Origin of the sequence: Sporosarcina sp. ZBG7A, assembly GCF_000813425.1 — a bacterium.
In the GTDB taxonomy this organism is placed as follows: Bacteria; Bacillota; Bacilli; order Bacillales_A; family Planococcaceae; genus Sporosarcina.
This window is the reverse complement of sequence record NZ_JWIB01000032.1, coordinates 1-115343: the sequence shown is the minus strand read 5'-3', so window position 1 is coordinate 115343 and position 115343 is coordinate 1. Positions and strand designations below refer to the sequence as shown.

General features: G+C 41.7%; 115 protein-coding genes (1 of these 115 running past the window's edge). 94 read left to right on the top strand and 21 right to left on the bottom strand.

The window, feature by feature from the left end; genetic code table 11:
* From RL70_RS12230 to RL70_RS12175, 13 genes are all read left to right on the top strand, one after another.
* A protein-coding gene (locus tag RL70_RS12230; RefSeq protein WP_039043672.1) for an NAD(P)/FAD-dependent oxidoreductase crosses the window boundary here: on the top strand, positions 1 to 677 show its 3' portion. 226 nt of this gene lie to the left of the window's left edge; only the last 677 of its 903 coding nucleotides appear in the window; its start codon lies beyond the left edge, outside the window; the stop codon is at positions 675 to 677.
* Positions 678 to 1285: 608 nt separating this feature from the next.
* Positions 1286 to 1846: a class I SAM-dependent methyltransferase gene (locus RL70_RS12225; RefSeq protein WP_039043671.1), complete on the top strand. Its 561-nt coding sequence runs from the start codon at positions 1286 to 1288 to the stop codon at positions 1844 to 1846.
* Between the two features lie 287 nt (positions 1847 to 2133).
* Positions 2134 to 3108: a DNA/RNA non-specific endonuclease gene (locus RL70_RS12220; protein WP_039043670.1), complete on the top strand. Its 975-nt coding sequence runs from the start codon at positions 2134 to 2136 to the stop codon at positions 3106 to 3108.
* Between the two features lie 305 nt (positions 3109 to 3413).
* Positions 3414 to 3983 (top strand): hypothetical protein, encoded by a 570-nt coding sequence (locus RL70_RS12215; RefSeq protein ID WP_039043669.1) that lies wholly within the window; start codon positions 3414 to 3416, stop codon positions 3981 to 3983.
* 306 nt (positions 3984 to 4289) lie between these two features.
* Positions 4290 to 5006 carry a toast rack family protein gene (locus RL70_RS12210; RefSeq protein ID WP_052245945.1) on the top strand — a complete coding sequence of 239 codons (717 nt, stop codon included), beginning with the start codon at positions 4290 to 4292 and terminating at the stop codon, positions 5004 to 5006.
* Between the two features lie 524 nt (positions 5007 to 5530).
* Positions 5531 to 7072 (top strand): BCCT family transporter, encoded by a 1542-nt coding sequence (locus tag RL70_RS12205; protein ID WP_052245944.1) that lies wholly within the window; start codon positions 5531 to 5533, stop codon positions 7070 to 7072.
* 399 nt (positions 7073 to 7471) lie between these two features.
* Positions 7472 to 8455 (top strand): ring-cleaving dioxygenase, encoded by a 984-nt coding sequence (locus RL70_RS12200; protein ID WP_039043668.1) that lies wholly within the window; start codon positions 7472 to 7474, stop codon positions 8453 to 8455.
* 14 nt (positions 8456 to 8469) lie between these two features.
* Positions 8470 to 9081, top strand: coding sequence for an alpha/beta hydrolase (locus tag RL70_RS12195; protein WP_039043667.1), 612 nt, complete (start codon positions 8470 to 8472; stop codon positions 9079 to 9081).
* Between the two features lie 98 nt (positions 9082 to 9179).
* Complete coding sequence (locus RL70_RS12190; RefSeq protein ID WP_039043666.1) at positions 9180 to 9707, top strand: YceI family protein; 528 nt, start codon at positions 9180 to 9182, stop codon at positions 9705 to 9707.
* A 421-nt stretch (positions 9708 to 10128) separates the two neighbouring features.
* On the top strand, positions 10129 to 10959 hold the full coding sequence (locus tag RL70_RS12185; RefSeq protein ID WP_039043665.1) for an alpha/beta fold hydrolase: 831 nt from the start codon (positions 10129 to 10131) through the stop codon (positions 10957 to 10959).
* Positions 10952 to 11140: a PAS domain-containing protein gene (locus RL70_RS17365; protein ID WP_052245943.1), complete on the top strand. Its 189-nt coding sequence runs from the start codon at positions 10952 to 10954 to the stop codon at positions 11138 to 11140. Before RL70_RS12185 ends, RL70_RS17365 begins: the two co-directional genes overlap by 8 nt.
* Before the next feature lie 26 nt (positions 11141 to 11166).
* Positions 11167 to 11928 (top strand): GGDEF domain-containing protein, encoded by a 762-nt coding sequence (locus RL70_RS12180; protein ID WP_052245942.1) that lies wholly within the window; start codon positions 11167 to 11169, stop codon positions 11926 to 11928.
* 343 nt (positions 11929 to 12271) lie between these two features.
* On the top strand, positions 12272 to 13264 hold the full coding sequence (locus tag RL70_RS12175) for a tRNA-dihydrouridine synthase (protein ID WP_039043701.1): 993 nt from the start codon (positions 12272 to 12274) through the stop codon (positions 13262 to 13264).
* A 310-nt stretch (positions 13265 to 13574) separates the two neighbouring features.
* Here the strand turns inward: RL70_RS12175 and chbG are convergent, their stop codons facing one another.
* Both chbG and RL70_RS12165 read right to left on the bottom strand, forming a co-directional pair.
* Positions 13575 to 14276, bottom strand: a complete 702-nt coding sequence (gene chbG, locus RL70_RS12170; RefSeq protein ID WP_052245947.1) for a chitin disaccharide deacetylase — start codon at positions 14274 to 14276, stop codon at positions 13575 to 13577.
* Between the two features lie 25 nt (positions 14277 to 14301).
* Positions 14302 to 15030: a GntR family transcriptional regulator gene (locus RL70_RS12165; protein WP_039043663.1), complete on the bottom strand. Its 729-nt coding sequence runs from the start codon at positions 15028 to 15030 to the stop codon at positions 14302 to 14304.
* Between the two features lie 296 nt (positions 15031 to 15326).
* On the opposite strand from RL70_RS12165, the gene RL70_RS12160 reads away from it, so the two are divergent.
* Genes RL70_RS12160 through RL70_RS12145 form a run of 4 tightly spaced genes read left to right on the top strand, consistent with a single transcriptional unit; the run spans position 15327 to position 18569 of the window.
* The gene (locus RL70_RS12160) at positions 15327 to 16643 is read left to right on the top strand and encodes a 6-phospho-beta-glucosidase (protein ID WP_039043662.1); all 1317 of its coding nucleotides are present in this window, start codon (positions 15327 to 15329) and stop codon (positions 16641 to 16643) included.
* Positions 16640 to 17929, top strand: a complete 1290-nt coding sequence (locus tag RL70_RS12155) for a PTS sugar transporter subunit IIC (protein ID WP_082003406.1) — start codon at positions 16640 to 16642, stop codon at positions 17927 to 17929. Before RL70_RS12160 ends, RL70_RS12155 begins: the two co-directional genes overlap by 4 nt.
* A 2-nt stretch (positions 17930 to 17931) precedes the next feature.
* The gene (locus RL70_RS12150; RefSeq protein ID WP_039043661.1) at positions 17932 to 18270 is read left to right on the top strand and encodes a PTS lactose/cellobiose transporter subunit IIA; all 339 of its coding nucleotides are present in this window, start codon (positions 17932 to 17934) and stop codon (positions 18268 to 18270) included.
* A complete protein-coding gene (locus RL70_RS12145; RefSeq protein WP_025782815.1) occupies positions 18267 to 18569 on the top strand; it encodes a PTS sugar transporter subunit IIB in 303 nt (100 codons plus the stop codon). The genes RL70_RS12150 and RL70_RS12145 overlap by 4 nt, the downstream gene beginning before the upstream one ends.
* Positions 18570 to 18782: 213 nt before the next feature.
* Here the strand turns inward: RL70_RS12145 and RL70_RS12140 are convergent, their stop codons facing one another.
* The gene (locus RL70_RS12140) at positions 18783 to 19889 is read right to left on the bottom strand and encodes a nitric oxide synthase oxygenase (RefSeq protein WP_369795230.1); all 1107 of its coding nucleotides are present in this window, start codon (positions 19887 to 19889) and stop codon (positions 18783 to 18785) included.
* 134 nt (positions 19890 to 20023) lie between these two features.
* On the opposite strand from RL70_RS12140, the gene RL70_RS12135 reads away from it, so the two are divergent.
* Positions 20024 to 20923 carry a mechanosensitive ion channel family protein gene (locus RL70_RS12135; RefSeq protein WP_039043659.1) on the top strand — a complete coding sequence of 300 codons (900 nt, stop codon included), beginning with the start codon at positions 20024 to 20026 and terminating at the stop codon, positions 20921 to 20923.
* 29 nt (positions 20924 to 20952) lie between these two features.
* A complete protein-coding gene (locus RL70_RS12130; RefSeq protein ID WP_039043658.1) occupies positions 20953 to 21483 on the top strand; it encodes a GNAT family N-acetyltransferase in 531 nt (176 codons plus the stop codon).
* A gap of 52 nt (positions 21484 to 21535) precedes the next feature.
* Here the strand turns inward: RL70_RS12130 and RL70_RS12125 are convergent, their stop codons facing one another.
* Positions 21536 to 22957, bottom strand: coding sequence for an MDR family MFS transporter (locus RL70_RS12125; RefSeq protein WP_039043657.1), 1422 nt, complete (start codon positions 22955 to 22957; stop codon positions 21536 to 21538).
* A 280-nt stretch (positions 22958 to 23237) separates the two neighbouring features.
* Between RL70_RS12125 and RL70_RS12120 the strand changes: the two genes are divergently transcribed.
* The 6 genes from RL70_RS12120 to RL70_RS12095 all read left to right on the top strand — a co-directional run bounded on the left by RL70_RS12120 (position 23238) and on the right by RL70_RS12095 (position 29817).
* A complete protein-coding gene (locus RL70_RS12120; protein ID WP_039043656.1) occupies positions 23238 to 24293 on the top strand; it encodes a hypothetical protein in 1056 nt (351 codons plus the stop codon).
* 202 nt (positions 24294 to 24495) lie between these two features.
* The gene (locus RL70_RS12115; RefSeq protein WP_039043655.1) at positions 24496 to 25647 is read left to right on the top strand and encodes a Gfo/Idh/MocA family protein; all 1152 of its coding nucleotides are present in this window, start codon (positions 24496 to 24498) and stop codon (positions 25645 to 25647) included.
* Between the two features lie 160 nt (positions 25648 to 25807).
* Positions 25808 to 26746: a methyl-accepting chemotaxis protein gene (locus tag RL70_RS12110; RefSeq protein ID WP_039043654.1), complete on the top strand. Its 939-nt coding sequence runs from the start codon at positions 25808 to 25810 to the stop codon at positions 26744 to 26746.
* Positions 26747 to 26931: 185 nt separating this feature from the next.
* Positions 26932 to 27912, top strand: coding sequence for an NAD-dependent epimerase/dehydratase family protein (locus RL70_RS12105; protein WP_039043653.1), 981 nt, complete (start codon positions 26932 to 26934; stop codon positions 27910 to 27912).
* A gap of 151 nt (positions 27913 to 28063) precedes the next feature.
* Positions 28064 to 28477 carry a universal stress protein gene (locus tag RL70_RS12100; protein ID WP_039043652.1) on the top strand — a complete coding sequence of 138 codons (414 nt, stop codon included), beginning with the start codon at positions 28064 to 28066 and terminating at the stop codon, positions 28475 to 28477.
* Between the two features lie 230 nt (positions 28478 to 28707).
* A complete protein-coding gene (locus RL70_RS12095) occupies positions 28708 to 29817 on the top strand; it encodes an NAD(P)/FAD-dependent oxidoreductase (protein WP_052245941.1) in 1110 nt (369 codons plus the stop codon).
* Positions 29818 to 29909: 92 nt separating this feature from the next.
* Here the strand turns inward: RL70_RS12095 and RL70_RS12090 are convergent, their stop codons facing one another.
* Positions 29910 to 30794 (bottom strand): fructose bisphosphate aldolase, encoded by an 885-nt coding sequence (locus tag RL70_RS12090; RefSeq protein ID WP_039043651.1) that lies wholly within the window; start codon positions 30792 to 30794, stop codon positions 29910 to 29912.
* A gap of 147 nt (positions 30795 to 30941) precedes the next feature.
* Complete coding sequence (locus RL70_RS12085) at positions 30942 to 31610, bottom strand: YoaK family protein (protein WP_052245940.1); 669 nt, start codon at positions 31608 to 31610, stop codon at positions 30942 to 30944.
* 271 nt (positions 31611 to 31881) lie between these two features.
* Here RL70_RS12085 and RL70_RS12080 point away from each other — a divergent pair, with 271 nt between their 5' ends.
* The 5 genes from RL70_RS12080 to RL70_RS12060 all read left to right on the top strand — a co-directional run bounded on the left by RL70_RS12080 (position 31882) and on the right by RL70_RS12060 (position 36401).
* Positions 31882 to 32685 carry a gluconate 2-dehydrogenase subunit 3 family protein gene (locus tag RL70_RS12080; RefSeq protein ID WP_052245939.1) on the top strand — a complete coding sequence of 268 codons (804 nt, stop codon included), beginning with the start codon at positions 31882 to 31884 and terminating at the stop codon, positions 32683 to 32685.
* 27 nt (positions 32686 to 32712) lie between these two features.
* Entirely contained in the window at positions 32713 to 34467 is a 1755-nt protein-coding gene (locus tag RL70_RS12075; protein WP_039043650.1) for a GMC family oxidoreductase, read from the top strand.
* A 230-nt stretch (positions 34468 to 34697) separates the two neighbouring features.
* Positions 34698 to 35060: a hypothetical protein gene (locus RL70_RS12070; RefSeq protein WP_039043649.1), complete on the top strand. Its 363-nt coding sequence runs from the start codon at positions 34698 to 34700 to the stop codon at positions 35058 to 35060.
* 261 nt (positions 35061 to 35321) lie between these two features.
* A complete protein-coding gene (locus tag RL70_RS12065) occupies positions 35322 to 35690 on the top strand; it encodes a hypothetical protein (RefSeq protein WP_039043648.1) in 369 nt (122 codons plus the stop codon).
* Between the two features lie 93 nt (positions 35691 to 35783).
* The gene (locus RL70_RS12060; RefSeq protein ID WP_039043647.1) at positions 35784 to 36401 is read left to right on the top strand and encodes a nitroreductase family protein; all 618 of its coding nucleotides are present in this window, start codon (positions 35784 to 35786) and stop codon (positions 36399 to 36401) included.
* Between the two features lie 157 nt (positions 36402 to 36558).
* Here RL70_RS12060 and RL70_RS12055 read toward each other — a convergent pair whose 3' ends face one another.
* Complete coding sequence (locus RL70_RS12055) at positions 36559 to 36852, bottom strand: hypothetical protein (RefSeq protein ID WP_039043646.1); 294 nt, start codon at positions 36850 to 36852, stop codon at positions 36559 to 36561.
* A gap of 390 nt (positions 36853 to 37242) precedes the next feature.
* Positions 37243 to 37566 (bottom strand): GRAM domain-containing protein, encoded by a 324-nt coding sequence (locus RL70_RS17360; protein ID WP_052245938.1) that lies wholly within the window; start codon positions 37564 to 37566, stop codon positions 37243 to 37245.
* Positions 37567 to 37765: 199 nt separating this feature from the next.
* Between RL70_RS17360 and RL70_RS12045 the strand changes: the two genes are divergently transcribed.
* Positions 37766 to 38836 carry a hypothetical protein gene (locus tag RL70_RS12045; RefSeq protein WP_039043645.1) on the top strand — a complete coding sequence of 357 codons (1071 nt, stop codon included), beginning with the start codon at positions 37766 to 37768 and terminating at the stop codon, positions 38834 to 38836.
* A 288-nt stretch (positions 38837 to 39124) separates the two neighbouring features.
* Complete coding sequence (locus RL70_RS12040; protein ID WP_197054119.1) at positions 39125 to 39886, top strand: glucose 1-dehydrogenase; 762 nt, start codon at positions 39125 to 39127, stop codon at positions 39884 to 39886.
* Positions 39887 to 40051: 165 nt separating this feature from the next.
* Here RL70_RS12040 and RL70_RS12035 read toward each other — a convergent pair whose 3' ends face one another.
* Positions 40052 to 40708, bottom strand: a complete 657-nt coding sequence (locus RL70_RS12035; protein ID WP_039043694.1) for an SDR family oxidoreductase — start codon at positions 40706 to 40708, stop codon at positions 40052 to 40054.
* Between the two features lie 196 nt (positions 40709 to 40904).
* Between RL70_RS12035 and RL70_RS12030 the strand changes: the two genes are divergently transcribed.
* The 13 genes from RL70_RS12030 (at position 40905) to RL70_RS11970 (ending at position 49003) form a co-directional block, all read left to right on the top strand.
* Positions 40905 to 41630 (top strand): DsbA family oxidoreductase, encoded by a 726-nt coding sequence (locus tag RL70_RS12030; protein ID WP_039043644.1) that lies wholly within the window; start codon positions 40905 to 40907, stop codon positions 41628 to 41630.
* 86 nt (positions 41631 to 41716) lie between these two features.
* A complete protein-coding gene (locus RL70_RS12025; protein WP_039043643.1) occupies positions 41717 to 42352 on the top strand; it encodes a hypothetical protein in 636 nt (211 codons plus the stop codon).
* A gap of 102 nt (positions 42353 to 42454) precedes the next feature.
* Positions 42455 to 42850: an SET domain-containing protein gene (locus tag RL70_RS12020; RefSeq protein WP_039043642.1), complete on the top strand. Its 396-nt coding sequence runs from the start codon at positions 42455 to 42457 to the stop codon at positions 42848 to 42850.
* Between the two features lie 180 nt (positions 42851 to 43030).
* Positions 43031 to 43756: a hypothetical protein gene (locus RL70_RS12015; RefSeq protein ID WP_052245937.1), complete on the top strand. Its 726-nt coding sequence runs from the start codon at positions 43031 to 43033 to the stop codon at positions 43754 to 43756.
* On the top strand, positions 43753 to 44502 hold the full coding sequence (locus RL70_RS12010; protein ID WP_039043641.1) for a hypothetical protein: 750 nt from the start codon (positions 43753 to 43755) through the stop codon (positions 44500 to 44502). Before RL70_RS12015 ends, RL70_RS12010 begins: the two co-directional genes overlap by 4 nt.
* A 22-nt stretch (positions 44503 to 44524) precedes the next feature.
* The gene (locus tag RL70_RS12005) at positions 44525 to 45493 is read left to right on the top strand and encodes a phosphotransferase enzyme family protein (protein WP_039043640.1); all 969 of its coding nucleotides are present in this window, start codon (positions 44525 to 44527) and stop codon (positions 45491 to 45493) included.
* Positions 45493 to 45804 (top strand): hypothetical protein, encoded by a 312-nt coding sequence (locus RL70_RS12000; protein WP_039043639.1) that lies wholly within the window; start codon positions 45493 to 45495, stop codon positions 45802 to 45804. The genes RL70_RS12005 and RL70_RS12000 overlap by 1 nt, the downstream gene beginning before the upstream one ends.
* A gap of 4 nt (positions 45805 to 45808) precedes the next feature.
* A complete protein-coding gene (locus RL70_RS11995) occupies positions 45809 to 46300 on the top strand; it encodes a hypothetical protein (protein WP_039043638.1) in 492 nt (163 codons plus the stop codon).
* A 46-nt stretch (positions 46301 to 46346) separates the two neighbouring features.
* Positions 46347 to 46814, top strand: coding sequence for a hypothetical protein (locus tag RL70_RS11990; RefSeq protein WP_039043637.1), 468 nt, complete (start codon positions 46347 to 46349; stop codon positions 46812 to 46814).
* Positions 46815 to 46968: 154 nt separating this feature from the next.
* A complete protein-coding gene (locus RL70_RS11985; protein ID WP_039043636.1) occupies positions 46969 to 47457 on the top strand; it encodes a hypothetical protein in 489 nt (162 codons plus the stop codon).
* 361 nt (positions 47458 to 47818) lie between these two features.
* The gene (locus RL70_RS11980) at positions 47819 to 48169 is read left to right on the top strand and encodes a hypothetical protein (RefSeq protein WP_039043635.1); all 351 of its coding nucleotides are present in this window, start codon (positions 47819 to 47821) and stop codon (positions 48167 to 48169) included.
* 134 nt (positions 48170 to 48303) lie between these two features.
* A complete protein-coding gene (locus RL70_RS11975; RefSeq protein WP_025783974.1) occupies positions 48304 to 48519 on the top strand; it encodes a helix-turn-helix transcriptional regulator in 216 nt (71 codons plus the stop codon).
* Positions 48509 to 49003 (top strand): hypothetical protein, encoded by a 495-nt coding sequence (locus RL70_RS11970; protein ID WP_039043634.1) that lies wholly within the window; start codon positions 48509 to 48511, stop codon positions 49001 to 49003. The genes RL70_RS11975 and RL70_RS11970 overlap by 11 nt, the downstream gene beginning before the upstream one ends.
* 61 nt (positions 49004 to 49064) lie before the next feature.
* On the opposite strand, the gene RL70_RS11965 is transcribed toward RL70_RS11970, so the two are convergent.
* The gene (locus RL70_RS11965; RefSeq protein WP_039043633.1) at positions 49065 to 49706 is read right to left on the bottom strand and encodes a metal-dependent hydrolase; all 642 of its coding nucleotides are present in this window, start codon (positions 49704 to 49706) and stop codon (positions 49065 to 49067) included.
* A gap of 283 nt (positions 49707 to 49989) precedes the next feature.
* On the opposite strand from RL70_RS11965, the gene RL70_RS11960 reads away from it, so the two are divergent.
* The 8 genes from RL70_RS11960 (at position 49990) to RL70_RS11925 (ending at position 57976) form a co-directional block, all read left to right on the top strand.
* The gene (locus tag RL70_RS11960; RefSeq protein WP_039043632.1) at positions 49990 to 51183 is read left to right on the top strand and encodes an MFS transporter; all 1194 of its coding nucleotides are present in this window, start codon (positions 49990 to 49992) and stop codon (positions 51181 to 51183) included.
* Positions 51184 to 51390: 207 nt separating this feature from the next.
* Complete coding sequence (locus tag RL70_RS11955; RefSeq protein WP_039043631.1) at positions 51391 to 53034, top strand: glycerol-3-phosphate dehydrogenase/oxidase; 1644 nt, start codon at positions 51391 to 51393, stop codon at positions 53032 to 53034.
* A gap of 45 nt (positions 53035 to 53079) precedes the next feature.
* Complete coding sequence (locus RL70_RS11950) at positions 53080 to 53649, top strand: glycerol-3-phosphate responsive antiterminator (protein WP_039043630.1); 570 nt, start codon at positions 53080 to 53082, stop codon at positions 53647 to 53649.
* Between the two features lie 178 nt (positions 53650 to 53827).
* Entirely contained in the window at positions 53828 to 54673 is an 846-nt protein-coding gene (locus RL70_RS11945) for an MIP/aquaporin family protein (protein WP_039043629.1), read from the top strand.
* 27 nt (positions 54674 to 54700) lie between these two features.
* On the top strand, positions 54701 to 56194 hold the full coding sequence (glpK, locus tag RL70_RS11940) for a glycerol kinase GlpK (RefSeq protein WP_039043628.1): 1494 nt from the start codon (positions 54701 to 54703) through the stop codon (positions 56192 to 56194).
* A 229-nt stretch (positions 56195 to 56423) separates the two neighbouring features.
* A complete protein-coding gene (locus RL70_RS11935) occupies positions 56424 to 56903 on the top strand; it encodes a DUF2975 domain-containing protein (RefSeq protein WP_197054118.1) in 480 nt (159 codons plus the stop codon).
* Between the two features lie 10 nt (positions 56904 to 56913).
* A complete protein-coding gene (locus tag RL70_RS11930; RefSeq protein ID WP_039043626.1) occupies positions 56914 to 57138 on the top strand; it encodes a helix-turn-helix transcriptional regulator in 225 nt (74 codons plus the stop codon).
* The gene (locus RL70_RS11925; RefSeq protein ID WP_052245936.1) at positions 57131 to 57976 is read left to right on the top strand and encodes a DUF817 domain-containing protein; all 846 of its coding nucleotides are present in this window, start codon (positions 57131 to 57133) and stop codon (positions 57974 to 57976) included. Before RL70_RS11930 ends, RL70_RS11925 begins: the two co-directional genes overlap by 8 nt.
* 42 nt (positions 57977 to 58018) lie before the next feature.
* Here RL70_RS11925 and RL70_RS11920 read toward each other — a convergent pair whose 3' ends face one another.
* A complete protein-coding gene (locus RL70_RS11920; RefSeq protein WP_039043625.1) occupies positions 58019 to 59533 on the bottom strand; it encodes an MDR family MFS transporter in 1515 nt (504 codons plus the stop codon).
* 209 nt (positions 59534 to 59742) lie between these two features.
* Between RL70_RS11920 and RL70_RS11915 the strand changes: the two genes are divergently transcribed.
* The 10 genes from RL70_RS11915 to RL70_RS11865 all read left to right on the top strand — a co-directional run bounded on the left by RL70_RS11915 (position 59743) and on the right by RL70_RS11865 (position 69369).
* On the top strand, positions 59743 to 61410 hold the full coding sequence (locus RL70_RS11915; protein WP_039043624.1) for a ribonuclease J: 1668 nt from the start codon (positions 59743 to 59745) through the stop codon (positions 61408 to 61410).
* A 176-nt stretch (positions 61411 to 61586) separates the two neighbouring features.
* Complete coding sequence (locus RL70_RS11910; protein ID WP_156137972.1) at positions 61587 to 63107, top strand: DEAD/DEAH box helicase; 1521 nt, start codon at positions 61587 to 61589, stop codon at positions 63105 to 63107.
* Between the two features lie 25 nt (positions 63108 to 63132).
* Positions 63133 to 63927, top strand: coding sequence for a YqhG family protein (locus tag RL70_RS11905; RefSeq protein WP_039043623.1), 795 nt, complete (start codon positions 63133 to 63135; stop codon positions 63925 to 63927).
* 141 nt (positions 63928 to 64068) lie between these two features.
* Complete coding sequence (locus RL70_RS11900) at positions 64069 to 64809, top strand: class I SAM-dependent methyltransferase (protein WP_039043622.1); 741 nt, start codon at positions 64069 to 64071, stop codon at positions 64807 to 64809.
* A 127-nt stretch (positions 64810 to 64936) separates the two neighbouring features.
* Positions 64937 to 65116 (top strand): hypothetical protein, encoded by a 180-nt coding sequence (locus RL70_RS11895; RefSeq protein WP_197054117.1) that lies wholly within the window; start codon positions 64937 to 64939, stop codon positions 65114 to 65116.
* A gap of 46 nt (positions 65117 to 65162) precedes the next feature.
* Positions 65163 to 65804 carry a hypothetical protein gene (locus RL70_RS11890; protein WP_156137970.1) on the top strand — a complete coding sequence of 214 codons (642 nt, stop codon included), beginning with the start codon at positions 65163 to 65165 and terminating at the stop codon, positions 65802 to 65804.
* A 646-nt stretch (positions 65805 to 66450) separates the two neighbouring features.
* On the top strand, positions 66451 to 66792 hold the full coding sequence (locus RL70_RS11885; RefSeq protein WP_039043619.1) for a hypothetical protein: 342 nt from the start codon (positions 66451 to 66453) through the stop codon (positions 66790 to 66792).
* Between the two features lie 512 nt (positions 66793 to 67304).
* Entirely contained in the window at positions 67305 to 68075 is a 771-nt protein-coding gene (locus RL70_RS11880; RefSeq protein ID WP_039043618.1) for a hypothetical protein, read from the top strand.
* Positions 68076 to 68596: 521 nt separating this feature from the next.
* Positions 68597 to 68797, top strand: a complete 201-nt coding sequence (locus RL70_RS11870; RefSeq protein ID WP_231567270.1) for a DUF3977 family protein — start codon at positions 68597 to 68599, stop codon at positions 68795 to 68797.
* Between the two features lie 380 nt (positions 68798 to 69177).
* Positions 69178 to 69369 carry a DUF6366 family protein gene (locus RL70_RS11865; RefSeq protein WP_039043616.1) on the top strand — a complete coding sequence of 64 codons (192 nt, stop codon included), beginning with the start codon at positions 69178 to 69180 and terminating at the stop codon, positions 69367 to 69369.
* A gap of 470 nt (positions 69370 to 69839) precedes the next feature.
* Here RL70_RS11865 and RL70_RS11860 read toward each other — a convergent pair whose 3' ends face one another.
* Positions 69840 to 70178, bottom strand: a complete 339-nt coding sequence (locus RL70_RS11860) for a helix-turn-helix domain-containing protein (protein ID WP_039043615.1) — start codon at positions 70176 to 70178, stop codon at positions 69840 to 69842.
* Between the two features lie 194 nt (positions 70179 to 70372).
* Here RL70_RS11860 and RL70_RS11855 point away from each other — a divergent pair, with 194 nt between their 5' ends.
* The 11 genes from RL70_RS11855 to RL70_RS11805 all read left to right on the top strand — a co-directional run bounded on the left by RL70_RS11855 (position 70373) and on the right by RL70_RS11805 (position 81950).
* Positions 70373 to 71224, top strand: coding sequence for a VOC family protein (locus RL70_RS11855; RefSeq protein ID WP_039043614.1), 852 nt, complete (start codon positions 70373 to 70375; stop codon positions 71222 to 71224).
* A 94-nt stretch (positions 71225 to 71318) separates the two neighbouring features.
* Positions 71319 to 71861 carry an NADPH-dependent FMN reductase gene (locus tag RL70_RS11850; protein WP_369795227.1) on the top strand — a complete coding sequence of 181 codons (543 nt, stop codon included), beginning with the start codon at positions 71319 to 71321 and terminating at the stop codon, positions 71859 to 71861.
* A 162-nt stretch (positions 71862 to 72023) separates the two neighbouring features.
* Positions 72024 to 72584, top strand: a complete 561-nt coding sequence (locus tag RL70_RS11845) for a TetR/AcrR family transcriptional regulator (protein ID WP_039043612.1) — start codon at positions 72024 to 72026, stop codon at positions 72582 to 72584.
* A gap of 5 nt (positions 72585 to 72589) precedes the next feature.
* Complete coding sequence (locus RL70_RS11840; protein WP_039043611.1) at positions 72590 to 73978, top strand: DHA2 family efflux MFS transporter permease subunit; 1389 nt, start codon at positions 72590 to 72592, stop codon at positions 73976 to 73978.
* A 263-nt stretch (positions 73979 to 74241) separates the two neighbouring features.
* The gene (locus RL70_RS11835; protein ID WP_039043610.1) at positions 74242 to 75603 is read left to right on the top strand and encodes an NAD(P)/FAD-dependent oxidoreductase; all 1362 of its coding nucleotides are present in this window, start codon (positions 74242 to 74244) and stop codon (positions 75601 to 75603) included.
* 384 nt (positions 75604 to 75987) lie between these two features.
* A complete protein-coding gene (locus RL70_RS11830) occupies positions 75988 to 77004 on the top strand; it encodes an ABC transporter substrate-binding protein (protein WP_039043609.1) in 1017 nt (338 codons plus the stop codon).
* 16 nt (positions 77005 to 77020) lie between these two features.
* On the top strand, positions 77021 to 78028 hold the full coding sequence (locus RL70_RS11825) for an iron ABC transporter permease (protein ID WP_039043608.1): 1008 nt from the start codon (positions 77021 to 77023) through the stop codon (positions 78026 to 78028).
* Positions 78021 to 79052, top strand: coding sequence for an iron ABC transporter permease (locus RL70_RS11820; RefSeq protein WP_039043607.1), 1032 nt, complete (start codon positions 78021 to 78023; stop codon positions 79050 to 79052). The genes RL70_RS11825 and RL70_RS11820 overlap by 8 nt, the downstream gene beginning before the upstream one ends.
* Positions 79053 to 79084: 32 nt before the next feature.
* On the top strand, positions 79085 to 79927 hold the full coding sequence (locus RL70_RS11815) for an alpha/beta hydrolase (RefSeq protein WP_052245935.1): 843 nt from the start codon (positions 79085 to 79087) through the stop codon (positions 79925 to 79927).
* A 20-nt stretch (positions 79928 to 79947) separates the two neighbouring features.
* Complete coding sequence (locus tag RL70_RS11810) at positions 79948 to 80730, top strand: ABC transporter ATP-binding protein (protein WP_039043606.1); 783 nt, start codon at positions 79948 to 79950, stop codon at positions 80728 to 80730.
* A 161-nt stretch (positions 80731 to 80891) separates the two neighbouring features.
* Positions 80892 to 81950, top strand: a complete 1059-nt coding sequence (locus RL70_RS11805; RefSeq protein WP_039043605.1) for an NAD(P)/FAD-dependent oxidoreductase — start codon at positions 80892 to 80894, stop codon at positions 81948 to 81950.
* A gap of 132 nt (positions 81951 to 82082) precedes the next feature.
* Here RL70_RS11805 and gndA read toward each other — a convergent pair whose 3' ends face one another.
* The 3 genes from gndA to zwf are packed head-to-tail and all read right to left on the bottom strand — an operon-like array spanning position 82083 to position 86406.
* Positions 82083 to 83498 (bottom strand): NADP-dependent phosphogluconate dehydrogenase, encoded by a 1416-nt coding sequence (gene gndA, locus RL70_RS11800; protein WP_039043604.1) that lies wholly within the window; start codon positions 83496 to 83498, stop codon positions 82083 to 82085.
* A 20-nt stretch (positions 83499 to 83518) separates the two neighbouring features.
* Positions 83519 to 84868 carry a glucose-6-phosphate isomerase gene (locus RL70_RS11795; protein ID WP_039043603.1) on the bottom strand — a complete coding sequence of 450 codons (1350 nt, stop codon included), beginning with the start codon at positions 84866 to 84868 and terminating at the stop codon, positions 83519 to 83521.
* A 35-nt stretch (positions 84869 to 84903) separates the two neighbouring features.
* A complete protein-coding gene (gene zwf / locus RL70_RS11790) occupies positions 84904 to 86406 on the bottom strand; it encodes a glucose-6-phosphate dehydrogenase (protein ID WP_197054116.1) in 1503 nt (500 codons plus the stop codon).
* A gap of 413 nt (positions 86407 to 86819) precedes the next feature.
* Here zwf and hxlA point away from each other — a divergent pair, with 413 nt between their 5' ends.
* From hxlA to RL70_RS11765, 4 genes are all read left to right on the top strand, one after another.
* Positions 86820 to 87461, top strand: a complete 642-nt coding sequence (gene hxlA / locus RL70_RS11780) for a 3-hexulose-6-phosphate synthase (RefSeq protein WP_039043601.1) — start codon at positions 86820 to 86822, stop codon at positions 87459 to 87461.
* A 1-nt stretch (position 87462) separates the two neighbouring features.
* Complete coding sequence (gene hxlB / locus RL70_RS11775; protein WP_039043600.1) at positions 87463 to 88017, top strand: 6-phospho-3-hexuloisomerase; 555 nt, start codon at positions 87463 to 87465, stop codon at positions 88015 to 88017.
* A 149-nt stretch (positions 88018 to 88166) separates the two neighbouring features.
* Positions 88167 to 88784 carry a cyclase family protein gene (locus RL70_RS11770; RefSeq protein ID WP_039043599.1) on the top strand — a complete coding sequence of 206 codons (618 nt, stop codon included), beginning with the start codon at positions 88167 to 88169 and terminating at the stop codon, positions 88782 to 88784.
* Positions 88785 to 88831: 47 nt separating this feature from the next.
* Positions 88832 to 89644, top strand: a complete 813-nt coding sequence (locus RL70_RS11765) for a Cof-type HAD-IIB family hydrolase (protein WP_039043598.1) — start codon at positions 88832 to 88834, stop codon at positions 89642 to 89644.
* Positions 89645 to 89706: 62 nt separating this feature from the next.
* Here RL70_RS11765 and RL70_RS11760 read toward each other — a convergent pair whose 3' ends face one another.
* Positions 89707 to 90693, bottom strand: coding sequence for a Gfo/Idh/MocA family protein (locus tag RL70_RS11760; protein WP_039043597.1), 987 nt, complete (start codon positions 90691 to 90693; stop codon positions 89707 to 89709).
* Positions 90694 to 90880: 187 nt separating this feature from the next.
* Here RL70_RS11760 and RL70_RS11755 point away from each other — a divergent pair, with 187 nt between their 5' ends.
* The 11 genes from RL70_RS11755 (at position 90881) to RL70_RS11705 (ending at position 100889) form a co-directional block, all read left to right on the top strand.
* Positions 90881 to 91246 carry a helix-turn-helix domain-containing protein gene (locus RL70_RS11755; RefSeq protein ID WP_039043596.1) on the top strand — a complete coding sequence of 122 codons (366 nt, stop codon included), beginning with the start codon at positions 90881 to 90883 and terminating at the stop codon, positions 91244 to 91246.
* Between the two features lie 50 nt (positions 91247 to 91296).
* Positions 91297 to 91692, top strand: coding sequence for a hypothetical protein (locus tag RL70_RS11750; protein WP_039043595.1), 396 nt, complete (start codon positions 91297 to 91299; stop codon positions 91690 to 91692).
* A 178-nt stretch (positions 91693 to 91870) separates the two neighbouring features.
* Positions 91871 to 92233: a hypothetical protein gene (locus tag RL70_RS11745; protein ID WP_052245934.1), complete on the top strand. Its 363-nt coding sequence runs from the start codon at positions 91871 to 91873 to the stop codon at positions 92231 to 92233.
* Positions 92234 to 92452: 219 nt separating this feature from the next.
* Complete coding sequence (locus RL70_RS11740; RefSeq protein ID WP_039043594.1) at positions 92453 to 93139, top strand: N-acetylmannosamine-6-phosphate 2-epimerase; 687 nt, start codon at positions 92453 to 92455, stop codon at positions 93137 to 93139.
* 42 nt (positions 93140 to 93181) lie between these two features.
* Entirely contained in the window at positions 93182 to 94054 is an 873-nt protein-coding gene (locus RL70_RS11735; RefSeq protein ID WP_039043593.1) for an N-acetylneuraminate lyase, read from the top strand.
* 82 nt (positions 94055 to 94136) lie between these two features.
* Positions 94137 to 95630 carry a sodium:solute symporter gene (locus RL70_RS11730; RefSeq protein WP_039043592.1) on the top strand — a complete coding sequence of 498 codons (1494 nt, stop codon included), beginning with the start codon at positions 94137 to 94139 and terminating at the stop codon, positions 95628 to 95630.
* A gap of 100 nt (positions 95631 to 95730) precedes the next feature.
* The gene (locus RL70_RS11725; protein WP_039043591.1) at positions 95731 to 96642 is read left to right on the top strand and encodes an ROK family protein; all 912 of its coding nucleotides are present in this window, start codon (positions 95731 to 95733) and stop codon (positions 96640 to 96642) included.
* 20 nt (positions 96643 to 96662) lie between these two features.
* Positions 96663 to 97502, top strand: coding sequence for a MurR/RpiR family transcriptional regulator (locus RL70_RS11720; protein ID WP_039043590.1), 840 nt, complete (start codon positions 96663 to 96665; stop codon positions 97500 to 97502).
* A 193-nt stretch (positions 97503 to 97695) separates the two neighbouring features.
* Positions 97696 to 98241: a DUF4358 domain-containing protein gene (locus tag RL70_RS17355; RefSeq protein ID WP_052245933.1), complete on the top strand. Its 546-nt coding sequence runs from the start codon at positions 97696 to 97698 to the stop codon at positions 98239 to 98241.
* Positions 98242 to 98300: 59 nt separating this feature from the next.
* Positions 98301 to 99725, top strand: a complete 1425-nt coding sequence (locus tag RL70_RS11710) for an MBOAT family protein (protein WP_039043589.1) — start codon at positions 98301 to 98303, stop codon at positions 99723 to 99725.
* Positions 99726 to 99764: 39 nt separating this feature from the next.
* Positions 99765 to 100889, top strand: a complete 1125-nt coding sequence (locus tag RL70_RS11705) for a DHHW family protein (RefSeq protein WP_052245932.1) — start codon at positions 99765 to 99767, stop codon at positions 100887 to 100889.
* Between the two features lie 74 nt (positions 100890 to 100963).
* Here the strand turns inward: RL70_RS11705 and RL70_RS11700 are convergent, their stop codons facing one another.
* Complete coding sequence (locus tag RL70_RS11700) at positions 100964 to 101458, bottom strand: DinB family protein (RefSeq protein ID WP_039043588.1); 495 nt, start codon at positions 101456 to 101458, stop codon at positions 100964 to 100966.
* Positions 101459 to 101724: 266 nt separating this feature from the next.
* Between RL70_RS11700 and RL70_RS11695 the strand changes: the two genes are divergently transcribed.
* On the top strand, positions 101725 to 103677 hold the full coding sequence (locus RL70_RS11695) for a Na+/H+ antiporter (protein WP_039043587.1): 1953 nt from the start codon (positions 101725 to 101727) through the stop codon (positions 103675 to 103677).
* Between the two features lie 79 nt (positions 103678 to 103756).
* On the opposite strand, the gene RL70_RS11690 is transcribed toward RL70_RS11695, so the two are convergent.
* The 4 genes from RL70_RS11690 to yfkAB form a co-directional block, all read right to left on the bottom strand.
* Complete coding sequence (locus RL70_RS11690) at positions 103757 to 105502, bottom strand: GMC family oxidoreductase (protein ID WP_039043586.1); 1746 nt, start codon at positions 105500 to 105502, stop codon at positions 103757 to 103759.
* 11 nt (positions 105503 to 105513) lie between these two features.
* Positions 105514 to 106362 carry a gluconate 2-dehydrogenase subunit 3 family protein gene (locus tag RL70_RS11685; RefSeq protein ID WP_039043585.1) on the bottom strand — a complete coding sequence of 283 codons (849 nt, stop codon included), beginning with the start codon at positions 106360 to 106362 and terminating at the stop codon, positions 105514 to 105516.
* A gap of 443 nt (positions 106363 to 106805) precedes the next feature.
* Positions 106806 to 108167: a guanine deaminase gene (gene guaD, locus RL70_RS11680; RefSeq protein WP_039043584.1), complete on the bottom strand. Its 1362-nt coding sequence runs from the start codon at positions 108165 to 108167 to the stop codon at positions 106806 to 106808.
* Between the two features lie 36 nt (positions 108168 to 108203).
* On the bottom strand, positions 108204 to 109316 hold the full coding sequence (gene yfkAB, locus RL70_RS11675; RefSeq protein ID WP_039043583.1) for a radical SAM/CxCxxxxC motif protein YfkAB: 1113 nt from the start codon (positions 109314 to 109316) through the stop codon (positions 108204 to 108206).
* Positions 109317 to 109575: 259 nt separating this feature from the next.
* Between yfkAB and RL70_RS11670 the strand changes: the two genes are divergently transcribed.
* The 4 genes from RL70_RS11670 to RL70_RS11655 all read left to right on the top strand — a co-directional run bounded on the left by RL70_RS11670 (position 109576) and on the right by RL70_RS11655 (position 114948).
* Positions 109576 to 110547 carry a glycosyltransferase family 2 protein gene (locus RL70_RS11670; RefSeq protein WP_039043582.1) on the top strand — a complete coding sequence of 324 codons (972 nt, stop codon included), beginning with the start codon at positions 109576 to 109578 and terminating at the stop codon, positions 110545 to 110547.
* Complete coding sequence (locus tag RL70_RS11665; protein WP_039043581.1) at positions 110525 to 110905, top strand: GtrA family protein; 381 nt, start codon at positions 110525 to 110527, stop codon at positions 110903 to 110905. Before RL70_RS11670 ends, RL70_RS11665 begins: the two co-directional genes overlap by 23 nt.
* On the top strand, positions 110905 to 113520 hold the full coding sequence (locus tag RL70_RS11660; RefSeq protein WP_039043580.1) for a YfhO family protein: 2616 nt from the start codon (positions 110905 to 110907) through the stop codon (positions 113518 to 113520). The genes RL70_RS11665 and RL70_RS11660 overlap by 1 nt, the downstream gene beginning before the upstream one ends.
* Positions 113521 to 113634: 114 nt before the next feature.
* Complete coding sequence (locus RL70_RS11655; RefSeq protein WP_039043579.1) at positions 113635 to 114948, top strand: acetyl-CoA hydrolase/transferase family protein; 1314 nt, start codon at positions 113635 to 113637, stop codon at positions 114946 to 114948.
* The last annotated feature ends 395 nt before the right edge of the window (positions 114949 to 115343 follow it).

The following is a 115343-nucleotide window of genomic DNA, read 5'->3' as shown; positions in this document are numbered from 1 at the left end:
AGCAACGGGTGCTGAGCGTAGCCAAGAAAAATGGCGTGTTCCAGATCACAGCTGAGGATGGAGGAACCCATAACGCCAAAAAGGTCATACTAGCGACGGGATTCAAGGAAGTTCTGCCGGATATCCAATCAATAAAAGAGTTTTACGGAACCAGTTTGTTCAGCTGCCCATTTTGCGACGGCTGGGAATTGAGAGACCGTCCCCTTGCCGTGATCTCAGAAAATCAGCCAGCTTTTCATCTGGCGAAAGTGGTATCGAACTGGACGGATAATTTGATTGTGTGCACCAATGGCAAAAGAACGCTTTCGGCAGATGAAAAAGGAATACTGGAAAGCAGGGGGATAAAAGTTTACGAGGAAAAGATCCGTTCGTTAATCGGTGAAAAAGGGTTCCTGCAAAAAATCGAGTTTGATGGCGGAGAAGCGGTGTTGCGCGACGGCGGATTTGTCCTGCCGGAATGGGAACAAGCAACTGACATTGGTATACAGTTAGGCTGCAACATGAACGAGCGAGGAGGTATCGAAACAGATAGTTGGAAAAGGACAACTGTTGAGGGTCTTTATGCATGTGGCGATACCTTGATGGCGGGGCCGTCTCAATTGATTCTTGCAGCCGGAGAGGGCAGTATGGCTGCGATCAGCATCAATGGAGCACTGATCGAAGAAAAGTTTATGTAATAGAATGACCTGGATAATTGCTTAAGCAAAAAGGTTAGGCAATTCTGTAACCAGCCAACTTTCTTAGTTAGGGAATTAACAGTTCCATGTTTGTCTAAGTATCAAAAAAAATTATGTTAATTGTAGATAAAGAATACCTTTAATGGTTTTAATATGAGCAAGCAGAATTCTTCTGGATTTAAGCAGGAACACAAAATAAGAATCACGGAAGGACTCCTAAGAAGGAGGAGACCAGTTTGTAATTTTTCAAAATATCCTGCCGCATTACAGGCCCGTGTTTGCTTCCTCTAATTTTTTATGCATGAAGAAACTGGAGGGGTAATTGCAGATGAAACAGTGCCGTAGATTTTTGCAGATGTTAAAGGTTACCCCGCCTATATCATGAAGTGTCATGATTCTGATGCTGAATCGATCAAACGCTGGATTAGTGAAGAAGGATTTGTTTGTAGGTAAGGATATGAGCTCTTTTATTTTTTTTTTGGGGTAGTGGTGCTTGAATCGCACATGTTATAGCAAGGCGAGTTAGAGAAACACTATTGTCATAAGTATCCAAATCCAAATTCAAGTCTTAAAGGTTTTAAAAATCAGTAATCAAAGGAGAATTTATCATGAATCAAAAATTACAGAAAAAGATCCATAATTTAGAGAACATAAAACGACTTCCAGCAGAGGAGTTCTTTAAATTCCTACAGCTTAATAAAGAAGACGAACTACTAGATCTTGGAGCGGGTGCAGGATATATAAGCCTTTCTATTGCTAACTACGTGAAAAAAGTGGTGGCGCTTGATTTTGATAAGGATGTTTTAGATTATCTAGAAAACAAAGCCAAGGATAAAGGAATAACAAACATAGAAACAGCTGCCGGAGATTTTAAAGCAATGCCCTTAGCTAGCAATAAATTTGATAAAGCTGTCGCTTCGATATCATTGCATGAAGTTACCCCACTCTCATTGGTTTTAAGTGAAATCCACAGGGTGTTAAAGGATGAAGGAATATTTTTATGTATCGATCTAGAGAAAACAGATCATCCCACTGGGCCAAGAGTTCCTTCTCTGGAAATGGAGGCGGAAATTCGCAAAGCAGGTTTCAGCATTAAAGAAATGGTTCATTCACCAACGCCAATTGCTAATCAACCTGTTTATATTATTGTGGCTCAGAAAAATAAATAAAAGAAAAACTAGTCATTAAGGCCAACTTAATGGCTAGTTTTATTATAGCGCTAAAAAAGTATAGGAATTACCTAAAATTAAGTAGATTAAAATGCGGCGTCGGATTGCTCTGTGCTTGAGCAGTACCGAGTCATTCTTCTTTTTTGTCTGGATGAGTCTACTATTACGAACGCTAATATTTCTCGTGCATTTCACTTGAATTTCATGGAAAATGTTGGGGCGCTCGTTTACTTATGCTATAATCTTTTCGTGAAACTTTGACGAAGATGAAAGGTATGGTTTAAAGAATGAAAAAGAAATTGAACTATTTGATTTTACTGTTAACAATCGTCTTTATGGCTGGTTGTACTAACTCAGAAGATGCATCCATTACTGATGTAGAAACAGGTTCGCAAAAAGTCACGACTGTTGAACCAAATACAAACAGTGAAAAAGAAGAAACTGCAACTACGATTGTTGAAGAACAGGAAGTAGAGGAGCCCGTAGCAGAGGAAAAACCAACTCAACCAAAGAAAGAACGTTTCTCCGGATACAAACTAATTGAAGTTGATGGCGGTGATTTATCTGGATATCATGAACCTGGCGTCGTTGTTGACATTGGTTACGGGGACCGTGAATATTGGGGATTTACTAATGAATACGGGCAGTTAGTGCGTGTCATAGCTGACGAGATCATTCTGCAAGATGAAAGTACTGAACCTGTTTTATCGTCAGGCAGATACTATTCTGATGAGGCAAAAGTTCCTGGAGTTGAAAGTGAATTTTTAGATGAAGGCCATGTAATTGCTGACTCTCTCGGTGGGGTATCGAATGCTTATAATATTACCCCGCAGAATAGCACGCTCAATCGACATGGGGATCAAGCGTATATGGAAAACGAGATCCGAAGAGCTGGCGGAGCTACTAATTTTGAAGCAATTATCACCTATCCGAATGCGGAAACGCAAATTCCTTCAAGTTATCAATATACTTATACAATAAACGGAAATGTCATTACGGATTCATTTGAAAATGTGAATCCAGATGAAGTAAACGAATCTCTTGGACTAACCGAAAATAATGAGTCCGAGTCCGAGTCCGAGTCCGAATCAGAAAGTTCTTCAACAAACGAAGGTGAACTTTCTAGTGTGGATACAAATGGAAATGGTATCGTGACAATTGCAGAAGCAAAAGCAGCTGGTTTCAGTATGCCGATAACGAGTGAACACTGGTTGTACCAATATATGCAAGATCGTGATAATGACGGCATGGTAGGAGAATAAGATGGTTGGTTTGTAAGACACAACTCCAAAACGATTCTAACATAAAGGATTATAATCGAGGCCTCTCATTAGTTGTGCAAACTTATGAGAAGCTTCTTTTTTCATTTCTTGGGTAACATGGAGATGGACAAGTTATTGTTTCATCAGTCTGGATGTTTTATTCGCTCACTATTATCGATACATCAGAAATTCATGTCACACTTAAACCTTGTATTTAGTATGACCGATGTGACGGTTATTGTATTATGGATAATAGAACGACTGCCTCAATAACTAGTTACAATATAAAAATTAAGGAGAATTACATGACCTGGAGCAAATTGAAGAAAAATCTGGAGAGTTTTCTCTGTCCCGCATTAGATGGAAGGGTTGAATACCGTGCAAGCAGCTATCGTTATTTACCTGATAAAGCAGGAACTTGTTATATTGCGGTAGATAAAAAGAATGTACTCAATATGAGTGATATAAATACCTCAATCAGATGGTATCAAGCGGAGTTAGAAATTAAGAATGATTCAGATATCCAAATTCCTATCAACAATGAGGAAATTGAAGCGGTAAGAAACGAGACCAAGGGGATGGTTCCAGAGGATCGTCTACAAGTAATTGCAAGAAGTAGAAAATTATCAGAACATGCAAAGGAGCTTTTGTCAGCACAGTCATCATTAAGTAAATCAAATTTTATCGTTGTAGCTAATAAGTTTTTATCCACTCCTATAGAGGAGAGCATAGAGAGCAATGATATCCTATTGAATATTCTAGCTTTGGTGGACCGGAGGGTTGGAAAAAAACGAATTTTAAACATGACCGAGAAGATGAAGTTAAAGCATCCAATCGTTCAGTACTTTTATGAACTACGGCTTAGTACGTTGTGATAACAAAGAATTAATATGGGGTACATGTGAGACTGACAATCTCAATAGTTTCGTGCGCAGGTACTCGCAGCTATAATTTTCGGACCTTGTCCCCCAATGGTTTAAGTGTTTCGGAGCTTTGCCTTACCCATGTTAAGTTAGAAGCACTTCAGCTACGAACGACAGAGTCTACGCAAGAACTACTTTCCATCTGACACACAATCTATGTAGCTCAGACTTAAGACTGATTCGAATTTCATGCAAACGACTGGCAAATTTGTGCAGGGAATCGGATATGATAAAGTCAAAGGGAAAGGGGTGTTCTATATGCGCAAGCTTATAGTGGCTGTGATGGCAGTGGGAATACTAGGTGCTGTAGGGGTTTGGGGATATAATTGGTTCTTTTCGGGAAATAGGGTTAATGACATTTTAATCGAAAAGGATGACGTAAAATCACTTAACGCTAATATACAGATTGGCTTCGGGGACGTATCTATTACGGATGGTGAGGATGCCTGGATCAAAGGCACAGTTGACACGAACAAAAAGAAATTGAAACCAACTGTTTCTTATAAGAAGAAAGGAACTGTCGGAAACGCTGACATTAAGCAAAAAGGAAAATTACTTGCGGGATTAGGGACCGTACGTAACGATTGGGACCTCGAGCTAACAAATGAGATACCTATCAACTTGAATATTGAGATGGGCGTCTCTGACTCGACACTAAACCTGTCAGGTATCCAACTCAGCAAGCTATCGATCGATGCAGGTGTAAGCGATGCAACCATCGATTTAAGCGGAGGCTGGAAAGATAGCTTCAACGCCGACATCGATCTTGGAGTCGGCGATGCGACGATTCTTCTCCCCGCGGACACCGGTGTCAAACTGAACGTTTCGAAAGGAATCTCTGGCCTTGAGGCGAAAGGCTTTACTTCTCAGGGAAATGGCATCTACGTGAATGACGCTTATGAGAGTAGTGATGTTGTGATCGATATAAAGATTGATGTTGGGGTAGGCGATTTGAAGTTTAAACTTGTAGATTGAATAGGAAAATAACGAAAGCTTTTCACCTCTCTTCCTTATTATTTAAGAAGAGGGTTTTTTGTTTTTGTTTTAATACATATACAGGCACAAAGCAGAAACAAGTCTACACGACATACTTTGTGTGAGCCTGCGTTTATATGGAGACAGTTGAAATATAAATGATGTTCCAAAATGAAAATGATGTGCACCATAATACTTAAAACGAAGTGTGGAGTACCTATGCTTCAAATACAATAATTTTGTACACGAGTACTCCCAGTTCAACCCAGTCCCCTCAGAAAACCCTTCAATAACTGACCTTTCTCCATATTTGAAAAATATGGATACGTGTTGACAGTGTGGAAGGTACCATATATCCTGTACTATGAGTTTTTGTATGAGACATGCAACACGAATTCAAATCGTGTTGCATTTTTTTTTGCAGAAGCTGTTGGAAAGTAGATGAAAAGAAGGGAAAGCTATAACTACGATTGTCTTGGAAAACAGTATAGATATGTAAGTGAAACGAACATTGGAGGAGAGCTATGACGAGAGGTTATTGGAAGAGTATACGTGAAAAAATTGATTGGCCAGTATTTCTATGGAGTGGCGGCATATTAATGGCATTCGTGCTGTTTTCAATTTTTAAAGTAGAACAGGTCAGCAATCTTGTGAATAAGGGATTTGATTTGTCTATTCGCTACTTCGGGGCATATTGGCAATTCCTATTGCTGGCCAGTTTTGTAGTAGGTGCGGTATTGGCGTTTTCAAAGTATGGCAAAGTTCGCCTGGGAGACGCAAAGAAGCCGGAGATGTCTTATTTTAAATGGTTAGCCGTAATTTTGACGACAGGTCTTGGAGCTGGGGGTGTCTTTTGGGCAGCGGCAGAGCCTATGTACTATTTTCTGGACGTGCCTCCCATGCATAAAGGGATAGAAGGCGGCACTGTTGACGCGATTGGGCCTGCATTGGCTCAAAGTTACATGTCATGGGGCTTCACCGCATGGTCTGTATACGGTGCAATCAGTTCGATTATATTGATTTACGCACATAAACATAAGGGCATGCCGTTGAAGCCTAGGACCCTTTTGTATCCTATTTTGAAAGAGAGAATTTTAACGAGCAAATGGGGAACGGCTGCCGATGTATTTTGTATTATAGGCGCTGCTGCTGGCACGATTGGTCCAATCGGTTTTCTCGGGCTGCAAGTTAGCTATGGAGTCAGTTCGATCTTTGGCATACCGGATACATTTGTGACGCAGCTCTCGGTCATCGTTATTTTGACAGGAGTCGTACTCGTATCCACCCTTACAGGTATTGAGAAGGGGATTCAATTTTTAAGTAAGGTGAACGTCAACTTAGTGGCGGTGATTGCCGTATTCCTAATCGTGTTCGGTCCAGGGCTGTTCATCGTCAACACGTTCATGTCTTCCTTTGGTACGTACATCAGTGATTTCGTAAGCATCAGTACATTCCGCGGGGATGATGCATGGCTAGGAAGCTGGATGCTCTTCTTCTTCGGATGGTTTATAGGGTTCGGTCCATTGGTGGCATTATTCGTCGCAAGAATATCCAATGGTAGAAAAATTCGTGAAATCTTTTTAGTGGTTGCTGTAATAGCACCTGTCGTCACAAACTTTTGGTTCACGGTACTTGGAGGTACGGGTATTTTCTACGAATTAAATAACGCAGGTTCCGTCAGCGGTCCATTGAATGAGGGTGGATTGCCGAGTGCAATCATCGCTATAGCGGAACAAATGCCGCTAGGATTCATCATGCCTTCTGTCTTCTTGATTTTGACTACACTATTTGTAGTGACGACAGTAGACTCCATGTCGTATTCCATCTCCATGGCCGTGACAGGCGACGGAAACCCTCCAAAAGCCATTCGTGTATTTTGGGCGGTCATCATGGCGACAATCGCCACCATCCTAATTGAAATCGGTGGCGGAGGAATTGGTGCGTTACAGTCATTTGTCGTCATAGCTGCAGTTCCAGTATCAATTCTTTTGCTCCCGGTCGTATGGTACGCGCCGAAAGTGGCGAAAGTGCTGGCTATTGAACAGGGGATTGTTGAGAAAGAGTAGTGCGCTGTGCTTTTTATGATGAGGTATGAGGCCTCTGTCTGTACTCCACTCAAATCGTATACAAGCTAAGTTTAAAAAACGTCAACTTCTTATTGAAGTTGACGCTTTTTGTGCTTTTGGGCATTTTCTGAATCTGATCTACTCAAAAGGAGGAACAAACTAATTGACCTGAAAAATATGACGTGTTATGATTACTTTGAATTCAAGGTAATTTATTTTCCAAACAAATTGGAGGAGAAATTACTATGGATGAACTGCCTTCCCACATGAATGGCGAGCCATTTATGAATAATTGAGTTAAAATAACACAAAACTAGCTTGTAAGTTCGAGCTGTTTATTTTTTGCTTATATATCTTGAATTCAAGATAATATCACAAGGTAAGAAGGGAGATAATAATATGAATGGATTGAAAGGTATTCACCACGTGACGGCAATTACTAGTAGTGCGGAGAAAAATTATGAGTTTTTCACATATACACTAGGGATGCGGTTAGTGAAGAAAACGGTGAATCAGGATGATATTCGGACGTATCATCTGTTCTTTGCAGACGATGCAGGGTCAGCCGGTACCGATATGACATTTTTCGATTTTCCAGGCATTCAAAAAGGGGTTCATGGCACGAATGAGATTTACAAAACCGCTTTTCGGGTACCGACAAATGCGGCGTTGGACTATTGGGTAAAACGCTTTGAAAAATACGACGTGACCCATACGGGAATCCAAGAAGTTTTCGGCAAAAAAACCATTTCATTCATCGATTTCGACGAACAAAACTATATGCTAGTTTCAGATGAGCACAACACAGGTATTGTATCAGGTACACCTTGGCAGCATGGTCCTGTGCCTCTCGAATTTGCGATTACGGGGTTAGGACCGATCCACATTCGGATTGCACAGTTTGACTACTTCAAAGAAGTGCTTGAAAAGGTCATGCTGTTTAAAGAAGTGGCAGCAGAAGGCTCCCTACACTTGTTCGAAGTGGGTGAAGGCGGGAACGGAGCACAAGTGATTGTGGAGCACAACACATCACTTCCAGATGGCCGTCAAGGGTACGGAACTGTTCACCACGCCGCTTTCCGGGTAGAAGATACGAATGTGTTAAACGAGTGGATTGAGCGCTTGCCATCATTCGGTTTAAATACATCCGGGTATGTAGATCGATTTTTCTTTGAATCCCTATATGCGCGTGTAGCTCCTGGAATTCTTTTTGAGTGGGCAACAGATGGACCTGGTTTCATGGGGGATGAACCTTATGAAACAGTTGGTGAAATTTTGTCGCTACCACCATTCCTGGAAGGAAAACGGGAACAAATCGAGGCGATTGTTCGGCCGATCGACACCGTACGCAGTACGATTCAAATAGAAAAAGAGTACTTGTAGAAAGGGGCAACCCCATTATGCAGCATATTTTTAGAAAAGGTACTAATGGCGAGAAACCGGTTTTACTGTTGTTGCACGGCACAGGCGGTACGGAGCAGGACTTGCTGTCGTTAGCAGAATTAGTTGACCCTGAAGCTTCCGTGCTCAGTGTACGTGGAAATGTCTTGGAGAATGGCATGCCTCGTTTCTTTAAACGGTTATCAGAAGGCATATTTGACGAAGAAGATTTAGTTTTCCGGACGAAAGAGCTGAAAGCCTTTTTGGATCAGGCGGCAATTGACCATCAATTCGACCCGTCAAATATCGTAGCTATCGGGTATTCAAATGGTGCTAATATTGCGGCCAGTCTGCTATTTCACTATGACGATGCAGTAAAGGGAGCCATTTTGCATCATCCGATGGTGCCAATACGTAATGTCCCTATGCCTGATCTTACAGGGATTCATGTATGGATCGGAGCGGGAGCAAACGACCCGATCTGTACGCAGGAAGAATCGACTGAGTTGCAGAACCTGCTGGAAGAAGCAGGGGCATCCGTGGGACTTCATTGGGAGAACGCGGGACATCAGTTGACAATGTCGGAAGTAAAAGCTGCAAAAGCTTGGTATGAACAAATTTTTCAGTAAGATACTACAGACTATTACAGATGAAGTGACCAGTTTAACCTGGCAAGAAACAAAAACTCAGATTCAAGAGAATCATATATAAATTGGAGGAAATTAAAATGACAAAATGGACAGTAGATCAATCGCACTCAACAGTAGGGTTTGAAGTAAAACACATGATGGTATCCAAAGTGAAAGGCCAATTTGACGGCTACACAGCAACGGTTGAAGCAGCAGACTTAACTGATCTCACAACTGCATCGATTGCTTTCGATTTCGACGTGACAAGCCTCAATACACATTCAGTAGATCGGGATAACCACTTGAAGTCAGCAGATTTCTTTGATGTAGAGAATTTCTCCAACATTACATTCCAATCCACTTCCATTGTAAAAAAAGGCGATGACTACAAAGTAACGGGCGACTTAACGATTAAAGACGTCACGAAACCGGTAACCTTTGACGTGGAGTTTGGCGGAAAAGGAACAAATCCATGGGGTGTTGAAGTATATGGGTTTGAAGCGGAAGCGAAGATCAACCGAGAAGAGTTCGGCCTGACTTGGAATACAACTCTTGAAACAGGCGGCGTACTCGTTGGTAAAGACATCAAAATCCTAGTAGAGATGCAAGTAAACCCAGCATCATAATCCGGCTGTAAATCTAAAATTGATTTAGAAAATAGTAGATATTGGTGTTTTCGCAACCACGACAATAAACTGCCTACCGATTCCAAAGATAGTGGAATCGGTAGGTGGTTTTTTTGTATAATCCGGAAAAGATAGTGATGTGGAACAGCATTTATTGAAAGTGGCGTGAATAAACAATCACGAAACTATAAACATGAACGAAAGCTTCCTACACAAGCACATAAGGCATCTATTCTTATACAGAGGATAGATGCTTTCTTTGTCAGTGTAAGAAATTGTCACAATTGAAATTCGACGGATATTGAAAGAAGATATATTTTATTCTATACTGGAATTAGTAACATTGCCCTATTTGCGATTGTGCAAAATATTATTCTAAAGACTAAACTGCTATTATAAAATAAGTAATGGAGGCTTTTTTATGAATCAAAATACCCTTATTCGCAATAACGTGAACGTTACAGGAAAAGGCACAAAGGCAATGATCTTTGCGCACGGCTTTGGGTGTGATCAGAATATGTGGAGGCTAGTCGCACCGGCGTTCGAAGAAAATTTCCGTGTCATTTTGTTCGACTATGTCGGCTCTGGAAAGTCTGATTACAGTGCTTACAGTTCGACTAAGTACCAAGACCTTCATGGGTATGCACAAGATGTACTTGATATATGCGATGCTTTAGATATAAATGATGCAATATTTGTGGGGCACTCGGTTGGCAGTATTATCGGCATGCTGGCCTCTATTCAAGAGCCAACACGATTTGAGCGCCTTGTGATGCTCGGTCCTTCACCATGTTTCTTGAATGACCCTCCTCTTTATAAAGGAGGATTTGAAAAGGAAGACCTTGAGGGATTGATTGGGATGATGGAGATGAATTATATTGGCTGGGCAAATTATCTCTCTCAGGTCATTATGAAAAATCCTGAGCGCCCGGAACTTTTCCAAGAGTTGGAGGAGAGCTTTTGCTCTACGGATCCAACCGTAGCCCGCCAATTTGCAACAGCAACCTTTTTCTCTGACCACCGGAATGATTTACAGAATGTTACGGTGCCGTCACTCATTCTCCAGTGCTCTGATGATGCAATTGCTCCGATAGAAGTCGGTAAATATATGCACAGCGTCCTCACAGATAGTGCATACGCCTTAATGGAGGCGACGGGACATTGTCCACATTTGAGCCATCCTGAAGAGACCATCCGTTTGATTAGCGATTATTTGAAATCAGTCGCTGATCAGGATAGTTCAAATGGATGAGCAACTGGACTTTGCGCCATGCGGTTACGTATCACTTAATGATGACAGCACGATTCTAGATATTAATCAGACGCTGCTCGGTTTACTCGATTACAACCTTCAAGAGCTACAGGGGCAGCACATCAACCTGATCTTGACGCATGCGAGCCAAACTTTTTATCAACTCTATTTTTTCCGATGATCCGCCTTCAGGAAAAAGTGGATGCGATGTATATTGCTTTAAAGTCAAAGTCCGGACAGGAAATCCCTATACTGCTCAATGCCTCGAGAAATGAACGTGGCGGTAAGTTTTTTAACGATTGTGCCTGTTTTCCTATGAAAGAAAGATATGAGTATGAGCAGGCCCTTCTGGTAGCTAAAAAGGAGACCGATCAGCGAAACCAGATGAAGAAAAAGCAAATAGAAGAGCTGGACATGTTAAGGAACGAATTGGAGTGCAAGCAAAATGAACTGCTGGAATTGAATGAAAAGCTTCGAAAATTAGCCGAAACAGACGGATTAACGGGTCTCAAGAACAGACGCTGCCTACAAGAAAGTCTGACATCCAATTTCAATTCACATGCTGGACAAATGCAGCCAATCTCCCTGCTGCTAATGGATATCGATTACTTTAAGGAGATTAACGATACTTATGGTCATATGACGGGCGACAGAGTATTGCAGGAGATGGGACGGTTACTCGAAGAGGAGTCCAGAAAAGAAGATATTGCCGCCCGATATGGAGGAGAAGAATTTGCATTGATTCTCCCGAATACCGATAAATCTGATGCTCTGAAAATCGCTGAAAGAATCCGATTGCATGTTGAAAAGGCAGACTGGGGTGAATCAGCCATCACGATAAGTATAGGAGCAGCAACGTTTCTACAAGGAGATACAGAAAGTTCTTTACAGTCCAAAGCAGATTACGCACTCTATGCCTCCAAAAATGGCGGTCGCAATCAAGTCACCCATGCTAGTGATTTGACGTAGTGAATGCTGCCTGTCTATCATCCAATTCAAGTTTCGGCTCCTTTGTAAAATCGATATTATTTACAAAGCAAACCTCAAAGGTAACTTCACAATAATTGCCCACCGCGAATTCCAAACATAGTGGAATGTGCCGGCGGGCTTTTTGTATAATGGAATGATTGACCTTATTAGAACCAGTCTCTTCCCACATACACGTTAGTCATGTAAAATAGTTAACGTTGAGAATAAAATTATAGGTAGGCAACGTAAAAAAGGTCTACTTCGATTTCCAGTATTACTACACTAAGATTTTTAGATGAAGGGCTGACCTGGCATCCCATAATGAGAGGATTGGAATTTGAACATGAAAGAGAATTTCTGGCGTGAATTACCACGACCGTTTTTTATATTAGCACCGATGGAAGATGTCACGAATGTTGTGTTTCGTCATGTCGTGGCAGAAGCTGCAAGACCTGATGTGTTTTTCACAGAGTTTACGAATACGGAAAGTTATTGTCATCCGGAGGGAATCTTTAGTGTACGCGGGCGTTTGACGTTCACAGCAGACGAACAGCCAATGGTGGCTCATATTTGGGGGAACAAGCCCGAACACTTCAGAGATATGAGTATCGGAATGGCAGAACAAGGATTTAAAGGGATCGATATTAACATGGGCTGTCCTGTTCCAAACGTAGCTTCGAAAGGAAGAGGTAGCGGGCTGATCAATTATCCTGATAACGCAGCGGATATTATCCAAGCTGCAAAAGCGGGAGGATTGCCAGTCAGTGTGAAGACGAGACTAGGTTATACAGATGTAGAAGAATGGCGTGGTTGGCTGACACATATATTGGAGCAAGACATCGCTAATTTATCGATACACTTGCGTACTCGTAAGGAAATGAGTAATTTTGAAGCGCATTGGGAACTCATCCCTGAGATTAAGAAACTTCGTGATGAAATTGCACCAGATACATTGTTAACCATCAACGGAGATATCTTGGATCGTCAAATGGGCTTAGAACTCGTCGAAAAATACGGTGTGGATGGCGTAATGATTGGACGAGGCATCTTTAAAAATCCATTCGCCTTTGAAAAAGAGCCAAGAGAGCACAGCAGTAAAGAGTTAATGGATCTCTTAAGACTTCAGCTGGATCTCCATGATAAATACTCGAAAGAAATTGAAGAGCTTCCATTCAAACCACTCCGTCGATTCTTTAAGATTTATGTCAAAGGAATTCGAGGAGCAGGTGAATTGAGAAATCAATTGATGTACACGGAGACGACAGATGAAGTGCGCGCGTTGCTCGATGAATTCGAAGCCGAGAATGTAGATGAGTTAAATCAACAGGAGAATTGATCATTGTTTTCCTACGCAACGAGCACTTAAATGCATGTTCTAGAAACTGCAAAACAGGATTCAAAATTAGATATGTTTGTAAAACAAATGGGTTTGCTTCAACAACACAAAAGCCCCGAGATGCACAAAAATTAAATACCCGGTCCGCAATTATAATTCACTGCGGACCGGGTATCTTTTATTTTTTTCAACTTTCATACGTTACAACAAGAAAATCTGACAATAGAATTGTTTTAGAAAAGATACGGTGCGCTACATGGGGGTATTGAAATAAGTGTGAAAGTAAAATTCACCAAAAAAGGTTCAAATCCTACTGCATCATTTCTACCCATTCAGGGATTTTTATATTACATAATATGTGGAGTTCATCTTCTCTTTTGTCTTGATAAGAGCTAACGGATCTTAAATCTAGGTCAACGATGGCAGGGTGGGTCATTATTTCAACAGACTTACTTTCAAGGCTTTTTAAGCGAGAAAAGAGATCTTCAGTGGCTCCATCCTCGTAAAAATCCAACCATAGAGAGTCGGTCAACAGGATATCAGGATAGTTTTTTATGGAATCCGTATAACGGACGGGGACTTGGTACTCGTTCGATAGCTTTACGATGAGTTCTTTAAAAACGTCCCAGCCATGAACGTGGTGGTGACTGTCGATATGGTGAAGTGGTAAACCTGTCGCAAGAAACGCATCCAGCTGAGCACGCCATTCTTTTTCTACCTCTTCAAGATTGGGCGGCTCCATTTTTAGAAAGGCATTCGTATAGCGAAAGACACCTTGTTCATTGACAAGTGTTGGCACGTCTTCACTTAAGGGTTTGCCATATGTGAGTACGAGATGAATGCCTACATGCAAGGAAGGGAACAATTTCGCTTTTTCAACGGCATATTCCGTTGCAAGTCCATTCATCATTAACGTGGTTGACTGAACCACACCGTTTGTATGAGAGTGAAGTATCCCATCCGTCACGCCTTTTGTTAACCCGAAATCATCTGCGTTAAAAAGTACTTTCACCATAATCCCTCCTAGTTTTTACAAATCACTCTTCCTCTAAGTAATTACGACTAATGACAAAATTCGTCTTGTCGCCTCTGAAATAGGAGCGCGAGTATTCAAATACATTTCCATCTACATCCTCGGCCACTGTTTCAATATAGAAGCATGGCAAGCCTTCCTTATACTTTAAGATGTGAGCCACTCGATCGTCGGGAAATGCAATCTCAACATGCTCTGTTGTCTTAGCAATCTGTAAATGATAGTTTGTTTTGAGTGCTTCATATAAAGATGACTCAGCCTGTTCTTTCGTAATGCCAGGTGCTAATTTCCATGGAATATAAGCAATTTCAAATTGTGTAGGTTCACCATTCGCTTTTCTAACCCGCTCAATACATTGAATAGGATCATTGATGGACACATGAAGTACATTTCTTAGCAGCTCTGTCGCAGGGATTACTTGAATACTGACGAGTGAGATTTCTGCTTTTTTTCCTTGGATTGCGATTTGATCACTATACCGTTTCACTGTGTGTGAAAGGGTTTGTTTTACTTTATGTTCCGCAACAAAAGTCCCATTTCCTTGTTTGCGGACAAGATATCCCTCAATTGTAAGTTGTTTAAGTGCTGTTCTTACTGTTGTTCTACTGACATCGAAATCTTTACATAATTCCAATTCTGTAGGAATTCTGTCGCCTACTTTATAAGTGCCAGACTTTATACGATTCAGTAAATCTTCTTTAATGTACGCATGAAGTGCTTGGTTTTTTTCCATTGCAATGCTCCTTCATTGATAATGACTAAAGTGTACAAGATTAAAGATACAATAACAAATTTGGAATATATGTTACTACATTTGAATAATATGAATTATTGTTATATACAAGTTTTTAAATGTATGATACATTTGCTTTAAAGAATTAGAAAGTAGTAACAATTTATAAGTGTTCTGTTGAAATATGTATCTGGATATCTCTACTGAAGTATATGTGGAGATTTATAAGTCTAGTGATTTTACCCGTAATCATATTTTGCAACCGCTTTCACATTTGCAGTAAAGGAGCTTTTAACATGAACTTAAAAATCGTTATCATCGGTGGAGGATCGAGCTATACTCCTGAAATCATCGAGGGAATCATTCGTCGTCATGATTCGTTTCCTGTAACAGACATTGTATTAGTAGACATTGAAGAGGGGAAGGAGAAATTACGGATTGTTGGTGAGCTTTCGAAGAGAATGATTTTGAAATCTGGTAAGCCTATAAACGTATCTTGGACATTGGATAGAAAAGAAGCTCTTCTAGGAGCAGATTTTGTGTCTACACAAATACGTGTTGGTGGTTTAGAAGCAAGAGCGAAAGATGAGCGGATCCCGTTAAGTCATGGATTCATTGGACAGGAAACGAATGGAGCAGGAGGAATCTTCAAAGCATTTCGTACGATTCCCGTCATGATGGAAATGGCGGAAGATATCCATCTCATCTGCCCAGACGCATGGATGATCAACTTTACGAATCCTGCAGGAATGATTACTGAAGCGCTGTTAAAGTATTCCGCACATAAGAAAGTGATTGGTGTATGTAATATTCCATTTAACATGCGACATTCTAGCGCCGAGATTTTGGATGTTTCACCAAGTGATGTGGAAATTGAATTCATCGGGATGAATCATTTTGTTTTTGGAAGAAAGGTCACGGTTAACGGGATTGATCGGACAGAAGATGTATTGAACAAACTAAAACAGGGCTTGGATTATTCTCCAGCTAATATTGTGGATCTAGGATGGTCTAGTACGTTCATTGACGCGACAAAGCTGTTGCCTAATCCGTATCATCAATATTACTTCCAGATGAAAGATGTTCTGAAAAAGGATATTCAAGCGTTTAACGAACATGGTACGCGTGCTGAAAAAGTCCAAGAGTTGGAGAAGTCGTTATTTGAACTCTATAAGAATCCTGAACTGGAAGACAAACCGAAGGAGCTAGAAGAGCGTGGGGGCGCTTTTTATAGTGATGTCGCCTGTAGTCTAATGGATTCCATTTATAATAATAGAAAAGACATACAAACGGTAAATACTTTTAATAATGGAGCGATTCCTGATTTGCCAAATGATGCAGTGATTGAAGTGAACAGTGTGATTACGGAAAACGGACCCGAACCGATTGCAGTGGGGCCGCTACCGCTCTCTATCAAAGGGATTGTTTGCGAGATGAAAGCATTTGAGGAACTTGTTATTCAAGCAGGGCTATCTGGTAATTATCATGATGCATACGTAGCGATGCTCATGAATCCACTTATGCGAGATGAAAAGGGAAGTAAAACGGTACTTGATGAGTTGCTAACAGCTCACAAAGAGTACTTACCACAATTCAAGGGGGAATTGGAATGAAAGGCAGGTTCATGGAGAAGTTTATTGAAATTGCTGGACGAATTGGGGCACAGCGTCACCTCGTAGCAATCCGTGATGGATTTGTTGCGATTATGCCGCTGATCATTGTAGGATCTTTCGCTATTCTAATCAATAACTTTCCACCTTTAGGTTCTTTCAGTTTTGTTGAATGGATGAATGGTATATTAGGAGAAGGGAACTGGCAAGCAGTTGGAGGAAGTATATGGAACGGTACCTTTGCTGTCTTAGGATTGCTAGTCGCCTTTTCAATCGCCTATAATCTTGCCAAGTCTTATGAAGTCGATGGGTTGTCCGCGGGTTTAATCTCTGCGGCAGCATACATCATGCTTGTTCCTGTGACGGAAGATTGGGGATTGAATTTTGCTTGGCTAGGGGCTCAAGGACTATTTGTGGCCATCATCCTTGCACTTGTACTGACTGAGCTATTCCGAGTATTAGTGAACTCTAAATGGACGATCAAAATGCCAGAAGGAGTCCCTGAAGGTGTTGCTCGATCGTTTAAGGCATTGATCCCAGCGACGATTATTTTGATTTTAGTTGGTTGTTTCCAAGCTTTAATGAGTGTGTTTGCTGAAATTAGTATATTTGAAGTGATATTCCAAGCGATTCAGGAGCCGTTACAAGGTCTCGGGAATACGCTGCCAGCTGCTATTTTAATTGCATTCTTGAATCACTTACTTTGGTTCTTTGGGTTACATGGTACGAACATTATAGGGGCTGTTATGGAGCCGTTGTACCTTCCGTTGATCCAGGAAAACTTAGAGCTATTCAATAGTGGGGTCTCAGCGTTCGATGTTCCTTATACAGTAACGAAACCATTCCTTGATGCGTATGTGTTCATGGGTGGATCAGGTACGACCATCGCTTTAATTGCTGCGATATTCATCGTCATACGGAAACAGAAAAATCACCCGTATCGGGAAGTTGGTAAACTCTCTGCACCGGCTTCACTATTTAACATTAACGAGCCAGTAATCTTTGGTTTACCGATTGTACTGAATCCAGCGATGCTAATTCCATTCATCATGATTCCGGTTATCTTAACAATCACGTCTTATTTCGCTCTAGCTACAGGGTTAGTACCAAAAACGGTCGCGATTATTCCATGGACGACACCACCGATTTTAAGTGGTTACTTAGTGACTGGCGGAAGCTGGAGAGGAATTGCTTTACAGCTATTTAACTTCGCGATTGCTACGATGATGTACATTCCATTTGTTATGGTAGGCGTCAGAGCGTTAAAACAACAGATGGGGAGAGATTGAGGATGCACACAATTGAAGAAATACAAATGCTGTCATTCACGATTATTTTGCACGCAGGCAACGCTAGATCCAGTTCAATGGAAGCCATTGCCCTAGCGAAATCCTATGAATTTGATGAAGCTCGAAAGAAGATAGAAGAAGCGGATAAGGAATTCACTGAAGCTCATAATTACCAGACAAAACTTTTACAAGCTGAAGCTAACGGTGTAGAAAATCCTGTGACAGTCATATTAGTGCATGCTCAAGATCATCTCATGACAGCGATGACGGTTAAAGAGTTGGCGAATGAGATGATTGATATGTACGAACGGATGCAGATGATTGAGGAGGGAAAAAGATGAAAATCATTCTAGTTTGTTCTGCGGGAATGTCGACTTCTATGTTAGTGAAGAAGATGAGAGATTCAGCAGAAGCAAGGAACTTAGATGTAGAGATCAGTGCAGTTGCTGAATCTCAATTGAAAAACAACTTGGAAAACCTGGATGTAGTCCTGATTGGACCACAAGTCAGATACCTGGAAAAGAAGATAAAACAACAATTGGAACCTCAAGGTATAAAGGTAGACATCATCAATCAGTTAGCTTACGGAATGATGAAAGGTGACAAAGTGTTAGACCAGGCAATCGAGTTAAAAGGTTAATGTAAGAAATCTAGTACACCCAATACTAAGCCACCGACTCATTCGGCGGCTTAGTATTTTTTAGTAGGGATGCAATAGTGCTGGGTATACAGGTGTAGGTGATTGGGAAACGGGAGGGTTCAGTTATGAAAGATTTTGTTGAGGTAGGTAGGTGATGATGAAACACCTATGCACAAACGAATGGTGCATAGGTGCATGAAAAAAGCGTAGTGTCTATTCTTCGTCCAGTGGGCTTGCCTGATGAAAGAAGTTTGGTGTCACGATATCATTTCGGTATGGCTTATGGAAAATATGCGTCGTAGCGGGGGAGACAGGCGGGATAAGCCAAGTCCAGTTACCGGTGACGGAGCGTCCCGCATTCTTCTCCTTTTTCTCGAACGCTTTAAATTGTTTGGCGGCTGTATGATGGTCGATAATTGTAACGCCTGATTGGTGATAAGAGTGCAGGACAGCGATGTTCAGTTCGACGAGTGCTTTGTCAATCCAGAGTGAACGGTTTGAGTTTGTTGCAAGTCCCATCTGTTTCGCTATCGCCGGCAGCAGGTTGTATCGGTCTTCGTCCGCAAGGTTCCGTGCTCCGATTTCAGTTCCCATGTACCAGCCGTTGAAAGGCGCCATCGGATAGTCAATACCTCCGATTTCAAGCCTCATGTCAGAAATAATCGGTACCGCATGCCATTTGATGCCAAGCGCCTCGACACCAGCAATGTCTGGGTGGCTGATGGGTACTTCTTTCACTAAGCCATCCGGTAGCTTGTACAATTTAGGAGGGTGTCCGTCTTCTTGGATAACGAGCGGTAGGATGTCGAACGAAGTGTGAGCCCCTTGCCAGCCGAGAGACTCGCACTTTTTTGTCATGGCATTATTCGCAGAATCACCCACAACTTTCCCATCCATTTCATAACCTGCATACCGAATTAGCTGATGATTCCAGATACGAATTGGATTTTGTCCTTCTTTCCGTGGTGGGAAGACGGTAATGGTCGATCGGATATCACCGTCATTCGTTGCAAAGTGAACATGGTCCAGCAATGCATCAAATGCTTCGTCCACTGTTGTTACGTCTCGTCTATCGAACACTTCAAGTGTCTCCCAAAGCAGACGACCGATGCAGCGGTTGCTGTTGCGCCAAGCCATTTTCGCCCCATGCGCCAATTCAGTGGGCGTGTGTGTATAGGTGCCGCTTGCTGTGATTTCGTTTTTAATGTCTTGAAGTCGCTGTTGTTGTTGTTCCGCAGGAAGTCCTAACTCCCCATAACAACGTTCGATGAAATCCGCAGCTTTCGTGAAAAGTTCTTCGTTCTGTTCATTCACAATAATCCACTCCTTACTTTTCAGTCTACCATCGACCGGACTTTTGATTGCTGAACGTTTTGTGTCGAGGTGGATCACTCGTGTAACACACAGCAAAAAGTGATATTTACGGTATACTAGTAGGGCAGAGGAGTGGTACCATGCCAGACGTTTTAAAAGAGTATTTCCTTGGACTTGCCGATAGCTTAAAATCCACCTTAAAAACGCCGGATGCATATTTGAACAAAGTGGCGCTGACAGTGGTAATTCTGGTGCTCGGCTTATCCTTATATGTCTTATTCAAAAAAATGATATTGAGAAGTGTTAAAGATTTCACGAAGAAGATTCAGTTACATAAAGCAGCGAAGCAGACGATGGCGACGTTGACGGTCGTTGCGGTGTTATTCATATGGATTCAGGCGATAAATGTACTGGTCTTAATCGCACTATTATTTGGCGTCATTGCGGTGTTCATGGTCAGAGGATTGACAAACAACATTATCGGATATTTTGTCATTAAGTATCGGAAGTATTTTGAAATTGGACACCGTGTAGAAATTAATGAAATTATCGGGGATGTTGTTGAAATCAATTCAACTAGTTTCAAATTGTTAGAGGTACGTACTGGATTATCATCCGATGCGAATACAGGGCGTATTATCAAGCTGCCGAATAGTATTATTTTCAATGAATCCATTGAAATTATCGGTGGTGCAAATTCATTTGTTTGGCATGAACTCAAGTACGTACTGTCTTTCGATAGCGAATGGCAGACAGCTGAGAAGATCATGACGGATGCAGGTCAGGCATATTTCGAGGAAACTGTACTGCCTGAGCTTAAGAAGAAGAAAGGTCACATGTCTAGTGAGCAAGCAGCCCTGCAGCCTGTATTTTCAGTGGATACGAATGATGCAGGAATTGTATTGGTTTTACGGTATTTGGTCGATTACCGGCATGGGACTTGTGTGAAAACCGGATTGCAACGAAAAATCTTGCCGCAACTCAATGAGCATCCAAACATCGACTTTGCAATTTGGGAAATGAAAGTGTTCAAGGGGTAATTTTACAAATTAGAAAGAAGGAAATTTTTATGTCAGATCAAACAAAGTCTGCAGTAAATAGTGTGATTCGGAATGCACAGCCTGAAGATGCTGCGCGTATTGTTAGTTTTTATAATATAGTTGGCGGGGAGACGGATTATCTGTCTTTCGGTCGGGATGAATACCCTCAGTCAGCTGATGAAGTGGCGCAATCCATAGTTCATATGAAAGGATCCAGTGGAAACTGCATGTTGCTCATGTTGGAAGGGGAGGAGATTGTCGGAATCGGTACGATCGATTCTAGTACGAAACACAGGTTCCTTCATGTCGGAACACTTGGTATTGTCATTTGCCAGTCGCACGCAGGAAAAGGACTTGGCCGCATGCTGATGAATGCACTGATTGAGTGGTCTAAAAATAATGGACAAACGGAAAAAATTACGCTTGTCACACGTGCTGATAACGAACGGGCCATCGCACTTTATGAAAAACTCGGATTTGAACGGGAAGGTCTTTTTTGCAAAGACTCGTATGATGGCGAACGGTACTACGATAGCTTGTCCATGGCACTTTTCTTATAAAATCAAAAAATCTCCCAACATCAACTGATGTGGGAGATTTTTTAACATGTAATTACGCATCCATCGATTGTTCTTTCGATTTCGGATCACGGATAGCAAACGACAGCAACAATCCGAACGCTGCGATGCATCCGGCTACCAAGAAGGCGATGTTGACTCCATGGATCTCTCCGGCAACTGAATCTCCGCTTGCTGCGGTGATGGTGATCGTCACGAGCACCGCAGTTCCGACAGCACCTGAAATCTGACGGAAGGTGTTATTCATGGCCGTACCATGGGAAATCAGGTGATTCGGTAACTGATTCAAACCGAGCGTTGTGGATGGCATCATGACCATGGCGATACCGACCATTCGTATTGCGTTCAAGACCGCTAAATACGTAAACGTCGTATCTTGCGACAAGTTCGCAAAGAAGAACGTCGTGACAGTCAAAATGGCAAAACCGGTACGCAGTAGCCATTTAGCTCCGTATTTATCGAACAGCGTACCAGTAACGGGATTCATGGCACCCATAACAATCGCACCTGGCAAGAGCATGAGTCCTGAATGCAACGCGTTGAACCCAAGTAAATTTTGCATGAAGAGTGGAAGAATGACTGTCGTTGCAATCATCGATGCAAACACAATCATTCCGAGTCCTGTTGCTAGTGAGAAGACGCTATATTTAAACACTCGGAATTCAAGGATTGGTTCTTCAAGTTTCAACTGTCTGTTGATGAACAAGAAGAGAGTAACCGCACCAACTACTAGCGAAATGATCACGTTTGGACTAAGCCAACCTAAGTTACCTGCCACACTGAAACCATACAACAGTCCACCAAATCCGAACGTGGAGAGGACAATAGACATATAGTCCATTTTTGGATTCGTTTGTTCTGTAATATTCTTAAGTAAGAAATACGCGGCAATAATAATTACTGCGGCAATTGGTAGCACGACGTAAAAGACACTGCGCCATGGGAAGTTATCGACGAGATAGCCGGACAAACTTGGTCCAATGGCGGGTGCAAATGCAATGACAAGACCAAACATCCCCATTGCTTTCCCGCGTTGCGAAATTGGGAATATGAGAAACATGATCGTTTGCAAGAGCGGCATCATGATTCCGGCTCCAGCCCCTTGTAAAACGCGTCCTACCATCAAGAAGGTAAAGTTAGGAGAAAATGCAGCGATGAGTGTACCTATGGCGAAGGTGCCCATAGCAGTAAGGAACAACTTTCGTGTAGTAAATTTCCCAATTAGGAACGCAGTGATTGGAATCATGATTCCATTGACGAGCATGAAGATCGACTGTAGCCACTGAACGGTACTTTGGCTAATGTTGAGATCTTTCATAATCGGGGGGAGAGCGGTCGCTAGAAGCGTCTGGTTCAATATAGTAATGAACGCTCCAGACAATAATACAGCGAGTAGAGGAATATTCTTTTTAAAATCGAACGTCTGGGAATCACCCAGTGCTTGTGAATTGACCATTAGCTTTTCATCACCTCATTTTGGAGTAGCAAATCCTTATACACCTATTAATATGAAAACCGGACCTGACATTCCTTATATGATAGAGGTTATTGGTGCAGACCTCAATTTTGTTGTTTGATAAATCGTATTGTATTAGTAAGGATTGCCGCATTGAGTGCAAGCGATACCAAACCATACCTTATTGCGACAAAGTCAAACTTCATTTGCCTGGAAAGTACCAGCACTGGATGATACGATGTGAAAGAATAGTTAAATAATTGGGTGAATGAGGAGAAGAATGAAAAAGAAACTATTAATCGCGGGCATATCTATAAGTTTGCTGCTGTTTATTGCTGCAGCAGTTTTCGTAGGATTTTCCGTTTATATCTTTCTTGTCTATTCTAACATGGCACGGGGAGCCATCTATATGGAAGATGAGTTACCCGAATATGCACAAGATAAGTTTGGGCGAACAATTGAAATTGTAGATCGGAAACCAGAAGATGATGATCGCTATAAGGCTGTAGTGCATGTGAAAACGCAGGATCGGCAAGAATTGAACTTTCTTATTCGCATTAACAAAAAGGGAGAGGTCGAGAATGATAATTATCAAGAACTCGTAACTCGTGACGACGTAAACAATCGATATAAGGAGAGCGAGGAAATAAAAGCGCTTAAAGCAAATGGATTTTCAACGATCACACTCGGAAATGAGGTGTACGAAGAGGACTTGACCATGAACCTTCCTGAAGAAGTTCAGTTGTTTGAGCCAGCTGCATTTGAATTACTGCATGCCTCTTTACCCATCATCCATCGACTGAACGAAAAAATAACGGCAGATACGGGATATCCATTGGAGGTCCTTTCTGTAAACGGTGAGTGGCTTGACCTCACTAAGAGTTATGAGAATGCACACTCCATAGGTCAGGCGTTTGCCCAGGAAAGTCCTGAGATCTTCTATCCGAATTTCTATAATGAAGACATGCTAGTTTTACATAATGGACTTGAAGACTTAGAAGAGACAATTCTGAGATTACGACTTGCAGACGCGGAACTGTCCTGCTACGAATTAAAAGACTTTGAATCGTGTAAACACTATGAAGTCGTTATCGATACAACGGAACAGGAAGACGGCACGGTTTTTCATACGGATGAGAAAGAAGACTTAGATGAGCTCTTATTAGTTATTCAGCATCTTCAGAAAATCGACTTACCCATTAAACGGGTAAGTTTGTATCCTGTACTTGTAATTGCCAAAGCGGACGTGGAGCAGGATTATAGAGCGTCTGAGGTATTCATTTCACCAATTGACGATATTAAGACCGTTCGTGATATACGTTTTCAAGTAAAATGAGTATTGTCAGGTGATAGATAACTAGGAAATGTCTATACTTTACACACTAGTTGGTGGTTTGAAATTCAACTACACCATGTATTACTTTAGTGGCGTCGGCATCTTCTCAGAGGAACGATTATAGTATGCTATAGTTTTTGCAGGGCTTGATATATAAAGGACTTTCGTCAATTTACAAGAGACACATAAATGAGGTGCGCATATGAAAAAAGTAAGAATTGGAGTCATTGGAGCAGGACTGAGAAGGAATTTAGCACTTTATTGGCATAAGCCTGAGGGGGAATCTGAGATTGTTGCTTTGGCGGATTTATCAGAAGACCGTCAGCAGGAATTTCAAGAAGAGATAGGCTCGCAACTTTTTCTAACGAAGGATTATAAAGAGTTATTGGTGCGAGATGATATCGATGCAATCGCTGTGCTATCACCAGATTATCTCCACGAGGAGCATGTGATTGCGTGCTTAGAAGCGGGCAAGCATGTGTATTCTGAAAAGCCACTGGCAATTACAGTGGAAGGATGTGACCGAATCATCGAGGCGTGGGAGAAATCGGATAAACACTTGATGGTTGGCTTCAACATGAGATATATGAGTATGTATCAGACGATGAAGGGGTTAATTGACTCAGGAGCGATAGGGGAGTTGAAAACAGTATGGGTTCGCCATTTTGTTGGATTGGGCGGATATTATTACTACCATGACTGGCACGCAAGAAGTGATAAGACGACTTCACTCCTACTTCAGAAAGGGTCTCATGACTTGGATGTCATCCATTGGATTTCAGGTAAATATACAACGAAAGTTTCTGCATTCGGAGGGCTGGATTATTACGGCGGGGACATGCCGAATGATCTGACGTGTCCGGAGTGTTCGCTGAAAGATACGTGCCCAGAGTATGTGCCGCATACATTTACGGAATGCGCATTCCGCAAAGAAGTAAATGTGGAGGATAACAATATGTTGATCATGGAGTTAGAAGGCGGTATAAAAGCATCGTACTTACAATGTCATTTCACACCGGACTATGAGCGGAACTATACATTTATCGGCACAAAAGGAAGGATTGAAAACGATGAAGTGAATGGCAAAGTGTATTTGAAGACACGCAAAACGAACACGTGGAATGAGTTTAGTAATGTGACGTATGAGATGAAGCCTGAAGTCGGAAGTCACGGTGGTGCAGATCCGAAAATTGCACAAGACTTCATTGAACTTTTACTTCGTAATAAACAGCCGCTTACATCTCCGTTTGCGGGAAGAATGAGCGTTGCGGTAGGCTGTGCAGCAACAGAATCGGTTCGGTCCGGTGGCGGAGTTATCCGCGTAACTCGGGAATCGAGTTTGACTGATTGCTGATGACTCGCATTTTATTCAACCTATGAATGTGTGAGAATATTTTCCTGAATCAGCGTTCACAAAAAAGTCAGAAACATGACTTCTGACCCTGAAATATTCAAAGAATATAGGTCGTTCTATGCTATAATTATGAACATAAAGATAACTTGGGGGAGTTCAAATGTTCAGAAGTAAAAGTAGACTAGTTGAAGAAGATAATTTCCAAGAGGAATTAACTGCTTTAAAACAAAGCCATGCGATAAAAGAGGAGCAAGATCAGACTCGTTTGCTTGAGTTAAGAGACGAGTTATCGGCTGCTGTGATGCAGCACGAGAAAGTGAATGGGCAACATGGTGTCTTAGGCGAAGCAGTTGGCAAAATTGAAGAGCGATTTGAGAACATTGCCGAACTTAGTGAACAAACTACTCAAAAGTCAGAAGAACTGTATGAAAAGGGACGTTCTTTAGAAGATCAATCACATGTGATGGTCGTCGAAGCTACTGAAGGTACACAAGAAGTGAACGCAACAGCAGAAGTAATTAAAAATCTTGGGGTGCAAATACAGGCTTCCGAGCAAAATATGACCAATTTAAGTGCACGATCAGATGAAATTCAATCGATTGTCGGGGTAATCGATGGCATTGCAACACAAACGAATTTACTTGCGTTAAACGCTTCAATTGAAGCAGCAAGAGCGGGTGAGTCTGGAAAAGGGTTCGCAGTTGTTGCGCAGGAAGTCCGTAATTTAGCAGAAAGTACGGCAAAGAGTACAGCGAGTATTCAAACTCTGACTTCGTCATTGCGTGACGAGATTAAAGAAGCGTTGGATTCCACAAGAACGAGTGCGGAGCTTGTGGATAAAGGTGTCCAAGTTAGTCTTGCGACAGCTGAGAAAATGGAACGCATTTTAAATACAATCGAACAGAGTCAAGGTGATATTGGATCCATCCAGAAAATGATTGAAGAGCAAAAACAACTATCTGCAGAAGTGAAAAGTGAGCTATTGGGTGCAAAAACTCTTTTCTCACAAGCACACGGTCTCATTATTGAGCATATTGAAGATGCCAAGGAAGTCGACAAACGACTTGAAAATGGTATTCGCCAATTGGCTGTAGAGTAATCAGAATAACGATGACACGAACCTATAAAGGGATCGTGTCTTTTTTCATTGTAAAAGTTGTTCATGGTGCAACAGAAAATATATTACGTACCGCTATTACGCTTCCACACTATTCCGCAATTGGATTACCCAAAACGATAGAAGGGTAGAATACAGGAACACTTTGAATAAGGGAGTTATGCTGAATGGAAAAAGTTTTTGTTTTAGGTGGAACCGGGTTGCTTGGACTTGAGACAATCAACGAATTACTCGACAAAGGATACGAGGTTTCTACAATTGCACGCAATGCAGAAGTCATGGAGGATGTGTTACCTGATCCAGTAAAAGAACGGATAATTGGCGACATGAATGAGATGACGGATGAGCAAGTGTTGGCGATGCTGAAAGATAAAGACGCATTTGTCTATGCAGCTGGATTGGATGAGCGAACCCTTCCTGAAGCACCCGCTATGAAATTTTATTATGAAAAAAACGTACTACCTACACAAAGATTTGCAAGATTGGCTCGTATAGCGGGCGTGCAGAAGTTTCTCATATTCGGTTCGTATCACACTGAAACTGCGGGTATGTGGACCGATTTGAATTTGCAGGAACAACCTTATGTCAAAACAAGATTACTACAGGAGGAAGTTGCATTCATGGAAGGAGAAGGATCCATGGAGGTCATGTCGCTTCGTCTACCATACATATTCGGAACAATGCCACATCGTACACCGTTATGGAAAAGCTTTTTCCCTCGTGTTCAAGGTCTAGATGTAGTCAAAGTCCCCGCTGGCGGGACGGCAATGGTGACAACGAAGCAAGTGGCGGAAGCGGCTGTCGGTGCATTGGAACATGGTGAGCACCGAGGGACTTACGCTATCTCTGGCATTAATATGAAGTATGACGAGTTCTACAAGATGATTGCGGAAAGTCTTGGACAAACTGACACAATCGTTGAAACAGTTCCCATAGGTCAATTGAAGCCATCTGCTGAGAAAATGGATGAAACTGTCGCAGCAAAAGGGAAAGAGCATGCGATTCATATGGGGAAACAAATCGAAATGCAGAATCGAGATGCCTTCATTGATCCGAATGAGACGATGCGGATTTTAAATTATCAGGAAGACGATGTCCGTGCTGAAATTAGAAGAACGTTGGCTGCTTGTGCAGAAGAAGTACAGTGAGATTCCCTTACTTTCATACAACTGAGGAAAAAAACGAGTGCAACTCAAAAATCTTTTTGCGCTTTCATTGATTTCTGTTTGAGGTCTGGTAAAATCGGTGGTATTACTTACATGACTCTTTGACTGGCGAGCAAATCTAAGGAGGGCGATTATGAATATTGCGGTGGCTGTGGATGGTTCAGAGAGTGCATTACGTGCGGCACAACATGCGCTAATGCTTGTTCAGTTTTTACCAGAGACGCACTTGGAGATCATTTTTGTGACCGATTTTAATAAGGTGGAAGACGAACGACTTCTGACAGAAAGCCCTAAAAATCTCGCTGCGTATCAGAAGAAAAACGTCCAACCTGTTATTAAAATGGCTCGTGAGGCCGGGGTAGAACCGAAAGTCACGTTGCTGAAAGGGCAGACGGGTCCAACGATTATCAAGTATGTGAATGCTAGTGAAGTTGATCAGCTAATACTCGGTAGTCGAGGGCTGAATGCTTTTAAAGGACTTATATTTGGGAGTGTCAGTGAGAAAGTGGTAAAGCGTATGAGTTGTCCTGTGACGCTTGTTAAATAGAAATAGTACTAAGTCGTGTATCGAGTATATTCATCTTAAAGATTCGGTTTTTGCTGAACTCAGCAGATTCGGGTCTTTTTGCTTTTACAATTATTCCAGTGAGCATTCTTCTGGTTTTTCCTTATCTGTTTGTTAAATTATTATAAGGTTTAACTAATTCCGAAATAAATGGTTGAAGTGAAAAACACGAGAGTCACATTTGTGATGGTTAAAAACTGGGGGGGATTGCGGTGAATCCAATAAATTCAAAAAAAGGTGCTACCAACGGCTCTGCCATCGTTGTTGGGGCGTCACTTTCAGGGCTAATGACTGGAATTGCGCTTGCTAGAGAAGGTGTACAAGTGACTCTTCTCGAGAAAGTTGGATCAGGACATCGATCCGGGGCTGGTCTTCAAGTTGATGCCGCAAGATTTAATGCGACAGGGACGGAGCGTTTGTTACGAAATTTAGCTTCCGGTGGGAAACGATCCATTCAGCTATGGTCCTCGATAGAGTCTCGTTTACGGAAAGAAGCTGAAGAGGATTCAAGGATTGAATTACGTTACGATACGCGTGTTGAATTTGTAGACCAAGATAATACTTCCGCGTTTGTTATGACGGACGCGGGAGAGACAATTCACGGCGACCTTTTGATTGGCGCGGATGGGCATCATAGTTTAGTACGGAGACACGTAGCTCCAGATAATCCCGAGGCAACGTTTGCGGGATATATGGTGTGGATTGCCTCTACGAAAGAAGAAGAGTTGCCACCACATATGTGCCCAGGTTACCACCATCCCGAAGTAACTATGCTCGAAAGTTTAAATGGCTTTTTGTTTGGATCAATCATTGAATCTGGGGGCGAATCTGGGAATCGTCGAATTGGCTGCACGTGGTACGATAACTCAAGAAATGAATTGTTGCGCCATCTCGGATGTGTGGAAGGAAATGTCGTGAAGCATTCACTCAAAGGACCTGATATACCTCAAGAGACAATCGATGAACTCGCTACATTAGTATCTGTAAGATGGGACGAGCCATGGAAATCCGGGATGTTGCACGCACTTCAACATCGAAATCTTACAGGGACCCCTATTAAAGAATACGTTCCCACTCAGCTAGTCCATGGTCGTATTGCATTGATAGGAGATGCTGCACACGTTCCAGCACCCATTACGGCAAGCGGATTTAACGCATCTTTGCAAGACGCGGTGGATTTGGGGAAGTGTGTGTCAAAGGGAATCGAAGGAACCGCAGCCATAAAAGCTTTGAAAAACTATGAATCGCTCCGTTTACAAAAGGTCCGAAAAATGGTGCAATCCGGGCAAACCTATAATCGCTCATTTGGACTGGGACGTTAATAAGCTCGAAAATTACTTCTTCAAGAGTAAACAGTAAATAAAAAAGCCTGTGTCTAAAACCAACTGAATTGGTTTTGGCACAGGCTTTTCGCTTAAATGGACGCTTCGTAAATCGATTTAACAGCTTTTCCAAGAGCGCTGTTGAACTCACCGTCTGATTGGTTAGCATTCAAGTCCTGGCTAAGAGCTCTAGAGAAGCTGGCAATCACTCCTTCATTCTCTTTAAGCTTTTCATTGGCGATATCTGTTGGATATCCACCAGAAAGTGCGACAACTCGTACCACGCTAGGATGTTGAATAAGCTCCTTGTATAAGTTTGCTTCAGTAGGGATTGTCAGTTTCAACATGACATTTTCATCATCTTTCAACTGGTCCAAGTGGTTAAGAAGTTCAGTTTTCAATAATGTCTCACAAGCCGGTTTGTTTGCGCTGTTAATATCCACTTCAGGCTCGATAATTGGAACGAGCCCCGCAGCGATAATTTGCTTACCGACTTCAAATTGTTGATCGACGACTGCCTTGATACCTTCTTCATTTGCTTCTTTAATGACAGAACGCATTTTTGTTCCAAAGATATGACGTTCGTTTGCGCGTTTCAAGGTTTCATCCAAATCTGTAATTGGTTTCATGAGTTGGACGCCGTTTGCTTCTTCAGCAAGACCTTTATCGATTTTAAGGAATGGAGCAATCCCTTTCTTTTCAGCTAAGTAATCAGCAGTGTACATACCGTCAATTTCACGATCCATCGTTTGTTCGAAAAGAATCGCACCTAGAATATGCTGCGCATCAAATGCAGGAGAGGTGATGATTCTTGTCCTCATATCATGCACCAACGTAAACATCTCATCTTCGTTTGTATACGCGTCTTCGTTCACACCGTATGCTGCAAGTGCCTTAGGGGTACTGCCGCCACTTTGGTCAAGCGCTGCGATGAACCCTTTTCCGTTTTTCACCTTGTCAAATTGTTTTTCATTCATTCCACTCACTCCTCATTTCTAGTGTGTAACTTCCTGAAAAAATCATAAAGATGGAGACTGACAAAGGTCAGTCTGAATGTCTATCACTCTAACATGAATAGAGCCTATTACGCCATCATCCAGATTAGGAATGGCTCTAACTACCTCTTACGTCCACTTATAGAAAAATAGTGCAACGATTGAAAAGCAGACAATCCCGAAGGCAATCCATAATATAGCCATCGGATCCCATCCGCTGACAAATGCACTAGCACCAACTCCAGCAACAAATGTAATGATGCCAATGAAAAGATGAAGCATATCTTTTTTTGCCTGTTCATCCTTTTCGAAGAGAATCAGATACAAGCTGTTCATCATATTCCTCGCATTCCCAGTCATGATGCCGTTATTGACGGAAGTCGATCCGATTTTTCTGAACGTCGTCAATGCATAGCCGGAAAGTAATCCCAATACAAAAACCATTACAGACAACTCGAGACTTGTTTGAAACAGTGCCAACACCAGTAAAAGGATTGCCTGGACATACAGGAACAGACGATATCTCCTCAAGCCAGGAAGCCTCAAGCGAGCCAAAAGAACTTCACCTAAAAATGCACCACACATGAATCCGAAGAAAGCAATCATGTTTGCTAAGGCATCATAGGGATGACCTGTGAATAATTTGACACCAAACGTCACCATGTTTCCAGTCTGGGCACTCACGAAAACATGGTCCAACTCCATGAATGTATAGGCATCGATAAACCCCATCAAAAAAGCAGCACAGATTGTTAGTAAACTTGTTATCCGTTTGGTATGCAACTGATCTCTATCCATTTAGCTCCCCCTTTCTGCAGTGCGAATCCTCAAGAACTATGTATACCTCTGAAATACCCTTATTCAGCGAGAGATATCCATGAAGTTCAAAGAATGTGACGAACGCCTGAAAATGCATGACTAGTTTTGTATTGAATCGTCAATACTCAATTTGAAAACATAATTCACTATATTTTATGGATTCATACTTGTGATGTGAAGGTTTTGGGAATTATATTACAGTTTAATTTTTCACAAATACGGAAAAATATAAGGTTGGGGAGGTTTTAACATGTCAGATAATAATCCAAAAGATAGCGCGAGTGGAGAGCAACAAAAACAGCAAGATATGAGTCGCCGGAAATTCCTGAAGAATTCAGGTTTAGTAGCAGGTGGACTGGTTGGTGGTTCATTATTCGGTGGCTTGCTAACGAATAGTTTCGATTCGAAGAAAGAACAAAAGGTTGAAGAGCATAAGGATGCTTTGATAGATGTACAAGAAGCCATGCAATTTTTCACCCGACATCAAGACTTCTTAGTACTGATGGCTGCAACGGAACAAATCTATCCCGAGGACGAGCATGGTCCAGGGGCAATTAAATTAGGCGTTCCTTACTATATTGATAAGCAATTGGCTGGCCGTTGGGGCATCAATGGAAGAGACTACAGACATGGTCCGTATACAGCTGTTTTAGATGAGAGTGATCAATCTGCGGGTCCTGCAGGCGAACAATCCATTTTGGATCGTGGCGACATATTCATTCACGGATTAAGGAAGTTGGACGAAGAAAGTCAAAAACGATTTAGCACTACTTTTGATAAGGCAGAAGAAGACCAGCAAATTCAGATTTTGCAGGACTTCGACGATGATAAAGTGAAAATGAACGGACTCGCTGCTTCTGAATTCTTCGCTCTGCTAATTCAATCTACATTAGAAGGCGCATACTCCGATCCATTATATGGAGGAAACCGCAATATGGAAGGCTGGAAAATGAAAGAGTTTCCTGGAGCACAAACCTCATACGCTGGCTACATAGACCAAGACGAATTTATAAAACTGCAACCAATTAGTTTACGGGACTATCAAGGACACTAAATCATAAATTGAGAAGAGGAAGCAAAAATGGTCAAAAAGTTACCTAAAGTAGATGCTGTAATTGTTGGATCCGGCTGGGCAGGAGGGATTGCTGCGGCTGAACTTACTAAAGCGGGACATAAGGTAGTAATACTCGAGCGAGGTCGGGATAAAAAGCACGAAGATTTTATGGGGACAAAAGACGAGCTACGTTATTCAAAACGATATGATTTAATGCAAGATCTTAATAAAGAAACGATCACATCGAGGAATTCCCTAGATAAGAAAGCACTTCCAGTTAGAAGTAATTCAAAAGCAAGATTAGGAAATAATACGGGAGGAGCTGGAGTCCATTGGAATGGGATGTCATTTCGATGGTTACCATATGATTTTGAGATTTACAGTAAAACTGTGGAACGATACGGTGAAGAAAAAATACCTAAAGAGTCCACGATGCAAGACTGGGGCATTACCTATGATGAGTTAGAACCTTACTACGATAAATATGAAAAGACAGCTGGTATTTCAGGGGAAGAAAACCCGATTGGCCCCCCTCGGTCTGATAAGTACCCCAATCCACCACTAAAAGAAACACCAACGATTCGCTTGTTTAAGAAAGCGACTACTGACTTAGGCTATCATCCATACCATATGCCTTCTGCAAATCTCTCCCAAGCCTATGTAAACCCAGATGGAGAAAAGTTAAATGGATGTGTGTATTGCGCGTTTTGTGAAGAGTATGGATGTGACTTTGGAGCGAAAGCCGATCCGATTGGTACCGTTCTTGCAACTGCAAGGAAAACAGGTAACTTGGAACTGAGAAATGGCTCCAATGTAACACGGGTAAGTCATGACGGAAAGCGCGCGACAGGGTTAGTCTATACAGATACGATGACAGGGGAGGAATTTGAACAGCCAGCAGACATTGTTGTCCTTGCAGGATTTGTATTTACAAATACGAAACTGTTGCTCGTCTCTAAAATCGGAACTCCTTATAATCCGAAAACAGGACAAGGGATCATCGGTAAAAACTTCACTGGCCACTTCAATAATTTGTCCACTTATATTGGGGCGCGTGGTTTCTTTGAGGATAAGAAGTTCAACAATTTCATGGGGACAGGTGCATTAGGGGCGACGATTGACGACTTTAGCGGAGATAACGAAGATCATTCCGATCTTAAATTTCTACACGGGTATGAGGTTCACTATGGTCAATTAGGAACACGCCCGATTGCGAATAACCAAGTACCAGAAGGAACGCCAGCTTGGGGAAAAGAGTTTAAAAAGCAATCATTGAAATATGCAAATCGTAATTTATTCGTCACAGCTCAGAGTGGTTTTCTACCAAACAAAGACACGTATATGGACTTAGATCCAACGTACAAAGATTCTTTGGGGAACCCTCTCTTACGGGTTACCGTAAAGTATTCAGAACAAGATCGCGAACGTGCAAAGGCAGGAGTCGCTCGTTGCGCAGAAATCATGAAAGAGATGGGCGCAGATACGATGAATGTCGATGTTGTGGAAGATGATGTGGAATTTGACCATAAATTTTACACAGACCACTTCTTCGGTGGAGCGATTATGGGGGAAAGTCCCAAAAACTCTGCGGTGAATACGTATTCCCAAATGTGGGAGATGGAAAATCTCTTCGTAGTGGGGGGTTCCTCATTCCCTCATAATAGTAATTACAACCCGACAGGAACGATTGGAGCATTTGCCTATCGTGCTGCTGAAGGGATGAATAAGTATCTCAAACAAGGTGGGCTACTTACACAAGTGGAACTGAAGGAAAATGCATAATAATCCTAGTAACTTACTGATTTATCACATACGAGGGGAGAAGCCTGGAGGTATAGGCTTCTCCCCTCGTTTTCTAGGTTCCCCAACAACCCATTCCTTCTCTCTATAGCAAAAAATAGACCTGGACATACCCGTTAAATACAAACTCTCATCAATTTCTAATTGTTCTCTAATAGAACTTTAGACCTCTTGGTGGTAGAGTGATAATTAGTATAAAAGGAGTGGTTGGAATGAGCGAAAGGGAACTGTTTACGACCATCAACAAGTGCGTTAACGAATTGGATTTTGTTTCTGCAAGGAAATACATGGAAGAAAATATTGAAGTGTTGAACAGACATAAACATCGGTTGCAGCACAATGCGCAAGAACTGTTTGAATTTGTTGCAAACCGAGATTTGAACAGCGAGATGCTGAACAGAAAAGAACTGAATATTATTCAGGCGATCAATGATTATGCCGCCAATTTTAACATCAGGGGATTTAAGCTATTGGTAAAAGAAAGAGGAGCGTTACTTAGTAAAAAAGACACACTCGCTTATTTGAATGAAGATGCGAAAGCATTGTTGGAAAGCATGAACGCTCTCATTGTTTAAGCGCGTGTGATTTGTAACAAGTAGCCTATCTCAATAGGTGAGAAAAACTTAATTTGAAATCTAAAAACACTTTCGAAGTGATACACTTAAAGTATCTACAATTCAAAGGGTTTTTCTTTTTGAGGAGTTTTACACATAGGAGATGTAACGCTGTATAGCACATTTATCATTCACCTTATGTTCAAAGAATGTTTGCTAAAGTGGAAGTGCAGTAATGAAATGGTATATTGGTAAGGGATGGTAAAGTAAAGGGGTGGTCGTATGAATTCTAATGAGTTGTTTAAAGTGATCAATGAATGTGTGGATGAATTAGACTTTATAACCGCGAGAAAGTATATGGAGGATAATATAGATCTTGTGAAAACACATAAGCATCATCTCCAGCGGAATGCGCAAGATCTATTTGAGTTTGTTTTGAATTCAGATGGAAGACGGTTGACCCAATCAGAGATTAAAGTAATTCATGCCATTAATGATTATGCTGTTCATTTTAATATCCGGTCATTTAAATTAATGGTAAAGGATCATGCGGGACTAGTGAGCAGGGAAGATACACTTACTTATTTGAATCAGGACGCGCGGGCATTGTTAGAAAGTATGCATATTATTACTAGCACCGAAGAGACCTAACCGTAACTCAACAATACTTGATGATTTAGCTTACTATAAGTATGCTACTGTTGTAAGAATTAATGGTTCTTTTAACCAACAGGAGGAATTTACTTGTCTGAAACGATTTCTACCCTAATTAAAGAACGTCGTTCGGTGAGAAAATACGATCCGGACTTTACTATCGAGAAAAATGAGATTTTGGAGATGCTAGAGCAGGCAACACTTGCACCTTCAACTAGCAATCTGCAACCATGGGAGTTTCTTGTCTTCCTAGATGCTGAAGAACGCAAAGATTTGAGAAAAATTGCGTATAACCAGGAGCAGATTGAAACTGCTTCTGCAGTCATCGCTGTACTGGGAGATAAAGAGTTTTACAAAAACATCGATCCAGTTTATGACAGCATGTCCGAAGCCGGTTTTGTGGACGAAGCAAGCAAAGCAGTGCTCGTAGGCAATGCCCACAAAGCGTATCCACATGCCCCTGAAGAATCACGTAAGAATATGGCTACGTTCGATTCTGGTCTCGCTGCAATGCAGTTCATGCTCATTGCGAAAGAGCGTGGCTATGCAACAGGACCTATGGGTGGCTTCGACAAAGTGAAGTTTGCCCAGCGCTTTAATATATCTGAGCGTTATTTTCCAATCGTGTTAATTACACTCGGGAAAGAAAATGCGCCTGCGTATTCAACAACTCGAATTGCAATTGAAGACAAAGTAAAGTTCATATAACCAATTTAATAAGAGCCGGGTATTCACGAAATCGGTGAGTGCTATGCATATTGTACGTCTTAACGAATAGCATGCTAATGAAAAAATACCAGTATACGATTGAATGTAGAATTCAAAAGTATACTGGTATTTTTACGTTTTGTTCGAAGGGAAGTTTTCACTTCTTATCCGGTACAAGTACAGTACGCTCCAAAGGAACTCCGCCCATACCAACATTTCTTTTGAGAACAACATAAGATAGTCCATCAACCACGTAATGACCATCTCCGTTGTACTCAGCGCTTTTACCTTGTTTTCTGAGCTCTTCGGTGACTGCATTGGCTTGATCGGTAAGACTTGCGTACCTGCCATCCAACTCCAATGTAATATTGCCTTTTCGATACCCCATGAGCCTATTAAAACCAAACAACATAACAACAAAGATACTGATAGTAATGAACAAGCTAGCCATTGCTTCTCCTCCTACTCGTTAGTTGCACAAGATATATTTAAAGTATAGGGGGTGTGGCGGAGCAGAATCTTTAAGAGCATCTACTTCAAAGCAAGGTGCTTATATAGATTCTCAACAATTATTGAAACTAATCCAATGGTGATAACGTAAAGGAATTATCCACCTATAACTAGTATATCAATAATTAAAGGATAATAAAACCTGTTTTTACTAAATTTTCAATCGATTTATAAGGGACCGTCAGATTATGATGGCGTGCATGAAAATCTAAATACGTGGTTTGAAATAATGGCTACTGTTATGCATGTGCTTGTTGCCGGACAGCCGGCTAGATAGTAGGAAATGAAAAAATATACCCCAAACAGTTAGACGTGTTTGAGGTACTGTGTGTTAAGCACTTAATTTTTCTTGAACAAATTCCACGATATCCTCACGTTTAGACATGTCTCCTGGAGCAACGATGAACGTGTGAGAAGATCCGTCCGTTAGTTCTACAGTAAGACCATTTGAAAGGATACCTAAAGCGTTGGATTCATGCACCTTATCCATATCGTTGATAGAAATTGCCACTTCGCCTTTTTGAATGTTGATGGCGTGTGATGAAAATAGGAATCGCTGGTCTGTAATGGTTAAGACTCCGCCTACAAATTCAATCCCATTTCTCAAGTTTGCGGACAGCTTATACTTAACTGTTTCTCCGTCATGAAGTTCCATAATGTAACTCCTCCTTAAAACAAAAGTTCAGTGGGTAAGTTGCTAGTCAACAAGTACTTATTTCAATTGATTTCCCTGTATAAACTCGACTAAACAAAAGGATATCTTCAGTAAAACGAGTTTGGATCTTATGCTATAGCCTCAGATATATAGACTATTTACGTGTTTTTTAGGTTTAATTTTATTACATTAAAGGAGGATGGAACCTATCTCTACAAAAAATTCTACTATAATCGGGTGTCTGGGTTGTCTATCTCCACTTCTTGCAAGTATTTTTTTTGTTTTTGCAATGATTAATGGAGCTGGATGGATAGGGTGGAGTGTCATTGGTATACTTGCGTTTTTAACGATTCCTTTGTCTGCCAAATCGCATACATTAGCGGTGGGTCAATTGGCTAAGCAACGAGAAAGTTTGAGTTCCATACAACCACCGGCAGGTAATCTAGACGACACGTTAACCTATGTTTCAAGTGATGCGTTGACAAGAGTTACAATTCATGAAGAATCACGTCAGATTTATTGTTGGCGTGCAGTGGATGGCCTTGGAAAGCCATTGACTACACCGACGGCCAACATGTCTTACACGCTAGATAATTATGGATTCACTGAATTGGATGCGGTTGCGATTGTAGAGAATTCAGAAGTGATTGACATGTCGTATACATCTACAAATATCCCGATGTTAGAGTATATTAAAAAAGAGATATATAGTAAGCTTCCTAAAAATACTCAGTCGAAAAAAATACACACGTTAGCATTGGTCATTGAAATTCGTAACTGGACCCAACCTTTTTATCAGGTCAATTTCGTAGAAGGCAATTCCACGCAAATCGAAACAGACACACCTGAATATGAAAAGCTTTTAAATGAGTTAAAATCGGGATTCTCTACACTGAACAATATAATAAATAATCAGCTACTGCAAAAAACTCCGGAAACGGCTGTTTTTCAGAAAGCGGAGACTACGCCAACGGTTGAAGTTGAGACACCTGTATCCACTAGTCGGTCAGACATTAGAGAAATTGAAGTAACGATACCTAGTGAGCCAGCAACATCCTATCGATATTACGAACAAGAGGAGATTGAGCCGGCACATTCTTCAGTTTCAGATGGACCTGTTAAACAAGTGGTTACACCTAAACAAACAGAAGATGTGGTACCTTTCGTTGAAGAAACAACTAAAGAATCTAAAGAGCTATCCTATTTCGAAAAACTCGTGGCGGAAAACAAAAGACAATTAAACAGCAAAGGTCCGTCAGAAAAAGAGTGAAACTCATAATAAGTGCAACCAAGTAACTGAAACTAGCCAGTAGAAGTGTGAAGTGTAGTCTAAGAAACCTGTTGCTTAGACTATACTCGTCTAATCAAGTGCGAGATGCATACACAAAAGTCCTTAAACCTATTTTGTGGTTTGAGGGCTTTTGTAGTTGGGATTATATTGTACAAACAACGATAATCATGGCCATCTACCTTTTTATTCAGATAATTTAAAGTTAAAAGAAGGGATGATTTGTGTTATGCAGAATAATTAGAATGTAAGAGAAAAGGAGGAATTGATGTGGGAACTTTAATGACGGACAAAGTAGGAATTGTAACAGCAGCTGGTAGTGGACTAGGAAGAGCGAGTGCACTCGCTTTTGCAGAAGAAGGAGCAAAGGTTGTTGTTTCTGACATTAATGTCGAAGCTGGAAATGAAACAGTGAAGCAAATTACTGATGCGGGCGGAGATGCGATTTTCTTACGCTGTAACGTAGCTGAAGAACAAGATGTTATGGACCTGGTGAAACAAACAGTTGATCATTATGGCCGTCTGGATTGGGCGCATAATAATGCGGGAATTGGCGCTCCTTCTATGCCCATTGCAGAGACAAAAACGGAGGATTGGGACCGCTGCGTTCAAATTACTCAATCTAGCTTGTATTATTCATTGAAACATCAAATTCCGGCCATGTTGACTTCTGGAGGGGGAGCTATTGTCAACACAGCTTCTACATCTGGTCTACTTGGATCGGAAAACTTAGCCACATACAGTGCAGCTAAGTGGGCAGTTAATGGACTGACGAAATCGGTAGCACTGGAATATGCGAAAAAGGGAATACGAGTCAATTCAATTTGCCCTGGTATGACCTTAACTCCAGCTGTGGAAGCGTGGGCAAAAGAAGTTCCGGAACAGGCGAAATTTGTAGAGAATGATATTCCATTAGGACGTATGGGATGCCCTGAAGAACAGGCACAAGCAGCGTTATGGCTTTGTTCAGATAAGTCCTCGTATATCACGGGAGTGAATTTAGCAGTTGATGGCGGTCAAACGGCAAAATAAACCAACATAATAGTTAATCAGGAAATCGCTCTGTTTTGTTTTGAAACGGGCTTAACAATTGAAGTCTTTATGTACGAATATGGGGAAGAGTTAGATGTGTAATTACGGCAACGTAAAAAATAACCGTCCCCAGAGTTTAACATGGGGTACGGTTATTCAATATAGTTATTTAAGCGAAGCGATTGCCTCTTTCACCGGTTTATCGCCTGCAATTACTTGGAATTCCTTGCCGATTGTCGAGTTGTCTTCTAAACAAGCAAGAAGTACCTGTGCGATGTCATCTCGTGGAACTTTGTTTGCCTCAACTTTCTCTGCGGCTTCGATTTTACCAGTTCCATCGTCGTTCGTTAACATACCAGGGTGAACAATCGTGTAGTCTAAATCTGTTTTGCGAAGCCATTCATCTGCATAATGTTTCGCTGCAACATAAGGCGCAAATGATGAATCTGCTTCCTGAATCGCTTCACGGGTCGTGTCATAAGAACTGATGAGGATGAAACGCTTTACGTTTGCTTGTTTTGCAGCTTCAATTGACTTCACTGCGCCATCCAAGTCAATCAGCATCGTTTTGTCTGCACCCGTTTTCGGTCCGGAACCTGCAGCAAATACAATCGCATCTGCGCCTTCAGCGGCTTCTGCAATTTTCTTCGTGTCGTCTTCTAAATCCACTAAGACTGTTTCAGCTCCTAAGTCTTCAAAATAAGAAGCCTGTTCTTGCTTCCGTATCATCGCCTTGGCTGTTAACGAATCACTCTTCTGAATTAAAGAAACAAGTTCTTTACCGACTTGTCCGTTTGCTCCAATAACTAGTACTTTCACAATATCCAACCTTTCTTTAGTTCGAGAATCCAAGATTTTCCGAAATTGAGCGGGAAATATTTATATATATCTATACCCGTTTTAGACAATGACTAACATTAGTGGGTAATCACAGACAGAAGCTTACTAATTCGTTTTCAGACTATGGAGTGGTATAGTTGTCTCAATAAAACAGACAACAGATGAGGAGAGATGCTTTATGAAAATTGAAATTTGGTCGGATTTTGTATGCCCGTTTTGCTATATTGGAAAGCGCAAACTGGAAATTGCATTGGATGAAATCAGAGGGAAGGATCGTATAGAAATCGAGTTTAAAAGTTTTCAACTAGATCCAGGATCTGCTAAATATAGCGGACAAGACTTCTACGAGAGCATGGGAGCTAAATTTGGAGGCGCTGAGAAAGCGAAACAAATGATGACGTCGATTACTGATCAAGCGAAAGAAGTTGGACTTGAATTCAATTTTGATACGATGAAACCAACGAATACATTCGACGCACACCGGATGACGAAGTTTGCGAAAGTTCACGGCAAAGACGCTGTACTTGCAGAGAAATTACTGTATGCAAACTTTACACAATCGAAAGACGTGGGCAATGAAGTAATCCTTGTTGAACTCGCGGTCGAAGCAGGTTTATCTAAAGAAGAGGCACTTGCCGTTGCGAGTGATCCGAATGCTTATGCTGATGAAGTACACGCGGATATCGAAGAAGCAAAACAACTTGGTGTTACAGGCGTTCCATTCTTTGTTTTTAATCGAAAATATGCGATCTCAGGTGCACAGCCACCTGAAGCATTTTTACAAGCTATAGAGAAAATCTTGGAAGAAGAACAGCCAGTATCCGTGTTTGAAAACCTGTCACCGGATAATGGGGAAGATGCCACGTGTACAGATGGCAGCTGCGCGATTCCTGAAGAAAAATAAGTAATCGAAGGATACCGTCATCTTTACTGTTAGATGGCGGTATATTTTTAATGAGGGGATGTAAAAAGGAATGGGGGAATGTGTAAATGAATATTGAACAGGAGCGCCGACATGCGGTTGGATTACATGATTTACGGATAAAAGAACTTCGAAGTAAACTGTCGCTTTCAGAACAAATGGAACTTGAAGAACTCTTAACTGTTCAAAATGAAAAGCTGCCTGGATATAGTCAGATGCAAGATCACAGTGAGGTCATCCTATACGCGATTCGGAATTATACATGGGAGGATCGTACCCCGGAGCCTACATTTTTTCAAAAGTTAGTAAAAGCAAAACCCGCTCCCAAGTCCTATAAACTCTCCTTTCCGGAATTACCGGATGCAGATGAAGAAGGCTTTAGGTTTTCACTCATGCTGGATTTCCGACAAGTCATGGAAGACGTCGGACTGGGAGTGGAATGGCCCAAGATGCTGCCGGCAGAGTGGGGAGTGTATTATGGAGAACCAATGGATGATGGCGAGAAGCAATGGTTTGACTCTCTTCCGGATCCAGTCTGGTGTCACGCCAAGCTGATAGAAGCAAAAGGATTGGAAGATAAAGTGGTACAGCACGGAGAACAGATGATTGAGCTGCTTGCTTGGGTAAAAGAATACTGGGGAAATGGTTATCAGATTTACGCCGACCTGGCTGATGTTTTCGACTACTATGGGGAAGGCGTCTAGTCGCAGACGACAAAACCATAAAGGGGAGAGTTCTAGACAAAGCATTGGATGGTTCATTCGTGCTATAGTGGGCAGTAAATACAAAAGCGAGAAGGCGAATAAATGATAGAAGTAAAAACTTCCGAAATTAGTGATGGTGAATTCAACAGAGGCGTTTTTGCCACATGTGATATTGAAAAAGGCCAGTTGCTGCATGCGGCGCCGGTTATTTCCTATCCAAATGAACAGCACCAGCATATTGAGAAAACGATTCTTGGCGATTACGCCTTTGAATACGGAGTGAACCACTCCGCAATCCTTTTAGGATATGGCATGCTATTCAACCATTCTTATGAGCCAAATGCCTGGTATGACATCAATTTTGATAACCAAACATTTGACTTCTTTGCCCATAAAGCAATTACAGCAGGCGAAGAAATCTTCATAAACTACAATGGTGAAGTGGATGATCAGGAGCAGTTGTGGTTCAACCAAGATTATGCACCAACAGAAGACTAAGTACTGAAAGAATAGATGAAGAAAAGCCATTTACACACTGCGTGTAAGTGGTTTTTTGCGTTTCTTCAATTACAAAAATTGCTCCCTAATGATTTCCAAATAGTGTATGATAATCATGTGGGAATTAACTGAATTAAATTATATTTACGAGCGTTAATGATTATACAATTTATAAGAGGAGTGAACGAGATAAACGAGTATGGTTCTTTTGATTTTTTATCTAACCTTTTAACCGTTTTAGCTTGGGGAGTGATTGCTTACCTCGCGTATAGAATGTATAGGAAGAATCCCGTACAACAGGTAGGATGGAAAGCTTTTCTGGTTTTATTAACCGGTATAACTTCATTTTCAATTACATGGATGATGGCTAGCACAGTCATTCGGATTGCTGTTTTGCCGCTAGGTGTATGGGTTTTATATTTCTTTCTCAAACGAAAAGAGGGGCGTTGGGAGCGGTATCGTAAATTCGCATGGTTAGGGTTTGGGGCAAATTATATTTTCTTACTCAGCGTACTAGTGGCAAGTTCGATTGGGCATTTTGTTTATCCGGCAGATCATGCGGAGACGTTTGTATCGGATGTGAAAGAAGCATCGATACTATCCGTTCATCCAAATGGAAGTGAGAAGGCCGCTCTCAATGTGAAGGTGTTGAATTCAGAACTTCAAAAGCTGAAGCAATCACAAGTTTACGATGGGACTTGGTATGAGTATACGTTTGTGCAAGAAAAAGCGAGATATGAGCGTTTTCCGTACTTGTTACTGGATGCGAAACCAAAATGGGGAAGTGGCGTACGTTCGACGATTTATGTAGAAAAGGACGGGAAAGGTTTGCTCATCCAAACTCCGTCTGAATCTCTGTATTTCCGTTCCACTCAATCATTTGTTGTTGGAGGTGACGAAAAATGAGCAGACATCACATAGCGTGGATATGGGTTTCTTTAGCGAGTGTCCTCCTTTTAGTCTTCATGTGGTGGAATTATTCTCCCCCTACCCAATTTCCGGATAAGCCCCAACTTCTACAGGAAATGAATGACTCGTTGAACGAATACGGGACTAGTGATCAAGTTGCTGAAATTCAAAAGGTGATCCAAGCAGATCGTCGCCACGTCGCAGTTCCTTATATTTCAGAAGAGGGTGATTATGGGATGAGCTTTTGGATTTGGGGCAAATGGAAATGGGAGTTAATCAGTTTAGAATCGAATGGGGAACCTAAGCTCTGGATGATTGACAGAAACGATCCTACTTCTTATTTTTTAACGTGGAACATCGCCCCTGAAATCGGTGCAGAGAAGTTGAATGCATATATCATCCGTCGAAGAGATTATGGAATGGCGGACGGGAAGAACTTTTATAGCCCTCGGGTTCAAATGTCTAAAGAAATCGAGGTAGCTGAAGAATCGTTCGGTGCAATACCGCTTCCTTCTACTTGGCAAGAAGTGTTGCAATCCACTATTCGCTTAGATGAGACAGAAACATTTTCTTGGTTCGATGGTTATTCGACAGCTGCTATGCAATTCGAATTCGGTTGGAATGCACTGGACGGCAGTGGAAAATCGGTCTCGCCAGAAGTGTTTTTCAAGAGTCCCCAATATTCATACGGCTCAAGTGACTTTCAATTCATGACGATGATTGACGAACGTGAATTGGAGTAGTGGGATAGGAACGGAGGGTGTTATGGATACTGAAAGAATTTCAGCGGTTTGCATAAACTTTAATATACAAGCAGAAGAGGTAGAAATTTTTCGTTCCAGTGAAAAAATATTAGCCGAAGTGAAATCAATTTCCACCTACGTGTTAAAAGGTGAACGTGTAGAGTCCTTTTATTGGGAGGCTTGCTGTCAATATGCGGAACGACTAGTTGAAAACGGTATGAATGTTGCAAGGTATGTTAAAACAAGTAGTGGTTCACATGTGTATGCAGAAGATGGACTCGTTTTCACTTTAGAAAAAGAATTACCAGGGTATGAACTAACCTACGTGACAGAGGAGTTGCTTTCTGAAATTGGTAGTTTGTTAGGTAAGCAACATCTCATTTCAGCTCAATTCAAGTCGCCCTTCACTACAGGGACTTCTTGGAGCATGTTCGGTGGCAATGACACTGAAAACCTTGGGGATTATGATGAAAACGAATTAAGTTTCTTAGAGTTTAAGAATTATTATCAAATCCATCCCTTATATGCAACAATCCAAACTTTGTATATTGACTATCGGAAAGTGTTGCAGAGAGCTTGGGCGCAACTGCCTCAAGGTGCTATTCAAGGGGACTTTTGCTATTACAATATGGTACGTGAAGAGAGTGGAAAACTCGGCATTTACGATTTTAATCTAGCTGGAAACGAAGTGTATTTGAACGAAGCCATTGCAGTCGCTGTTTACCATGCATGGCATGCGCCTTATACCGGAGACCTGACTGAAGAAGAGCGATTTCAATTGTTTTTGGAATCGTATACTTTTGAACGCCCCTTTACAGAGAAGGAGCAGGTGCTTGTTCTGATTCTGAAATCAGTTATCAGGGCTTTTCGTTATGATCGGGTGGAAGCTGGGGGATCTTTAAGCGAAGAACAAAAGAGAAATGAGTTCGTTCAAGAAACGCTTGATATTTTGATGGAAGCAAAGAGTGAAAATGGATTGGAGGCAAGGTGATGGACAGACGAATTCGGAATGGCGCAATATATGGTCTAATTATTTCCTTATCCCTAGGACTTTTCTTGGCTAATTATAAACATCTTACTTTAGAAGATGGAGTAGAGATGAAAGAGTATTTGCCAGTTTATGAGTATGTGATTTCGGTATTACGCTATGGTGCGATGGGGACTTTGATTGGAATGTTCATTGGATGGAGAATGAGTAAAGCAAAGTATGAAGGACCTAAAACGTATTACGGGGAAGTGTTTCTCGGAGTGATTTTCCTTACATTAGGAATGACGGCGCTGTCTTATTTGTTGGGGGGATGAGAGCATGAGTAAAAAACTATGGATACCTTTATTGAGCGTATTCATCCTGATTGCGGGAATCTATACTTTTCTTAAGATGTATCCGCCATTAGAGACAGGAACAATCGCTTCAAACTTGGATCAGACATTGTATCTTGTGGGAGTCGGGAACCGTGGGCTGAGTACGATTCAACTTGTAAATGTAACTGTAAATGTGGAGGAAGCAGTACCAACTGAAACGAAAGTTCAAACGTGTGATGCAATATCAGGATTCACGCTTACTGACGATTATCGAACAGAAGAGCTAAATGGATGTGGAGTCCGTGATTTAAAAGGTGTTTCTATAAAAAAGGGAACATCTCCTACAAAAACGTATGCCAAACAGGACGAGGGGACAGTTACTAAACAGGATTTGATTTATGGTGTGACCGTGAAGAACGAGTTACCGATTCAAACCGTGAATATTGAGTACACATACTTTGGAATTCCGTTAAGTCTAATTGTTGAGTTGGACTGATTGGTGAGTAATCGTTTTCCTGAATTATAAATAAAGGGGGATAGTCATGGAGTATGAGTATTACTGTGTTTTTCATACTGATCCATCATCAGGGGATATAGATATTGAGTGCAGAGGAGAAGGACAGGAGATTCACTTCACGATGATGATCGATTATCATTCTGTTCCTGTATTGTTCTATCAATTGTCCAGGTTATGGAGAGGTAAGGCAGATGAAACTGAAATGGACGGTTATGGGATGGCCGTAGATTATTACTTTAAGAAAGAGGAAGACCGTCTGCTCATTAGGCATGAAATTCGTTCAAGTGAAGGTGATTTTGTTCATCACTTTAACTTTGACTTCGAGGGATTTGCAATCGCGCTGGATCAGGGGATGAAAGATTTGATTGCACACCAGACAGCGATGGGGAACTATCCGCTGCCTAGCTCCGTCTCTCCTGATCTGCTGGAAGAGAAAAATATCAAAGAATACGAAGCGTTTTCTGCGCTTATTCGTGGAGAAGTACCTGAATAGTTTTCTAACAAGTTTACAGTATTGCGGAAATAGATTGATTTAACCAAACATCTAGTGAACCGTGCAGATTTAAAGGTGAAAAGCGGCAGTAATTGCACTGAATGGAAAGATGGTTATGTAGTGTTGGCTTTGTTGAAGGAAGGAGAGTGATCGGGTGAACGAAGCAAGTCTGCAATCAATTATTGGAATGGACTTAAAAACGATTCTAGTTGAGCAGCTTACGGCTTATCAACGAGGAGATGGGTGGGAATATCAATGCGCAGAACCCGTACTTCGTTTTCAATCCCCAATAGATTCCGGGAGGCCGTTATACTGGGTTCTGTCATGGACAGAAACGGAGGATGGCGATGATCAATTGCTGATTGACGAGACTCATGACGCTGATACACTCTCCCAATTCCAACGAGTTGAAGGATTTCGAGAGCCGTTAATCGTAAGTTCTTCGATTCAATTGGAAAATACACTTGTTCAACGTGTGCTTGTGTATGGTTACAAAGATGAAGAAAAAGAATTTTTGACATCAATCGTAATTAAATTAGAAAACATATATGTGGCGTTTACCAGTGGACCGGTCTTCACTGTTACCGTTGCGAAAACGTTTCCGGAAAACATGGATAGGGAACTGTTTAGGGTAGGGGAATAAAAGTAGTAGGGGATTTGTTAGAGTAATTGAATTGAATTTTGTTTAATCGGCATGCTACCGCTTTGATTGTGGGAGCTTTATGAGCGGGATTCAAGATTTATGAGCACAAATCAAAGTTTATGAGCAGAATCTGTGGTTTATGAGCACAAATCTATGTTTATGAGCGGAATCCGTGGTTTATGAGCACAAATCTAAGTTTATGAGCAGAATTCAAGATTTATGAGCACAAATCCAAGTTTATGAGCGGAATCCGAGATTTATGAGCACAAATCCAAGTTTATGAGCACAATCCAGTCCTGGGCCGTGCATATGGGAGAATCATTTAACAAACTCATTCGCCCCCAAGTTAGGAGTCTTTTCAATGAAGAAAATCGCATTATACGCTTTTTGTCTGTTCTTCGCCGCTGCGGGAGTTGGCCACTTCTTATTGGATTCATTTTTCATCATGGCCATGCCAGAATGGGTACCGTTCCGACCAGAGATTGTATACATTTCAGGTGTCATGGAAATCTTGCTAGCACTGGGATTATTCCTAAAGCAAACACGTGAACGAGCGGGCGTGTTAATCGCCATCTTTTTAGTGCTTGTGTTCCCGGTCAACATCTATATGGCGCTGAACCCTGAGAATTTCGATTTGTCTCCAGCGGCATTATGGATTCGTCTGCCGTTGCAAATTGTGCTCATTTGGTGGGTACTGAAGGTTCGAAAATAATTAGATAACATTTCACATGAAAACACTCAATTGCCCTGACAATTTGAGTGTTTTTGCATGTAATAGAAATAAGATGTTAAGAATACTATGCATTATGTTAAGAATAGTGTACATTAGAGTGAAGAGGTGTCGTGATGCTGAAAAATCGGTTAAAGGAGCTGCGAGCGCGTTACAGCTTCACGCAAATAGAATTAGCAAAGCAAGTCGGCGTCACAAGACAGACGATTGGGTTCATCGAAAAAGGTGAGTTTTCACCTTCTGTCACACTGTCATTGAAACTGGCAAAGGCGCTTGACTGTGATATCAATGAAATCTTTTGGTTGGAAGGGGAGGAAGAACATGAAGAATGATATGCGAATCACCTATCCACTTTGGCAAATGGCTGGGATTTTTATTATTATGGGATTTGTCTTACTAGTCGGCTATGCTGCTACAGTGAATACTTTTTCAGATGGCGGATTTGGATTTGAATTTAGCATTAGTGGGAATTCAGGCATCTTGCTGAATGTAATGATGGTGATAGTCTTCCTTTATTTGATCCTGTTTTTTTACAACATCAAGAAACACAATGAAAGAATGCCTAAACAAAAGATTTCAATGACAACCTATAAGCCACAAGAGTATTTAGAAGATGATGAGCTGTTTCAAGATGTAACCAAACAGGCGACCAAAAAAGTGTACACGTATTTTGCTTGGGCGTTACCTATAATGGCGGTTGTCTATTTAATGCTTCCGATTGGTAAGATGTGGATGACTGTAGGGGTTTTACTACTTGCAGCAGGTCAATACTGGATTTACTATCGAACAATTAAGAAGTTTATATCTTCAGTTTGACGAAAGTATAGATCAAAAAACGAGTATCCCGATAAACGGATACTCGTTTTTTTATGACCAACTAAAACTCTTGCTTCCACAATGGTGCAAACCATTTCACACCTCTGCGATTCACAGGCAACACTTTCATGTCCGCCACTAAATGACTGATATAGCCTGCCAATCCTGCTAAGACTAATCCATCAATTGGCCATTCCATATAGAGATACTTTAAAATGAACGCATAAAACACAACGCCGATAAGTGAATGCGTATAAGACCGATGTGGCAAAAATGAAGCAAAAATAATATAACTTCCTGCAAGTAAAATACCGATGGATTTATCCAATACAAATCCAAGCAACATGACTAGAACGCCTGTAATCGTCAGCATCCGTCTTTGGGTAATAACCCGTGAGACAATCAGGAGAACAAGGCCAATCCCTGCGTATATGTAAATTTCACGTCTCATTCCTTGAGTCATAACCTGGTAAATGAGCATAAGTAAAATCCCGATACCGGCAACTTCCATGAGTACCTTACTCACTTTTTTCGACAATGTGATGCGATTGCTTGCAAGGCCATTCGTATCTAAATCTGGTGCAACGCCAGATACTCCGCCAATACCTGCGCAGATCGCGACGGTCATGAGGTCTTGTTGTGTGATGTACCCGGCGATTGCGCCAACGGCAATGCCAATTCCTAAATGTGAACTTCCTTTCATCTGAAACCCTCTTTAGCTGTTAGTTTTGAAAACGATTTGTTTCGATACAAACGATTGGAACGTACATTCTATAATCGCCGCTTTCCTAGTATAAACGAGAGAAGGGGAAAACGGGGAATACGTTAACTAAAAGTTTATATTCATTATTGGAGAGGTGCCTACGGGAGACGTATTACAAGCTCGTTTTCTCTAGTAAGCAAATTTTTTTATCATGCTGGTTTTTAAGGTCTATACTTAAAATAGTAAGAGCTTATAAGCATTTTAGGAGTTGAGGAGATAATAAATGGAGTATATCCAAAGAGGTTCTCGAGAGTATAAACATACGAATTGGGCTTTATTTGCAGCAGGGTTCATTACATTCGCGAACCTCTATATTACACAACCACTTCTGCCGGAATTCTCGAAGGAATTTAATATATCTCCAGCGTTTGCAAGTTTGTCCTTATCCGTCACGACGTTTGCGTTGGCAATTAGTCTGGTGATAGTGAGTTCTTTATCGGAAGCGTGGGGAAGAAAACGGTTAATGACGATTTCAATTTTTGCGTCATCTATTTTAACGCTTGCCTTAGCGTTTTCCCCAACATTTGAAGTACTACTAGGACTGCGAATTGTTCAAGGGATCACTTTCGCGGGGCTGCCTGCTATTGCGATGGCGTACTTAGGAGAAGAAATGCATCCGAAAGACCTTGGCGTCGCGATGGGACTCTATATTAGTGGGAACTCTGTTGGGGGCTTAGCGGGACGCGTCATGATGGGAACGTTGACAGACCTGTATAGCTGGCAAATTGGTATGATCGTCATCGGAGTGTTGAGTTTGATGATCAGTGCATACTTTGTTGTCGCATTGCCAAGTTCAAACCACTTCGTTGCACGTGAGCTTCAGTTTAAAAATCTTTGGAAATCATTAGTCTCTCATTTAAAGGATCCTGCTATGCTGAACTTGTATGGTATCGGGTTCTTTCTTATGGCCAGTTTTGTCATGCTATACAATTACATCGGTTTTAAATTGCTAGCGCCCCCTTATTCGTTAAGTACGACGATTGTGGGTTGGATTTTCATCGTCTATTTGGTCGGGACTGTTAGCTCGACGTGGTTTGGAAAGTTGGCAAATGAGTATGGCCGTAGAAATATCCTACTTATCGGTACAGTCCTCATGTTGACTGGTGCACTCATTACACTGAATGTCAGTCTGATTTTAAAGATTGTAGGGATTGTAGTCTTTACATTTGGATTCTTCGGCAGTCATTCGATTGCGAGCGGATGGGTGAGCCATCGCGCGAAACATGACAAAGCCCAAGCTTCTTCATTGTATTTATTCTTCTATTATTTTGGTTCCAGTGTTGGCGGAACAGCAGGTGGTTTTTTCTGGTCACACTTCGGCTGGATTGGTGTCATCGGGCTTATCACATTCTTCCTACTGCTAGCCATCGTATTGATTCGACTGCTTAGTTTGAAGAGGAAAAATGTAATCGCCTAAGTCTGACAGACTCGCATTGGCATGGTTTGTGAACGATCAAATTAGATGTTTTGTAATTTCTTTTGACTGTGGTATACTAGTCAACAAGTTAATATATCGGGTTTGAGCTACTGAGAGACCTCAAGAAATGATTGCATACAATGCGATTATTTTCTTGGGGTCTCTTTTTTGTTTTTTGAACTCGTATACAAAGAGGAGACGAGACACATGACAACATTTTCTGCATTGAATCGAAACGAAGTATTCAGCCAGTTGAATAGAGAACACTTTGACGTAGTCGTGATCGGTGGGGGAATTACAGGAGCTGGAATTGCCTTAGATGCAGCAGCACGTGGTATGAAAACAGCCCTTGTTGAAATGCAAGACTTTGCATCTGGTACATCGAGCCGTTCTACAAAGTTAGTGCACGGAGGACTGCGATATTTGAAACAATTTGAAATCAAAGAAGTGGCGGAGCTTGGAAAAGAACGTGCTATCGTTTATGAGAATGGACCGCATGTGACAACCCCGGAATGGATGCTACTACCATTCCATAAAGGAGGAACATTTGGACCGTATTCAACTGCCCTCGGACTGAAAGTTTATGACTTTTTAGCAGGAGTGAAACGCTCTGAACGAAGAAAGATGTTGACTCTTGACCAGACGATCCAAAAAGCCCCGCTTATTAAGAGAGAGGGACTTCAAGGAAGTGGATATTACGTTGAGTACCGTACAGACGATGCACGCCTCACAATTGAAGTTGCAAAAGCGGCTGCTTCAAAAGGCGCGACGCTTGTTAACTACGCAAAAGCGGAATCGTTTCTATATGACGAATCCAACAAAATTGAAGGAGTGCAAGTTCGAGATATGCTGACGGGAGACGTAACAACCGTTCATGCATCGAAAGTGATCAACGCTGCAGGTCCTTGGGTAGATGAAGTGAAAGCAATTGACGGGCATTCCAATGGAAAACAGCTCATTCTTTCAAAAGGAATCCACTTAGTGTTCGACCAAAGTGTATTTCCATTACATCAAGCAATTTACTTTGACACACCCGATAAGCGCATGATTTTTGCGGTACCACGTGATGGGAAAGCATATGTCGGTACAACGGATACGTTTTTCGAGGGTGACCCAAAAGAAATGCAAATTACTGAAGAAGATCGTACGTATATTTTAGATGCCATCCACTACATGTTCCCAGAAGTTTCAGTGTCTGAAAAAGACGTGGAATCGAGTTGGGCAGGCGTACGACCGCTTATCCATGAAGATGGGAAAAATCCTTCTGAGATTTCGAGGAAAGATGAAATTTGGGAGTCTGAACGTGGGTTAATCACTATTGCTGGTGGGAAACTTACAGGCTATCGGAAAATGGCGGAGACCGTTGTCAACAAGATTGCACAGCTTCTTCAACAAGAAAAAGGATTGACGTTCAGACGATGCAGTACGAAAAAGATTCCAATCTCTGGAGGCGATTTCGGTGGGTCTGCAAATTATAAGCGGTATATGGAGCAAGCAGTTAAGCGAGGACAGTTGCTAGGATTTACAGTAAGAGAAAGCAGACACTTAGCATCATTATATGGCACCAATGTCGATGAAGTCTTTACGATTCCATATGATGAAAACCAATCATTGCCACGGATTTTGTACGTGAAATTGCGCTATGCTATTGAAAAGGAAATGACCGTAAAACCGACAGACTTCTTCATTCGACGGACGGGTGATCTGTTTTTCAATATGAAAAACGTTGTGGATGCAGAACAAGACGTTCTCGACGAGATGGCAAAAATCTTCAACTGGTCGGCTATGGAGCGGCAACGTTATGAAAAAGAATTGGAAGATGAGATGAGTAAAGCGACTTCAGTTGTCTGAATACGATAGTATGAACCTATACTGATAGACAGGAGTTATCAACAAATGCCTTTTCACAATCAAAAAATTTTACCGGCTGCACGCACTTTAAAGCAGTTTGAAAGGCTGTTGGACAGCCCATTCGAATATGTCGTGTTACTAGAAGTGCACATTAGCAATTTGAAAACCGTGAAACTGGAAGCAGATAAGAGAGGCAAGAAGTTAATCATCCATGCCGATCTTATCCAAGGACTGAAAACAGATAACTTTGCTGCAGACTTTTTGTGCAACGATATTCGGCCTGCAGGTATTATTTCGACTCGTTCCAATATGATTATGAAAGCGAAGGCCAAACATATCCTTGCGATACAACGTATGTTTTTACTCGATACGATTGCGTTGGAAAAAAGTTATTCTTTGATTGAACAAACCGCACCGGACTTCATAGAAATGTTGCCTGGTGTGATTCCTGAACTGATTGAAGAAGTATACGAGCGCACGGGAATTCCGATAATAAACGGGGGGCTCATTCGTACGGAAAAGCATATTGAAGATGCGCTAGCTGCAGGGGCTGTTGCAGTCACCACCTCCGACCGAGAGTTATGGAAGTCATTTGAGAAAAAGAGAACTTTCTGAATCTAGTGTTTGACAGACCAATGAAACCGCTCTATAATTGTGGACAAGTTCATAAAACGTGGTTGAGTTGAGGAGTCCACAGTTAATTTCTTGCGTTCAGCAAGATTTTAATTGTGGACTTTTTTTTGTGCTTAACTCAATAATCCATGTCATTAAATATGAGTAGGGGGAGAATTGGATGACTCCATTTGCAGGAGAGTTGATCGGAACGATGATTTTGGTTTTGTTTGGTGGCGGTGTTGTCGGTGGTGTTGCGCTGAAGAAATCGAAAGCAGAAGGCTCGGGTTGGATTGTAGTCACAGTTGGTTGGGGACTAGCAGTTGCTCTTGGCGTCTATGCAGTTGGCCAAACTAGTGGTGCACACTTGAATCCGGCGGTGACGATTGGCTTTGCAGCAATCGGTGATTTCCCTTGGGCGGATGTGCCAACATATATACTTGCACAGATGATTGGGGCGATTCTTGGGGCTGTTCTTGTCTATTTCCAATACTTGCCGCATTGGAAAGAAACAGAAGATCCAGTCGCAAAACGGGATGTTTTTGCAACAACCCCAGCGATACGTCATCCACTTTCCAACTTGACGAGTGAAGTAATCGGTACGTTCATTTTGTTACTCGGATTATTATCAATCGGTGCCAACGAATTCACAGAAGGGCTCAATCCACTCATTGTAGGTGCCTTGATCATCGCTATTGGGTTATCTCTTGGAGGTACAACAGGGTATGCCATTAACCCCGCACGTGATCTCGGACCTCGGATTGCACACTTTTTCTTACCAATCCCTAAAAAAGGATCATCCGATTGGCGTTATGCGTGGATTCCAGTAGTTGGCCCGATTTTAGGAGGAACGATGGGTGCTCTATTTTATAAGCAATTTTTCATTGGAGAAAATAGTCTTGCATTCTGGATTGTTGGTGCAGTTGTGCTAGCATTGTTGGTAGCTGCTCAATACTCGATTCGAAGAGAGATGAGTTCAGAGAGTGTCGAACCGGCAACAAGACATGCAACGACTAACAAATACTAAGGACTAGTAGTATAGGAGGAAGAGAGAATGACTGAAAAATATATTATGGCGTTAGACCAAGGGACTACAAGTTCAAGAGCTATTTTATTTGATAAAAAGGGTAAGATTTTTCACTCTGCACAACAAGAATTCACACAGCATTTTCCTAAATCGGGTTGGGTTGAACACAACGCAGATGGAATTTGGAGCTCTATTCTATCCGTAATTGCTGGGGTTCTGTCCGAGAAGAATATTTCAGCAGAACAAATTGAAGGCATTGGTATAACGAACCAACGGGAAACAACAGTTGTATGGGATAAGAACACTGGCAATCCAATTTACAACGCAATCGTCTGGCAATCACGCCAAACGGCAGCAATATGTGAAGAACTGAAAGAAAGCGGTTACAACGAACTATTCAGAGAAAAGACCGGATTGCTCATTGATGCCTATTTCTCTGGGACTAAAGTGAAATGGATTTTGGACAATGTAGAGGGAGCTCGGGAGAAAGCCGAAAATGGGGACCTGTTATTCGGAACAATTGATACGTGGATTGTTTGGAAACTGTCTGGAGGAACGACGCACGTAACCGATTATTCGAATGCATCCCGTACGTTAATGTACAATATTCACGAATTGAAATGGGATGAAGAGCTTTTAGAAATTCTAGGTGTCCCGTCTTCAATGCTGCCGGACGTACGACCATCCTCAGAAATCTATACGCATGCAGATCCCGAACAATTTTTCGGGCATGCAGTCCCGATTGCGGGAATCGCAGGAGATCAGCAGGCGGCTTTGTTCGGACAAGCGTGCTTTGAAACTGGAATGGTAAAAAACACATATGGTACCGGCTGCTTCATGTTGATGAATACAGGAGACAAAGCGGTGAAATCAGATCATGGACTGTTAACGACAATTGCTTGGGGCATTGATGGAAAAGTTCAATATGCCTTAGAAGGAAGTATTTTCGTTGCAGGTTCTGCCATCCAATGGCTGCGTGATGGACTACGCATGTTCCGCCACTCTTCAGACAGTGAACAGTACGCTTCGAGGGTAGAATCGGCAGACGGTGTATATGTTGTACCTGCTTTTGTCGGTCTTGGAACTCCATATTGGGATAGCGATGTGCGCGGTGCTGTATTTGGTTTAACACGCGGCACGACAAAAGAGCATTTCGTTCGTGCAACATTAGAGTCACTTGCATACCAAACCAAGGACGTCTTGGATGTCATGGAAATTGATTCAGGGATTTCATTGAAAACGTTGCGAGTAGATGGCGGAGCAGTCGAGAATAATCTCCTTATGCAGTTCCAGTCAGATCTATTGAATGTACCAGTTGAGCGTCCTTCCATTAACGAAACAACAGCGCTTGGAGCTGCGTATTTAGCGGGACTTGCGGTCGGTTTCTGGAAAGATTGTTCTGAAATCGCTGCTCATTGGTCACTAGATCGGCCATTCGAACCGACCATGGAGCAAGAAGAACGTGAACATCTTTATAACGGATGGCAAAAAGCTGTTAAAGCGGCAACCGTGTTTAAATAAGTAGAGAAAGCAGTCGGAAAATTTTCCGGCTGTTTTTTTGTTAACCTGTCTATGAAACAAAACGTACATAATAAAATGGCCACTCTTCTATTTCAAGAATTGAGGAGCTTTTTTCACTCATCATCGTCTAAATGGGTAATAGTATATTATTAATCAGTAATAATTTATTGATAATCGATAAATTAGATGGTAATATTATTTCTATACTACACAAAATGAGGTGTATTTGATGAAACGAGAAACGTTATTTTTAAAGGTTACACTTGTGATTATGGCATTACCTATTCTTGCTCTCTGTATCTTTGTAGTACCACAGATTGCAGAATTCTTTGCAGAACTTGCTCCAAAATGGTCGTTCTTGCAGTATCCTTTTTTAGTGGGTCTGTATGCAGGGGCACTCATTTACTTTGTGGCCCTTTATCAGACGATGAAACTTTTAACTTACATTGACAGGAACACAGCATTTTCGGAGGCTTCGGTCAGCGTGTTGAAAAAAATTAAACTGTGCGCGGTCTCGATAGGAACGATCTACGTGTTATTCATGCCGCTGCTTTTCATAATGGGAGATGCAGATGATGCGCCAGGAATCATCGTAATTGGCTTGGGAATTATTTTTGGCTGCGTTGTCATCGCTGTTTTTGCGGCAGTCCTTCAGAAATTGTTACAGAACGCAATCGACATAAAATCTGAAAATGACTTGACGGTCTGAGGTGAATGCTATGTCAATTATTATTAATATCGATGTCATGCTCGCAAAAAGGAAGATGAGTGTTACAGAGTTGTCCGAGAAAGTGGGCATCACAATGGCGAATCTGTCCATTTTAAAAAATGGTAAGGCAAAAGCGGTTCGGTTTTCAACGTTAGAAGGGATTTGTAAGGCGCTGGATTGTCAGCCAGGCGACATTCTAGAATATCAAGGTGATCAGGGGCGGCAAGATGGCTAGGGGATGGGAAGAGGTCACGTCTCCTGATGCGAGTTATTTAGGTCGGCTAAAAAGATACCTGACGCAACTGATTTACTTTGGGAGGGAGCAAGCATTGTCTTGCGTCTTTCCCGTTGTCATTTTTGGTTCATTGGCATTGACACAAGTCATCCCTCTTCCATTACTACCTAGGTATGATTGGTTGCTCCTCATTTTCTTACTCATGCAATGGTGGATGGTTCACTCTGGACTTGAAACGAAGGATGAACTCAAAGTGATTACATTGTTTCACCTTATTGGACTTGCGTTGGAGATTTTTAAAGTGAATATGGGGTCCTGGTCTTATCCTGAAGAAGGGTATATGAAAATTCTCGGAGTCCCTCTTTATAGTGGATTTATGTATGCCAGTGTTGCGAGTTATTTGTGCCAGGCATGGAGACGGCTGGATGTTCAGCTAGTAAAGTGGCCACCGTTCCTATTGGTAGTTCCTCTTGCAGCTGCAATTTACTTAAATTTCTTTGTACACCATTTCTGGATCGACATTCGTTGGTGGCTATCTGGACTAGTACTAGTTGTATTTTGGCGTTCGTGGGTGAACTATGAAGTGAATGGAAGCCGATATCGAATGCCGATTGTACTCTCCTTTACACTCATTGGATTTTTTATATGGGTGGCAGAGAATATTGCTACTTTTTTTGGTGCTTGGCAATACCCAAATCAGACGGATGCATGGAGTCTGGTTCATCTAGGAAAAGTGAGTTCTTGGTTACTGCTCGTGATTGTTAGTTTTCTAATTGTCGCAACGCTGAAACAAGTAAAACGAAAACTTCCAGTTTCAAAGAATAAGGAGACTCATTGAAAAGAGGCATCGACGTTAACCTTGTCGATGCCTCTTTACTACTTATTTTTCTGATTCCTTTTTAGGGATTAAACGCTCAGGTCCCATATAGAACACGGCGATGATCGAAATCGCCACAGGAATGAGCGCCCATAAAAATGTCGTCGAGATTGAAGCAGACATGGCGTTTGTAATCACCTCTAGAATATTAGGTGGAATCGTTTTGCGTGTTTCAGGTAGGAAGACGTTTTGGATATTTCCAATCGATTCGATGCCACCTGCATTGTTACCCGGCATTTTTTCAAAACCTGAAGTGAGTCCACTTGCTAACAGCTTCGTTTGAATTGCACCGAAAATCGTAATTCCGAGTGCCAGTCCGAACGAACGGAAAAATGAGTTTGTTGAGTTGGCAGAACCGCGATATTTGAAATCCATTTTGTGAACTGAAGCCGCTGGCAGCAAAGAAAAGGAAAAACCTACACCGAATCCGACAAAGATCATGTAAATAGACAACATTGTACGTGACGTATCTGGAGTGATTGTGCTCATCAGGATCATTCCGATTGAATAGGCAATGACTGAAATGACCATGATTCTACGATAAGATGTCTTCGTTTGAAGAATTCCACCAAGTGCACTCCCTACAACAGTACCAATCAGCATGGGCATTAATACAATTCCTGCGTTTGTTGCAGACCCTCCATAAACCGCTTGGACGAAAATAGGGATGAAGATTGTCAAACAAATGAATGTCGCACCATAAAGAAAGGCAAGCACTTGAGAAGAGGCAAACAGACGGTTTTTAAACATCCAGAACGAAATAATTGGCTCTTTTGCTCGAGTTTCCGCCCAGATGAACACAATGAAAAAGATCGCAAAAATGCTGAACAGTGCGATGCTTTGCCAAGAAGACCAAGCAAATTCTTTACCACCGAATTCAAGTCCGAACATGAGACTGACCACCGCAGTGACAAGTGAAATTGCTCCGAGCCAATCGATTGTCTGTTTGACCGGTTTAGTAGTTTCTTTATAAAAACGGGCGATGAGTAATAAGGACACTAACCCAATTGGGATATTGACATAGAATACCCAATGCCAACTAATGGATTCCGTGATCCAAGCACCAAGTAACGGTCCGATGACGCTGGATGCGCCGAAAACAGCACCTAAGAGACCTGTCATTTTTCCGCGTTTTTCAGGTGGGAACACATCAAACACAATTGTGAATGCGATCGGTAAAAGCGCACCACCACCGATTCCTTGAATTGCACGAAAGACTGCTAACTGTGGAACGGATTGTGCCACGCCACAAAGAGCAGATCCAACCATGAATACGATAATACCAAATATGAAAAAACGTTTCCTTCCAAACATATCGGAGAGCTTACCGAAAATCGGCATCCCCGCAAGAACAGCAACTGCATATGCTGACGTGATCCATACATAACTGTCGACGCCGCCCAAATCTCCTAAAATCGAACCTAATGCTGTAGCGACGATGGTGTTATCCATTGCCGACATTAAAATACCGAGAAGGATTCCAGCGAGTACAAGCCGTAACGTACTTTTATCTTCCATAACTAAACCTCCTACAATTCATGCATCCGCAAGCATTTCGCTTATGAACTTTCCTATAGTACCACTGTTCTTAAATCTTGGCATCTGGGATGTTGTGGAACAGAGTTTTGCATTTTTGAGCTCCAGAATAGCTGCATATAAGAATTCATAAATTTGGACATACAAGCGCATACTAGCCATATTCAATTGGTATAGGGAGCGGATGGAAGATGACTACATTTGAAAAGGGATTATCTATCTTTGCTTTAGGTGGAATTAATGAAATCGGGAAAAACATGTATGTTGTGCAATATGAAGATGATATCTTCGTCATTGATTGTGGATCGAAATTTCCTGACGAGAGTTTACTTGGTATTGATTTGATCATCCAAGATATTTCTTACTTAAAGGATAACAAAGACAATGTTAGAGCATTAATTATTACCCATGGTCATGAAGATCATATTGGAGGAATTCCTTACTTCTTGAAACAGATGAATCTTCCTGTGTATGCAACTGATCTGACGCTAGGACTGATAGAAATCAAATTGAAAGAACATGGGCTGCTACGATCTACGGAAATGCATCTGATTGACGATACTTCCGATTTGTCGTTTGGCAGTGTGAACATTACGTTTTTCAGAACAAATCATAGTATTCCTGATTGTGTAGGTGTGGTATTCCATACACCAATAGGAGTTGTCGTCCATACAGGTGACTTTAAATTTGACCTGACTCCTGTGAATAACGAGCCACCCGACATCCATAAGATGGCGAGAATCGGGGATAAGAGTGTATTAGTGCTGCTTTCAGAGAGTACGAATGCCGAACGTCCTGGTTTTAATCCTTCTGAAATGGCTGTCGGTTCCCATATTGAAGAAGCTTTTCGAAATGCACATAGAAAAGTCTTCATCTCGACATTTGCATCGAATGTCCACCGTGTTCAGCAAGTGATCGATGCAGCGCAGAAAACGAATCGTAAGTTAGTGTTATTAGGAAGGAGTATGTTGAATGTCGTGAAAGTTGCTTCGGAGCTTGGCCATCTAACGATCCCTGAAGGCATGATTATCGAGCCTTATGAAATCAAGAAAATGGACCCTCAACATGTTGCTGTTCTTTGTACGGGGAGCCAAGGGGAACCGCTCGCTGCGTTATCCCGTTTAGCCAGTTCGAACTCAAGGCATACAGAAGTGCTTCCTGAAGACACGGTCATCTTAGCATCGTCTCCAATTCCAGGTAACGAAAAGAACGTATCACGGATCATTGATCAGTTATTCCTTCTGAAGGCTAACGTGATCTATGGTTCTGAAGAAGGGATGCATGTATCCGGGCATGCTCGTCAGGAAGAGCTGAAGCTCATGTTGACACTCATGAAGCCTAAATACTTCATCCCCATCCATGGCGAGTACAGAATGCTTCACAAACACAGACAATTGGCTGAATCGGTGGGGGTGGAACGAGAAAACATCTTCATCGTCAACAATGGAGATGTAGTGGATTTTGACGGTCAAACCGCACGTCAATCACGTAAAGTCCGAGCTGGTAGGGTCTTTGTCGATGGTTTAGGAGTTGGGGATGTAGGAAATATCGTGCTACGCGATCGAAGACTACTTTCAGAAGAAGGAATGCTCGTGATTCTGATTACTGTAAGTAAAGAGACGGGCAGGCTCCTAACTGAACCCGATACAATTTCGAGAGGTTTTGTTTACAAACCAGATGCACAAGAATTGATAGAAGAAGTGAATGAATCGGTCAAAACGACTGTTGACAGATTCAAGACAATCAATGGCAGCGATGGGGCCGTTATGAGACAACAAATCAAGAAATCTGTAGAAACGCTACTGTTTGAAAGAACGAAAAGAAGACCGATGATCCTGGTATTTGTGATTGAAATCTAGAATAGACGATTAAATATCGTATTAAGAAACACCTATTAAGAATATAAAGTGAGGAGTCAGATGAGCAATCGTCAGGCTCTTCTTTTTTATACTAGGATAGACAACTGCTCTATACATAAAAATACTATTCTTTGGGCATGCTAATTTAAAAGACATTATTGAATGAGGGGATACGTATGCGAATTGAGCGGTCAACAGAATGGAAAGAAGGATTTACAGAACGTCTCGAGAATCGCAAAGAATGGGATAATTGGACGCTCTATCAAATGTGTTATGACATGGAAAGAGCGAAAGTGATTCCAGAATTTCACGGTCTCCAATCGCCAAAACATTTACCGAATCTCACGCCGTATGCACACCAATTGGAGGCTGCAGAGACAGTTATTGAGCGGATGAATGGGAAAGCCATTTTAGCAGATGAAGTTGGACTAGGAAAAACGATTGAAGCAGGGCTCGTTTTAAAAGAATACCTCATACGTGGTCTCGTGAAAAAAGCTCTTATACTAGCACCGGCATCTTTAACGAATCAATGGATTGCCGAGTTGAATCAGAAGTTCCATATTCCTGCGATTGCTTACAATAAAAAATACAATCTAGATCACTGCCCAATTGTTGTGACGAGTATCGACATGGCGAAGCGAAGTCCCCATAAAGAGATGATCTATCAACAAGAGTACGATTTGGTCATTATCGATGAAGCCCACAAACTCAAGAATCCTAAAACAAAAAACTATGAGTTTGTTCAACAATTGAAGAAAAAGTTTTGCTTATTGCTAACGGCAACCCCGATTCAGAATGATGTGTTCGAACTGTTTAACTTAATCTCTCTGCTGAAGCCAGGCCACTTAGGAAATTTAGAAACTTTCCAAAGTGTGTTTTCTGCGAGTAAGCATCATGTAGAAGAAGATGAATTTTTGAAGGAATTGATCCAACAAGTAATGGTACGGAACATTAGACACGAGACAGGGATTGAATGGACGAATCGTCTTGTACAAATTATGCCGCTAGACTTTACGGAACAAGAACGAGTTATCTATTCGATGATTTCGAAGTTACCAGTTTCAGATTCGTTTACGTTGCTCACCCTTCAGCGGGAAATGTGCAGTAGTCAGCTGGCTGCGGTGTTGACATTAGAGAAATTACATCAAACAACGGTCCAACCAGAAGTTCGATTCCAGATAGAAGAGATATTGTTGAAGCTGACGGAACTAGACATCCATTCTAAGTCGAAAAAAGCTCTGGAGCTCATTCAAAAAGCTGATGATAAAGTGATCATTTTCACAGAATATCGTGCAACGCAAGCCTATTTACAAGCGGTTTTACATGCGAAAGGCATTACGAGTGTTCTGTTCAATGGGAAGTTCAGCAAAAACAAACGAGAGTGGATGAAACAGTTATTCCAAAACAATGCACAAGTGCTGATCGCAACCGAATCGGGAAGTGAAGGGATTAACCTACAGTTTTGTCATCATGTTATTAACTATGACTTACCATGGAATCCTATGAAGCTGGAGCAGCGGATTGGCCGTGTTCACAGACTTGGACAAACAGAGGATGTACACATTTATAACTTAGCAATCCAACAGTCAGTAGAAGACAAAATGGTGGAATTGCTGGAACGGAAGATTGGTGTGTTTGAAAAAGTTGTCGGGGAATTGGATCATATCTTAACAGATGGCAAGAGGTCTATCTCTTGAGTAGTTTTGTGAATGGAGGTTATCTATGCGCCAGCAAGAAATTCATCAGTACATCCAGCGGTTTTTCCATGAAAACAAATGTAGGGTACTTGACGAAAGCTATGATCATATGACGGTTCAGTTAACGATCGACATGGATAAACGCATTATGAATCGCCCGTATTACTGGAGTTATGTTGAAAGTGGGGGTGTAGAACCGAATCCGGCTAAGCTTACATTGATCACAAATCCGAGTCAGTTCTCAGCCTCGTTGGCAGGAGAGCGAATCCACTTTGGCTCACCAAGACTTCATCAGCTGTTTCAAGTGACGAAAGAACAAGGAGCCTTTGTTCAAATGTATGAGAAACCTGGTCAAAATCAGGCGACCCAAGTCACGCTAACGCCATGGCTCGGAGTGAATTATAAAATCACGTATTCCAGTGACCGGACTAAAGAAATGCTCTATTCGTTAGGGATGAATTTAATGAATGGTGCAGTCATTGATGGGTTTCAAGAGTCTGTCCGCAAACTAGATTTAGCGCCATCGGTATCCGCGAATACGTACTATTTACCTTATAATATACCGCCAATGCGCGCCTTAAATCGCCTTGAAGAGGTGATGGAAAACGTTGTGAATCAGGATGATCATACTTGGGTGGATGAAGCGAAGCAACGCCAAGTCAGAGATTTACGAGTACTGGATTACTTTTACACGGGAGTAGAGGATGTGCCTGAAAGTTATGCAATGGAGAAAAAAGCGATTGAGGAACAGTATGAAACAACTATCCGAATTGAAATTATTAATGGCGGATTGTTTTATTTGAAGACGCCGTTAGTATGATTTCTATGGACATCAGAACGATATAGAATTTAATCAGAAAATACTGTATAATCATCCTTAACTAGTAAAAGGAGGGTTGACCATGACACTATTGTACTTGAATTCTTCTCTGTAAACGAAAAAAATACAGGAGGAATCTAAATGACACAATCATGGGTTGAGCCCTTTTATCGAAAGCAATTTGAGTGGATGAATCAGGAATTGGATATGGAAGATGCTATTAACGAATTAGCACAGGAAGTGAAAGAGCAAGTTGGGAAGCCATTTCGCGAGATGCTCGATATTGGAGCGGGTAGAGGAGATATGGCAAAAGCTTTGGCAGAACAAGGAATCGAGATGACAACCCTTGAGCTTGTCCCCGATTTGGTTGAATTTGCAAAAGAGCGTTCCAATGGACTGCTGACAAGTCATTGCGGAGATTTCTATACGTTTGAACTGCCTGAAGTTTTTGATGTTGTGAGCTACTTTGATGGTTTTGGAATTGGTTCAGACGAGGACCAGCTTCGACTCTTGAATCGGATTCGAAAGTGGATGAAGGAGGACGGCTGTGCTTTGATCGACATCTATCAGCCAAGGTACTGGCAGCAGGTGGATGGTAGGGAGATGACGGTGGACGCAGCACGTCGTGTTTATCTTTATGATGAAGAAGCACATCGCATGGTCGACAGTTGGTGGCATACCGATCATCCCGAGGAAAAAGTAACGCAGTCCCTACGCTGTTATTCTCTAGAGGAAATTAGTGAACTGTGTGAACAGGCCAGTTTGAGAATCGTCGGCATTTTTCCGGGAGGGGCGATGGATTTTGAAGAATGGCGGTATCATGATCGGGTACCGTTACATGAGTGTTTGTCGTATCGGGTGAAGGTGAAAAAAATAGTATAATCGGATGTCAAAAGGGTGCCGTGAAGGCACTCTTTTTTGTTGGATGAAAAACTGATACCCAGGAGAAATTTGAAACTTTCGAAAGAGATAATCCGTAAGAGAAGTAAGAAAAGGGGTGAGGACGTTGTTGAAAAAAGGGATAGGGATTTTGCTCATAGCTTCCGGATTAATATTTGGAATTACTTGTACAGGTCTCCTTTTCACGGAGGGGATTTTCTACTTATTCCTGTTCATCTTGCTCGCGTTTCCACTTTTCATGGTTGGGCAATGTTTGGCAATGGCTTCGAATCGGTCATTCCTTAACTAAACAGATTTTGGTGAAATTCACTGCGATTTTTGTGCAAGTCACATTTTTGATACCTTCGATTTTCCTTGTGTTCAATAACTACTCCAAGCTGAAAAACGAAACCTTTGCACGTGAAGGATTTCTATGGTTTCAACCAACTTCTTCTTCCGCTATCGGTTTAATCGGAACTCTTTTACTAATTGTATTGGTTCTTTCGATTATGCCTAAAATCCTGTTTGGTTGGACCCACGGAAGAAAACCGTTGACGGGATTCATCCTAAGCCTGTTTGTCCTCACTGTTGCATTTCTGTTTATCACTTGGAATGATTATCAGGCAATCCATGAGGAAGAGGGAATTGTTGTGTCCACTTGGTGGGGGAAGCAACAGGCCGTAGATTGGGCATCGGTGGATAGCGTGGAGATTACTCCATATGTTCTGAAAAGAGTCGCTAACAAATATTCAAGGGAACCGATATTTGCTTGGAGGTTTGAATTTAAGCAATCGAATGGAGATCAGGTTTCTTTTAAACGAACAGATCTTTCAACCTATAATTTAGAACAGTCTCAGAGAGTGAAGGAGCAAATTCAAAAAGAAAATATCCCATTGTTAATTGGACAGATGGATGAGGCAACGACGAAGTGGTATGAGCTGGAATTGGAATTGGAGAATTTAAACCCAGAGCATTTTAATGAGTTTTTTAAGAACTAATTGTCTTGACGCGGCTATGAAAGAGAGTTTGTGGACTCAAAATAAAGAGTGATCAATTCGAATAAGGTTAGATGATTTATAAATGGTTTAATGCGATTTAATTAATATGTAGAACTCAAGAGTTACAAAGTTCAGCAATCTGGCCACTATCTAGCATACAAGTTGTTGCTTTGCGCTCCAGACGGAACGCTTTCCGAGGGGCGTGGCTTGAGCCTCCTCGGTCGTAAAAAACGCTCCCTGCGGGGTCTCAAGGCGCACGCTGATCCCTTCGGAGTCGTCCGTCTTCCGCTCCAAGCAACGGAGTGTAGTTATTATAAAGCATGCATACAAGAGGGGGAGAGGTAATGATAAAGTTATTTAGAGCTACCCAAGTTCTCTTAGTACTATTGTTTATCGCGATTATTATGGTTAGTTCTTATTCCACAACGGCGGTGAACATATTAGGAATTATCGGCATAGTAGTTTCTTTGGTGTATATATTTTTTTATAGAAGAATTAAAAGACATTACGCTCAAGATTAATTCCTTAATTGGGGGCAATTCATGAAGAAGAAATTTGCCTTCTTTGAGCATTAGACTATTTTATACCAGAATAAAAATTCTCATAAAAGTATCTGGTGTAAACTCAAAGTGGAGAGGGTGAATTAATGCTAGATGAAATAATTGGTTATGTAGTAGTTGTATTTTTAATTACGGGCTTCACATATGGTTTTGTTAGACAAATTCAAGATACCTTGACTATCCGAAAAGCTAATAAAACAGCGGTATCAAATTACAGAAGGACGTTAATCGGCAATTATATAACGTGTTTGTCATTTGGGGGGGTTCTAATTTCTTATTTGTTAAACGTTTTAGTTGCGATGCGTATTATCCAGTCAAATATACTAACAAGTAATAACACTGGTTTTAGTTGCTTTGTATTCTTAGTGGTTCTTTTAATTGCTAAATTCGGAGCTATTCCTAAAAGTCGTAAGCAAATGACTTTTTAAATCAATAACAGGTTGTTTTATATGTTGTATTCCTTTTTGCTATATTCGGTGGAGAAATCTAGGGAAGTAAAAGAAGCAATATCACAATCGGGCCATTTTGTTTGAGAAATGTCTTTAGGATTGGAGTTGGTTGTTTTAGAAAATGAACAATCCTCAAAATTAGATAAATGGAGAGGGCAATACGGAGCTTTAGTTATTGCGTTCACTTGTTTAATTGTTTTAATCACTGGCTGTGTAATAACTGGATTCTTACAGATGTTTTAGGATTGGGTGTTTTAGTCTGTGGAACAATTGGTTTCTTTGATTTAAGGCGGGGAATTTATAATGAAAATAAATGATTATGTCTTTTTCATTTCTGCAAACGGGGCGTTTCATGCATAAGGGCTGTGCCATAATAGGGCCAAATTGTTTAACAATGCTTGGGAAGATAATTAAATGTTTCTGTTAAAGTGAATGGAAATTGTAGAGAAAAACACTTGTGTTTCTAAAACGATAGGGGGGAATTAAAACAGATGAAGAAGATGAAGAAGATGAAGAAATGGATAATCATTTTATTAGCCATAATTGCTGTGGGTGTATACCTTACTTGGCCAAAAGAAAGTTTAGAAAAACCTATTATTATGTCCACTCAATTTAACGAAGTAACTAAAACATTAGCAGTTTCTTATATAGTAGATCACGATGATGATACATATCTAATGGAAATTGCACATGACACAATAGGTTTCTATCCACCACGTACGGATGGCAATTGGGACGGAAAGACTAATTCTACACAAGTATTAGCAGCACAAAATGGCTATGAGCTGCGAGAAGATATAGTTGAATTAACAGATGATCAACTTGTTTATTTTCTTTCCCAAGAGGGACGTACATTATCTATTCAAATTTCATTTGAAGACTATCCTCCGATTGAAACAATACTCGTTCTCATCCTAGACGACGAGACTCCTGTTGTCACTAAGGATGAGGAAACACTCCGCTATACGTATACATCACCGAAAGATGTAACGATTAATTTAATTGGTCATTATGATAGTGTAGCAACGATTTCCTTCAAGCAAGATGGTGATGAAGTGGTTTTCCCCCTTACACTTGCCCAAGGTGATACAGTTGACATTTTTATACATGAACCATACAAACTTAGCTCAAAAAATAGTCTGTTACTTGAAATTACGACGATAGAGAATCAATCATTTTGGAAGAATATCTTAATGACTGAACCCATTCCAGAAGGATACTTAAAGCAAATTGTTAAGGAAACGAATGCCCAGAATGAATGAAGACGGCAGATGTAATTTTCTAATGTTCTCTTCTAACAGCGGCGTTCACCCAATAACATAAAGCGGCTTTAAATCCTTTTTATTGGTGAGCAATCATATGTACTTAGACTCCAGAAACGGGGACTATTCCTTTATAAGCGATTTCGTCTATATCGCAATCGGAAAGGAGCAGAGGAAATGGATTTGTGGGTTATGATTAAAGAGCGTTCTGCTTTCTTATCATTTTTTCTTATTCTAATTTTACTGAGTGTTTTCCTGTTGATAGCTACTTGGAAAAATCGTACTAACATACCTAAAAGTTTAACCGTAATTATAATTTTAATTTCTACAATTTTTATCGTTGCATCTTTGATTTCAATGATATTTATAATCTCATTTGGCTATAACTCATGAATTGACATTGTTAAGCAAATAGATGCATTTAATGAATAGGGGCGGGGCTACATTCGTGCCATTTTGAAGAGAAGATGAAGAGAGTTGATTCTTTGAAGTTTGTTGAATTCGGGATAGGTAATACGTAGTTGGTTAGGACTGAAACAGAGTTAGCAGATGGAACAGAATATGAGGAAAAAGGAATAGTTGGACCAATAAAATATCATTCCCTCTACTTGAGGATCTGGATCGGTAAAACGGTTTTGATTACAGACTCAAGAGAGGGATTTAAATGGAGTAAAAAAACACGAAAAGCGATTAAATTAATTTTAGGTTTAGCTGGTACTTAAATTACAAATCAAGCAATCGGGGGCAATAATTGCATACGTGTCACCCTTCAATCGAGCTAAATTCTTTAACAAGGATCAGCAATCATTTGAATTATTGGCTAAGTTAAGGGTAAGAAAGTAATGAAAGATGGATTTCCTCCAGTAACTATAAAGGTAGAAAATCGATTGTCCTGTTATGAAGCGCTCGACAAAGCACATACAACAGAAAATTATAGTGACTTTATAGCGCTAGTAGAACATGAAGTAGAAGACCCTCTTGACTTATATCTTAGTACAATCAGTTAAAAAGCATCTCTATGAGGTGCTTTTTTTGCAAGCAATAGTTGTGCCTCGATCGGGCCAATTTGAAGCACCTTAAAGAAAATTTAAGGAGTGATGAAATGAGTAGAGATAACGAAACTCCTGAAGAAAGACGTGAAAGATTAAGGCAGAAGGAATTAAAGCATCCAGCTAGCAGTGTTCACGGGAGCGTACTTTCTGATTTAGTAGGTGGCTTAGGTTGGAAAGGCACTGGACTGATGATTCTTTTATTAATAATTGGCTTTATAATATATGCCACGTTCTTTCGTTGATCGGGGACGTGTGTTGGAACTTAAAGATGGGAAGTCATCAAACTTTCTTATCAAACCAAATCTATAATAGGCGGGATATGAATTCATGTTGATCAATCTTTTTGTCGATAAGGTTACTTTCTATTTATAAGAGAAATATGGTTTATGTGGTGTTTTTTAAAAAACATTTTTCTAAAGCAACACCGGAATAGAATAATTTTTAAAGGAACGAATTAAGAAGGAACACGACTTTAAAAAAATAAATTTTATAAAACATAGGAGAACTGGGATTGCTACTATCGAATGCAATCTTAGTTCTCTTTTTTGCCACAAGCTGCATAGGGCCGAATACTAAATGATGTCTTCTTGGACAGAAGGACATATGGGGGGAAGAGGAGTAGAGGTAAAATGAATAAATTGAGCAATAAAGTGTAAAGTGATCTTTCCATAAAAAAGAGAGCTTGCTATGTAGCAAGCTCTCTTTGTCAGTTTTAGTCAATTTCGCAGGACCCGTCATCTTCTGAAGATACCCAGATGTGCGACCAGTTTTCGATTTCTTTTAGCACAGGTTCCAAGGAGTGACCTTTTTCGGTTAAGGAATATTCAATGATCACAGGAGTTTCAGGGAATACTTCCCGTTTAACAACACCTTGGCTTTCCAGATCCTTCAAACGATCTGACAAGACTTTGCCGCTAATTCCAACAGCTGACTGAATCTCGCTAAACCGTTGAGTCCCTGTTAGAAGTTGGTAGATTACCAAACCCGTCCATCTTTGACTAAGGAGTGAGATGGCTTTTTCGAATTTTGGACAAATCGTGGATTGTTTCATGGGATATACACCTCTTTCCATATAGTATACCATAGAAAACACAGAAATTACAAAGTGAAATTAAAGTACTTGACGATATTTGATTCCTTATGTATAGTTGGTTACATAAGGTAATCAACTTATAAAAAAGTAATGTTGCATCGATTGTAATGACAATCAAATGCTTCTTATTCGAGAAAGAGAGGAGGGGAATGATGAGTTTCCATACGAAACCTACAACATTTGTTGGTCATGTCCAAATTAAAGTGGAAAACTTGGAGCGGGCGAAATCCTTCTACCAAGACATTCTTGGTTTCGGTATCCTAGAGCAAACTCCTTCGTCCGTAAAGCTTACTGCGGATGGGAAGACTAGCATTTTGTCATTGGAGCAACCGGACAATGTTGTACCCAAGCAGGGTAAAACTACGGGGTTGTATCATTTTGCGATTTTATTACCGGAGAGAGCAGATTTGGCGAATCTCGTGATTCATTTATCCAAACAAGGTATTCCATTAGCATCTTCCGATCACCTTGTCAGTGAAGCGCTGTATCTTAATGACTTAGATGGAAATGGAATTGAAATCTATATTGACCGTTCTCCTTCTGAGTGGGTTTGGCAAGAGGAAGAAGTAGCGATGACCGTAGATCCTCTTGATTTTGAAAACTTGCTGGCAATATCGAGCTCTGACTCGGCATGGCGAGGAATGCCGGAGGGAACGGTAATGGGACACATCCATTTACATGTTTCTGAATTGGTGAAAACAGAAGAGTTCTATGTGAAGGGCTTGGGACTTGATGTCGTCAACCGTTTCGGTAAGCAGGCATTGTTCCTCTCTTCAGGAAAATACCACCACCATATAGGAGTCAACATTTGGAATGGGCAAGGAGCACCGCGACCGACTCAAAACAGTGTAGGTCTACAATCTTTTACACTCGTATTGCCTGATGGAGCTACGCGTATACAAGTCATTGAAGATATTAAGCGGATTGGCGGAAGTGTTATAGAAGAAGGCCATCACTATATCACATCCGATCCTTCAGGAAATCGAATCCTTCTAGAAGTATAAGTAGGTCGCTTTACAAAAGAAAGAATAGGTTGGTGTCAATTAAATGAGTATTTTCACAAAAATATTTAATAAACAATCCAAGGAGGAAGTTAAAATGAATACAATGAATATCGGAATTATTTTAGGGAGTACACGTGAAGGTCGGGTTAGCCCACAAGTAGGGGAATGGGTAAAAGGAATTGCAGACAAACGTGGAGATGCCAATTATGAAATTATCGATATCGCAGAATTCCAGTTGCCGTTCATGGGAACAACTGATGGAACTGAGCCGGGAATTACAGCTTGGAATGACAAACTTGCTAGCTTGGATGGTTTTGTATTCGTTGTCGCAGAATACAATCATAGTATTTCAGGAGCGTTGAAAAATGCATTGGATCTTGCACGCGAAGCATGGAATAACAAAGCTGCTGGGATTGTAAGTTATGGTTCAACAGGTGGGGCTCGAGCAGCAGAACATTTAAGAGGTATCATGGGAGAACTAATGATTGCAGATGTGCGTACTCATCCAACGCTCTCGCTCTTTACTGATTTTGAAAACGGATCGGTATTGAAGCCACAAGATTTACATTTGGATAATGTGAATTTGATGCTTGACCAAGTCAATGCTTGGAGCGGAGCATTAAAAACACTTAGATAACAATGTTAGGTCCGAAAAATGAAAAAAATTTAGTGAAGCTCTGAGCATCTTGCTTAGAGCTTTTTAGGTTTTCTTCTTTTTTAAAAAAACACTTACACCATCTGTGAAAGTTCTGCTATAGTAAAACAGACCGGTTGGTATGCTGGAGGAAGGAAGAGGAATATGGACACGAAAACACGGATGATTGAAACGGCGACAAAGCTTTTTCAGCAGAGAGGCTACAAAGCTGTAGGGCTGAACGAACTGCTGCAAGCATGCGGGATAACAAAGGGAGCACTTTATCACCATTTTCCGGGAGGTAAGGAAGAGTTACTCATCGCGTGTTTGCAATCGCTTAACGAGACGCTAACTATGGATATTGAATCGCTATTTAACAGAGCTACTTCTACAGAAGCTGCAGTCCGTGCAGTTATTGGTGAGATGATAAAGGATTTGGATCGAGACGGAACGATTGCCGGCTATACGTTTAGTAGCATCGTTAGTGAGATGTCTCTTCTTAGTGAACCCGCTCGTGATGCTTGCAGAGCGCTATATGAAAAAATCCAGTCTATTTTCTATGCGAAATTAGTCGAAGACGGTTTTACAAGTGATCGGGCGTCCTCAATATCTTTGTTCTTAACGGCATCCATAGAAGGCGGGCTACTCTTGTGTCGTGCACAAAATTCTTCTATCCCTTTACAAACGATATCGAACGTCTTACCTGAATTGATGAAGGAGTTTTAAAAAGTATGATGAAGGAACGAGAAATTAAAAGAGGATATATCATGTTGGCATTGTTCACGGCGGGTTTTGTTGGGTTGTTCAGTGAGACTGCCTTAAACATTGCGCTAGGCGAACTCAGCCACATTTTTCAAGTTAGTACAACCGCAATACAATGGCTTGCTACAGGTTATTTCTTAACGCTCGGAATTCTTGTTCCGATTACAGGGAATCTGATGCAAAAGTTTACGACACGTCAGTTGTTCATCGCATCTCTGACTTTGTCGATTATAGGTACCATTACTGCGGCAATGGCGCCTGTCTTTAGTGTGCTGATCATCGCACGTGTCATTCAGGCGGCGGGACTTGCGATCGTGTTACCGTTAACGCAAAATGTGATTTTTACGATTTATGCACCGAACGAACGAGGGGGCGCCATGGGAATAATGGGTCTTGTAATTCTTGCTGGACCCACACTCGGACCGACCGTTGCAGGGCTGATTCTGGACACTCTCTCATGGCATTGGATTTTTGGGGTTACGTTACCCTTCTTAGTATTCTCTTTACTATTCGGGTACATCTTCATCCCGAACTTAAATGAAGTACGGAACACCCGAATCGACAGTCTATCTGTCATACTGTCTACGCTTGGTTTCGGGGGGCTAGTGTACGGATTTAGTAGTAGTGGTGATTACGGATGGGGAAGTATGCCGGTAATTGGAACAATCGTCCTCGGACTCATTGCGCTCTTCTTATTCGTTGTCCGACAGACGAAGCTTGAGTCACCTATGCTTAACTTACACGTTTTCAAACATCCGCAATTTGTGTTGGGATTCACAATGAACAGCATTACATTCTTCAGTATGCTTTCCATGCTCGTTGTTTTACCGATGTACATGCAAGTAGCGCTCATCGTTTCAGCCTTTGCAACTGGACTGGTTTTGCTTCCAGGCAGCCTGCTGAATTGTATTCTTGCTCCTCCGATTGGACGCTTATTTGATCGGTTTGGTCCGCGGGCGATCATTACACCAGGAACCCTGCTTGTTGTGGTGGGATATGCCCTCTATACACAGTATGGAACAGAAACCGCTTTGTGGATGATGGTTGTTACACATATAGTGATGATGCTTGGCGTAGGGATGACCATTGGAGCCGTTCAGACGAATACGCTGAATGCATTGCCGAAAAGGCTCTATCCAGATGGTATTGCTGTTACCCAGACATCGCAGCAAGTATCGGGAGCTGTCGGAATTGCTATTATGATTTCAATCCTAACTGCTAAACAAGGAGTAGCTTTAGCGGAGGGAGCAACCATGATGGCAGCTACAGCGGCGGGTACTTCTATGGTATTTACGTTCAGTTTAGTACTGGCTGTCATTAATGTTGTGCTGTCTCTCTTCTTGAAGAAAACACAATAAGAGGTGTACAGCCATCGAATTGAATGGTTTATAAAAGCTGGTTCTGCCATTTAGGTGGAATCAGCTTTTATTGCGTCAATCATCTTTCATAGACTAATAATTAAATAAGATTAGAACACTTAAACCTGGGTAAATTAAGTAGTATCACTCACTTGTGTAACGTTAACTTTTGGTTGAAGGTGGATATCAGCCCTCAATATATGATGGCTAAGTAGCCTGGACAGCCTTTGTTTACGCATGCAAGGAAAAGGAGGAAACCCAGTTTGAAGAAAAACTATGATTTGATTGTAATCGGTACAGGAACAGCAGGTTCTAGTACTGCTCAAGCTTGTAAAAAAGCTGGTTGGACTGTTGCCATTATTGATAGACGTACATATGGTGGTACATGTCCCCAACGTGGATGTGACCCGAAAAAAGTGTTGGTAGGCGCAGCGGAATGGATGGATTGGAAGGAGAGAATGGCAGGAAAAGGACTCTCGGGAGATGCACGTATCGATTGGGAAGACTTGATGGCGTTTAAGAAAACGTTCACGGAGCCGATTCCTGAAAACACCGAAAAAAAATTTAAGGAGCTCGGGATTGATGGTTATCATGGAGAGGCGAAGTTTGAATCCGATACGCAAATCCGAGTAGGAGATGATGTGATTACTGGGAAGAAAATCGTCATTGCAACAGGTGCACAGCCAGTGAAATTAGGACTAGATGGTGAGGACTTAATGATTCACAGCGATGACTTCCTCGACCTTGAAGAATTGCCGAAGAAAATCATCTTTGCAGGTGGAGGCTACATTTCAATGGAATTTGCGCATCTCGCTGCACGTGTCGGTGCGGAAGTTGAAGTCATCCATGGTGGAGAACGACCTCTTGAACAATTTGATCCAGATTTAGTCGATCTTCTTGTAAAACGTTCTGAACAGGTCGGCATTAAAATCCACCTAAATACGCGCGTTAAGTCTGTAGAAAAGAACGGAAAAACGTTTACAGTAACGGCTGAAAAAGACGGTGAAAAGCAAACATTTACAGGAGATTTAGTTGTCCATGGTTTGGGGCGTGCACCTGCACTCGATATCGATCCTGAAAAAGGACATGTTAATCTTGGTGATAAGGGTGGCGTTCAGGTCAATGAATACCTGCAAAGTGTGAGCAACCCTAATGTATACGCTGCCGGGGACGCTGCTGAGACATCAGCACCGCCGCTTACTCCCATTTCTTCAAAGGACTCAGCTGCAGTCATCCAAAACTTACTCCATGGCAACCACACGCCAATTGTCTATCCAGTTGTGCCGTCTGTTGCGTTCACTGTCCCGAAAATCGGTTCGGTCGGTATGACAGAAGAGGAAGCTAAAAAATCTAACCAAAAAACCAAAGTGACGTACCAGGAAATAACAGATTGGTTTACGTTTAAACGGACGAACGAACAAGCCGCTGCATTCAAACTCATTACGAATGCTGAGAGAGGAACCGTTCTGGGTGCGCATTTTTTAGGCGACAATGCTGATGATCTCATTAATCATTTCTCTACAGCCATTCGTCTTAAGCTGACGTTCGAAGAAATGAAGAAGACGATTTTTGCTTATCCTACAGGAGCATCCGATATTGGTTCCATGCTCAATGAAGTTAATTAAAGCACCCCCCTCATCTTTAAGCATTTGTACAAAAGAGCATTGCTACTTAGCAGTGCTTTTTTGCATTCATCGCAATATGCAATTATAGGAATCATTCCAGTCTTGCTGGATGATAAGAGTAAAAGTAGCATCAAACAATGAAGTAGGGTAAGTGAAGAAAAATAAAGAAAACTGGGAAATGAAATTCAGAAAACCTTTAGTTGAGATCAAACCCTCAAACTGAAGGTTTTTAATTTATCTTGCTAAAACAATATTCATGCCGAATATTGTTTGAAAATTTAGCTTGTAACTGTAAACTGCCTCTGCTATATTATTAATGATAATGATAATCGTTATCAATTGACTAGGCCTAGTTGAATAACATACGTAAGGAGAGAATGTTAGATGAACAAAAAATATTGGCTAATGGCAGTGAGTGCACTGTTAGCATTGAGTTTAAGTGCTTGCTCAGAAAAAGATGATAATGAGGCTGCAGGCGATAAAGAAAAAGCAAATGCTGAAGAAGTGAGCACTGATGCAAGTGATACTGATAAAGAAGATGCAGCTGATGAGAACGCGACAGAACAAACGATAACGTATTTGGGTGAAGACTATGTATTACCCGCAAAAGTGGATAACATTGTTGCAGCAAGTCTGGAGTCAATGGAAGACGCAACGATTCTCGGCGTGAAACCGGTTGGTGTATTAGCAATAGGTGACGCAATCCCTGAATACTTGGCAAGGGACCTTGAAGGAGCTTCACTCGTTGGTGATAAATTCGCGCCAAATAACGAAGCTATCTTAGCTCTCGATCCCGATGTCATTCTAGGCTCATCAAAACATGGTGAAGATGTAGTTGCAGCTATGAATAAAATTCAAACGATGATTCCTTACTCTCACTTGTCTGAGAACTGGGAAGAAAACTTACAGCTGTTAGGAAAACTCACAGGTAAGGAATCCAAAGCGGACGAAATTATCGGCGATTACAATGCTAAAGCTGCAGAAGCAAAAGATAAAATAGGAGATTCGTTGAAAGACAAAACTGTTTTAGTACTACGTATCCGTCAGGGAAGTATGGCTGTATATTCCGAAGATGTGTACTTAAACTCGGTAGTCTATAAAGACTTAGGATTGGAAGTACCTGAAATTGTAACTAACACAAAAGGCCAAGGAGAGTTAGCACTTGAAACGTTGGCAGATATCAATCCAGACTACATCTTCTTACAGTTTGATGATAGTGAGAATGCAGATAACTTAACTGCAAAGGATGATTTACTCGCGAATCCTATCTTTAAGAGCATTACGGCTGCCAAAGAAGACCACGTATTTGTGAATACAATCGCTCCGCTCGCTCAAGGTGGAACAGCATGGTCTAAAGTTAGATTCTTAGATGCTGCTATTGAAAATCTAGTAAGTGAGTAAGGTGTGATCAAATAAAATGAAAAAGACAAATTGGATAGCGATTAGTATTTTATCCGTTTCTCCACTATTCATAGTACTAGCCATTGTCTTATCCGTTTTATATGGCGTAAAAGATATAACTACACTCACGATATGGCAAGCGATTACGCAATTTGATGCGGATAATGTAGACCACAACATTATCATGACATCGCGATTACCACGCGTAATCGCTGCTTTGTTTGTAGGAGCATTTTTGGCGGTTTCGGGTGCAATCATGCAAGGGATTACCCGGAACTATCTCGCCTCTCCATCCCTCATGGGTGTAAATGACGGATCGACATTTGCTATAACTATCGCAATCGTATTTTTCCCCGGCTTATCAAACTACCAAATGATTTTCTTATCCATGCTTGGTTCGGCCATTGGAGCTGGTATTGTATTTGGTTTTGGCATGCTGATCCGAGATGGTTTGTCGCCAGTTCGATTGGCAATTATCGGTACAGTTATTGGTTCTTTTTTAAGTAGTGTAGCTGCAGCGATTGCTATGCGTTTTCAAGTCTCCCAGAGTATCAGTTTCTGGTATAACTCCAAAATACATAAAGTGGATCCGAGCATGCTCATGATGGCCATTCCTTTTGGTGTGTTAGGGCTACTATTGGCAATTAGTGTGGCTAAGTCAGTAACAATTGCCTCTCTTGGTGAAGAAATTGCTGTCAATTTAGGACAACGAACTAAATGGGTGAAATTAATTAGCATGCTGTCTGTTGTGATATTGACGGGTACAGCTGTTGCATTGGTCGGGAAAATTGGATTTATTGGCTTGATCATCCCACATATGACAAGATTCATTGTTGGTGTGGATTATCGCTATGTCATTCCCTGTGCGGCCGTTATTGGGGCTGTATTTTTAGCATTGAGTGACGTAATCAGCCGGTATATTAACTTTCCTTTTGAAACGCCAGTCGGTGTCGTCACCGCCATTATCGGCGTTCCAGTCTTCCTTTACTTAATACGTACAAGAGGAGGAGAACAGCGTGACTAAAAAGGCCTTCTCCCGTTTTACTCTCATGATGTCTATCTTTATCGTGCTCACCTTCGTGGCTTTCTATCTCCATGTTACAAACGGCATTTTTGACATGTCTGTTTGGGATGTTTGCAAGACAATTTTACGCATAAATCCGAACGAGAAGTATGACTTAGTTATTTTTCAATTTCGCTTACCGCGTATTGTCATTGCAGGATTGGTGGGAATTGGTCTAGGGATTGCTGGAACTGTGATTCAAGGGGTTACCAAAAATGGCTTGGCAGATCCCGGTATATTGGGCATCAATGCCGGAGCGGGTGCTTCTATCGTGATCTTTATGTATTTTTTCCAGCTGTCATCCATTACTTCTACACAATCCAGTTTCTCTTCCATCCTAATGATGCCGATTTTCGGATTTGTAGGAGGCGCGCTCGCTGCAACACTGATCTATTTGTTCTCCTGGCGCAACGGTGTACTGGATATGCAACGACTGATTCTGTCCGGAATCGCAATTAGCAGTGGGTTTGGTGCGTTGTCGCTTTATATTTCACTTAAGATGAATGCACAAGACTATGAAATGGCTGCTGTTTGGATTTCAGGAAGTATTTACAATGCCAATTGGACATTTGTCGCTTCGATGTTGCCATGGATCGTCATTTTAGGGGCTATCATTTATAAAAAAAGTCCGTTATTGGATTACTTCCAATTAGAAGAGTCAACCGCCAAAAGCCTAGGTATTAAAGTAGAAAAGGAAAAATCGATTCTATTGTTAAGCAGTATCGGCCTAGTAAGTGCTTGTGTTTCCGTTTCAGGTGGCATCGGGTTCATTGGCTTAATGGCTCCTCACATTGCAAAGCAACTCGTAGGCATACAGCACAAATATGTGTTGCCGATGAGTGCAGTCATTGGAATGTTCTTACTTATTATTTCGGATTACATTGCAAAAACAGTGTTTGCTCCTTCTGAATTATCCGTTGGGATTGTTGTTTCCATTATCGGAATTCCTTACTTTTTATATTTGCTCGTGAAATTGAAAGTATAAAGGTTTTCATACAAAGAAAAGAGGGCTCATAAATGAGAGAAAAAGTAACATTAGACCACACGGAATATTGGAAGTTGCACTCAAAGGTGATGAAGTATGTATTTGATATTAAAGTATCCATTCCAAGTGTTGAGCCTCCTATAGAGGGATTCCCTATTATTTATATGTTGGATGGAAATTCGCACTTCCAATACGGACGAGACGTTGTTCGATTACAGTCCAGAAATGCACCGAAGACCTTTGTTTCTCCTGCAATTGTCGTGGGAATTGGTCATCATGGAACTGACAAAGAAGTCTCTAAACAAAGATTTCACGACTTCACACCTTATGCTGAGCACTATAGTTATCCGGATCGTTTGAAGGAGAAGGGTGTTGAGCTAGGGCCGCATGGTGGGGCAGATATGCTCCTTGACTTTATCGGGCAAGAACTGATGCCTGAAATTTCACGAAGATATGCAGTCAATCCAGGATGTCAAACCTTATTTGGTCACTCATTGGGTGGGCTATTTGTACTCTACACATTGTTTACCCGCTCACAACTATTCACAACTTACTTAGCTTGTAGCCCGTCGATTTGGTGGAATGATCATGAAATCCTCCATTATGAAAATGAATTTCACGAAAAGACTTCGTTGGATACATTTAAAAACTTGTTCGTTATTGTGGGTGGAGAAGAAGGCTTCATGGTGGACGATGCAAAAGAATTAGTTTCCAATATGGATTCGAAAAAAGTAGACTCCTTGAAAACAGCGTTTTATATCGCGCCAGAAGAAAATCATGGTTCTGTGGTGCCGACAATTATGAGCAGAGCAATACGTTTCAGTAATGGAGTTATCCCGAACTCAGAAGTCCCAACTAGACAGACGCAGAGATAAAGACGAAAGGACGATGAAGGATGCAAGAGTTAATCGTGGATCGTGCAGCTATTGGTTATTCCAATGCACTTATTATTGAAGAGCTAAGCCTTTCCATTCCTAAAAACAAAATCACGACGATAATAGGTCCGAATGGCTGCGGAAAATCGACGTTACTGAAAGCCATCGCTAGAATACTGAAAATGAAAAGCGGTGCAGTATATCTAGATGGAAATGCAATTCATCGTCTAGATACTAAAGAAGTTGCGAAAAAGATGGCAATTCTCCCGCAAACCGCAAATGCACCTGGGGGTTTAAAAGTCTACGAGCTTGTTTCATATGGTCGGTTTCCACATCAAAAGAGATTAGGTGCACTTAAAAAAGAAGATTACGCGGCGATTGATCGGGCCATAGAGGTAACAGGATTAAACGAATTTAAAAATCGACCCATTGAGGCATTATCTGGAGGTCAGCGACAAAGAGTTTGGATTGCTATGGCACTTGCTCAAGAAACAGAAATTTTAGTGTTAGATGAACCTACGACTTACTTGGATATGGCTCACCAACTCGATATATTACTTCTGTTAAAGCGTCTCAATGAGGAGGAAGGACGAACAATTATCATGGTTCTCCATGATCTTAATCACGCATCTAGATTTTCTGATTATATGATTGCGATGAAAGGCGGAGAGCTAATAACAGAAGGCACACCTGCTGATGTGATGACGTGCTTGAATTTACAACAAGTATTTAATATCGATGCAAGTATTGTGAAATGTCCTTTCAGTGAGAATCCGATCTGTTTATCGTATCAGCTTTGTTAGGAGCGTTAGTTTTTATCTGTCGGAATATTGTTGCAAAAGGTTTTTGTATCATTTATACTGAATTTAATTGAGAATTATTCTCATTTAAAGGAACAAGCCGTTGACTTATAATCTGTAGATGTCGAGATTCTATTTACTACATCTTAAAAGGGGAGTACAGGATGAACTCAGAAGAGCTATTTGATGTGACGATTATTGGCGGTGGTCCTGCAGGTTTGTTTTCCGCATTCTACAGTGGGTTGCGTGAACTGAAAACGAAAATTATCGAGTACCAGCCATATTTGGGAGGGAAAGTTCACGTGTATCCTGAAAAGATGATTTGGGATATCGGAGGACTTACACCAGTTACTGGAGAACAACTCATTCAACAGACGATTCAGCAAGGACTCACCTTTAAACCGGAAGTATTCATGGGTGAAAAAGTGACATCCGTTAATAAGAGGGAAGATGGAATCTTTGTTATTCAGACTGCGAGCCAACATGAGCATTTTTCAAAAACAGTTATTCTGGCTGTTGGTGGAGGAATTTTAAAGCCGCAGCGTTTACCAATTGAAGGTGCCGAACGATTTGAAGTTTCCAATCTGCACTATACCGTCAAATCGCTTGCTCGCTTTAGAGGAAAGACTGTCCTGATTTCAGGTGGAGGGAACGCGGCGGTCGATTGGGCGAATGAGTTAGAGCCGATTGCGAAGAAAGTGTACTTAACCTATCGTAAGGAAATTTTAAAAGGTCATGAAGCGGAAGTTTCTCGCCTATTCAATAGTTCAGTAGACTGCCTACTAAATACGACAATTGAAAAACTAATTGCTGCAGAAGATCACGAAACGATTGAAAAAGTGGAACTGCATTCCGTGGAAGATGGAAGCCGCATTGAATTGGAAGTGGATGAAGTGATTATTAACCACGGATATGAAAGGGACAAAGAGTTAACTACAAACAGTGGGCTAGCGATCGAAATGGAAGACCAATACGGTGTGAAGGGGACACCGATGAGCGAAACGTCAGTCCCTGGACTTTTCGCAGCGGGGGACATTTTAAGGTACGAAGGGAAGCTCCATTTGATTGCAGGCGCTTTTCAAGATGCTGCAAACGCAGTGAACAAAGCGAAACAATATATTACACCAGACGCGTATGGGCATGGAATGGTGTCATCACACAACGATATATTTAAAGAAAGAAACCGAGAAATGGTGAAGCATCTGTATACTGTGAAGAGTTAAACGTTTAACTGTCTTGGCAATCAAAAACACCAGTATTCCTATTCAGGATACTGGTGTTTTGCTATTCAAAAAGCGTATTTAATTAGATTGGTTTGGTAACTTGGAGCCTTCTCTTCAGTCTATGGAACTGTGTTATTTCTTCGACCAATCCGTATGGAATGATCCATCCTTGTCTACCCGCTCATACGTATGTGCTCCGAAATAATCGCGCTGTGCCTGGATTAGATTAGCTGGGAGTGTCGCTGTCCGATAACTATCATAATAAGCAAGAGCGCTAGAGAATGCAGGAGTTGGAATGCCTTGTTGAATCGCAAGGCCGAGTACTTCACGAAGTGCTGACTGATAGTCGCCAACAATTTTCGTGAAATAAGGGTCTACCAATAAGTTCGGCAACTCTGGATTGTGATCGAATGCGTCTTTAATGTTTTGGAGGAACTGAGCGCGGATAATGCAGCCTCCGCGGAAAATCATTGCAACTTCGCCGTACGGAATGTCCCACCCGTATTGTTCAGACGCGGCACGCATTTGAGCAAATCCTTGTGCATACGAACAAATCTTACTCATATACAATGCTTTACGAATCGCTTCAATCAGCGCTTTACGATCTCCTGTAAACGATTCTACTTCTGGCCCTGTCAGTAATTGACTCGCAGCGACACGCTCTTCTTTTATAGAAGAGATGAACCGTGCAAAGACGGACTCCGTTACGATTGGAAGTGAGATTCCTAGATCCAATGCATTTTGACTTGTCCACTTACCCGTTCCTTTTTGACCGGCTTTATCTAAAATCTGATCGAGTAGCGGGTTACCCGTCTCTTCATCCATTTTCTCGAAAATCTCAGAAGTGATCTCAATCAGGTAACTATTTAGTTCACCCGTATTCCACTCTGAAAATGTGTCATGCAATTCTTTAGGTGTCATACCGAGAGCATGTTTCATGATGAAGTACGCTTCTGAAATAAGTTGCATATCGCCATATTCGATGCCGTTATGGACCATTTTCACATAATGTCCAGCCCCTTCAGGACCCATATGGGCACTACATGGAGTGCCATCCACTTTCGCGGAAATGGCATCAAGAATCGGTTTTACTTGGTCATACGCTTCCTTAGGTCCACCTGGCATGAGTGAAGGACCGAACCGCGCGCCTTCTTCGCCACCTGAAACTCCTGTTCCAATGAAATGGATACCAGACGCTTTTAACTCGGCTGTACGTCGATTCGTATCTTCAAAGAATGTGTTGCCTCCATCGATTAAAATATCGCCTGACTCGAGGTGGGGGAGGAGAGATTGGATGACCGAATCCGTCGTCTCTCCGGCTTTAACCATCATCAAGATCTTACGTGGTGTTGCAATGGACCCAACAAACTCATCAAGAGTGGAAGCCCCGATGATATTTTTTCCTTGAGCTTCATTTGCGATGAACTCATCTGTACGGTCTGTCCAGTAGTCATAGACTGCAACAGGGAATCCCTTACTCTCCATGTTCAAGGCCAAGTTCAACCCCATGACCCCAAGACCGATAACACCGATTTGCTGATTGCTCATAGCCATCCTCCGTTCTGGTTTTAGTAGTTTGCGATCTCCGCTATCCGTTCTTCTAGTTGCTTCTTTTCATCTTCAAATCCTTCTTTACCAAGTAGCGCAAACATGTTCTTCTTATACGCTTCAACACCCGGTTGGTCAAACGGATTCACACCAAGTAACGTCCCGCTGATAGCACATGCTTTTTCGAAGAAATAGACGAGCTCACCAAATGTATATTCATTCAACTCATCTAACTCAATTAGCAAATTCGGCACATCCCCATCGATATGTGCAAGTGTCGTACCGAGTGCAGCCTTTTTGTTCACTTCGTCCATCGTTTTCCCTGTTAAGAAATTCAATCCATCAATGTTATTGACGTCATTTTGAATCGTTCGCTCAACGGGGGATTTCTTTATTTGCAACGCTGTTTCGATGAACAACCGACGCCCTTCTTGAACGTATTGACCCATAGAATGCAAGTCCGTCGTGAAGTTTACCGAGGCAGGGAAGAGACCTTTTACGTCTTTACCTTCACTTTCACCGAAAAGTTGTTTCCACCATTCAGCTAGAAAATGTAGACCAGGTTCGTAGGTCACTAATAGCTCAATGGATTTTCCTTTGCTGTTGAATATATTTCGAACCGCAGCATATTGATAACTCCCGTTTGTCGCGAGGTTCGGATCATTGTATTTGTGAAAAGCGGCTTCAGCACCCGCCATCATTTGGTCAATATCAAGACCTGCAACAGCGATTGGAAGAAGTCCGACTGGTGTTAGTACCGAATAACGCCCTCCGATATCTTCAGGAATGACGAAAGTTTCGTAGCCTTCTTCTGTAGCAAGCTTACGAAGTACGCCTTCGTTTTTGTCAGTCGTCACGTAAATTCTCTTACGTGCTTCTTCCTCTCCGTACTTTTTCTCCATGAACTCACGGAAAATGCGGAAAGCTAAGGCAGGTTCAGTCGTTGTCCCTGACTTGGAAATGACATTGATGGATATATCCTTCCCATCCAACACTTGAAGAAGGTGTTCGATGTAAATGGAACTAATATTTTGTCCTGCGAAATACACTTCCGTATTGCCGTCTATCTGGTTATGGAATGTATGGGAGAGTGCTTCAATCGCAGCTTTCGATCCGAGATACGAACCACCGATTCCGATAACGATCAGGGCATCCGATTGTTGTTGAATTCGTGAAGCAGCCATTTTCACCCGCTCGAACTCTTCTTTGTCGTAACTGACGGGCCAATTCACCCATCCAAGATAATCCGATCCAGGACCACGTTGACCGTGGATTTGGTTATGTGCTTGCTTTACAAATTCACTGAAATTATCCATTTCCGTACTTTTCATGAAGGACATTGCGTTTGTATATTCAAATGTAACTGACATGTACTGTATCTCCTTTTATGTGAAAGGCGGTCTAATTACCACCACGTAACGTGATCATTGGCAAGTAACTGTTTTGCTTCTTTAGGTCCTGTGGAGCCAGCGGCATAAGGAACTAATGGTAACCGATTTTCCTCAAATGCTTCCAGCAAAGGCTGAATCCATTGCCAAGACAACTCGACTTCCTTCCAATTGGCAAAGAACGTTGCGTTGCCAAGCATGGCGTCATGTAAAAGCAGTTCGTAAGCTTCTGGCTGATTACTTGAATTCGTGGTGAACGTGATCGTAGAAGGCTTAAATCGATTTGTAGAAGGGTCCTTCATGTTCACTTGTAACGAAATACTTTCATTTGGACTGATTTCAAGAATCAACAGATTTGGAGCAAGACCTTCAGGATGGTAATTTTCTATATCTGACGGACGTTCTTTGAATTCAAATACGATGCGTGTGGATTTTTTATCCAACCGTTTACCGGTTCGAATATAGAAAGGAATACCTGTCCAAAACTCGTTGTCGATAAATAAGCGCGCAGCAATGTACGTATCATTCATGGAAGAATGAGGGACACCAGGTTCTTCGCGATAAGCAGGTACGTCGATTCCAGAAATCTCACCGTTATCGTATTGAGCACGAATGAGATTGTCTTGCAAATCGTCTTGCTGGATTGGCCGAAGTGCTTGCATGATTTCCATCTTTTTCGTACGGATTTCTTCAGGTTGTGCTTTTGTCGGAAGGTGCAGCGCCGTCATCATCACGAGCTGTAACATATGATTTTGGACCATATCACGAATCGCGCCCGCCTTGTCGTAATAAGGAGCTCGTGTCTCTACGCCTACGGTTTCACTCGCTGTAATTTGAACGTTTGAAATAAGTTGGTGATTGAATAACGAATCCAATACAGGATTGACGAGGATCAACGTTTCCAAACTTTGAACCATCGGCTTGCCAAGGTAATGGTCGATTCTATAGATCTCGTCTTCACTAAATGCTGTTGACAACTTGTCATTCAGTTGGCGAGCAGTCGTCAAATCGCTGCCGAATGGTTTCTCTACTATGAGACGTTTCCAACCTGATGTTTGACAGAGCCCACTTGTCGTGAGATTGGCCGAAATTATATCGATCAGACTTGGAGCGACAGACAAATAGAAGAGCCGGTTTTCCGGGAGGTTCAATTCAAGTTCACGTTTTTTAATAAGTCCGTTCAACTTTTCATAAGACGCTGTTTCTGTTGCGTCAAATGTACAGTATCGGAAGGAGGATAGGAATTGTTGTAATCCTTCTTCTTCAACGTTTCCTCTTGAGTATGTCCGTAGTGATTGTTCCACCTTTGTCTGAAAAACATCATCGGTGTAAGGGGTACGACCTAGACCAATAACCGAAAAAGCTTTTGGCATTTTGTTCTCGACATACAAATTATATAATGCAGGGAATAACTTTCGCTTGGCCAAATCACCTGTTGCGCCAAACAAAACAACTGTCATTCCTTGCGTATTTCGTTCACAGTGCTCCTCTGTTTGTGAAGAGAAATTATTGAATTGCATATGTTTCCCCTCCAATGGGTGGAATAGTAATTCCGGTATTTAAAAGTACAACAGTACCTAGTATAAGAGTACCGCGAGAGAAATGTAAGTACGCAGTTTTAAAACATATAGTACAAAAAAGTATACTGTGAACAATGCTGAACACTCTGAACAGAAGCAAACGTTTATAAAATGAAGGTTTTTGCACGAACTTGCACGAACTTTCTTTTTGAAAAATGACGATGATTTTAGTTTTAAAATACAAATCCAAACTAGATCCTCTATATGAAGTTGAAAGAAATCCATCTACATAAATACGATCCGACAGTATACTCCTTGTCAGTATGTGATTTTAAAGTGCGTACTTCTCAAAAGATATCTCTGGATTTACACTGAGTGAGCACTGAAAAAACACATAAAAGGAGAATGAATATATGAAATTACAATTAGCATTAGACCTTGTCGACATCCCAGGAGCAATTGAGGTCGTCAACGAAGTTAGAGAATTTATCGATATCGTCGAAATTGGAACTCCAGTCATTAACAAGGAAGGACTCGCTGCAGTGAAAGAAGTAAAAGCGGCATTTCCTAACTTGGACGTTCTTGCAGACGTGAAAATCATGGACGCAGCAGGATATGAAGTAGGGAACGCATCTGCAGCAGGAGCGGATATTGTTACTATACTTGCTCAAGCAGAAGACTCTTCAATTCGCGGTGCTGTTGAAGAAGCTAAAAAGCTTGGCAAGCAGATCTTAGTCGATATGATCGCTGTAAAAGATATCAAAACGCGTGCTGCTGAGCTTGATCAGTTGGGTGCAGATTACATTTGTGTTCACACAGGATATGATCTCCAAGCAGAAGGAAAAGATTCATTTGCAGATCTCCGTACGATTAAAAGCGTTGTTAAAAATGCGAAAACAGCAATTGCCGGTGGGATTAAGCTAGAAACACTTCCAGAAGTGATTAAAGCTCAACCGGATCTCGTTATTGTCGGTGGCGGAATCACTGGGAAAGAAGATAAGAAAGCAGCAGCGCAACAAATTAAACAGCTGATCCAACAAGGCGCGTTGGTGTAATATGAACGCAACTGCCTACACAAAGGAAATATTGGATGAACTGAAACGCACTTTGTCACTTATGAAAGACGCTGACACTGAAAACTTAGTTGACGCCATTCTTAATGCGAAAAAGATTTTTGTGGCCGGTGGAGGACGTTCTGGTTTTATGGCCAAAGCTTTTGTGATGCGTATGATGCACATCGGTCTTGAAGCGTACGTGGTTGGCGAAACCGTGACCCCTAACTTGGAAGCGGATGACCTTTTCATTGTAGGCTCTGGTTCAGGCGAAACAGGAAGTTTAGTCTCCATGACAGAGAAAGCGCAAAACATTGGTGCGACGATTGCGTCCATCACAACGAATCCGGTTTCAACAATCGGAAAGTTGGCGGATCTTACAATCGAAATCCCTGCACAAGCAAAGGCGGATAGCGCAAGTGGGAAATCCATTCAACCGATGGGATCCTTGTTTGAACAGGCGCTACTGTTGTTTTACGACGCCCTCATTTTGAGTGTGATGGAGAAAAGTGACTCTCACTCAGATATCATGTACGGACGCCATGCGAATTTAGAATAGAAGCGTTGCATAACCTGAGTCCATTTATTATGGTGACTCAGGCTTTTTTTATCCGAAAAGGTGCTACCTCTAGACAGGGCGATGCCGAATGTGCAAGGATGACGGTAGAGATTGAATAGAAACTACTACAGAATGGGTGGTTGGTAATAATGAAAATGTACGACGTGACAAGTTCAATTTACGAAGGAATGACGGTCTATAAAAACAAGCCAGAAAAGCAGCCAGAATTGAAACGGGTGACAAATGGTTATGTGACAGAAACGCGCTTGGAACTGGATGTGCACACAGGCACCCACATTGACGCACCTCTTCATATGGTTGTAGAAGGGGATACATTTGAAACACTTCCGTTAACGAATCTCGTTGGACAATGTAAAGTCATCGATGTAACAAATGTCGAGTCAGGAGTTTCTAAAACAGACTTAGAAGGATTCAACCTTCAGAAGAACGATTTTGTTTTATTGAAAACTAAAAACTCCTTTGAAGAAGACTTTGACTTTGACTTTGTTTTTCTCGCTGCAGACGGAGCAGAGTATCTAGCACAAATCGGTATTCGTGGTATTGGAATAGATGCACTTGGTGTGGAAAGAAGCCAGGAAGGACATCCCACGCACAAAACATTATTTGCGAATGACATCATTATCATCGAAGGACTTCGTTTGAAAGAAGTGGAACAGGGCGAATACTTCATGGTTGCAGCTCCTCTTAAATTAGTCGGAACGGACGCGTCACCAGCAAGGGTGTTATTGTTTGAAGGACTCCAATAAAAAACTGGCAACCCGAGCGATTCGTTAAGCAGTAAAGGAGAAGCTTTATGTATAAATTAGTAGCAATCGACCTAGACGGAACATTGTTGACCGATCAATTGGAGATTACGCCAAACACAATCGCTGCGATTCAACAGGCAATTGAAAATGGAGTAGTCATCACACTCGCAACTGGCCGTATGTTTCCATCAGCAAAAAAGTTCGCCCAACAGCTGAATTTGAATGCCCCGCTTATTACGTATCAAGGCGCAGTCATCAAAGATGTTGAAGAGAAAAAGGTTTGGTTCGAACGACCAGTACCTCCTGAAATCTCAGAAAGACTCATTGAGTTTGCGCAGGAGCATCAGGTACACGTACAAGTGTATCAAGACGATATCGTTTACGTAGCTGAAGATAATAAAGCCATTCAAGCCTACGCAAGAGAAAGCAACGTGCCCTATACAGTTGTCGATGAATTGGGCAGTCTTGCAAAAAGGGGATTTTCGAAAGTTTTGTTCATTGGAGAACCGATGTTTTTAGATCGCTTGCAAGTTGAACTGCACAGGGAATTCGGGTCAGATGCGCATATCGCGAAATCGAAACCTCATTACTTAGAAGTCACAAATCCTGAAGCGAACAAAGGAAATGCGTTGCTTTACTTAGCTGAGCAACTTGGAATCCAGCAGTCTGAAATCATTGGAATCGGGGATAACCATAATGATTTTGAACTCATTACGACAGCCGGTTTAGGTGTAGTCATGGGAAATGGGGTCGAGGCATTGAAAAGTGTCGCTGATTACATTACCAAGACAAACAATGATGAGGGAGTGCTCCATGCACTTGAAAAATTTGTACTAGAACCCGCAACAAAAATTAAATAAATGTCAGTATTCATACGACAAGGCTTGGACTATACGAACAGATAGTCCAAGCCTTGTTTGTGTTAATTTAGATCACTTGGGAATTCCAAATCGATATCTTTCCGGATGGCATCTGCCACTTTCATGGTCGTATACGAATTGAAATAAGTGTTCACGGCTGATTCGGTTTTACCTTGTTCGATCAAATCCACAAACTCTTGCATTTCGTAGTACATCGATGGGTAAGGCATCTGTGCAGTGAGCACTTCGACACTACCATCGTTATACTGAATTTCAACATGTTCAGGAGAAGACACTTTCGTAATTATCATTGTGCCTTTTTCCCCTTGGATCTCCCATGGTAATGCAGAATTTGAAACTTTGGAGTACATCAAAACCGCGTCTTTGTCCTCGTATTTCAACGTAACACTCCCTGAACTATCCACACCGGATTCCAGGAGTGTGCCCGTCGCTTTTACCTCAAGGGGTTCACCGAACAGGGCGATCAAAGGATATAAACAGTAGACTCCTAGGTCCATCAATGCGCCATTCGCAAATTTTGGATTAAACGCATTTAACACGATGCCTTTTTTATATTGATCATATCGGGATGAATATTGACAAAAACTTGCAAAGTATTTTCGAATCGGTCCAAGCTTATGAAGGTTATCTTGGATCACTTTGAAATTTGGAAGGAGTGTAGACTTCATAGCCTCCATTAAAAGTACGTTATGTTTCTTAGCAGTTTCAAACATCTGTTGAACTTCATTTGAATTGGCTGCGAGAGGTTTCTCGCATAATACATGTTTGTCATTTTGTAAGAAAAGAATGGCTTGTTCTGCGTGAAAAGAGTTTGGGGTAGCGATGTACACCGCGTCAATTTTGTCACTACTAGCCATTTCCTCAAGATTCGTAAACTGATGGGGAATTCCATGTTTACTTGCAAACTCTTCTGCGCGTTCACTTGTTCTAGAGTAAACAGCTGAGATGTTTAGTCCATCCACATGTGCCGCTCCACCTAATAATCTTTCTGTAATCCAGTTCGTGCCGACTAACCCGATTCTAACCATCGTTTCACCTCTGTTTTAATTAATGAAATCCCCTCGTTTCCATGAATTCCTTGTACAAACAATAGAATTTACGAACGGGGATAGTTCCATTATAATGTGTACCAGATACAATTCAAACTACGACATTAAAGTATACATAGTGTCGAAAAGTATACTATGGATGATTAGAAGGTTCAGGAGGGATAACGTGCCAAAATTAGGTGAGAAAGATTTTAATTGTGAAAAGGAATTAACGCTATCGATTATCGGGGGCAAGTGGAAAATGTTAGTCCTCTGGCATTTAGGAAGAGAAGGAACAAAGCGCTTTGGTGAATTGAAAAACTTAATGCCGGGGATTACGCAACGTATGCTCGTCAACCAATTGCGCGAACTTGAAGACCATTTAATCGTCCATCGCGAAGTCTATCCAGTCGTTCCGCCAAAAGTGGAGTACTCGCTAACTGAACAAGGAAGAACACTTATGCCGATTTTGGATGCGATGTATGAATGGGGTAAAACCTATATTGCAACCAATTTACAAACCCCAGATGAAGAAGAACAGACCGGAAACTGAGGGGCATATATGAATTGGAACGCGCGTGATTGAGGTGCAACCGCGCGGAAGTGATGTACGTTTCGCGCGCAATCGGTCTAGTACCGCGCGCAAATCGCAGTGTCTCGCGCGTAAAAATCAGAACGCGCGTAAACAAGGAGCAACCGCGCGGAAGCGATGTTCGTACGCGCGCAATCGGTCTAGAATCGCGCGCAAAAAGAGTTGCCCCGCGCGCAAAAATCGGAACGCGCGTAAACGAGATGCAACCGCGCGTAAATGATGTCCGTTCGCTCGCAATCTACCCAGTCCCGCGCGCAAAAAGAGTTGCCCCGCGCGCAAAAATCAGAACGCGCGTAAACAAGAAGCAACCGCGCGGAAGTGATGTACGTCCGCGCGCAATTGGTCCAGTACCGCGTGCAAAAAGAGTTGCCCCGCGCAATCCACATCACTCCGCACACAAACCATAAGTGAAAACTTCATCATATGCAGGTAAAAGAGATTACATATTGGATACGAGAAGGTTAAACAACTAGTCAAAAATGATTAATAAACGACGTTATAGTGAAACTAAAGATCATTTTCATTCGTACCAGTTAGTATAATGGAATGTACTAAAACTCTGCATAGAATTGAGGGGGAGTTCAGATGAATGATCACGAAAAGGACAGCCATGGCGAATTGGGGAAGCCCTTTGAAGAAACGTCGATAAAAGTGGTTTTCAAGAAATTTGGTATTCAAAAAGATGTCTCGCTTATTTTTGGTGAACCAGTTGAAGTCGGTTTGACCAAAGTAATTCCAGTCGCTAAGTTGAAGTATGCAATTGGTGGCGGAGGAGAAAGTGGTGGGGGAGAAGGTGCTGGAGGAAGTTTCTCCGTTAAACCTGTTGGAGTGTATGAAATCACACCAGATCACGTTACTTTCAAATCTACAAACAGTTATCGGAAGGCAGCTACAATTGGTCTGATTGTTACTGGAATAATAGGCATTCTTATCTCGCGTAAGAAATAATAGAAACTACCCCTTGCAATGACTCCATGTTGAGTCGTTGCTTTTTTGTTTTGGTCAGGAACTAGCACTCTGAAAATCATACTTTCATCATAATGACAGATTAATAATCATAAATTATGAATATTTGACAGTTAACTTTCATAAATGATATAGTGCCAATAGATTGAAAACGCTTACTAGTTATTTCTCGTTCAACGTCAAACAGCAAGGAGACTATCCATGAACAGCCAAGATTTACTGAAGCAATTACAACATTCCCTCATTGTCTCTTGCCAGGCATTAGAGGATGAGCCGTTACACAGCTCATTCATCATGAGTAAAATGGCACTCGCCGCAAAACTGGGCGGAGCGGTTGGCATCCGTGCAAATTCCGTAGAAGATATCCAAGCAATAAAACAAGAAGTAGATCTCCCCATTATCGGGATTATTAAAAAAGACTATCCGGACGAGGCGGTCTTCATTACTCCAACGTTCGAAGAAATATCTGCACTAGCTGAAGAAGGTGTGGATATTATCGCACTAGATGGCACCGATCGAATGAGACCGGGAAACCAAACATTTGAAGAACTACTCAGACAAGCGAAAGAGGCGTTCCCGGAACAACTCTTTATGGCGGATGTTTCGACGCTCGAAGAAGGGTTGCTTGCGGTAGAAGCCGGTGCAGACATTGTCGCTCCAACATTAGCAGGGTACACACCTTACTCAAAAGACGTGAAGCCATTAGAGCTTGTGAAGCAACTCGTTGAAAAAGTGAACGTACCAGTCATTGCAGAAGGAAACTTTGATACTCCTGAAAAGGCAAAGTTGGCAATTGAACATGGTGCTCATGCAGTTGTTGTAGGGAGCGCCATTACACGACCTATGAATATCACGGAAAAATTTGCAACAGCTATTCTTCACAAATAAGAAACTCACACCAATCATTTAAAACAGAGGAGCGGATTAGTAATGAAAGGTATTTTTACAGCACTAATGTGTGCATTTGACGAGCAGGGTAACATTCACGAAAAAGGATTACGCCAGTTAGTACGTCATAACATCGATGTCTCTAAAGTAGACGGATTATACGTTAATGGAAGTACAGGGGAGAACTTCTTGATCTCGACTGAAAACAAAAAACGGATCTTTGAAATTGTCAAAGACGAAGCAGGGGACCAAGTGAAGCTCATTGCACAAGTTGGTGCACTTAACATTGATGAAGCTGTTGAACTTGCTAAATTCGCGACAGATCTTGGTTATGATTCTTTATCTGCCGTTACACCTTTCTACTATAAATTCGATTTCGAAGAGATCAAAGACTATTACAACACAATTATTAACAGCGTCGATAATACGATGATTATCTATTCGATTCCAGCGTTAACAGGTGTCAATATGAGTCTGGAGCAATTCGGTGAGTTGTTTGAAAATGAGAAAATAATCGGTGTTAAATTCACAGCGCCTGATTTCTATTTACTCGAGCGCTTACGCCATGCGTATCCTGAAAAACTCATCTATTCAGGATTTGACGAAATGTTATTATCTGCAGCAGTTTTAAACGTGGATGGAGCTATTGGTAGTACGTTTAACGTGAATGGTACACGTGCACGTTCAATTTTCCAACTTGCTCAAGAAGGTAAAATTGACGAAGCACGAGAAATCCAAAAAGTTACAAATGATCTCATTTCAGGCATTTTAGCGAACGGTCTTTATCAGACAATCAAAGAAATGTTGAAAACACAAGGCGTGGAAGCGGGAGTTTGCCGCAAGCCGATGAAACAGCTTTCGGCAGAAAAAGTGAAAGTAGCTCAAGAACTTGCATCAACTTTTTTAACTAAGTGAGGAAAGAAAGACTTCTGCTGAAGTCTTTTGAACTACAAGTAAGCGCTTACCTATAGACAAAGAAACGATAGGGGGAAAAGGGATGGATGGAAAGTTTGCAGTAATAGACTATGTTATTTTGGTTGCGTACTTGCTCTTAATTCTTTACATCGGAGTTGCTGTTGCAAAAAAGGAAATGAAAGGGAAAGAGTTCTTTAAAGGAGACGGCAGTATCCCGTGGTGGGTCACGTCTGTAAGTCTTTTCGCAACACTGCTCTCTCCAATTTCGTTCTTATCACTTGCTGGGAATTCATATCTTGGAAACTGGCAACTTTGGGCAGGTCAAATTGGGCTGTTCATCGCTGTTCCAGTAGCCATTTACTTCTTCTTACCGGTGTATCGGAATCTCAACATCGATACGGCCTATGAATATTTAGAAAGACGATTTGGCAAAGGCTTACGGATTATGGGAAGTTCACTTTTCATCATTTACCAAGTTGGACGTATGTCGATCATCATGTACTTGCCAGCGCTCGCATTATCGGCCGTTACTGGTATTCATACTGTGGCAATCATTCTATTCATGGGTGTCATCGCGACAATTTACTCATCAATTGGTGGCATTAAGTCCGTTCTATGGACAGATTTCATCCAAGGGATTGTCCTGATAGGTGGCGGGGTTTTCGCACTCATCGTACTTATTCTCTCTGTTAAAGGCGGCTTCCCTGAGATTATGAAAGTCGGTGTCCAAGACAACAAATTCTTTAGTGAAGCAGTGATCTTTGACCCGAATATCTTCAATGATAGCTTGTTCATCATCTTCCTTGGTGCTGGATTATCAACATTGTTCTCGTACATTTCGAGTCAAGACATGGTACAACGTTATTTGACTACGACAGATTTGAAACAGATGAACAAGATGACCATCATGAATGGTGTACTCTCTCTTGGTACCGCAACTTTGTTCTTCTTTATCGGAACGTCATTATATGTGTTTTATAAGCAAGCTGGCGGTGACATGCCTGAAGGCGCAAAAGATCTCATCTTTGCGAATTTCATAGTCACTGAGCTACCAGCAGGGATCTCGGGATTACTCATCGCAGGACTCTTTGCAGCAGGTCAATCCACACTCTCGACAGGATTGAACAGTGTCGCGACCAGTTGGACGTTGGATATCCAAAAGGTTCTACGTCCAGATATGACCGATGAAAAAGGAACGAAAATCGCAAAGGTTGTCAGCATCATCGTAGGTGTCTTGTCAATCATCTTTGCTATCGTTCTCGCATACTCTAACGTTAGTTCTGCATATGAGTGGTTCAATGGTCTGATGGGTCTTGTACTTGGTATTATCGGTGGTACATTCACTCTTGGTGTGTTGACGAAACGTGCGAATACAAAAGGAGCGATTGCAGGTTTCATTGTAACGTCCCTAATTGCTATCTACGTTTCTTATTTCACAGACACGACACTATGGGCGTATTCACTTATTAACCTAGTATCATCTCTCGTATTTGGATACTTGTTTAGCTTACTATTCAAAGAAAAGAGTAAGGCAGAGGATAGTTCTGCAGGGCTTACTTATTACGATCAAAAGTAAAATCTATAAGAATCGTACGAAAGGACAGCGCCGTAGACTAGGTGCTGTCCTTTACCGTTTCAAATGATATAGTAAATGGAATAGATAAGGGGGAATCGCTATGTACATTGGTGCGATCGATATTGGCGGAACATCCATAAAAACAGCAATTTCAGATGAATATGGAAAGTTGACGAATCCTAAAGCATATCCAACAGAAGCGAAGAAAGGCGGTTCGCATCTCATGGGAAAAATCCTGATGATTTGCGAAGAGATGCAAGCACTACAAAATCTGAGTGGAATTGCGATTAGTTCAGCGGGCCAAGTAGATACAGAGAATGGGACGATTATCTATGCCACAGACACGATTCCAGGCTATTCAGGGATGAATGTGTGCGAGCGAGTGACTGCGAAGTTCAATGTGCCGGCTACGATGGACAACGATGTGAACTGTACAGCACTTGGTGAGCAATGGGTAGGTGCCGCCCGGGACGTCAACGACTTCTTGACTGTAACGCTTGGAACGGGAATCGGTGGTGCGTTGTTCATCAATGGAAGTTTATATAGAGGAGCAACTTTTTCTGGCGGTGAAATCGGTCATATGATTTTGCATCCAGGAGGAAATCCCTGTACCTGTACACAAGCAGGATGTTATGAGCGATATGCCTCCAGTGCTGCGCTAGCTGTTGCTGTACAGCAACAATTTGGTGAGTTGGAGCTACCTGCATTTTTTGAAATGATTCGTTTAGGAAATGCTGAAGCAAACGTCGTATTTGAAAAATGGATTGACGATTTGACAACTGGATTAGCGTCACTCGTACTGATTTTGAATCCTTCAGTAGTAGTGATTGGTGGAGGGATTTCTGCGCAAGGCGAGTTGTTGCGAGAAGCGATTCAAACGTCTCTCGAGACGAAGCTGATGCCGAATCACAAAAAAGAGTTATCTGTTGTTCTAGCGGAAAGAGGGAATGACGCAAATCTGTTGGGAGCGGTACGGCACTTTTTGAACAACAATCCTATTCAGAATGACTAAGAGGACGGAGGACGATTTCTATGCAAACGGGACCGTTAAAAGGGATGAAACCTTCGGTGCTCATGGAGCAATATAAGCCGCAGTTTACCAAATCAGAGCATAAAATCTATACGTATTTAACTGCAAATGAACCCCATGTAATCTACCTATCTCTCACAGAATTGTGTGAGGCAAGTGGTGTAGCAGAAGCAACTGTCCTTCGTTTTTTCAGGAAGCTTAAGTTTAAAGGATTCCAAGATTTCAAGTATTCCTACGCACAAGAGTTGGCGGCAGATGCTACTGTGCCAGAGCACGGTACTTATTTGGATAAAATCCGCAATAATATGGTAAGGGCTGTTGAAGACTCCGCAGGACTTGTTGATGAAAATGAACTGCAGCGTACGATAGAGGTGATCAAACAGAAAAATAATATCGTCATCTTTGGAGTAGGTTCTTCAGGGATTGCAGGTCTCGATATGCAAAGCCGGCTGATCCGTATAGGGCGCCAAGCGACAGCTGTCATCGATCCACATTTTCAAGTGATGCTCGCGTCTTCTTTGAACGAAAATAGTGTGGTCATCGCAATTAGTATTTCAGGTGGTACAAAGGATATCGTCGACTCTGTTAAAATCGCAAAAGAAAAAGGTGCCACCATTATTGTATTGACGAACTACTTAAAATCACCTTTGAGTCAATACGCAGATCATATTCTACTCGGATCAGCGAAAGAAAATCCGCTGGATAGCGGGTCGTTAGTATCGAAAATCGCCCAATTGTTTTTAATTGATGTTTTGTGTACCGGATTGGCTGTGAAGGATGTAGAAAAAGCTGAAGAAATTCAGACCGAGATTTCTGCAAATATCTCTACAAAACTTTATTGATTAAGATATTTCATTAATATTCCTCTCGTAAAAACCAATCATCATTATGAAATTTGACGTTCTGATTTCATGTAGAGTTTCAGTGAAGGTATTTTAGGGGGACCTCACTTTTTCGAAATAACAATGAAACTTTTTATCAGTTCATCCGACTACTTCTAATAGGAACGAACATTTAGTGAATCGAGGGGATTTTATGAAGAAGTTAGCAGGAATCGTAGTATTGTGCATGGCAGTCATGATGGCGGCTTGTGGCAGTCAGTCTTCGGGCGAACCGAATAAGGAACAGGCCTCTGAAGTGAAGTTCACAGACATCGTTTCGAACATTAAGGACCAAGTTTCGGAAGATTTGAAAGCTGAAGGTGTAGACGATACGAGTCAAACCCATCAAGAAGTGGATTTGAAAGATACAAAAGATGAAAATTCCGTAGCGAATATTTGGATTGAAAAAATGAAGATGAATCCTGAATTATTCGCAAATGGGACAGTCATAGCTGCACTAATGAACGTCAATGCAGATGAGATCATCGTACTGGAAGCAAAAGATGAAGAACAGGTCGCTGAATTGAAAAAATCACTTGAAAACGAACTGGCTTCACAAGTTCAAACTTGGGAGCGATACTTACCTGATCAATATGAAAAAGTGAAGAACAATAAAATCATCACAAAAGGGAAATTCCTTTTGTATGTGACATATACAAATCCGGAAGCAGTTGAGAAAGCATTCAACGAAAGTTTCTAACAAACTAAAAGGCACAGTGTGTGCCTTTTTCTAATTGGTTTGGTGAGGGAGTGTCGCGCATGGTATTCAGCAGTTTAACGTTTCTCTTTTTCTTTTTGCCTATAGCACTTTTACTCTATTACATCAGTCCACGCGCGATGAAAAACTTCACGTTGCTTGGTGTTAGCCTGTTTTTTTATGCATGGGGCGAACCTGTTTACATAATTTTAATGATTTTTTCTGCACTAACGGATTACATACATGGTCGTATTATCGGACGGTATCGAGAAATACGGCCACTCTATGCAAAATTGGGACTCGTGTCCTCACTCGTTGTAAATTTAGCTGTTTTATCATTTTTTAAGTATGCTGACTTTCTAATTGGAAGTATCAACTCCATCATAGGAACAGGCGTTGAACCATTGGATTTGCCACTACCAATCGGTATTTCGTTTTATACGTTTCAAACGATGTCCTACGCGATCGATGTGTACCGAGGGAATGTCCGTCCGCAAAAGAATATCATAACATTTGCGCTCTATGTCTCCTTATTCCCTCAACTGATTGCAGGACCTATTGTACGCTATGAAATTATAGAGAAAGAATTGATGAATCGGACGTTTCAGCTCAGTCAATTTGCTGATGGTGTTCGGATATTCATCATCGGACTCGGTAAGAAGGTGTTGATCGCCAATTCAATCGGCCAACTGTGGGCTAGTGTTGAAAGCCAGGGTGTTTCAGACCTGACTGTATTAGCTGCATGGCTCGGCATTATTGCATTTGCGTTCCAGATTTACTTTGACTTCAGTGGCTATTCGGACATGGCGATAGGTCTTGGAAAAATGTTTGGATTTAGCTTCCCAACAAACTTCAAGTATCCATATATCGCGAAGAATGCTTCTGAATTTTGGCGGCGTTGGCATATTACACTCGGTTCCTGGTTCAGAGATTACGTCTACATTCCGCTTGGGGGCAATCGAAAGGGACAGTTTGTGCTTTATCGGAATTTGTTCATCGTCTGGGGATTGACTGGATTATGGCATGGAGCCAGTTGGAATTATGTGTTGTGGGGATTGTATTTCGGAGTGTTGATTGGGATTGAACGCGCGGGTCTACTCAAATGGCTGGAAAAGCTCCCACGTTTTGTCCAGCATGGTTATTTACTCATCGCCATCTTGTTCAGCTGGGTGTTATTCGTCTTTGAAGATATTAACGAAGGGATTCGCTATGCGCAAGTGATGGTCGGGCTGGGAGGACGCCCCCTCTACGATACAGCATTTCTATATGATCTTTATACAAATGGCGTTTTGTTGCTGGTTGCCGGACTTTTATCAACACCGCTGTTTACGCGACTGTGGAAGCAGTGTGTCGAACGTAGTGAAATCATTCGAAACGAATGGATCCAGACAGCTTTGCAGGTGGTCTTTTTCATGGCGATTCTCTTCCTATCGACTGCATACTTAGTCGACGACTCGTTTAATCCATTCCTGTACTTCCGTTTCTAACACAATCTGAAATTCGAACAAGACAGGAGGGGAAGAACTGTGAAACGATTAAATACAATAATGATTGTCGTATTTGCCGTTTTTATTGGTGGGGTTGCATGCATGAATCTATTGGCGGAAGACCAACCGTTTTCACAGGCAGAAAATCGTCCACTGATGCAATTCCCCGAAGTGTCTCTGGACAGAATCACATCAGGAGCGTTTACAAAAGATGTAGAAACGTACTTAAGTGATCAGTTCGTTCATAAACGTTTTTGGACAAGCATCAAAGCAACTGCTCAAAAAGTTGTTTTGAAAAAGGATAACAATGGAGTGTACTTCGGGGAAGACGGCTATTTGTTTGAGAAGTTTGAACCCCCTTCAGAGCAACTCGATGCCAATAGTGAGAGTATTTCACGGTTTCTTGAGAAGACAAAAGGTGTTTCAGTTTACGGACTACTTGCCCCGACCTCTATCGAAATATATCCTGATAAGTTGCCGAAATTCGCGCAAACAGCAAGTGAAACAGCTGCTATTCAACGCGTCGAAGAACAAGTGAAAGGAGATATCAGCTGGATAGATGCAACCGGCGCATTAAAAGCGGCAAAAGAGCAGCCGATCTATTTCCACACAGACCATCACTGGACGACACACGGGGCGTATGTAGCTTACCGCGCGGCGATGGAGAAAATGGGAATGGCTCCGTTATCTTCAGATGAGTTTGCCATTCGGACCGTGTCTAAAAACTTCAGGGGAACGTATGACGCAAAGGCAAATGACCCCTCAGTTGAATCAGATGAAATCGACGTGTTTGAGCCGAAGTTTCATGTATCCTATGACGTCGACATTGACGATGGTCAATCGAAAATGGATTCACTATATGCATGGGAGTTTCTTGAAAAACGTGATCAGTATTCATTGTTTTTAGGCGGCAATCATCGTGCTGTAACCATCCATTCCAATGTGAAAAACGGACGAAAACTGATGATCTTCAAAGACTCATACGCCCATGCGCTCGTTCCATTTCTAGCGAATCACTTTGAAGAAATCTATATGGTCGATTTGCGTTATGACCATAGGGATATGGCACAAGTCGTTAAAGAAAAAGAGATTCAAGATGTGTTATTTGTGTACAATATCGCTGGTTTTGCAGAAGACGAGAACTTGATTTGGCTACGCCAATAAAAAATGTAAAAGAAAGGCCGAGACGTCTTCAAAGCGTCTCGGCCTTTCTATCATTTCATAGTGCAATCTGGAACTTATTTTGTAACATTCATGGATTCTTTTACTTCTTGGATCTGTTCAATATGCCGTAACTCATGGTATCCGACGAATGGAATCCACTGGTCTAAGCTCATGTCACCAAACACAGGATGTGGATAAGATCTCTCCTTCAGCTGTTCAGTGGGAATAGTATCTTCAAGTTGTTGAAGCAAGGTGTGGGATGCGTTTAGTTTATCCTTCAACTCCGCAGCTGTAGCAAAGGATTCACTAGGTGTTGCGAAGTCAGGCGCTTCAACTTTTGTTGACCGATCGACTGTCCGCTCAATTGGTTTGTCGGCCGTTTCATGAGGTTCTCCCTTTGTGAGTTGCGATTGAATTGCCTTTGCAACGCTGCCTTCCATTAAATAAAGGTGCTCTAGCACTTGGCGGATGGACCACTTGTCTTCAGAGGCTTTCCAGTTCAGCTCTTCATCACTGAGACCATTTACTGTATCCAATAGCTTTTTGCGTGCTTCCTCATTTACTTTCATCGAATCACTCCTCCTAAACTCTATACCTATTTATACCATTCATTTAGAAAATTAAACCACCCATAATAGCTAGGATAGATGTGACTGGTTTATAACCTCTTGCTTTTTAGTGTCTAAATAGCATAGTTTACCGTATAATTTTTAAGGTGGAGCGGCTGTTAATATATATTCGGCAGGCTCTTTTAGGCGCTATATATTACTGTACCTAAGAGCATACTTACAACTACAAGACATAAAAGTGAATCAACCATAAAGAAGGTGAAGGAATGGAAATCTTTGAAATAATTTTGCTCATGCTGAGCGCGGTTTTTCTATCCAATGTACTTAATCGGTTTTTACCTACCATTGCAATCCCACTTATCCAGGTCGCCTTAGGGATTGTGCTAGCCATTCCACTGACAAATCATTCACTAGAGTTAAGTCCAGAACTATTCCTGCTTCTTTTCATAGCCCCGATCTTGTTCAACGATGGAGTGAATGTAGATAAAAAAGCAATTTGGCGAGAGCGTAAATCAATCTTGTCTCTCTCAATTGGCCTGGTATTTATTACTGTTGGGCTGCTCGGAGGATTCATCCACTTACTGCTGCCATCCTTACCATTAGCGGCCGCGTTTGCGCTCGCTGCTGCACTTGCGCCTACAGATGCAGTTGCAGTTAGTGCATTGGCGGAAAAAGTGAAAGTTCCCCATAAAATCATGCATACGCTCGAAGGAGAATCGCTGATCAATGATGCGTCAGGCCTTGTATCCTTTCAATTTGCAGTGGCTGCTTTAATGACAGGAACATTTTCATTGTTCCAAGCGAGTACTACTTTTATAATCATTTCTATCGGTGGAATTATCCTTGGCGCAGTGTTGAGTTTCTTAGAAATCGCACTGATGAGACGACTTCGCGAACTGGGGATTGAAAATAGCACGTCGTTTATCCTCATGGAAGTACTTTTGCCATTTCTAATATTTGTGATTGCTGAAAAAGTGGGAGTTAATGGTATCTTAGCGGTAGTGAGCGGGGGGATTGTCCACTCACTTAGCTATAAGAAGCTGAATGTCGAAGTCGCACAACTGAATTTATTGTCCAGAAACACCTGGTCAGTCATTTCATTCAGTTTGAATGGAATCGTTTTTGTATTGCTAGGGACTCAGATTCCAAGTATTTTGCAAACGATTTTAAATGATCAACATCTTGAAATCATCACTCTACTTGGCTACATTTTAGCGATTACTTTAGTACTGCTTGGCTTGCGGTTCTTGTGGATTGTTCTATTCAATAATTTCCAGAAAACAACTGAATTTGTGAGCAAAAGAAGAATATCGGATACTCTACTCTATACAGTTTCTGGAGTGAGAGGGACTATTACATTAGTCAGTGTACTGTCCCTTCCGTTATTTTTAAGTGATGGTACGCCGTTCGAGGGGCGTGATCTGTTGCTGTTCATCGCCGCAGGGGTTATATTATTGACCCTATTGCTTGCTAACTTCACAATGCATTTGTTCGCACCCAAAGTTGAAGGGACTATGCTTCAACATGACAATGAGTGGGAAATTGAAATGCTTCGAGAAGTGAAAAAAGAATTAAGAAAACATAGGACGAGTGAGAATAAGAGAGCGATTGGCAAAGTGATTCGGATGTACAACGACCGGATTTTTTCCCTCAGCAATTTAAAGGAAATGAACAATAGTGAGAGAAAACTACGCCAACTGATTATGGATTGGCAGCTGGAGAATACACGGGAGTTAGTAAGGCAGGACCGTATCCGTATCCAACTTGCATTCCCGGTTCTTAGAAGGTTGAACAAACGACTTTATAAAATTTCGAAAGAGAAAAAGTATAGAGTTAATGCGTTTTACAGCCGACTTTTGAAAAAACATCTTCAAGGAATGCATTTGACACCGCTCACAGCAGAACAACGCAAAGAACAGCGGATGATTCTCCTGCAAAGCAATGGGCAATTCATAACAGAGAAATTGAAATCACTCGAAGACGGTCAATTCTCAGCAGAGCTCATCGAAGCCTTCCTGTTGAATTATGAAAGAATGGGGGGCTATGGTCTACCAAAAGAAGCAGCACATCATTTGCATGAATGGATTGATTTTGCCCTTCATACTGAAAGGAGTTTCATCCAGATAGCATTTGAAAAAGGAGATATTACGAGAGGCGAGATGAGGCGATATCGAGAAAACCTACTAGCCATTGAAAGTAGCCTCCAACTGCAAGACTGAGTAGTGAGGATAGAAAAAGGACTGTCACAGAAGTCAGTGTTTACTGACGTTCTGGACAGTCCTTTTGTATTTCAGTTAGTTATGCTTTCGCGCCTTCTTTTTTAGGTTGTGTAAGAAGACCTGGTTCTTTCAAGTACTTGATAACCCCTTCTGAAGCGCGGTACGAAAGTGCACCGATCGTTGCAGTAGGGTGGTGACCACCGAATTGTGGGAACGCAGATCCGCCAACGACGAATAGGTTTTCCATATCCCACAGTTGCAAGTAGTTATTGATAGCAGACGTTTCTGGGTTTTCACCCATACTCACGCCGCCTGCATAGTGACCACCATCATAAATGTGATCGAACTCTTCGGGGATGCTGTCTGGGTCGACAATGTCCGCACCCATTTTTTCCATGATTCCCGTACATTTTTCAATGCCGAATTTAGCCATAGCTTTATCATGATCTGTATATTTGTTAGTGATTCGTAGCAATGGGTCTCCGAACTCATCCGTATACGTTGGATCGAGAGACGTATAGTTGTGCCACCATGACATAACCGCTGGAGTATACCAAGCAACTAAACTACGGTTTGTGTAGTGGACAGATTTCTCTTTAAATTCTGGACCCCAGCCTTTTGTTCCTTTTGGAACACTGTTCGTTGCAATCGGTCCATGACCATACTGACGTAATTCAATTCCACCACCGTTGATGAAGTCAAGGTCAGTGTGGTCGAAATTATCGCCAGCGAAGTCACTCAATGTTCCGCCGAGTGCTCCAGCTCCCATGAATAAATTGAATTTCTTTTTATCGAAGAAGCCGCGTGCTCCTAGGAATGTAATGTTGAATTGACCATTGAAGTTACGGCCAATGACACCTTTACGCGTCACCGGATCATATTGCTCACCGATTTTCGAAAGCATGAGAAGTCGGTTGTTTGTAAACGAGAATGCCCCAAGCACAACGACATCTGCTGGCTGAATATATTCAATACCTGTCCGAAGGTCGACATACATCACGCCTGTAGCCTTACCGTTTTCGTGCAATACACGACGAACAAGAGAGTTTGTACGAATTTCACAGTTACCTGTTTTGATCGCTGTCGGGATTACGGTTACAAGTGGGTCTGATTTTGCACCAAAGTCACACCCATACTCCGTACAGAATGAGCAGAACATACATTGAGCAATTGTTTCGCCATCTGGATTCTTATACGATTGTGAAAGGTTGGCAGAGGCTACTTGATAGGGATGGTAGCCCATCTTTTTCGTTGTATCTTTAAACAAACGGATTGCTGGCGACTCCTTCATAGGAGGGTTAGGATAATCGCTTGATCTCTTGTCGCCAAGTGGATCCGGTTCCCCTGAAATCCCCGCTGTTTTTTCCCACTTATCATAATACGGTTCCATCTCATCGTACGTAATACCCCAGTCACGAATGATCATGCCTTCAGGGATTTTCTTTTCGCCGTAGCGCTCAATCGTTTTAGAACGGATTTCGAAGTCAATCGGTCTCCAGCGATACGTAGCTCCAGCCCAGTGGACACTACCTCCGCCTAAGTCGGTTCCTGCCATCATTTCATTTCTTGTACGAACCGGCAATGCCTCTTCGTCCAATGTATTTCGTGATGTAATCGTTTCAGGAGCTAGGTTCTGCATCATTTCATAGCGATCTGAAAAGCGAAGTTCGTCCTTTACACCAACATAGTCGCCACGATCTACAGGTTTTCCTCGTTCAAGTGTTACGACTTTATGTCCTGCTTTTGCAGCTTCGGCAGATACAATACCGCCAGCCCAGCCACTACCTACAACAACAACGTCTACTTTTTCTAGTTTTTTAGCCATTTAGTTTCCTCCTAGCCCCACATTTCTTGATAATCGCGTAGGCTTTCCTGCTTCATTACTGCGAATTCTTCATCTTCAATTTGTCCAAGATACCCCATACGAGGTCCAGGGAATTCTTTCATCTTCCAGCCTGCCATATTACGGTTTCCACCATAAACAGGGTCTGCGTACGCACCTTCAATGGTTGTTTGCAGCAAGAGGTTAAAGAAAACAGTTGAATGGATTCCGTTCATACGAACTTTTCCTTCTTCCAACATTGTTAGGATTTCATCCATTTGTTCACCTTCGAGTTCAAAGAATTTCTTCTTATGCTTCGACTGTGCTGTGTCTTGAAGTGTCTTGACACCTTCTCTAAAGATCTCACCACGGTTCATACGTGTCTGATAGCGTGGAGTCGGTGCAGCCACCTGTGTCACCGAGTTAGGTCCTTGCTTATTCTGGTCCTTGCTTTGGTCCTCATAATAGGCCGCTTCCTGGTTTTGCGGGAACGGTCCCTTCATGTATTCTTTTGCGTTAGACCCCCAGTCGCTAGATAGCTGACGGTCGATGAAGTAAGGAACTCCAAGAGCGATTGCCCCTGGGCCAGCCTTGTCTTCAGGGAAAAGTCGTTCAGTAGCAGCGGAAATCGTTTCGAAATCTTCGGTTTTACTGAAGAACGTACGAGCTTCCATGTCCTTGTTCTCAGACGCTGCAGGTTTTTTGTCACTCGCTGGCTGTTTCTTCATCTGATTCGTGATCAAACCACCGAACAAACCACCGCCGACTAAACCGCCGGCAAGGAGACCCGTGTTCTTCATGAAATTACGACGGCTCATCCCTTTTTTGTCTTGAGTATTCTTTGGAACTTGCGTTTCAGACATTGCTTTCTCCTCCTTTTTTAGTTTGTAGATACACCGTACGTCACTCCTATAGCTGATCTTCCGTGATGTAAGGTTCAATTCGTAACTCCATTGAGCAATAGAAAATAAGAAAAAATAAGTTCATCCATCAAAAAAAGACATCAAAGAAAGTGCTGACTAAGTATAATTCTACAGCGTTTAAGTATAACCATTCTTAAAGCGAATATCTCGGTTTACGAAATAAATTATTCAATATGCCTATGAAGATGGTGTAATACATATTAAATGGAAAATAAAGCAAAGATAATAGATTTTTGTAGGGGAATAGTACTATTTTGCTCGTTCGATAAACAGTATGTCCTCCTAAACGAAGAGTTAAGCAATTATTGAAGAAAAATTATGTGTTTAATACAATTTTTTTCCTAGCTATAGCTAAAGGTTGTCTAGAAGTCCGAACGTCTAGTTCACTTACGAGAATGAACAAGTTCGCCTTGGACCCAGACATCCCGAATATTTTCAGGCCGTACAAGGTACATCATCTTTTGAAAAATATCAATTAGGGGCTCGTTAGGATCGAATAATGGAAGCTTTGCTGTCGAGATTGTAGGATCAACGCGCTGGACATCCCATGCATAACCTTCTTCCAGCCGTCCTATAGGCAGACTCAAACTCGCTCCACCGCCGGCAGTGACGAAGTAGAATGCTTCTGCAATCGTAATGCGAGAATCTTCTACACCTCGTTCATCAGCAGGTACGTTAGGATTTACGCCATCTTCTAACATGCGGGAAGACATGACTGCTTGACGGGAATTATCGTAAAGACTTGGAGAAAATCCACCGGAGATGTCTGAACCTAGTCCAATATCCACTCCCATACGAGCAAATTTTGCAATAGGAATTACGCTATTCGCAAAGTACGCGTTAGAAACCGGACAGTGGGCTATCGCACTACCTGTTTCAGCAAATAATTTTGCATCGTCATCAGAAAGGAAATTACTATGTGCCATTACAGACTTGTCCTGTAACAATCCAAAATCATTGAGCGCCTGTGCATCGTTCTTTCCAAAACGTTGTTGCACATGCTGATGGGCCCAATCGCTTTCACTGCAATGTGACTGAATATGTGTATCATACTTGGCTGCAAGCGCACCAAGACCTTCAAGTACCTCATTCGTACATGTTGGGATGAATCTAGGAGTGACAACTGGATAGACTCCTTGCTTAGTTGTCTCAGCAATCTTCTTAACTTCTAGAATAAATTCCTCAGTATCCTGCAAAGCAGTCTGTGTACTTGAATCTCGATAAAACTCAGGACATTCCTGAACTAAATCCATCACAACTTTTCCAACTAGACCACGTTGACCACGTTTTGCACAAATGTCCGCTAGCAAAACACTGGCTTCTTTGTGAACCGTCGCAAAGTAAAGAGCAGTGGTTGTACCGTTTGCGAGAAGTGTGCTGACCACATCTTCATAAACTAATTTCGCATAGTCAAGATCTGCAAATTTCGCTTCAGAAGGGAATGTATACGTGCTTAACCAATCATGGAGTGGAATATCCAGTGCTGTACCAGCTTGTGCCCATTGAGAGGCATGTATGTGCAAATCGATGAAGCCAGGTAGCAAATAGGACCCATCATCAATCTTTTGGAAAACATCTGTATGTATATACTCATTGAGTACTTTTTCATAATCAGACTGCTCGGGGCGTACGATGCGTTCGATCATACCGTGTTCATCAATACAGAATAGGCAGTCTTTCAATACCTCTACCTCTTTTTGTGAATTACTTGTAAAGGCGGTTGCTAAAAAAACTTTTGTATACATAGACGTTACATCCCCTTATTCGTTTGATAGAGACTATTATACCATTACTGATTTTCTAGTTGTGAAGTCGATGTCCTTATAGTAAGCATTCTTAACAAGTAGATTCGGCCCAAGACAACGAACAGCTGGGCAGTGACAGCTAACGGATTTAGCGAGCGGGTGTTGTTGCCACGCTTCATACATTTCAGGAAGGTTCCCTTGTTGAATATTACTAAGAGGTGGCACGTCTCCGAAATCAGTCACAATGACATCACCTGTAAAGATATTGACATTCAAGCGGGATCGTCCATCGGGATCATTTCGGACCGACACGTTAGGACTCGATTTAAGTTGAGCCAATAGTTCCTGGTCCGCAACAGATGGGCTACAAGAATAGAAAGGCAGCGTACCAAACAGCATCCAGGTGGAAGGATCACGGAATTGAAGGATTTCTTTTATAGCCGTGCGGGTTTCATCCAATGAAAGGACTTCCAGAGTTGAAGCAAAGTCACTAGGGTACATCGGGTGAATTTCGTGTCGTGCACATTTCATTTCGTGTACAACTTGTTCGTGAATTTTTTGTAAGTGAGGAAGCGTTCTGCGATTCAACATGGTTTCTGCGGAGACCATTACCCCTAAGTCTGCCAGTGCACGACTGTTTTCAATCATCCGTTGAAATTGTTCTGCACGACGTTCAAAAGAAGGGATGCGTTCCATATTTGCAAATCCGCCTTCAGCGAAATCTTCTACGGTACCCCAATTATGGGAGATGTGAAGTACATCGAGGTAGGGGGCGATCATTTCATAACGCTCAAGTGGCATCGTCAAATTGGAGTTCATCTGGGTACGAACGCCACGTTCGTGCGCATATTTAAGGAGAGGCAGGACGTATCGTTCCACCGATCGTTTTGAAAACATCGGTTCACCACCGGTTAAGCTAATAGTGCGTAAATGAGGGATTTCCTCGAGTCGCTGGATAAGCAACTCTATCGGAAGAGCGTCGGGGTCCTTTGGTTGAAGCATATAGCCAACCGCACAGTGTTCACAACGCATATTGCACAAGTAAGTCGTCGTGAATTCAATGCTCGAAAGTACTTGGTGTCCGTGGGTATCCACGTCTAAATAAGCTTCCCAAGGATCTTGGGAGATCATGTCATTAGTTGAAATCATAAGTCAAACTCCTGTCTTCTAAATGTACCTAACTAAGTATGCGCTGAATCAGAAGACGATGCAATAAGAGAACAAATTCGCAGAACAAGGTGAAAATTCTTTGAGGTTGAGAATGGACAGCTTCAGTGCTTCGTAGGAACCTGTTTAAACAAATGAATCATTCTGAACATAATCTCTCTTAACAAAAGGTGATATTTCCATGAAAAACGGGTATTAGAAGGAAAGCCGTTGGCACAAATTTAGAAAGCAGGTGCACAGAATGAAGCAATTGTTTATTTCATTCGTCATCCCTTCATATAACGAAGAAGGCAATATTTTCAACATGATGAAAGCATTGAACGAAGTCATGTCGTCAAGTGGGTTACCCTACGAGGTGTTATTTGTAGATGATGGAAGTGACGATAAAACCATGGACGAAATTCGTGGAGCACTAATCGATTATCCAGAAGTTGAATATGTATCCTTTACACGTAATTTTGGGAAAGAAGCTGCCATTTTAGCAGGTCTTGAGTATGCAAAAGGGGATGCCGTGATATTAATGGATGCAGATTTGCAGCATCCTCCAGATTTAATCCCTCAATTGATCAGAGGTTATGAAGAGGGCTATGACCAAGTTATTGCTAAGCGTAATCGGAAAGGGGACTCTCCGATTCGTTCTTTGCTGTCTCGTGCTTATTATTGGGGAGTTAACAAAACTATTGAAGTTGAGTTACATGATGGAGAAGGTGATTTCCGTCTGCTCAGCCGCCGCGCAGTCGATTCGTTGTTGCAACTCAGTGAAGGAAATCGTTTTTCTAAAGGACTGTATTCATGGATTGGATTGGAACAGAAGACGATTTGTTATGACAATGTCACACGACAACATGGTGAGACGAAGTGGTCATTTAAGCAATTGCTCAACTATGCAGTGGATGGTATTGTTTCGTTCAATACAAAACCGTTGCGCTTATGCTTCTATGCAGGAATATTAAGCATGTTTTTAGCTATTTCCTATATAGTTATTACATTAGCTGATATTGCAAGAAACGGGGTGGACGTACCAGGTTACTTCACGACCATATCAGCAGTACTCTTTCTTGGCGGTGTCCAATTATTATCCCTTGGCATCATCGGGGAGTATGTTGGACGGATTTACAATGAAACGAAAAAACGTCCCCATTATCTCGTCCGCCGGACAAGCGCCGCGGTGAAAGGAAAACCAGTCTCTCATGCCAAAATTCGAAGTTCGTGAATTCATCACATTCGCCATTGTTGGCGTTATTAATACAGCAACCTATTATGCGTTCTACTTGTTTGGATTAAAAGAGCTAGGACTTGTTTATATGGTTGCGCATTTCAGCGCAGTCATTTTAAGCATGATCATTTCTTTTTTCTTGAATAGTTATGTGACATACAAAGTAAAACCGACATTAAAAAAGTTTTTAATCTATCCGGTGACTCAACTCGTCAATATAGCGGTGACAGCAGTGTTGCTCTACATTCTAGTGGAGGGATTTCATGTGAACAGTAGCATTGCGCCGCTCGGAGCACTAATCATCACAGTTCCTGTCACATTCATCGTAACTGGAAAGGTGCTGAAGGCAGCGTGATGACGAAAAAGAGTTGGATTGGTCTTGTTGTGGTGAGTGTGATCACAGCTATAATTGCTCATGGATTCATGTTGTCTGAATGGATGCAAGAACGCTATGTGGTAGGACCGAATGATGGATTATCACAAATGATCCCTTTTAAACATTTTCTTTATGAATCCATGCGAGATGGTAATTTCTTTTACTCCGAACGCTTCGGATTAGGGGGAGGCTCATTTTCCCAGCTCGGTTATTATTTTTCTACGTCTATTGTTTTCCTGGTAACTGTAGCAATTACGGCATTTTTAGAATGGATTGGATTGTTGGCAACACCTGATCTTCAATACTGGGCGGATGTTACCGTTTTTGTCAGCATCATTCGTCTGTCAGTGATTTTGATCATCACGACGATTTTCTTCCGATTAATCGGTTTGAAAAGCCGGTTTTCCTATATTGCCGCAGTCATTTATGGAATCAGTATTTTGTATTTCCGCCATGTTACGTATTGGGAGTTCTTTGCAGACGCGATTGTTTTTTTGCCGCTATTACTCATTGGGGCAGAGCGGATTATGCGCTATGGAAAACCAGGTTGGTTCATTGTAGCGGTCGCGCTTAGTATGGTGGATAACTTCTATTTTGCGTATATTAACTTCCTACTAACATTCATATACATAGTTTTTCGTTGGTTCATCCCTTTGGTAGAGAACGAACTGAAGCGAAAGCGCCAGATTGTATATTTTCTGGTGGGTGGAGTGCTCGGAGCTGCGATAAGTACGCCATTCTTCGTTCCAGCAGTTTACGGATATTTGAATAACTTCAGACCCCCGTTTGAAGGGGAGATTCCTCTTTTCGACATGACAGAAAATATATTGTCCGACGGGAAGTTGGTTGTCTTACCTGCATTTGCGATTATTTGTTTATTTCTGTTCCCTCTCTATAAAAAGAGAGGATTTCGGTTGTTTGCAATCATGACCGTACTGTTAGCAGTGTTGCATGCTTCTCCTGCAGTGGGAAGTGTGTTTAACGGATTATCAGCGCCACAATTTCGCTGGGAACACATGCTCATGCTTGTTGCTGGAGGACTGGTAGCTATCACGCTTCAAAATTGGAAGGAAATCCAGCTAAAGTATGCAGTAATTGCGGCACTCGGAACGATTGGACTCTACATGTTATTTTCGAAATTAGAGTTAGAAGGAAAGCCGAGTTTGTATGCGGACAGTTTAGAGGTAATGGCGTTAATCACATGTGCGATTGCGATTTTAGCTACTGTACGTCAATTTAAGCATTGGGACATCGCATTGTGGATTGGGATTGTTGCGTCTAGTCTAATTACCGTGAATTTGTTTCAAGAGGAGAAGTTGACAGGTAATAATTCCAAGGTGGAGCAAGTCGAGGGGCAAGGCATTCCACAGTCCTTTTTCACAAGCGATTCCTATAACGGGGAAGCATCACGTGAACTTGTTCAGCAGTTGACGGTACGTGAAGAGGATCCACTAGCTCGTATCGATTGGATGATCGGTACACGCAACAACACACCGATTGTCCAAGACTTTTTAGGGACGAGCATTTACTCGAGTATTTTAAATCAGCACTTGTTACATTTTTACTTAAACGATTTGTCGATCGATATGGGACGGGAAAGTGTCAGTCGCTATGCTGGGTTTGGCGGGCGGGCGAATCTATATAGCATACTAAACGGGGTGTATGCAGTTCGTTCAGACAAAGGGAATCCGGTTCCGTTCGGCTTTGAAGAAGTTGAGCATAATGGCAAATTCAAAGCGTTTGAAAACGAACACCGTCTTCCATTTGTTCGGACAACGCATAGGGTTTATACAGAAGAAGAGTTGGAAGATAGTCCTGTGCTTGCACGCGAGCACGCGATGTTAAATGGGGCGATTTTAGAAGAATGGGATGAACAACCGGAAACTTCGCCAACTGTAGAAAATTTAATGGATAAAGTTACCGTGCAACCAGTACAAGCTGAGTACAAAAATGACAAGCTTGTTGTTACAGGAAAGAATGGCGGTATCGATTTGAAAGTCTCTGACGTACGTCTGTTGAAAGAGGACACGTATATTTCGTTTTACTTGGAGCGCTCAACTGCAGACAAAGGCTTTCACTTGAAAGTGAATGATTATAAAACGACTCGTAAACGGACGGATTCGATATACCGCACTCGTGTCAATGACATCACGATCCGGGTTCCGTCTGAAGAAACTATTCGAATTCGAGTGCCTGAAGGGACGTATACATTAAGTGATTTAGCGCTTTACGCTGAGGATTATTCGACACTTGAGGAGGCTGAGCGGAAGGTCGAACAGACTTCTGAACCCATAGTTGAGTGGAAAGGCGGCCATGCAACCGTTCAGCTCGATAATTCGAACGGAGACAGCTTGGCTGTAATGCCAATTCCATTTGAAAAAGGATGGACTGCGAAAGTGAATGGAGAAAAGGTGTCTGTGTTGAAAGCGAATTATGCGTTTTCGGGTATCCCGATTGAAGCAGGCAAAAATACAATAGAAATGTCTTATCGGCCGCCTTACTTCGGTGCATCTCTGATTGTTAGTTTCCTTGTGATAACAGGATTGTTCGTCTGGATGATTAGGAAAAAGAGAAACAAACCTTTCGCAGATTGATGCGGAAGGTTTGTTTTCGTAATAAGTGATTAACTCGTTGAGCTCTCTATTGAGCGAGCGCTCAGTCTGCGATATAATCGAAGTATCATATGAACTGGAGCTGTTAACCTAATCATGACGAAACATTTGAGCGAGCTAGAATTAATGGCACTAATGCAACCTGGCACTGATCTCATTATTCCAATTGCAAATGGGGAACCTCACTTGTTACTGGATCTATTAGAAGCAAATTATGAACAATTGGATCACGTAATCGTTCACCAAATGTTGGCACTCCGCGAACGTGCTTATATTCGAGGAGAAATGAAAGGACATTTGTCGCATACGTCATATTTTTTGAGCGGAGCGACACGCAACGCATTCCGCAGTGGAGTTGTCGATCTCGTTCCAAATGTATTCAACGAAGTCCCGAGGTTGTTACGTGAAACACTGAGACGTCCAGTCGTCATGGCGGTTGCATCTTTACCTGATGAGCACGGGTACTTCTCACTTGGAACCCAAGCCGATTATGTCTCAGAGTTCATCGGGAAAGTTCCATTTATCCTCGAAGTGAACAGGTACATGCCACGCACCTTCGGGAAAAACCAAGTACACATGAGCCAAATTGAAGGCTATGTCGAACATGATGCTTTCCTCGCAGAAGAGAAGTGTCCAGTAAGTAATGAAAAAGACAAAAAGATTGCAAGTTATATCACGTCTCAAATTCAAAATGGAGATACGTTGCAGGTGGGAATTGGTGCGGTTCCGAATGCCGTTATGAGTATGCTACGGGACCACCGTGATTTGGGAATCCATACTGAAATGTTGACTGATGGTATTGTGGACCTCGTTGCGTCAGGTGCGGTGACAGGTATGAACAAATGCACCCATCAAGGTAAAATTGTGACGACCTTTGCCTATGGGACTCAGCGACTCTATGAGTTCCTTCACAATAATCCTAGCGTCGAGTTTTTGCCGGTGAGTATGGTCAATGATCCATATGAGATTGCAAAAGAGGATAATATTGTTTCTATCAATGCGACAACAGAAGTGGACTTGTATGGCCAATGTGCTTCTGAAACGATTGCCGGAAACTACTATTCGTCAACAGGCGGACAAGCAGACTTCGCAAGGGCTGTCCAACTTTCGAAAAATGGAAAAGGGTTTATCTGCATGTACTCGACATTGAAGAACGATACCATGTCACGCATCAAATTAAATCTTACTCCGGGTTCTGTCGTAACGACGTCTAAAAACGAAGTCGATTGTATCGTAACAGAATACGGAATTGCCAATCTACATGGTAAGTCGCTTCGCGAACGTGCAGAAGCTTTGATTGCGATTGCACATCCGAAATTCCGGGATGAGCTACGAAGCGAAGCCATGGCGGCTGGAATATTGCCTACTCAAGGGGAACATCCATCTACAGAGATGGTGGAGCGCTCATAAACTTGGGTAAGTGCTCATAAATTTTGATAAATGCTCATAAAACATGAAAAGTGCTCATAAAACATGAAAAGTGCTCATAAATCATGGAATGTGCTCATAAAACTTCAAAAGTAATCATAAATCCTAGAAAGTGCTCATAAACTTCAAAAAGTGCTCATAAACACAAAGTGGAGTCCCAATCAATCGCCCGCGGTATGAAGACAGACGCCAACGCCTAACCATCACGCGACCAATCAAGCACTTTAAAAGCTGAATAAGGGTTGCTTCGCATTCGCGAAGCAATTCTATTGAAACACCATAATAAAAACAGGAGCTCCCATTACAAGGAGGCTCCTGTTTTCTACTTAGTTCTGGTATTCCGTCAAGAAAGTTGAAACAAATTTGTGAGTGATTAT

Bases quoted from the DNA above. Each gene is read 5' to 3' on its own strand.
- RL70_RS12225 (WP_039043671.1), top strand. From the start codon at position 1,286: ATGAATCAAAAATTACAGAAAAAGATCCATAATTTAGAGAACATAAAA.
- RL70_RS12220 (WP_039043670.1), top strand. From the start codon at position 2,134: ATGAAAAAGAAATTGAACTATTTGATTTTACTGTTAACAATCGTCTTT.
- RL70_RS12215 (WP_039043669.1), top strand. From the start codon at position 3,414: ATGACCTGGAGCAAATTGAAGAAAAATCTGGAGAGTTTTCTCTGTCCC.
- RL70_RS12210 (WP_052245945.1), top strand. From the start codon at position 4,290: ATGCGCAAGCTTATAGTGGCTGTGATGGCAGTGGGAATACTAGGTGCT.
- RL70_RS12205 (WP_052245944.1), top strand. From the start codon at position 5,531: ATGACGAGAGGTTATTGGAAGAGTATACGTGAAAAAATTGATTGGCCA.
- RL70_RS12200 (WP_039043668.1), top strand. From the start codon at position 7,472: ATGAATGGATTGAAAGGTATTCACCACGTGACGGCAATTACTAGTAGT.
- RL70_RS12190 (WP_039043666.1), top strand. From the start codon at position 9,180: ATGACAAAATGGACAGTAGATCAATCGCACTCAACAGTAGGGTTTGAA.
- RL70_RS12185 (WP_039043665.1), top strand. From the start codon at position 10,129: ATGAATCAAAATACCCTTATTCGCAATAACGTGAACGTTACAGGAAAA.
- RL70_RS17365 (WP_052245943.1), top strand. From the start codon at position 10,952: ATGGATGAGCAACTGGACTTTGCGCCATGCGGTTACGTATCACTTAAT.
- RL70_RS12180 (WP_052245942.1), top strand. From the start codon at position 11,167: ATGTATATTGCTTTAAAGTCAAAGTCCGGACAGGAAATCCCTATACTG.
- RL70_RS12175 (WP_039043701.1), top strand. From the start codon at position 12,272: ATGAAAGAGAATTTCTGGCGTGAATTACCACGACCGTTTTTTATATTA.
- RL70_RS12165 (WP_039043663.1), bottom strand. From the start codon at position 15,030: ATGGAAAAAAACCAAGCACTTCATGCGTACATTAAAGAAGATTTACTG.
- RL70_RS12160 (WP_039043662.1), top strand. From the start codon at position 15,327: ATGAACTTAAAAATCGTTATCATCGGTGGAGGATCGAGCTATACTCCT.
- RL70_RS12155 (WP_082003406.1), top strand. From the start codon at position 16,640: ATGAAAGGCAGGTTCATGGAGAAGTTTATTGAAATTGCTGGACGAATT.
- RL70_RS12150 (WP_039043661.1), top strand. From the start codon at position 17,932: ATGCACACAATTGAAGAAATACAAATGCTGTCATTCACGATTATTTTG.
- RL70_RS12145 (WP_025782815.1), top strand. From the start codon at position 18,267: ATGAAAATCATTCTAGTTTGTTCTGCGGGAATGTCGACTTCTATGTTA.
- RL70_RS12135 (WP_039043659.1), top strand. From the start codon at position 20,024: ATGCCAGACGTTTTAAAAGAGTATTTCCTTGGACTTGCCGATAGCTTA.
- RL70_RS12130 (WP_039043658.1), top strand. From the start codon at position 20,953: ATGTCAGATCAAACAAAGTCTGCAGTAAATAGTGTGATTCGGAATGCA.
- RL70_RS12125 (WP_039043657.1), bottom strand. From the start codon at position 22,957: ATGGTCAATTCACAAGCACTGGGTGATTCCCAGACGTTCGATTTTAAA.
- RL70_RS12120 (WP_039043656.1), top strand. From the start codon at position 23,238: ATGAAAAAGAAACTATTAATCGCGGGCATATCTATAAGTTTGCTGCTG.
- RL70_RS12115 (WP_039043655.1), top strand. From the start codon at position 24,496: ATGAAAAAAGTAAGAATTGGAGTCATTGGAGCAGGACTGAGAAGGAAT.
- RL70_RS12110 (WP_039043654.1), top strand. From the start codon at position 25,808: ATGTTCAGAAGTAAAAGTAGACTAGTTGAAGAAGATAATTTCCAAGAG.
- RL70_RS12105 (WP_039043653.1), top strand. From the start codon at position 26,932: ATGGAAAAAGTTTTTGTTTTAGGTGGAACCGGGTTGCTTGGACTTGAG.
- RL70_RS12100 (WP_039043652.1), top strand. From the start codon at position 28,064: ATGAATATTGCGGTGGCTGTGGATGGTTCAGAGAGTGCATTACGTGCG.
- RL70_RS12090 (WP_039043651.1), bottom strand. From the start codon at position 30,794: ATGAATGAAAAACAATTTGACAAGGTGAAAAACGGAAAAGGGTTCATC.
- RL70_RS12085 (WP_052245940.1), bottom strand. From the start codon at position 31,610: ATGGATAGAGATCAGTTGCATACCAAACGGATAACAAGTTTACTAACA.
- RL70_RS12080 (WP_052245939.1), top strand. From the start codon at position 31,882: ATGTCAGATAATAATCCAAAAGATAGCGCGAGTGGAGAGCAACAAAAA.
- RL70_RS12075 (WP_039043650.1), top strand. From the start codon at position 32,713: ATGGTCAAAAAGTTACCTAAAGTAGATGCTGTAATTGTTGGATCCGGC.
- RL70_RS12070 (WP_039043649.1), top strand. From the start codon at position 34,698: ATGAGCGAAAGGGAACTGTTTACGACCATCAACAAGTGCGTTAACGAA.
- RL70_RS12065 (WP_039043648.1), top strand. From the start codon at position 35,322: ATGAATTCTAATGAGTTGTTTAAAGTGATCAATGAATGTGTGGATGAA.
- RL70_RS12055 (WP_039043646.1), bottom strand. From the start codon at position 36,852: ATGGCTAGCTTGTTCATTACTATCAGTATCTTTGTTGTTATGTTGTTT.
- RL70_RS17360 (WP_052245938.1), bottom strand. From the start codon at position 37,566: ATGGAACTTCATGACGGAGAAACAGTTAAGTATAAGCTGTCCGCAAAC.
- RL70_RS12045 (WP_039043645.1), top strand. From the start codon at position 37,766: ATGGAACCTATCTCTACAAAAAATTCTACTATAATCGGGTGTCTGGGT.
- RL70_RS12030 (WP_039043644.1), top strand. From the start codon at position 40,905: ATGAAAATTGAAATTTGGTCGGATTTTGTATGCCCGTTTTGCTATATT.
- RL70_RS12025 (WP_039043643.1), top strand. From the start codon at position 41,717: ATGAATATTGAACAGGAGCGCCGACATGCGGTTGGATTACATGATTTA.
- RL70_RS12020 (WP_039043642.1), top strand. From the start codon at position 42,455: ATGATAGAAGTAAAAACTTCCGAAATTAGTGATGGTGAATTCAACAGA.
- RL70_RS12010 (WP_039043641.1), top strand. From the start codon at position 43,753: ATGAGCAGACATCACATAGCGTGGATATGGGTTTCTTTAGCGAGTGTC.
- RL70_RS12005 (WP_039043640.1), top strand. From the start codon at position 44,525: ATGGATACTGAAAGAATTTCAGCGGTTTGCATAAACTTTAATATACAA.
- RL70_RS12000 (WP_039043639.1), top strand. From the start codon at position 45,493: ATGGACAGACGAATTCGGAATGGCGCAATATATGGTCTAATTATTTCC.
- RL70_RS11995 (WP_039043638.1), top strand. From the start codon at position 45,809: ATGAGTAAAAAACTATGGATACCTTTATTGAGCGTATTCATCCTGATT.
- RL70_RS11990 (WP_039043637.1), top strand. From the start codon at position 46,347: ATGGAGTATGAGTATTACTGTGTTTTTCATACTGATCCATCATCAGGG.
- RL70_RS11980 (WP_039043635.1), top strand. From the start codon at position 47,819: ATGAAGAAAATCGCATTATACGCTTTTTGTCTGTTCTTCGCCGCTGCG.
- RL70_RS11975 (WP_025783974.1), top strand. From the start codon at position 48,304: ATGCTGAAAAATCGGTTAAAGGAGCTGCGAGCGCGTTACAGCTTCACG.
- RL70_RS11970 (WP_039043634.1), top strand. From the start codon at position 48,509: ATGAAGAATGATATGCGAATCACCTATCCACTTTGGCAAATGGCTGGG.
- RL70_RS11965 (WP_039043633.1), bottom strand. From the start codon at position 49,706: ATGAAAGGAAGTTCACATTTAGGAATTGGCATTGCCGTTGGCGCAATC.
- RL70_RS11960 (WP_039043632.1), top strand. From the start codon at position 49,990: ATGGAGTATATCCAAAGAGGTTCTCGAGAGTATAAACATACGAATTGG.
- RL70_RS11955 (WP_039043631.1), top strand. From the start codon at position 51,391: ATGACAACATTTTCTGCATTGAATCGAAACGAAGTATTCAGCCAGTTG.
- RL70_RS11950 (WP_039043630.1), top strand. From the start codon at position 53,080: ATGCCTTTTCACAATCAAAAAATTTTACCGGCTGCACGCACTTTAAAG.
- RL70_RS11945 (WP_039043629.1), top strand. From the start codon at position 53,828: ATGACTCCATTTGCAGGAGAGTTGATCGGAACGATGATTTTGGTTTTG.
- glpK (WP_039043628.1), top strand. From the start codon at position 54,701: ATGACTGAAAAATATATTATGGCGTTAGACCAAGGGACTACAAGTTCA.
- RL70_RS11935 (WP_197054118.1), top strand. From the start codon at position 56,424: ATGAAACGAGAAACGTTATTTTTAAAGGTTACACTTGTGATTATGGCA.
- RL70_RS11930 (WP_039043626.1), top strand. From the start codon at position 56,914: ATGTCAATTATTATTAATATCGATGTCATGCTCGCAAAAAGGAAGATG.
- RL70_RS11925 (WP_052245936.1), top strand. From the start codon at position 57,131: ATGGCTAGGGGATGGGAAGAGGTCACGTCTCCTGATGCGAGTTATTTA.
- RL70_RS11920 (WP_039043625.1), bottom strand. From the start codon at position 59,533: ATGGAAGATAAAAGTACGTTACGGCTTGTACTCGCTGGAATCCTTCTC.
- RL70_RS11915 (WP_039043624.1), top strand. From the start codon at position 59,743: ATGACTACATTTGAAAAGGGATTATCTATCTTTGCTTTAGGTGGAATT.
- RL70_RS11910 (WP_156137972.1), top strand. From the start codon at position 61,587: ATGCGAATTGAGCGGTCAACAGAATGGAAAGAAGGATTTACAGAACGT.
- RL70_RS11905 (WP_039043623.1), top strand. From the start codon at position 63,133: ATGCGCCAGCAAGAAATTCATCAGTACATCCAGCGGTTTTTCCATGAA.
- RL70_RS11900 (WP_039043622.1), top strand. From the start codon at position 64,069: ATGACACAATCATGGGTTGAGCCCTTTTATCGAAAGCAATTTGAGTGG.
- RL70_RS11885 (WP_039043619.1), top strand. From the start codon at position 66,451: ATGCTAGATGAAATAATTGGTTATGTAGTAGTTGTATTTTTAATTACG.
- RL70_RS11880 (WP_039043618.1), top strand. From the start codon at position 67,305: ATGAAGAAGATGAAGAAGATGAAGAAATGGATAATCATTTTATTAGCC.
- RL70_RS11865 (WP_039043616.1), top strand. From the start codon at position 69,178: ATGAGTAGAGATAACGAAACTCCTGAAGAAAGACGTGAAAGATTAAGG.
- RL70_RS11860 (WP_039043615.1), bottom strand. From the start codon at position 70,178: ATGAAACAATCCACGATTTGTCCAAAATTCGAAAAAGCCATCTCACTC.
- RL70_RS11855 (WP_039043614.1), top strand. From the start codon at position 70,373: ATGAGTTTCCATACGAAACCTACAACATTTGTTGGTCATGTCCAAATT.
- RL70_RS11850 (WP_369795227.1), top strand. From the start codon at position 71,319: ATGAATACAATGAATATCGGAATTATTTTAGGGAGTACACGTGAAGGT.
- RL70_RS11845 (WP_039043612.1), top strand. From the start codon at position 72,024: ATGGACACGAAAACACGGATGATTGAAACGGCGACAAAGCTTTTTCAG.
- RL70_RS11840 (WP_039043611.1), top strand. From the start codon at position 72,590: ATGATGAAGGAACGAGAAATTAAAAGAGGATATATCATGTTGGCATTG.
- RL70_RS11830 (WP_039043609.1), top strand. From the start codon at position 75,988: ATGAACAAAAAATATTGGCTAATGGCAGTGAGTGCACTGTTAGCATTG.
- RL70_RS11825 (WP_039043608.1), top strand. From the start codon at position 77,021: ATGAAAAAGACAAATTGGATAGCGATTAGTATTTTATCCGTTTCTCCA.
- RL70_RS11815 (WP_052245935.1), top strand. From the start codon at position 79,085: ATGAGAGAAAAAGTAACATTAGACCACACGGAATATTGGAAGTTGCAC.
- RL70_RS11810 (WP_039043606.1), top strand. From the start codon at position 79,948: ATGCAAGAGTTAATCGTGGATCGTGCAGCTATTGGTTATTCCAATGCA.
- RL70_RS11805 (WP_039043605.1), top strand. From the start codon at position 80,892: ATGAACTCAGAAGAGCTATTTGATGTGACGATTATTGGCGGTGGTCCT.
- gndA (WP_039043604.1), bottom strand. From the start codon at position 83,498: ATGAGCAATCAGCAAATCGGTGTTATCGGTCTTGGGGTCATGGGGTTG.
- RL70_RS11795 (WP_039043603.1), bottom strand. From the start codon at position 84,868: ATGTCAGTTACATTTGAATATACAAACGCAATGTCCTTCATGAAAAGT.
- zwf (WP_197054116.1), bottom strand. From the start codon at position 86,406: ATGCAATTCAATAATTTCTCTTCACAAACAGAGGAGCACTGTGAACGA.
- hxlA (WP_039043601.1), top strand. From the start codon at position 86,820: ATGAAATTACAATTAGCATTAGACCTTGTCGACATCCCAGGAGCAATT.
- hxlB (WP_039043600.1), top strand. From the start codon at position 87,463: ATGAACGCAACTGCCTACACAAAGGAAATATTGGATGAACTGAAACGC.
- RL70_RS11770 (WP_039043599.1), top strand. From the start codon at position 88,167: ATGAAAATGTACGACGTGACAAGTTCAATTTACGAAGGAATGACGGTC.
- RL70_RS11765 (WP_039043598.1), top strand. From the start codon at position 88,832: ATGTATAAATTAGTAGCAATCGACCTAGACGGAACATTGTTGACCGAT.
- RL70_RS11760 (WP_039043597.1), bottom strand. From the start codon at position 90,693: ATGGTTAGAATCGGGTTAGTCGGCACGAACTGGATTACAGAAAGATTA.
- RL70_RS11745 (WP_052245934.1), top strand. From the start codon at position 91,871: ATGAATGATCACGAAAAGGACAGCCATGGCGAATTGGGGAAGCCCTTT.
- RL70_RS11740 (WP_039043594.1), top strand. From the start codon at position 92,453: ATGAACAGCCAAGATTTACTGAAGCAATTACAACATTCCCTCATTGTC.
- RL70_RS11735 (WP_039043593.1), top strand. From the start codon at position 93,182: ATGAAAGGTATTTTTACAGCACTAATGTGTGCATTTGACGAGCAGGGT.
- RL70_RS11730 (WP_039043592.1), top strand. From the start codon at position 94,137: ATGGATGGAAAGTTTGCAGTAATAGACTATGTTATTTTGGTTGCGTAC.
- RL70_RS11725 (WP_039043591.1), top strand. From the start codon at position 95,731: ATGTACATTGGTGCGATCGATATTGGCGGAACATCCATAAAAACAGCA.
- RL70_RS11720 (WP_039043590.1), top strand. From the start codon at position 96,663: ATGCAAACGGGACCGTTAAAAGGGATGAAACCTTCGGTGCTCATGGAG.
- RL70_RS17355 (WP_052245933.1), top strand. From the start codon at position 97,696: ATGAAGAAGTTAGCAGGAATCGTAGTATTGTGCATGGCAGTCATGATG.
- RL70_RS11710 (WP_039043589.1), top strand. From the start codon at position 98,301: ATGGTATTCAGCAGTTTAACGTTTCTCTTTTTCTTTTTGCCTATAGCA.
- RL70_RS11700 (WP_039043588.1), bottom strand. From the start codon at position 101,458: ATGAAAGTAAATGAGGAAGCACGCAAAAAGCTATTGGATACAGTAAAT.
- RL70_RS11695 (WP_039043587.1), top strand. From the start codon at position 101,725: ATGGAAATCTTTGAAATAATTTTGCTCATGCTGAGCGCGGTTTTTCTA.
- RL70_RS11690 (WP_039043586.1), bottom strand. From the start codon at position 105,502: ATGGCTAAAAAACTAGAAAAAGTAGACGTTGTTGTTGTAGGTAGTGGC.
- RL70_RS11685 (WP_039043585.1), bottom strand. From the start codon at position 106,362: ATGTCTGAAACGCAAGTTCCAAAGAATACTCAAGACAAAAAAGGGATG.
- guaD (WP_039043584.1), bottom strand. From the start codon at position 108,167: ATGTATACAAAAGTTTTTTTAGCAACCGCCTTTACAAGTAATTCACAA.
- yfkAB (WP_039043583.1), bottom strand. From the start codon at position 109,316: ATGATTTCAACTAATGACATGATCTCCCAAGATCCTTGGGAAGCTTAT.
- RL70_RS11670 (WP_039043582.1), top strand. From the start codon at position 109,576: ATGAAGCAATTGTTTATTTCATTCGTCATCCCTTCATATAACGAAGAA.
- RL70_RS11665 (WP_039043581.1), top strand. From the start codon at position 110,525: ATGCCAAAATTCGAAGTTCGTGAATTCATCACATTCGCCATTGTTGGC.
- RL70_RS11660 (WP_039043580.1), top strand. From the start codon at position 110,905: ATGACGAAAAAGAGTTGGATTGGTCTTGTTGTGGTGAGTGTGATCACA.
- RL70_RS11655 (WP_039043579.1), top strand. From the start codon at position 113,635: ATGACGAAACATTTGAGCGAGCTAGAATTAATGGCACTAATGCAACCT.